The 112,869-nt window shown below is 64.6% G+C and carries 117 protein-coding genes, 4 tRNA genes and 1 pseudogene (1 of these 122 cut by a window edge); 45 read left to right on the forward strand and 77 right to left on the reverse strand.

The genetic code is table 11. The features are described from left to right. Window positions 1–20: 20 nt before the first annotated feature. Window positions 21–821: a hypothetical protein gene (locus tag B4400_RS02950; RefSeq protein WP_139361236.1), complete on the reverse strand. Its 801-nt coding sequence runs from the start codon at window positions 819–821 to the stop codon at window positions 21–23. Window positions 822–934: 113 nt separating this feature from the next. Here B4400_RS02950 and B4400_RS02955 point away from each other — a divergent pair, with 113 nt between their 5' ends. Next, the gene (locus B4400_RS02955) at window positions 935–2,317 is read left to right on the forward strand and encodes an oxygenase MpaB family protein (RefSeq protein WP_078308557.1); all 1,383 of its coding nucleotides are present in this window, start codon (window positions 935–937) and stop codon (window positions 2,315–2,317) included. Window positions 2,318–2,414: 97 nt separating this feature from the next. Further along, window positions 2,415–3,764 (forward strand): oxygenase MpaB family protein, encoded by a 1,350-nt coding sequence (locus B4400_RS02960; RefSeq protein ID WP_078308556.1) that lies wholly within the window; start codon window positions 2,415–2,417, stop codon window positions 3,762–3,764. A gap of 134 nt (window positions 3,765–3,898) precedes the next feature. On the opposite strand, the gene tuf is transcribed toward B4400_RS02960, so the two are convergent. From tuf to B4400_RS02985, 5 genes are all read right to left on the reverse strand, one after another. Next, the gene (tuf, locus tag B4400_RS02965; protein ID WP_078288431.1) at window positions 3,899–5,092 is read right to left on the reverse strand and encodes an elongation factor Tu; all 1,194 of its coding nucleotides are present in this window, start codon (window positions 5,090–5,092) and stop codon (window positions 3,899–3,901) included. Window positions 5,093–5,202: 110 nt separating this feature from the next. After that, window positions 5,203–7,308, reverse strand: a complete 2,106-nt coding sequence (gene fusA / locus B4400_RS02970; protein WP_078308493.1) for an elongation factor G — start codon at window positions 7,306–7,308, stop codon at window positions 5,203–5,205. Window positions 7,309–7,385: 77 nt separating this feature from the next. Continuing rightward, the gene (gene rpsG, locus B4400_RS02975; protein ID WP_070938491.1) at window positions 7,386–7,856 is read right to left on the reverse strand and encodes a 30S ribosomal protein S7; all 471 of its coding nucleotides are present in this window, start codon (window positions 7,854–7,856) and stop codon (window positions 7,386–7,388) included. Then, window positions 7,856–8,230 carry a 30S ribosomal protein S12 gene (gene rpsL, locus B4400_RS02980; RefSeq protein ID WP_003929602.1) on the reverse strand — a complete coding sequence of 125 codons (375 nt, stop codon included), beginning with the start codon at window positions 8,228–8,230 and terminating at the stop codon, window positions 7,856–7,858. Before rpsL ends, rpsG begins: the two co-directional genes overlap by 1 nt. 406 nt (window positions 8,231–8,636) lie before the next feature. Then, window positions 8,637–9,245 (reverse strand): TetR/AcrR family transcriptional regulator, encoded by a 609-nt coding sequence (locus B4400_RS02985; RefSeq protein ID WP_078308492.1) that lies wholly within the window; start codon window positions 9,243–9,245, stop codon window positions 8,637–8,639. A 208-nt stretch (window positions 9,246–9,453) separates the two neighbouring features. Between B4400_RS02985 and B4400_RS02990 the strand changes: the two genes are divergently transcribed. Together B4400_RS02990 and B4400_RS02995 are read left to right on the forward strand one after the other, a co-directional pair. Then, entirely contained in the window at window positions 9,454–9,834 is a 381-nt protein-coding gene (locus B4400_RS02990) for a DUF3060 domain-containing protein (protein ID WP_078308491.1), read from the forward strand. A gap of 38 nt (window positions 9,835–9,872) precedes the next feature. Next, window positions 9,873–10,325, forward strand: coding sequence for a DUF3060 domain-containing protein (locus B4400_RS02995; protein WP_078308490.1), 453 nt, complete (start codon window positions 9,873–9,875; stop codon window positions 10,323–10,325). Window positions 10,326–10,343: 18 nt separating this feature from the next. Here the strand turns inward: B4400_RS02995 and B4400_RS03000 are convergent, their stop codons facing one another. From B4400_RS03000 to B4400_RS03025, 6 genes are all read right to left on the reverse strand, one after another. Then, complete coding sequence (locus B4400_RS03000; RefSeq protein WP_078308489.1) at window positions 10,344–10,889, reverse strand: DUF3558 domain-containing protein; 546 nt, start codon at window positions 10,887–10,889, stop codon at window positions 10,344–10,346. Beyond that, the gene (locus B4400_RS03005) at window positions 10,886–11,452 is read right to left on the reverse strand and encodes a DUF3558 domain-containing protein (protein WP_078308488.1); all 567 of its coding nucleotides are present in this window, start codon (window positions 11,450–11,452) and stop codon (window positions 10,886–10,888) included. Before B4400_RS03005 ends, B4400_RS03000 begins: the two co-directional genes overlap by 4 nt. 65 nt (window positions 11,453–11,517) lie before the next feature. Then, complete coding sequence (locus B4400_RS03010) at window positions 11,518–12,285, reverse strand: crotonase/enoyl-CoA hydratase family protein (protein WP_078308555.1); 768 nt, start codon at window positions 12,283–12,285, stop codon at window positions 11,518–11,520. Between the two features lie 8 nt (window positions 12,286–12,293). Continuing rightward, the gene (locus B4400_RS03015) at window positions 12,294–13,037 is read right to left on the reverse strand and encodes a PaaX family transcriptional regulator C-terminal domain-containing protein (RefSeq protein ID WP_078308487.1); all 744 of its coding nucleotides are present in this window, start codon (window positions 13,035–13,037) and stop codon (window positions 12,294–12,296) included. A gap of 2 nt (window positions 13,038–13,039) precedes the next feature. Next, window positions 13,040–13,945 (reverse strand): crotonase/enoyl-CoA hydratase family protein, encoded by a 906-nt coding sequence (locus tag B4400_RS03020; RefSeq protein WP_078308486.1) that lies wholly within the window; start codon window positions 13,943–13,945, stop codon window positions 13,040–13,042. Window positions 13,946–13,950: 5 nt separating this feature from the next. Then, a complete protein-coding gene (locus B4400_RS03025; protein ID WP_078308485.1) occupies window positions 13,951–15,585 on the reverse strand; it encodes an acyl-CoA dehydrogenase family protein in 1,635 nt (544 codons plus the stop codon). 85 nt (window positions 15,586–15,670) lie between these two features. Between B4400_RS03025 and B4400_RS03030 the strand changes: the two genes are divergently transcribed. The 4 genes from B4400_RS03030 to B4400_RS03045 all read left to right on the forward strand — a co-directional run bounded on the left by B4400_RS03030 (window position 15,671) and on the right by B4400_RS03045 (window position 17,636). Beyond that, entirely contained in the window at window positions 15,671–16,375 is a 705-nt protein-coding gene (locus tag B4400_RS03030) for a hypothetical protein (protein ID WP_078308554.1), read from the forward strand. A gap of 66 nt (window positions 16,376–16,441) precedes the next feature. Then, on the forward strand, window positions 16,442–16,798 hold the full coding sequence (locus B4400_RS03035) for an ArsR/SmtB family transcription factor (RefSeq protein WP_078308553.1): 357 nt from the start codon (window positions 16,442–16,444) through the stop codon (window positions 16,796–16,798). 3 nt (window positions 16,799–16,801) lie between these two features. Then, window positions 16,802–17,287 carry an SRPBCC family protein gene (locus tag B4400_RS03040; protein ID WP_078308484.1) on the forward strand — a complete coding sequence of 162 codons (486 nt, stop codon included), beginning with the start codon at window positions 16,802–16,804 and terminating at the stop codon, window positions 17,285–17,287. 58 nt (window positions 17,288–17,345) lie between these two features. Then, window positions 17,346–17,636 carry a DUF1905 domain-containing protein gene (locus tag B4400_RS03045; protein WP_078308483.1) on the forward strand — a complete coding sequence of 97 codons (291 nt, stop codon included), beginning with the start codon at window positions 17,346–17,348 and terminating at the stop codon, window positions 17,634–17,636. Here the strand turns inward: B4400_RS03045 and B4400_RS03050 are convergent. Next, window positions 17,633–19,036, reverse strand: a complete 1,404-nt coding sequence (locus B4400_RS03050; protein ID WP_078308482.1) for an amino acid permease — start codon at window positions 19,034–19,036, stop codon at window positions 17,633–17,635. The genes B4400_RS03045 and B4400_RS03050 overlap by 4 nt on opposite strands. 136 nt (window positions 19,037–19,172) lie before the next feature. Here B4400_RS03050 and B4400_RS03055 point away from each other — a divergent pair, with 136 nt between their 5' ends. Continuing rightward, entirely contained in the window at window positions 19,173–19,598 is a 426-nt protein-coding gene (locus tag B4400_RS03055; protein WP_078308481.1) for a hypothetical protein, read from the forward strand. 27 nt (window positions 19,599–19,625) lie between these two features. On the opposite strand, the gene B4400_RS03060 is transcribed toward B4400_RS03055, so the two are convergent. From B4400_RS03060 to B4400_RS03100, 9 genes are all read right to left on the reverse strand, one after another. After that, window positions 19,626–23,573 carry a DNA-directed RNA polymerase subunit beta' gene (locus B4400_RS03060; RefSeq protein WP_078308480.1) on the reverse strand — a complete coding sequence of 1,316 codons (3,948 nt, stop codon included), beginning with the start codon at window positions 23,571–23,573 and terminating at the stop codon, window positions 19,626–19,628. A gap of 35 nt (window positions 23,574–23,608) precedes the next feature. After that, entirely contained in the window at window positions 23,609–27,097 is a 3,489-nt protein-coding gene (rpoB, locus tag B4400_RS03065; RefSeq protein WP_078308552.1) for a DNA-directed RNA polymerase subunit beta, read from the reverse strand. A 318-nt stretch (window positions 27,098–27,415) separates the two neighbouring features. After that, the gene (locus B4400_RS03070) at window positions 27,416–28,192 is read right to left on the reverse strand and encodes a class I SAM-dependent methyltransferase (protein WP_078314457.1); all 777 of its coding nucleotides are present in this window, start codon (window positions 28,190–28,192) and stop codon (window positions 27,416–27,418) included. Continuing rightward, window positions 28,189–30,369: a molybdopterin-containing oxidoreductase family protein gene (locus B4400_RS03075; protein WP_078308478.1), complete on the reverse strand. Its 2,181-nt coding sequence runs from the start codon at window positions 30,367–30,369 to the stop codon at window positions 28,189–28,191. The genes B4400_RS03070 and B4400_RS03075 overlap by 4 nt, the downstream gene beginning before the upstream one ends. Window positions 30,370–30,459: 90 nt before the next feature. Next, window positions 30,460–31,587, reverse strand: a complete 1,128-nt coding sequence (locus B4400_RS03080; protein WP_078308551.1) for an ABC transporter ATP-binding protein — start codon at window positions 31,585–31,587, stop codon at window positions 30,460–30,462. Between the two features lie 203 nt (window positions 31,588–31,790). Then, window positions 31,791–33,161, reverse strand: a complete 1,371-nt coding sequence (locus B4400_RS03085) for an MFS transporter (protein ID WP_070952071.1) — start codon at window positions 33,159–33,161, stop codon at window positions 31,791–31,793. A gap of 81 nt (window positions 33,162–33,242) precedes the next feature. Beyond that, window positions 33,243–33,839, reverse strand: coding sequence for a DUF4126 domain-containing protein (locus B4400_RS03090; protein ID WP_078308477.1), 597 nt, complete (start codon window positions 33,837–33,839; stop codon window positions 33,243–33,245). Window positions 33,840–33,890: 51 nt separating this feature from the next. Then, entirely contained in the window at window positions 33,891–34,469 is a 579-nt protein-coding gene (locus B4400_RS03095; RefSeq protein ID WP_078308476.1) for a nitroreductase family deazaflavin-dependent oxidoreductase, read from the reverse strand. After that, window positions 34,447–35,940 carry a carotenoid oxygenase family protein gene (locus tag B4400_RS03100; protein WP_078308475.1) on the reverse strand — a complete coding sequence of 498 codons (1,494 nt, stop codon included), beginning with the start codon at window positions 35,938–35,940 and terminating at the stop codon, window positions 34,447–34,449. The genes B4400_RS03095 and B4400_RS03100 overlap by 23 nt, the downstream gene beginning before the upstream one ends. Before the next feature lie 49 nt (window positions 35,941–35,989). On the opposite strand from B4400_RS03100, the gene B4400_RS03105 reads away from it, so the two are divergent. After that, window positions 35,990–36,745 (forward strand): TetR/AcrR family transcriptional regulator, encoded by a 756-nt coding sequence (locus B4400_RS03105; protein WP_078308474.1) that lies wholly within the window; start codon window positions 35,990–35,992, stop codon window positions 36,743–36,745. Between the two features lie 7 nt (window positions 36,746–36,752). On the opposite strand, the gene B4400_RS03110 is transcribed toward B4400_RS03105, so the two are convergent. The 3 genes from B4400_RS03110 to rplJ form a co-directional block, all read right to left on the reverse strand. After that, the gene (locus B4400_RS03110; RefSeq protein WP_078308473.1) at window positions 36,753–37,049 is read right to left on the reverse strand and encodes a hypothetical protein; all 297 of its coding nucleotides are present in this window, start codon (window positions 37,047–37,049) and stop codon (window positions 36,753–36,755) included. A gap of 85 nt (window positions 37,050–37,134) precedes the next feature. Beyond that, window positions 37,135–37,521 carry a 50S ribosomal protein L7/L12 gene (gene rplL / locus B4400_RS03115; protein ID WP_070952067.1) on the reverse strand — a complete coding sequence of 129 codons (387 nt, stop codon included), beginning with the start codon at window positions 37,519–37,521 and terminating at the stop codon, window positions 37,135–37,137. A 64-nt stretch (window positions 37,522–37,585) separates the two neighbouring features. Next, window positions 37,586–38,113, reverse strand: coding sequence for a 50S ribosomal protein L10 (gene rplJ / locus B4400_RS03120; RefSeq protein ID WP_078308472.1), 528 nt, complete (start codon window positions 38,111–38,113; stop codon window positions 37,586–37,588). A 277-nt stretch (window positions 38,114–38,390) separates the two neighbouring features. On the opposite strand from rplJ, the gene B4400_RS03130 reads away from it, so the two are divergent. The 4 genes from B4400_RS03130 (at window position 38,391) to B4400_RS03145 (ending at window position 42,748) form a co-directional block, all read left to right on the forward strand. Then, entirely contained in the window at window positions 38,391–39,350 is a 960-nt protein-coding gene (locus B4400_RS03130) for an alpha/beta fold hydrolase (protein ID WP_078308471.1), read from the forward strand. Between the two features lie 107 nt (window positions 39,351–39,457). Further along, window positions 39,458–40,762: an ABC1 kinase family protein gene (locus B4400_RS03135; RefSeq protein WP_078308470.1), complete on the forward strand. Its 1,305-nt coding sequence runs from the start codon at window positions 39,458–39,460 to the stop codon at window positions 40,760–40,762. Between the two features lies 1 nt (window position 40,763). Continuing rightward, window positions 40,764–41,708: an alpha/beta fold hydrolase gene (locus B4400_RS03140; RefSeq protein ID WP_078308469.1), complete on the forward strand. Its 945-nt coding sequence runs from the start codon at window positions 40,764–40,766 to the stop codon at window positions 41,706–41,708. 179 nt (window positions 41,709–41,887) lie between these two features. Next, window positions 41,888–42,748: a cyclopropane mycolic acid synthase family methyltransferase gene (locus B4400_RS03145; protein WP_078308468.1), complete on the forward strand. Its 861-nt coding sequence runs from the start codon at window positions 41,888–41,890 to the stop codon at window positions 42,746–42,748. Here B4400_RS03145 and B4400_RS03150 read toward each other — a convergent pair. Both B4400_RS03150 and B4400_RS03155 read right to left on the reverse strand, forming a co-directional pair. Further along, on the reverse strand, window positions 42,727–44,172 hold the full coding sequence (locus tag B4400_RS03150) for a glycerol-3-phosphate dehydrogenase/oxidase (protein ID WP_078308467.1): 1,446 nt from the start codon (window positions 44,170–44,172) through the stop codon (window positions 42,727–42,729). The genes B4400_RS03145 and B4400_RS03150 overlap by 22 nt on opposite strands. A gap of 20 nt (window positions 44,173–44,192) precedes the next feature. Then, on the reverse strand, window positions 44,193–44,792 hold the full coding sequence (locus B4400_RS03155) for a TetR/AcrR family transcriptional regulator (RefSeq protein WP_078308466.1): 600 nt from the start codon (window positions 44,790–44,792) through the stop codon (window positions 44,193–44,195). A gap of 63 nt (window positions 44,793–44,855) precedes the next feature. Here B4400_RS03155 and B4400_RS03160 point away from each other — a divergent pair, with 63 nt between their 5' ends. Together B4400_RS03160 and B4400_RS03165 are read left to right on the forward strand one after the other, a co-directional pair. Continuing rightward, the gene (locus tag B4400_RS03160) at window positions 44,856–46,448 is read left to right on the forward strand and encodes an FAD-binding oxidoreductase (protein ID WP_078308465.1); all 1,593 of its coding nucleotides are present in this window, start codon (window positions 44,856–44,858) and stop codon (window positions 46,446–46,448) included. A 5-nt stretch (window positions 46,449–46,453) separates the two neighbouring features. Then, window positions 46,454–47,332 (forward strand): diacylglycerol kinase, encoded by an 879-nt coding sequence (locus B4400_RS03165; RefSeq protein ID WP_078308464.1) that lies wholly within the window; start codon window positions 46,454–46,456, stop codon window positions 47,330–47,332. Here B4400_RS03165 and B4400_RS03170 read toward each other — a convergent pair. After that, window positions 47,329–48,273: a class I SAM-dependent methyltransferase gene (locus B4400_RS03170; RefSeq protein ID WP_078308463.1), complete on the reverse strand. Its 945-nt coding sequence runs from the start codon at window positions 48,271–48,273 to the stop codon at window positions 47,329–47,331. The genes B4400_RS03165 and B4400_RS03170 overlap by 4 nt on opposite strands. Window positions 48,274–48,472: 199 nt before the next feature. Here B4400_RS03170 and B4400_RS03175 point away from each other — a divergent pair, with 199 nt between their 5' ends. The 3 genes from B4400_RS03175 to B4400_RS03185 all read left to right on the forward strand — a co-directional run bounded on the left by B4400_RS03175 (window position 48,473) and on the right by B4400_RS03185 (window position 51,168). Beyond that, window positions 48,473–49,138, forward strand: coding sequence for a TetR/AcrR family transcriptional regulator (locus B4400_RS03175; RefSeq protein ID WP_078308462.1), 666 nt, complete (start codon window positions 48,473–48,475; stop codon window positions 49,136–49,138). A 95-nt stretch (window positions 49,139–49,233) separates the two neighbouring features. After that, window positions 49,234–49,932, forward strand: a complete 699-nt coding sequence (locus B4400_RS03180) for a YciI family protein (RefSeq protein WP_078308461.1) — start codon at window positions 49,234–49,236, stop codon at window positions 49,930–49,932. Between the two features lie 6 nt (window positions 49,933–49,938). After that, the gene (locus tag B4400_RS03185) at window positions 49,939–51,168 is read left to right on the forward strand and encodes an RNA polymerase sigma factor (RefSeq protein ID WP_078308460.1); all 1,230 of its coding nucleotides are present in this window, start codon (window positions 49,939–49,941) and stop codon (window positions 51,166–51,168) included. Here the strand turns inward: B4400_RS03185 and B4400_RS03190 are convergent. After that, window positions 51,165–52,157, reverse strand: a complete 993-nt coding sequence (locus B4400_RS03190) for an alpha/beta fold hydrolase (RefSeq protein ID WP_170914915.1) — start codon at window positions 52,155–52,157, stop codon at window positions 51,165–51,167. The genes B4400_RS03185 and B4400_RS03190 overlap by 4 nt on opposite strands. A gap of 10 nt (window positions 52,158–52,167) precedes the next feature. Beyond that, window positions 52,168–52,353 carry a hypothetical protein gene (locus B4400_RS24560; protein WP_170914916.1) on the reverse strand — a complete coding sequence of 62 codons (186 nt, stop codon included), beginning with the start codon at window positions 52,351–52,353 and terminating at the stop codon, window positions 52,168–52,170. Window positions 52,354–52,890: 537 nt separating this feature from the next. Here B4400_RS24560 and B4400_RS03195 point away from each other — a divergent pair. Beyond that, entirely contained in the window at window positions 52,891–53,886 is a 996-nt protein-coding gene (locus B4400_RS03195) for a LysR family transcriptional regulator (protein ID WP_078308458.1), read from the forward strand. Between the two features lie 24 nt (window positions 53,887–53,910). Here B4400_RS03195 and B4400_RS03200 read toward each other — a convergent pair whose 3' ends face one another. The 22 genes from B4400_RS03200 to B4400_RS03305 all read right to left on the reverse strand — a co-directional run bounded on the left by B4400_RS03200 (window position 53,911) and on the right by B4400_RS03305 (window position 68,285). Next, window positions 53,911–55,614, reverse strand: coding sequence for a sensor histidine kinase (locus B4400_RS03200; RefSeq protein ID WP_078308455.1), 1,704 nt, complete (start codon window positions 55,612–55,614; stop codon window positions 53,911–53,913). Between the two features lie 44 nt (window positions 55,615–55,658). Then, entirely contained in the window at window positions 55,659–56,309 is a 651-nt protein-coding gene (locus B4400_RS03205) for a response regulator transcription factor (protein WP_078308550.1), read from the reverse strand. 62 nt (window positions 56,310–56,371) lie between these two features. Further along, on the reverse strand, window positions 56,372–56,572 hold the full coding sequence (locus B4400_RS03210) for a hypothetical protein (RefSeq protein ID WP_078308452.1): 201 nt from the start codon (window positions 56,570–56,572) through the stop codon (window positions 56,372–56,374). Window positions 56,573–56,722: 150 nt separating this feature from the next. Then, a complete protein-coding gene (rplA, locus tag B4400_RS03215; RefSeq protein WP_078308450.1) occupies window positions 56,723–57,433 on the reverse strand; it encodes a 50S ribosomal protein L1 in 711 nt (236 codons plus the stop codon). Window positions 57,434–57,521: 88 nt separating this feature from the next. Next, a complete protein-coding gene (gene rplK, locus B4400_RS03220; RefSeq protein ID WP_070909331.1) occupies window positions 57,522–57,950 on the reverse strand; it encodes a 50S ribosomal protein L11 in 429 nt (142 codons plus the stop codon). A gap of 83 nt (window positions 57,951–58,033) precedes the next feature. After that, window positions 58,034–58,696, reverse strand: a complete 663-nt coding sequence (gene nusG, locus B4400_RS03225; protein WP_286141942.1) for a transcription termination/antitermination protein NusG — start codon at window positions 58,694–58,696, stop codon at window positions 58,034–58,036. 147 nt (window positions 58,697–58,843) lie between these two features. Further along, window positions 58,844–59,242: a preprotein translocase subunit SecE gene (gene secE / locus B4400_RS03230; protein WP_078288555.1), complete on the reverse strand. Its 399-nt coding sequence runs from the start codon at window positions 59,240–59,242 to the stop codon at window positions 58,844–58,846. 70 nt (window positions 59,243–59,312) lie between these two features. Further along, window positions 59,313–59,385 (reverse strand) — tRNA-Trp (locus B4400_RS03235). A 167-nt stretch (window positions 59,386–59,552) separates the two neighbouring features. After that, complete coding sequence (locus tag B4400_RS03240) at window positions 59,553–60,023, reverse strand: FAS1-like dehydratase domain-containing protein (RefSeq protein ID WP_078288558.1); 471 nt, start codon at window positions 60,021–60,023, stop codon at window positions 59,553–59,555. A 2-nt stretch (window positions 60,024–60,025) separates the two neighbouring features. After that, a complete protein-coding gene (gene hadB / locus B4400_RS03245) occupies window positions 60,026–60,457 on the reverse strand; it encodes a (3R)-hydroxyacyl-ACP dehydratase subunit HadB (protein WP_078288560.1) in 432 nt (143 codons plus the stop codon). Beyond that, window positions 60,457–60,927 carry a (3R)-hydroxyacyl-ACP dehydratase subunit HadA gene (gene hadA / locus B4400_RS03250; RefSeq protein ID WP_078308447.1) on the reverse strand — a complete coding sequence of 157 codons (471 nt, stop codon included), beginning with the start codon at window positions 60,925–60,927 and terminating at the stop codon, window positions 60,457–60,459. The genes hadB and hadA overlap by 1 nt, the downstream gene beginning before the upstream one ends. 97 nt (window positions 60,928–61,024) lie before the next feature. Next, window positions 61,025–61,192, reverse strand: coding sequence for a 50S ribosomal protein L33 (rpmG, locus tag B4400_RS03255; protein WP_030096611.1), 168 nt, complete (start codon window positions 61,190–61,192; stop codon window positions 61,025–61,027). Between the two features lie 39 nt (window positions 61,193–61,231). Further along, window positions 61,232–61,308: transfer RNA gene (locus B4400_RS03260), tRNA-Met, on the reverse strand. Between the two features lie 38 nt (window positions 61,309–61,346). Next, window positions 61,347–61,419 (reverse strand) — tRNA-Thr (locus B4400_RS03265). 418 nt (window positions 61,420–61,837) lie between these two features. After that, window positions 61,838–62,095, reverse strand: coding sequence for a DUF7218 family protein (locus B4400_RS03270; RefSeq protein ID WP_078308444.1), 258 nt, complete (start codon window positions 62,093–62,095; stop codon window positions 61,838–61,840). Window positions 62,096–62,284: 189 nt separating this feature from the next. Further along, on the reverse strand, window positions 62,285–62,518 hold the full coding sequence (gene mbp1, locus B4400_RS03275) for a microaggregate-binding protein 1 (protein WP_078297777.1): 234 nt from the start codon (window positions 62,516–62,518) through the stop codon (window positions 62,285–62,287). A 150-nt stretch (window positions 62,519–62,668) separates the two neighbouring features. Then, window positions 62,669–63,226 (reverse strand): Dps family protein, encoded by a 558-nt coding sequence (locus tag B4400_RS03280; protein ID WP_078297778.1) that lies wholly within the window; start codon window positions 63,224–63,226, stop codon window positions 62,669–62,671. Window positions 63,227–63,298: 72 nt separating this feature from the next. After that, on the reverse strand, window positions 63,299–63,943 hold the full coding sequence (locus tag B4400_RS03285) for an SAM-dependent methyltransferase (RefSeq protein ID WP_078308441.1): 645 nt from the start codon (window positions 63,941–63,943) through the stop codon (window positions 63,299–63,301). Further along, the gene (locus B4400_RS03290; protein WP_078308438.1) at window positions 63,943–64,710 is read right to left on the reverse strand and encodes a PIG-L deacetylase family protein; all 768 of its coding nucleotides are present in this window, start codon (window positions 64,708–64,710) and stop codon (window positions 63,943–63,945) included. The genes B4400_RS03285 and B4400_RS03290 overlap by 1 nt, the downstream gene beginning before the upstream one ends. Then, entirely contained in the window at window positions 64,707–65,648 is a 942-nt protein-coding gene (locus tag B4400_RS03295; RefSeq protein WP_078308435.1) for an acyl-CoA dehydrogenase family protein, read from the reverse strand. Before B4400_RS03295 ends, B4400_RS03290 begins: the two co-directional genes overlap by 4 nt. Further along, the gene (locus B4400_RS03300; RefSeq protein ID WP_078308432.1) at window positions 65,645–66,409 is read right to left on the reverse strand and encodes a glycosyltransferase family 2 protein; all 765 of its coding nucleotides are present in this window, start codon (window positions 66,407–66,409) and stop codon (window positions 65,645–65,647) included. The genes B4400_RS03295 and B4400_RS03300 overlap by 4 nt, the downstream gene beginning before the upstream one ends. 316 nt (window positions 66,410–66,725) lie before the next feature. After that, window positions 66,726–68,285, reverse strand: a complete 1,560-nt coding sequence (locus B4400_RS03305) for a bifunctional aminoglycoside phosphotransferase/ATP-binding protein (protein ID WP_078308429.1) — start codon at window positions 68,283–68,285, stop codon at window positions 66,726–66,728. 173 nt (window positions 68,286–68,458) lie between these two features. Between B4400_RS03305 and B4400_RS03310 the strand changes: the two genes are divergently transcribed. The 3 genes from B4400_RS03310 to B4400_RS03320 all read left to right on the forward strand — a co-directional run bounded on the left by B4400_RS03310 (window position 68,459) and on the right by B4400_RS03320 (window position 70,902). After that, the gene (locus B4400_RS03310; RefSeq protein ID WP_078308426.1) at window positions 68,459–69,451 is read left to right on the forward strand and encodes an Acg family FMN-binding oxidoreductase; all 993 of its coding nucleotides are present in this window, start codon (window positions 68,459–68,461) and stop codon (window positions 69,449–69,451) included. A 9-nt stretch (window positions 69,452–69,460) separates the two neighbouring features. Further along, on the forward strand, window positions 69,461–70,318 hold the full coding sequence (locus tag B4400_RS03315; RefSeq protein WP_078308424.1) for a universal stress protein: 858 nt from the start codon (window positions 69,461–69,463) through the stop codon (window positions 70,316–70,318). Window positions 70,319–70,470: 152 nt separating this feature from the next. Continuing rightward, the gene (locus B4400_RS03320) at window positions 70,471–70,902 is read left to right on the forward strand and encodes a hypothetical protein (RefSeq protein WP_286141903.1); all 432 of its coding nucleotides are present in this window, start codon (window positions 70,471–70,473) and stop codon (window positions 70,900–70,902) included. Between the two features lie 56 nt (window positions 70,903–70,958). Here B4400_RS03320 and B4400_RS03325 read toward each other — a convergent pair whose 3' ends face one another. Then, the gene (locus B4400_RS03325; protein WP_078308421.1) at window positions 70,959–71,183 is read right to left on the reverse strand and encodes a hypothetical protein; all 225 of its coding nucleotides are present in this window, start codon (window positions 71,181–71,183) and stop codon (window positions 70,959–70,961) included. Next, window positions 71,180–72,460, reverse strand: coding sequence for a S8 family serine peptidase (locus tag B4400_RS03330; RefSeq protein ID WP_078308418.1), 1,281 nt, complete (start codon window positions 72,458–72,460; stop codon window positions 71,180–71,182). The genes B4400_RS03325 and B4400_RS03330 overlap by 4 nt, the downstream gene beginning before the upstream one ends. Before the next feature lie 276 nt (window positions 72,461–72,736). On the opposite strand from B4400_RS03330, the gene B4400_RS03335 reads away from it, so the two are divergent. Further along, window positions 72,737–72,982, forward strand: coding sequence for a hypothetical protein (locus B4400_RS03335; protein ID WP_139359959.1), 246 nt, complete (start codon window positions 72,737–72,739; stop codon window positions 72,980–72,982). Between the two features lie 26 nt (window positions 72,983–73,008). Here B4400_RS03335 and B4400_RS03340 read toward each other — a convergent pair whose 3' ends face one another. Further along, on the reverse strand, window positions 73,009–75,618 hold the full coding sequence (locus tag B4400_RS03340) for a LuxR C-terminal-related transcriptional regulator (protein ID WP_078308549.1): 2,610 nt from the start codon (window positions 75,616–75,618) through the stop codon (window positions 73,009–73,011). A gap of 103 nt (window positions 75,619–75,721) precedes the next feature. Then, a complete protein-coding gene (locus tag B4400_RS03345; RefSeq protein ID WP_078308412.1) occupies window positions 75,722–76,846 on the reverse strand; it encodes a catalase family protein in 1,125 nt (374 codons plus the stop codon). 247 nt (window positions 76,847–77,093) lie between these two features. Between B4400_RS03345 and B4400_RS03350 the strand changes: the two genes are divergently transcribed. The 5 genes from B4400_RS03350 (at window position 77,094) to B4400_RS03370 (ending at window position 83,157) form a co-directional block, all read left to right on the forward strand. Further along, complete coding sequence (locus B4400_RS03350) at window positions 77,094–78,899, forward strand: peroxidase family protein (RefSeq protein ID WP_078308548.1); 1,806 nt, start codon at window positions 77,094–77,096, stop codon at window positions 78,897–78,899. 80 nt (window positions 78,900–78,979) lie between these two features. Then, complete coding sequence (locus B4400_RS03355) at window positions 78,980–80,506, forward strand: S8 family peptidase (protein ID WP_078308409.1); 1,527 nt, start codon at window positions 78,980–78,982, stop codon at window positions 80,504–80,506. Window positions 80,507–80,523: 17 nt separating this feature from the next. Next, on the forward strand, window positions 80,524–81,798 hold the full coding sequence (locus B4400_RS03360) for an alpha/beta hydrolase family protein (protein WP_078308407.1): 1,275 nt from the start codon (window positions 80,524–80,526) through the stop codon (window positions 81,796–81,798). 126 nt (window positions 81,799–81,924) lie between these two features. After that, window positions 81,925–82,869, forward strand: a complete 945-nt coding sequence (locus B4400_RS03365) for a trypsin-like serine peptidase (protein WP_078308404.1) — start codon at window positions 81,925–81,927, stop codon at window positions 82,867–82,869. 45 nt (window positions 82,870–82,914) lie between these two features. After that, window positions 82,915–83,157 (forward strand): peptidase associated/transthyretin-like domain-containing protein, encoded by a 243-nt coding sequence (locus B4400_RS03370; RefSeq protein ID WP_078297793.1) that lies wholly within the window; start codon window positions 82,915–82,917, stop codon window positions 83,155–83,157. Between the two features lie 15 nt (window positions 83,158–83,172). Here B4400_RS03370 and B4400_RS03375 read toward each other — a convergent pair whose 3' ends face one another. Then, window positions 83,173–83,421 carry a hypothetical protein gene (locus B4400_RS03375; protein WP_078308401.1) on the reverse strand — a complete coding sequence of 83 codons (249 nt, stop codon included), beginning with the start codon at window positions 83,419–83,421 and terminating at the stop codon, window positions 83,173–83,175. A gap of 175 nt (window positions 83,422–83,596) precedes the next feature. Here B4400_RS03375 and B4400_RS03380 point away from each other — a divergent pair, with 175 nt between their 5' ends. Genes B4400_RS03380 through B4400_RS03390 form a run of 3 tightly spaced genes read left to right on the forward strand, consistent with a single transcriptional unit; the run spans window position 83,597 to window position 85,286 of the window. Further along, complete coding sequence (locus tag B4400_RS03380) at window positions 83,597–84,061, forward strand: PadR family transcriptional regulator (protein ID WP_078308398.1); 465 nt, start codon at window positions 83,597–83,599, stop codon at window positions 84,059–84,061. After that, window positions 84,061–84,438, forward strand: a complete 378-nt coding sequence (locus B4400_RS03385; RefSeq protein ID WP_078308395.1) for a 2TM domain-containing protein — start codon at window positions 84,061–84,063, stop codon at window positions 84,436–84,438. The genes B4400_RS03380 and B4400_RS03385 overlap by 1 nt, the downstream gene beginning before the upstream one ends. Beyond that, window positions 84,435–85,286 (forward strand): metal-dependent hydrolase, encoded by an 852-nt coding sequence (locus tag B4400_RS03390; protein WP_078308392.1) that lies wholly within the window; start codon window positions 84,435–84,437, stop codon window positions 85,284–85,286. The genes B4400_RS03385 and B4400_RS03390 overlap by 4 nt, the downstream gene beginning before the upstream one ends. A 111-nt stretch (window positions 85,287–85,397) precedes the next feature. Here the strand turns inward: B4400_RS03390 and B4400_RS03395 are convergent. Then, window positions 85,398–85,480: transfer RNA gene (locus tag B4400_RS03395), tRNA-Tyr, on the reverse strand. Window positions 85,481–85,571: 91 nt separating this feature from the next. On the opposite strand from B4400_RS03395, the gene B4400_RS03400 reads away from it, so the two are divergent. Continuing rightward, window positions 85,572–86,063 carry a YajQ family cyclic di-GMP-binding protein gene (locus tag B4400_RS03400; protein ID WP_078288602.1) on the forward strand — a complete coding sequence of 164 codons (492 nt, stop codon included), beginning with the start codon at window positions 85,572–85,574 and terminating at the stop codon, window positions 86,061–86,063. A gap of 12 nt (window positions 86,064–86,075) precedes the next feature. After that, window positions 86,076–86,708 (forward strand): LysE family translocator, encoded by a 633-nt coding sequence (locus B4400_RS03405; RefSeq protein ID WP_078308386.1) that lies wholly within the window; start codon window positions 86,076–86,078, stop codon window positions 86,706–86,708. 42 nt (window positions 86,709–86,750) lie between these two features. Here the strand turns inward: B4400_RS03405 and B4400_RS03410 are convergent, their stop codons facing one another. Further along, window positions 86,751–87,815 carry a TIGR03617 family F420-dependent LLM class oxidoreductase gene (locus B4400_RS03410; RefSeq protein WP_078308383.1) on the reverse strand — a complete coding sequence of 355 codons (1,065 nt, stop codon included), beginning with the start codon at window positions 87,813–87,815 and terminating at the stop codon, window positions 86,751–86,753. Window positions 87,816–87,849: 34 nt separating this feature from the next. Between B4400_RS03410 and B4400_RS03415 the strand changes: the two genes are divergently transcribed. After that, the gene (locus B4400_RS03415; protein ID WP_078288610.1) at window positions 87,850–88,872 is read left to right on the forward strand and encodes an NAD(P)H-dependent glycerol-3-phosphate dehydrogenase; all 1,023 of its coding nucleotides are present in this window, start codon (window positions 87,850–87,852) and stop codon (window positions 88,870–88,872) included. Here B4400_RS03415 and B4400_RS03420 read toward each other — a convergent pair whose 3' ends face one another. From B4400_RS03420 to B4400_RS03450, 7 genes are all read right to left on the reverse strand, one after another. Continuing rightward, entirely contained in the window at window positions 88,873–89,685 is an 813-nt protein-coding gene (locus B4400_RS03420; protein ID WP_078308380.1) for an RsiV family protein, read from the reverse strand. Between the two features lie 20 nt (window positions 89,686–89,705). Beyond that, a complete protein-coding gene (locus B4400_RS03425; RefSeq protein WP_078308378.1) occupies window positions 89,706–90,197 on the reverse strand; it encodes a hypothetical protein in 492 nt (163 codons plus the stop codon). 37 nt (window positions 90,198–90,234) lie between these two features. Further along, a complete protein-coding gene (locus tag B4400_RS03430) occupies window positions 90,235–91,305 on the reverse strand; it encodes a ferredoxin--NADP reductase (protein WP_078308375.1) in 1,071 nt (356 codons plus the stop codon). 10 nt (window positions 91,306–91,315) lie between these two features. Next, window positions 91,316–92,179, reverse strand: coding sequence for an SDR family NAD(P)-dependent oxidoreductase (locus B4400_RS03435; RefSeq protein WP_078288622.1), 864 nt, complete (start codon window positions 92,177–92,179; stop codon window positions 91,316–91,318). A gap of 29 nt (window positions 92,180–92,208) precedes the next feature. After that, complete coding sequence (locus B4400_RS03440) at window positions 92,209–93,813, reverse strand: flavin-containing monooxygenase (RefSeq protein ID WP_078308372.1); 1,605 nt, start codon at window positions 93,811–93,813, stop codon at window positions 92,209–92,211. A 90-nt stretch (window positions 93,814–93,903) separates the two neighbouring features. Further along, the gene (locus B4400_RS03445) at window positions 93,904–94,887 is read right to left on the reverse strand and encodes an AurF N-oxygenase family protein (protein WP_078308369.1); all 984 of its coding nucleotides are present in this window, start codon (window positions 94,885–94,887) and stop codon (window positions 93,904–93,906) included. 90 nt (window positions 94,888–94,977) lie between these two features. Continuing rightward, entirely contained in the window at window positions 94,978–95,961 is a 984-nt protein-coding gene (locus B4400_RS03450) for a diiron oxygenase (RefSeq protein WP_078308366.1), read from the reverse strand. Window positions 95,962–96,096: 135 nt separating this feature from the next. Between B4400_RS03450 and B4400_RS03455 the strand changes: the two genes are divergently transcribed. Further along, complete coding sequence (locus B4400_RS03455) at window positions 96,097–96,462, forward strand: DUF4873 domain-containing protein (RefSeq protein ID WP_078308363.1); 366 nt, start codon at window positions 96,097–96,099, stop codon at window positions 96,460–96,462. 12 nt (window positions 96,463–96,474) lie between these two features. On the opposite strand, the pseudogene B4400_RS03460 reads toward B4400_RS03455, so the two are convergent. Beyond that, window positions 96,475–97,075 (reverse strand): annotated as a pseudogene (locus B4400_RS03460) (TetR/AcrR family transcriptional regulator). 48 nt (window positions 97,076–97,123) lie between these two features. On the opposite strand from B4400_RS03460, the gene B4400_RS03465 reads away from it, so the two are divergent. Together B4400_RS03465 and B4400_RS03470 are read left to right on the forward strand one after the other, a co-directional pair. Then, window positions 97,124–97,564 carry a PaaI family thioesterase gene (locus B4400_RS03465; protein ID WP_078308360.1) on the forward strand — a complete coding sequence of 147 codons (441 nt, stop codon included), beginning with the start codon at window positions 97,124–97,126 and terminating at the stop codon, window positions 97,562–97,564. Next, the gene (locus tag B4400_RS03470; protein WP_078308357.1) at window positions 97,564–98,127 is read left to right on the forward strand and encodes a TIGR03086 family metal-binding protein; all 564 of its coding nucleotides are present in this window, start codon (window positions 97,564–97,566) and stop codon (window positions 98,125–98,127) included. The genes B4400_RS03465 and B4400_RS03470 overlap by 1 nt, the downstream gene beginning before the upstream one ends. Window positions 98,128–98,203: 76 nt before the next feature. On the opposite strand, the gene htpX is transcribed toward B4400_RS03470, so the two are convergent. Together htpX and B4400_RS03480 are read right to left on the reverse strand one after the other, a co-directional pair. Further along, on the reverse strand, window positions 98,204–99,064 hold the full coding sequence (gene htpX, locus B4400_RS03475) for a zinc metalloprotease HtpX (protein WP_078308354.1): 861 nt from the start codon (window positions 99,062–99,064) through the stop codon (window positions 98,204–98,206). A gap of 77 nt (window positions 99,065–99,141) precedes the next feature. Next, window positions 99,142–100,128 (reverse strand): polyprenyl synthetase family protein, encoded by a 987-nt coding sequence (locus B4400_RS03480; RefSeq protein WP_078308547.1) that lies wholly within the window; start codon window positions 100,126–100,128, stop codon window positions 99,142–99,144. Between the two features lie 38 nt (window positions 100,129–100,166). Here B4400_RS03480 and menJ point away from each other — a divergent pair, with 38 nt between their 5' ends. After that, window positions 100,167–101,396 (forward strand): menaquinone reductase MenJ, encoded by a 1,230-nt coding sequence (menJ, locus tag B4400_RS03485; protein WP_078308351.1) that lies wholly within the window; start codon window positions 100,167–100,169, stop codon window positions 101,394–101,396. A 13-nt stretch (window positions 101,397–101,409) separates the two neighbouring features. On the opposite strand, the gene B4400_RS03490 is transcribed toward menJ, so the two are convergent. From B4400_RS03490 to B4400_RS03515, 6 genes are all read right to left on the reverse strand, one after another. Next, on the reverse strand, window positions 101,410–102,093 hold the full coding sequence (locus tag B4400_RS03490; protein ID WP_078308348.1) for a demethylmenaquinone methyltransferase: 684 nt from the start codon (window positions 102,091–102,093) through the stop codon (window positions 101,410–101,412). A 19-nt stretch (window positions 102,094–102,112) separates the two neighbouring features. Beyond that, window positions 102,113–103,255: a glycosyltransferase family 4 protein gene (locus tag B4400_RS03495; protein WP_078308345.1), complete on the reverse strand. Its 1,143-nt coding sequence runs from the start codon at window positions 103,253–103,255 to the stop codon at window positions 102,113–102,115. A 61-nt stretch (window positions 103,256–103,316) separates the two neighbouring features. Continuing rightward, entirely contained in the window at window positions 103,317–103,757 is a 441-nt protein-coding gene (locus B4400_RS03500; protein WP_139359960.1) for a DUF3592 domain-containing protein, read from the reverse strand. Continuing rightward, complete coding sequence (gene menD, locus B4400_RS03505; protein WP_078308342.1) at window positions 103,754–105,376, reverse strand: 2-succinyl-5-enolpyruvyl-6-hydroxy-3-cyclohexene-1-carboxylic-acid synthase; 1,623 nt, start codon at window positions 105,374–105,376, stop codon at window positions 103,754–103,756. The genes B4400_RS03500 and menD overlap by 4 nt, the downstream gene beginning before the upstream one ends. Before the next feature lie 12 nt (window positions 105,377–105,388). Beyond that, window positions 105,389–106,225, reverse strand: a complete 837-nt coding sequence (locus tag B4400_RS03510; protein WP_078308340.1) for an alpha/beta fold hydrolase — start codon at window positions 106,223–106,225, stop codon at window positions 105,389–105,391. Window positions 106,226–106,236: 11 nt separating this feature from the next. Then, window positions 106,237–107,205: an o-succinylbenzoate synthase gene (locus tag B4400_RS03515; RefSeq protein ID WP_139361277.1), complete on the reverse strand. Its 969-nt coding sequence runs from the start codon at window positions 107,203–107,205 to the stop codon at window positions 106,237–106,239. 163 nt (window positions 107,206–107,368) lie between these two features. Here B4400_RS03515 and B4400_RS03520 point away from each other — a divergent pair, with 163 nt between their 5' ends. Together B4400_RS03520 and B4400_RS03525 are read left to right on the forward strand one after the other, a co-directional pair. Next, window positions 107,369–107,695, forward strand: a complete 327-nt coding sequence (locus tag B4400_RS03520; RefSeq protein ID WP_078308337.1) for a hypothetical protein — start codon at window positions 107,369–107,371, stop codon at window positions 107,693–107,695. A 62-nt stretch (window positions 107,696–107,757) separates the two neighbouring features. Further along, window positions 107,758–108,207 (forward strand): nitroreductase/quinone reductase family protein, encoded by a 450-nt coding sequence (locus B4400_RS03525; protein ID WP_078308335.1) that lies wholly within the window; start codon window positions 107,758–107,760, stop codon window positions 108,205–108,207. Between the two features lie 13 nt (window positions 108,208–108,220). Here the strand turns inward: B4400_RS03525 and B4400_RS03530 are convergent, their stop codons facing one another. Together B4400_RS03530 and B4400_RS03535 are read right to left on the reverse strand one after the other, a co-directional pair. Continuing rightward, complete coding sequence (locus tag B4400_RS03530; protein WP_139359961.1) at window positions 108,221–109,393, reverse strand: GGDEF domain-containing protein; 1,173 nt, start codon at window positions 109,391–109,393, stop codon at window positions 108,221–108,223. Next, window positions 109,394–110,401: a pirin family protein gene (locus B4400_RS03535; protein ID WP_078308544.1), complete on the reverse strand. Its 1,008-nt coding sequence runs from the start codon at window positions 110,399–110,401 to the stop codon at window positions 109,394–109,396. A gap of 49 nt (window positions 110,402–110,450) precedes the next feature. On the opposite strand from B4400_RS03535, the gene B4400_RS03540 reads away from it, so the two are divergent. The 4 genes from B4400_RS03540 to B4400_RS03555 all read left to right on the forward strand — a co-directional run. Beyond that, a complete protein-coding gene (locus B4400_RS03540; RefSeq protein WP_078308332.1) occupies window positions 110,451–110,801 on the forward strand; it encodes a GNAT family N-acetyltransferase in 351 nt (116 codons plus the stop codon). Continuing rightward, a complete protein-coding gene (locus tag B4400_RS03545) occupies window positions 110,798–111,256 on the forward strand; it encodes a carboxymuconolactone decarboxylase family protein (protein WP_078308329.1) in 459 nt (152 codons plus the stop codon). Before B4400_RS03540 ends, B4400_RS03545 begins: the two co-directional genes overlap by 4 nt. 108 nt (window positions 111,257–111,364) lie before the next feature. Next, window positions 111,365–112,063, forward strand: a complete 699-nt coding sequence (locus B4400_RS03550) for a hypothetical protein (protein ID WP_078308326.1) — start codon at window positions 111,365–111,367, stop codon at window positions 112,061–112,063. A gap of 56 nt (window positions 112,064–112,119) precedes the next feature. Continuing rightward, window positions 112,120–112,869 carry the 5' portion of a 1,4-dihydroxy-2-naphthoyl-CoA synthase gene (locus B4400_RS03555; protein ID WP_078308324.1) on the forward strand. The gene runs 171 nt beyond the window's last position, so only the first 750 of its 921 coding nucleotides appear in the window; it begins with the start codon at window positions 112,120–112,122; the stop codon falls past the right edge of the window.

The following is a 112,869-nucleotide window of genomic DNA, read 5'->3' on the forward strand; positions in this document are numbered from 1 at the left end:
CGGGCGGGAAAGAAGCGGACCTAGAGGTCGCCGAGGATCTCCGCGCGTTTGGTGTTGTACTCCGTCTCGGATACCAGCGATGCGCGCTTCAACCGATCGAGCTCGGCAAGTCGGTCGGCCACCGATCCCGTAGGCGCAGGGTCGGCAGAGGGGGCCCGCTCGGCGCCCTCCGTCTTACGCAGGATTGCGTCGATCTGTTGGCGGACAACCGGGTTGGAGCGGATGTCCACCACGCCGTCGGTGCCTATGCCGTTGGCCTTGAGAACCTTCATGATCTCGAAGAGCGGGCCGGCCTGCCCAGTGAGGTCATACTCGCGCCCTTGCGACGAGCTGGTGAACTTGGCCGGCACCTGACCGTTGAGCAAAGCACTGCGCTGCCAGTCGATCTGAAACTGCTCAGTACCTGGCGCGACGAGCACGACGAGCTTGCCGCGCGAGAGAGCCGGCACCTGCAGCACCGACACCCGCGTTCTCGTCTCGGCACGGAACGGACTGATCCCGTCTCCGTGTATCTGCAGCGTCAGCTTGATCACCGGCTGATCATTGACCCTCATCCCCGTCTCGTTGGCCGCCACCACATCGGCAAGCGCCAGAATGCCGTTGGCCTCCAACAGCTTGCGTGCCTCATCGGTCCTGGTGAATAGCAATGTCAACACGAAGGCCAACACCACGATCCCGATAGTGATACCGACGCCGCTGTACAGCATCCAACTCGTCGCGGGTTCGTCGATCACGTAATACATCACGATGAATATCGGCCCGACAATCCCGCAGAGCAGCGAGAAGGCCAGGATTTTCAGAAAGCGTGCGACCACGTTCATGGCGCTCATCATCCTCCACCCGCGCGGCATCTTGTGTGGGATCTGAGCAGGCCCTAATATTGGCAATAGATGTTGCCAACGATGCCGACATCGCCGGACAGGAGGCGCTCGCCATGCCCAAGCTCACAGCCGCCGATCGCTTGTCAGCGCGTGATCCCCACCCGCACGACTACTACTACCGGCCGGGCATGGACCTACGCCCAATCCCCGAGGGCAAGAACGAATTCGGCTGGATCTGGCGCCACTGCCGACACACATTGTTCGACAATTGGTTCGACGTCGAAGACAACGTCACCCCGACGCCGCTGACTCGCTTATTCGATGACCACATGTGGCAGGGCGACGAGCTGATGGATGCCGTGGTGACCCTGTTCGACCGGATGGGCTCCTCACAAGCCCGCGCATTGTTCGAACAGGCCATCACCGAAGGTATCGATTCCCTGGATGACCCGCCCGACGAACTGCGTGCACTTCTGGAGGATGCGTATCGGGTTCCGGAATGGTGGGACCCGGCCAAAGCGGAGCGCGGAAGAGTTCGCCTGAACCAGATGGGGGCACCCACCGTGCTTCTGATGACCTCGTTCGGGGTCTTCGACACCGTCATGAACTCCGACGTGTCGGCCACCACCGGCGCCTCCGGCCGGTTCCGGGACCAAGGCCAACAACGGCTCCTTGAGACCGCGCGCTTTTTCGCGGCTCTGCGCGACCGCGATGCCATGCGACCCGGATCGCCTCAGATACAGATGACGCTCCGCGTGCGCCTCGTACATTCATTGGCCCGCAAGGGGCTTCGCGCCGCATGGGGAACAGAGAACTTCTCCGACTATGGCGTGCCCATCTCCAACTCATCGATGTGCGGATTCATCGAAGCCGAATCACTGGGACAGATGCTCATTGAGCATCGGTTCGGCCGGCCCTGCACCCTCGAAGAGTTGGATGACGCCTGGCATTACATGACGCGATGGGCACTGCTTTTCGGCATTAGCGAGGAACTGTGCCCCAAGACCGGGACCGACGCCATGCGCAATCTCGACTACCTGCTGGCGCGCTCCGGCGATGCCTCGCGCTGGCGCGTTGAACTCGTCGAGGTGCTCTCGGCGCTCCCCTCGGCGGTTATTGCCCCGCTCCCCATAGCGCGCCTGCGCAAGTTACTCAGCGACCTGATGTTTGTGGCGGGCATTGGCGCACCTGGCTGGGTCTTGATGGGGCCCCAGGCGATGGACGAATTCGTGCGCGGCACAAGCTATGAACGGCTCCCCCGGCAGCTCCCTGGTGTGGCGCTGCAGGCCGCGATGTCGATGAGCGCGCGAGCGGCGGCGATCCGCGACAGAGTGCCCGGCACACGATTAGCACGCAGGATTGTCTACGGGACCCTGCTCCCCAACCCCAGCGCGGTGCTCAATCCAGCGTTCGGCATTCTCGAGAAGCTCAACAAGGTCAGCTCCACGTACACGATGCACGACACCAACACCTCCGGGCACGCCTTCGCGCGGTAGGCGAAATCTCAGCACTTGTAAGCCTCCGCCATGCGACCTAATATTGACAATGCACGTTGTCAATGATGTCGACGTCAACATCTCAGGAGGCGCCCGGATGCCCAAGCTCACCGTGGTCGACAAACCACCGCCAGGCGATCCGCACCCGTACGACTACCACTTCCGCCCGGGAATGGACCTACGTCCAATTCCGGAGGGTAAGAACGAATTCGGCTGGATCTGGCGCCACTGCCGGCATTACTTGTTCGACCCTTGGTTCGATGTCGAGGACGAGGTAACCCCCACGCCGGCGACCCGCTTGTTTGACGATCACATGTGGCAGGGCGACGAGCCGATGGACGCCGTGGTCGAGCTGTTTCAGGAGCTCGGGTCCGCTCAGGCCCGGGCACTGTTCGAACAGGCCGTCGAGCACGGCATCGACAGCCTGGACGACCCTCCCGAGGCGCTGCGGGCATTGTTCGCGGATGCCTACCGCGTGCCGCAGTGGTGGGATCCGGCCAAAGCGGAACGAGGCCGGTTGCGGGCACGCCAGGTGACCACGGCGACCACCGCGGTCATGGCGACCTTCGCGGTGTTCGACACCGTCATGAACTCGGACGTATCGGCTGCCACCGGAGCCACCGGCCGGTTCCGCTATCAGAGCGCCCAACGGCTGGCCGAGACAAACCGGTTCTTCTCCATGATCTTCGACCGCGACGGGTTGGTACCCGGCTCCGAACAGATCAAGCTCACCATGCGCGTTCGATTGGTGCACTCGCTGGCCCGGCGGGGTCTACGGAGCGCCTGGGGCGAAGACAACTTCGCCCAGTACGGTGCCCCCATCTCCAACGCGTCCATGTGCGGGTTCATCGAGGCCATGCTCGGAGCGCTCCTCGTTGACTATCGGCTCGGAAGATCTTGCACACTCAGGGAAATCGACGATGTGTGGCACTACTTGCTGCGCTGGGCGCTGATGTTCGGCGTCACCGAAGACCTGCTGCCACGCACGGGCATCGACGCCATGCGCAATCTCGACTACCTGCTGGCCCGTTCCGGAGATGCCTCACGCTGGCGCGTCGAGCTGATCGAAGCACTGGCCACGGGCATGTCCGGCGCGCGTACCGGACCCGTCCGGCGCCTCTTCGCGGAAGTGCTCGCCGGACCCGGCTCCATGCTGATGGGACCCGCGGCAATGGACGAATTCTTCCAGGGCACAACCTTTGACGGCATCAACCATCGGCTCTCGGGCTGGCTGTTCAGCAGGGCCGCCACGGTCAATGCCAACGCGTCCGCGGTGCTGGACCGGCTGCCCGGAATCGGCTTGGTGCGCCACCGGCTGGATGCCTTCAACCCCAATCCCAGCGCGGTGAACAATCTTTTATCCGAATTGATCGAGAAGCGCGCCAAGGTGGCCTCGACATACACGATGCACGACAACAACACCTCCGGGCACGCTTTCGCCCGCTGACCAGTTCCGCCGAGCAGGAGTCTCACGGGACGAAACCGGCCAAGGCCCTCGCCAGATCCCCGCTGGGCGAGGAGAAAACACGAAAACGGCGCCCACCCCTGAAGGGTGAGCGCCGTTTTCTTGGCGTCTTTAGATCACTTGTGGATCTTGGTCACGCGACCGGCGCCGACGGTACGGCCACCTTCACGGATCGCGAAACGCAGACCCTCGTCCATGGCCACCGGCTGGATCAGCTTGACGGAGATGTCGGTGTTGTCACCGGGCATCACCATCTCGGTGCCCTCGGGCAGAGTCACCACGCCGGTCACGTCCGTGGTACGGAAGTAGAACTGCGGGCGGTAGTTGTTGAAGAACGGCGTGTGACGGCCGCCTTCGTCCTTGGACAGGATGTAGACGCTGCCGTCGAACTCGGTGTGCGGGGTGGTGGTGCCGGGCTTGACCACAACCTGGCCACGCTCGACGTCCTCACGCTTCACACCACGGACCAGCAGACCAACGTTGTCGCCGGCCTGACCCTGATCGAGCAGCTTGCGGAACATCTCGACACCGGTGACGGTCGTCTTGGTGACGGTGTCCTTGATGCCGACGATCTCGACGTCCTCGTTCACGTTGATCACGCCACGCTCGACGCGGCCGGTCACCACGGTGCCACGACCGGTGATGGTGAACACGTCCTCAACGGGCATCAGGAACGGCTTGTCGGTCTCGCGAACCGGGTCCGGGATCGACTCGTCAACAGCGTCCATCAGATCGCCAACGGTCTTGGCCCACTCGGCGTCGCCCTCGAGCGCCTTGAGCGCGGAGACGCGAACCACGGGAGCGTTGTCACCGTCGAAGTCCTGGCTGCTCAGCAGCTCCCGGACCTCCAGCTCGACAAGCTCGAGGAGCTCCTCGTCATCCACCATGTCGGACTTGTTCAGCGCGACGAGGATGTAGGGCACACCCACCTGACGGGCGAGCAGCACGTGCTCACGCGTCTGCGGCATCGGGCCGTCGGTCGCGGCGACTACCAGGATCGCACCGTCCATCTGGGCGGCACCGGTGATCATGTTCTTGATGTAGTCGGCGTGGCCGGGGGCGTCGACGTGCGCGTAGTGACGCTTCTCGGTCTGGTACTCCACGTGAGAGATGTTGATCGTGATACCACGAGCCTTCTCTTCGGGAGCGTTGTCGATCTGGTCGAAGGCAGATGCTTCGTTCAGAGTGGGGTACTTGTCGTGCAGCACCTTGGTGATTGCCGCAGTGAGAGTGGTCTTGCCGTGGTCAACGTGACCGATGGTCCCGATGTTGACGTGCGGCTTCGTCCGCTCGAACTTCGCCTTCGCCACTGTTGTGTCCTCCTGGACTTTCTGTTGTCTCTGAGACTTTCTCAGAGACAAGGGTTTTCATTTGCCTAGCGGACTCACTCGCGCAAGTCCGAATGGGTTGTGAGCTTTCGCTACTCCCCAGTCGCCTTCGCGATGATCTCCTTCGACACGTTCGCCGGAACTTCGGCGTACGAGTCGAACACCATGGAGTAGTTAGCCCGGCCCTGGGTCTTCGACCGAAGGTCGCCGACGTAACCGAACATCTCCGACAGCGGAACCTGTGCCTTGACGACACGTGCACCGCTGCGCTCCTCCATAGCCTGGATCTGGCCACGGCGGGAGTTCAGGTCGCCGATCACGTCACCCATGTAGTCCTCGGGTGTGGTGACCTCGACAGCCATGATGGGCTCCAGGATGACCGGCTGTGCTTGTCCGGCAGCCTTTTTGAATGCCTGGGAACCCGCGATCTTGAAGGCCATTTCCGACGAGTCAACGTCGTGGTACGCGCCGTCGAGCAGCGTGACCTTGACGTTCACCAGCGGATAACCGGCCAGGATGCCGTACTGCATGGCGTCCTGCGCACCGGCATCCACCGACGGGATGTACTCGCGCGGGACACGGCCACCGGTGACCTTGTTCGCGAACTCGTAAGTGGCGCCGTCCTCGGCATCCACCAGCGGTTCGACGGAGATGATCACCTTGGCGAACTGGCCCGAGCCACCCGTCTGCTTCTTGTGGGTGAATTCGACCTTCTCCACCGCGCGGCGGATGGTCTCGCGGTAGGCCACCTGCGGCTTACCGACATTCGCCTCGACCTTGAATTCGCGGCGCATGCGGTCCACCAGGATGTCCAAGTGCAGCTCGCCCATGCCACCGATGATGGTCTGGCCGGTCTCGTCGTCCTGCTTGACCTTGAAGGTCGGGTCTTCCTCGGCGAGCTTCTGGATCGCGGTGCCCAGCTTTTCCTGGTCGCTCTTGGTCTTGGGCTCGATGGCCACCTGGATCACCGGATCCGGGAAGGTCATGGACTCCAGCACGATCTGGTTGCTCGGGTCGCAGAGGGTGTCACCGGTAGTGGTGTCCTTCAGACCGATCGCGGCGTAGATGTGGCCGGCACTCGCCGAGTCCACCGGGTTCTCCTTGTTGGAGTGCATCTGGAACAGCTTGCCCAGACGCTCCTTCTTGCCCTTGGTGGAGTTGACCACCTGGGTGCCGGAATCGACCTTGCCCGAGTACACGCGGATGTAGATCAGCTTGCCGAAGAACGGGTGGGTCGCGACCTTGAACGCCAACGCGCTGAACGGCTCGTCGGTGTTGGGCTCACGCGTGATGAGCTCGTCCTCTTTGCCGGGCACGTGGCCGGTGGTGGCACCCACGTCCAGCGGCGACGGCAGGTAGTCGATGACGGCGTCAAGCATGGGCTGTACGCCCTTGTTCTTGAACGCGCTACCGCACAGCACCGGGTAAGCCTCGGACGTGATCACGAGCTTACGAATCGCGCCCTTGATCTCGTCAATGGTCAGCTCTTCGCCGGCAAAAAACTTCTCCAGCAGCGCCTCATCGGTCTCGGCGACGGCTTCAAGCAGAGCCGCGCGGTACTCGGCTGCCTTGTCGGCCAGCTCCGCGGGGATCTCGACAACCTCGTACTGCTCGCCCATCTTGGTCTCGCCACGCCACACCTTGGCGTTCATCTCGACCAGGTCGATGATGCCCTCGAAGTCGTTCTCGGCACCGATCGGCAGCTGAATGGGCAGCGCGCGCGCACCGAGGCGATCCTCGATGGTCTTCACCGTGTAGTAGAAGTCGGCGCCCAGCTTGTCCATCTTGTTGACGAAACAGATACGCGGCACGTCATAGCGGTCGGCCTGACGCCACACCTGCTCGGACTGCGGCTCCACGCCCTCTTTGCCATCGAAAACGGCCACCGCACCGTCGAGCACACGCAGGTTGCGCTCCACCTCGACGGTGAAGTCGACGTGTCCCGGGGTGTCGATGATGTTGAGCTGGTTTTCTTTCCAGTAAGCGGTCGTCGCGGCGGACGTGATGGTGATGCCGCGCTCCTGCTCCTGCTCCATCCAGTCCATGGTGGCTGCGCCATCGTGGACTTCACCGATCTTGTACGTGATACCGGTGTAGAAGAGGATGCGCTCGGTCGTGGTGGTCTTGCCGGCATCGATGTGGGCCATGATGCCGAAGTTGCGGACCTTGTTCAGGTCGGTCAGCACTTCCTGTGCCACAGAAGTTTCCGCTCTTTCGCTTCGAATTGGGGATGGACGAACTGGGCGGGCCTCGCCGTGCGGTGAGGCCCGTCAGATCACCAGCGGTAGTGCGCGAACGCCCGGTTGGCCTCGGCCATCTTGTGAACATCTTCGCGGCGCTTCACCGAGGCACCCAAGCCATTGCTGGCGTCCAGGATCTCGTTCGCCAGACGCTCAATCATGGTCTTTTCGCGACGTGCCCGCGAGAAGCTCACCAACCAGCGCAGGGCCAGGGTGGTGGAGCGATCGGGGCGGACCTCGACCGGCACCTGGTAGGTGGCGCCACCGACACGGCGGCTGCGCACCTCAAGGGCAGGCTTGACGTTGTCCATGGCGCGCTTGAGGGTGACAACCGGATCGGTGCCAGTCTTGTCGCGGGCCTGCTCCAGTGCGCCGTACACGATGCGCTCGGCGATGGACTTCTTGCCATCGAGCAGCACCTTGTTGACCAGCTGGGTCACCAGCTGGGAGCTGTAAACCGGGTCGTTGACCAGGGGGCGCGACGGCGCGGGTCCCTTGCGTGGCATTAGCTCTTCTCCTTCTTGGCGCCGTAGCGGCTGCGAGCCTGCTTGCGGTTCTTGACTCCCTGGGTGTCCAGCGAGCCGCGGATGATCTTGTAGCGCACACCGGGGAGGTCCTTCACACGACCACCGCGCACGAGCACCATCGAGTGCTCCTGCAGGTTGTGACCCTCACCCGGGATGTAGGCGGTGACCTCCACCGCGCTGGTCAGCCGCACACGGGCCACCTTCCGCAGCGCCGAGTTCGGCTTCTTCGGGGTGGTGGTGTAGACGCGGGTGCAAACGCCACGGCGCTGCGGGCTGCCCTTGAGGGCCGCAGTCTTCACCTTGGCGATCTTGTCCCGGCGACCCTTACGGACCAGCTGGTTGATGGTTGGCATGTACCGGCTTTCTGTTTCTCTCTAGCTACTTCAAACTACGTACGTGGGGCTCTAGCGTCGCGAGCCCATCAAAAGGCCCTGTTGTCCTGCAGTTCTCGCCCATATCGGTATCCCGAGGCCGGGCGTGTCGCACACACCGCGGACGCGAAGAAAAACTCCTTCACCCTCTGGGCATGCGAATTGACCTGGCGCCCTATCTGACCCCCACCGAGTACCCCAGCGGTGGCCATTGGCCAGGCACAGCGCCCTACCATACCAGGGCTGATCACAGTGAGACAAACTCGCCTACCAGCGACAAAGCGCAGGTCATCGATAACTCACCAATGCGCGGGCAACATGCCTGACTGAGCGGCCCACTCTTCGCGCCGAGCGCTCATCGGCGAGGTCTGCTCTTCGCGCCGAGCGCTCATCGCCGCTCGGCCAGACCCGACGCAAAACGGTGCACCATCTCCGTAAACGCGATGTCGGGATCCATCTCGATGCCCGCCATGAAGCCCGTCATCTCCAGCATGACGAACCCGTGCATCGCAGCCCAGAGCTCGACGCCCGCGTGAAAGGCGGTGTCCTCGTCGAGCCCGTACACGCCGATAGCCTCGGTTGCGGGCTTGGCCAATTCACGGGCGTCGATCGTCGGGCGGTTGACATCGTCCAGGAACGGCATGCGGGTCAGCGCGGCGTATCTGCCTGGATGGTGGTGCGCATAGCTGCGATACGCACCGGCCATGGCCAAGATTGCGTCCTCGCTGCTACGACCCGAACTCACGGTGTGCAGCATGCCGACAATCTCGACCAGCACCCGACCGCGCACCTCGTGGCGCAGGTCATCGAGGCTGTCCACATGGTTATAGAGCGACGGCCCCTTCGTCCCCAGCTCGACGGCCAACGCGTTGATGGTTAGCGCGTCCCAGCCGGCCCGGTCGAGAAAAGACAGCGCGGCGTTCACGACGGTGTCCCGGTTGAGCCGTGTTGCCCGCGCAGGACTTCTGCGGTGCGCGGTTGCGGGCTCGGTCGTCACGTCTGGCCGCCTTCGGGGGTGAGTCGTTCTAGTTCAGTGCTATCTGGCGCGGCCTCCAGGGCAGATGGCCTGCTATGACCCTATCTCTCCCCGCCGTCACCTTTGTGTTTGTCAGCCTACCGAGCCTGTCGTGGCGCGCCGTGGCCTATTCTCATAACGTGATCGGGACGCTGAAATGACACACGTTCTAGTTTCTGCTGGGCGGCACTTGCTGGTCGCCGTCCTGGTAACCGGCGGCATCGTCACAGTGATGGACTCACCCGAGGGCCCTTCGCGCCTCGCCGACAACATTCGCCTGGCCAAGAACGGCGACACACACATCACCCAGTACGGGCTCGTCACCACCATCGATTGCGGCGACTCCACTGTCTTTGTGAACGGATCGCAGAACGTCATCACCGCTCTCGGCAGCTGCTACGCGATCTCGGTACAGGGGTCCTCCAACACGATCATCGCCGACAACGTGGTCAACGACATCACCGTGTACGGCTTCAACCAGAAGGTGCTCTACAAGTCCGGCGAGCCCGCGGTCATCGATCGTGGGCGCGAGCTGGGCATGATGAACTTCATCGACCGAGTCCCTGGTTGATCCCCTCCCGACACCCAAATCTCGGGATAATCGACTCCATGTCCCGCCACAGTGCTCTCCCCGCGACAGTCCTTGCCCTCGTCGTAACCGCTCTTGGACTCGCGGGCTGCGGCGTCATCAAGCCGGGTTCGAGCAATCCGACACCCGGCACCTGGACTCCCCCATCCACCTCGGCTTCCCCCGGCCCCTCCACGCCGACCTCCGCCAAGGTCGACATCGGGGACGAGACCGTGATCGGGTACTTCGGCCAGACCACGACCGCCGTATGCCAGGAGGGCAAGCGCCTGAACATCACGGGCGCCAACAACACACTCACCATCACCGGGGCCTGCGACACGGTCACCGTCTCGGGCTTCTCGAACACCATTGCGTTCGACGAGCTGAAGACCGAGGTGACGGTCACCGGCTATGGCAACAAACTCACCTATAAGGCGGGCGGGCCCAAGGTCAACAACTACGGAAGCAACAACACGATCGAGAAGGCTTCCTAGCCCTCACCATTAGCCCGCTCAGAGCACCGTCTGGACAATGTGTTCGACCAGCTGACGGGCCGCGGCGCAACTGTCGCCGCCCTTGCGGTACTGAACCCACCAGGTCAGGGAACCGGTTCCCGCCGGAACGGTCACTCCACATCCCGAGCCACCGGGGCCGGTACTGGTGAATCCCTTGCGGCCGTTGATCGTAATGTCGGCAGTCTTCTGCCCCATCCCGTCGGCAGACGTGCGATCGCGGTCCACATCGCCACCCTCGTAGTACGCGTACAGAAGGTCGATGAGGCTTCCAGCATCATCGGCGGCGACCCAATAACACAGTGCCCCAAAGAAATTCTGGTAGATCTGGGCGGCCTTGACGGTTTCGACGATCGTCTTCTCATCGAGCGGACCGCATTGGCCGTTGGCGAAACCGTACGGGTCCAGTTTGTCGTTCTCACCCCGCTCGCTGGAGTTCAGCGTCTCGCCCGGGGCGACAGCGGCGCCGTCGACGGTGCGCGCACACCCGGTCGGCCCCGCGAGCAGTAACACCGCGGCGGCAAGTGCGCCGACAGTCCTTTTCATTGCTTGCCCACCTTGCTCAGCAGCGAGTCCATCAACGTCTCGACGGCCTTGCACGGGTCGTTCTTGACGGCCCCCGATTGCAAAGACCAATGCAGGAAGTCCGGCCCCGATCCCGCGGACAGTTCACACAGCCCGACATTGCTCACGCGGTAACCGGGATAGGACTTGGTGGTCACCGTTTCCACCGTATGCCCGAGGTTTCGCGCGACTGACGCCTCTTTCTGCGCCGAGCTGCCCCGGTACCAATACAGCGACAGGGACGTATCCCCGCTTCCAGGACCGGTGGACCACCGACAACCCAGCAGGCTGTCCACGTCGCGTTTGAGCGCCGGATTGCCCACCGCCGCAGTGACTTCCGCGTCAGTCATGCCGCCACAGTCGCCAAGTTTGAAACCCTTACCGGGCCCGTTGTTCACCTCGGGCACGGTGGTCACCTGCACGTCGGGGGATCCGCCGTTGTCGTCGTCACCACCGGAAGAGGGCCGGGGCGAGCATCCGGCCAGCGCCACGGCCACGACCATCAAGGCCGATACCGGAAGAATCCGCACACTCACGGTGTCCACAGTACGTCCGTATCCCGCAGGTCTCCCATATGTCCGAGTGTGTCGGCACCGCCGAACGCAGCGTGTCAGACCCCAGCGCCGTGCCGACCCGCACCCGCGGCGAACCTACCGGCACCCTCAAGCGCTTCGGCCGCGACCCGCTCGATGCTGCCAAATTCGTTGTCCAACGCCGCTTCCTCGGTCATCCCCCACTGCGCGATGGCTGAATCGCGGTCTGCCCGCACGCATTGTTGCGGGAATGCGGCGATCTCTGCAGCCAGCGTCTCCGCCACCGCACGAGCCTGCCCGCGGGGGACCACTCGATTGGCGAGCCCGATGTCCAGCGCCTCAGGTGCCGCGACGGGACGTCCGGTGAGGATGAGGTCCATGGCGCGCGAGTGTCCGATCAACCGGGGCAGCCTGATCGTCCCGCCGTCGATGAGCGGCACACCCCAGCGCCGGCAGAACACACCCAGTACGGCGTCCTCCTCGACCACCCGAAGATCGCACCACAACGCCAGCTCGATACCGCCCGCCACGGCGTGCCCCGAGATCGCCGCGATCACCGGTTTAGACAGCCGCAGCCGAGACGGGCCCATCGGACCGGGGCCGTGCGGGTGCAGTTCATTTCCGCGGCCGGTTCCCATTGCTTTGAGATCAGCTCCGGCACAGAATGTTCCGTTGTCACCCCAGAGCACCGCCACGGACGCCTCGGGGTCCGCGTCGAATTCGGTGAACGCTGCGAGTAGCGCCGCTGCGGTCGGGCCATCGACGGCATTGCGGGCGTGGGGCCGGTTGAGAATCACCGTCGTCACCGGCCCCGCCTTCTCGACGCGAACTGCGTTCTGACTCATGGGCTCGATCACAGGGAAGCCTCCTCCATCTCAGCGTTGTCGCGCAGCGTCACCAATTCATCCTTGAATTCCCGGTATCTGGACCGTATTTCGTCGGCGGGCCAATCCCTGGGCAACAACTCGTCCGGCAGTACGGGGTCGGCGAGTAGATGCCGCACCATCGCGGCGGCCAGCACAAATCGCGCGGGAATCGCCTCAGCCTGATCCCACCACCGCAGCAGGGCGGTCGCATACAGAGACCAGCCGGGCAGATCCCACAGCTGGGCGGACAGGGCTTCGGGGTCCGGGGTTCGGGTGTGCAGAACCCAGACGTGGTCGGTGACCGACGACGGAAGATCGATCTCCAGATTGTCCGGGCGCAGCCACACGCCCTCGCGCAGTTCTCCGAAACGCCTCTGCCGCAGGGTAGTTCGCAGGTCATTGCGGTCACGTGCGTCGCGACCCACGCTGGTGATCACCAACTGGGTCCAATTGCCGTCCCAGGAGCGCCGATGCGGATCACAGGCCTCGTCCTGCCGAAGCTGACGGGCCTGCAGACGCTCGGCGAGCCGGTATCCCGATTCGGTTCTCGCAAGATCTCCCGCAGCGACCATCCGGGTGAGCGCCACCCGCACCGTGGTGTCACTGATTCCGAACAAGATGGTCAGCGCGCGGATTTCCCGCACCGACAGCTCGGCGGGGTGTGCGCCCAGCAGCAAGCTCAAGATGACCGAGCGAGCGGTCATCGGGTGATGATCGACCGGGTTGTCCATCGCTACAGATCGGTCGGCCTGCGGCCGAAATCACCGAAGGGCTCGTCCCGATGCCGGACTGCCTGCCGGTAGCCGTTCTTCACGGCATCGGCCGTGAATGCGTGGGCCTCCGCGGTATGCCGGGATATACCGTCGAAGACGGTTCCCACCATGGCGCTGTTGGCGATCCCTTGATTGATGAGCACCGAGTTGCAGGCGAGCTTGACCATCATCAGCTGGTTCAGTGGCATCGCCGCGATCCGCGCCACCAGGCGCTCGGTGCGCTCGTCCAGGTCATCGGGCTCCGGCGCCTCGACCGCCAGACCCCACTCGTAGGCCTGCTTACCCGAGAGGCAATCCCCCGTCAGCAGAAGACGTTTCGCACGCTGATCGCCGAGCTTGTGCGCCCACAATCCGGTGGCCGGTACGCCCCACACCCGGGTTGGCGGGTATCCGATCTTGGTATCGGCGGCAACGATCAACTGATCGGCATGCAAGGCGATGTCGGTACCACCGGCGACGCAGTACCCGTGCGCCTTCACCACTGTTGGCTTGTTGGCGTGCAACAGCGAGGAGAAACCGCGCGTGAACCGGCTCATCATCTGGTAGTCGAGCATGGGGTCCCAGTTGATGTTCGGCAGGTGGTTGCGCAGCTGCACCTCACCATCTAGCGCGGTGCCTGAATACTGCGCCGTGCCTTCATCATTCGCCTCAGCATAGGCCCCGAGGTCGAAGCCCCCGCAGAATCCATCTCCCCGGCCCGACACCAGGATGACGTGAACCTGCGGGTCCAGGTCGGCGCGCTCTACGAGAGCCGCCAGCTCCAACGGGGTCTCGGCGATGATCGCGTTGCCTTGCTCGGGCCGATTGAAGGTGATGCGCGCGATGCGATCGGTGACCTCATAGGTCATCGTCTTCAAGGTGTCCATAGCTGTTAGCTGCCCGACTTGACGGTCGCCCGCTCCAGAATCGGCGACAGGTCCAACCCCGTGGGGAGCGTGCCGAATGCACCACCCCAATCGCCGGCCAATCGCGTGGCCAGGAATGCCTGTGCGACCGCCGGATGACCGTGACGCACCAGCAGCGCCCCCTGAAGGGCCAGGCAGATGTCCTCGGCCACCTTGCGGGCACGGTAGGTGACGGAGTCCAGATCACTGAGCTGCGTGTGCAATCCGTTGATATGACGGTCCAGACGCTCGTCCTGCCCCTGGGCTAGCGCGAGCTCCTTGAACAGCACCTCAACGCATTCAGGCTTGGTGGCCATGGCGCGCAACGTGTCCAGAGCGCTGACGTTCCCGGACCCCTCCCAGATTCCCATCAGCGGTGCCTCGCGATAGAGACGTGGGAGGCCCGAATCCTCGACGTACCCGTTGCCGCCCAGACACTCCATGGCTTCGCCGGCATGCGGGGTGGCGCGCTTGCACACCCAATACTTGCTGGCGGCCAGCCCGATACGACGCAGCAGCGACTCGGTTTCATCGCCACGGGTGGCGCGGTCCGTGGCACCCGCCATCCGCATCGCGACCATGGTGGCGGCCTCCGCCTCGATCGCGAGGTCAGCGAGGACGTTGCGCATGAGCGGCTGATCGATGAGGTACTCACCGAAGGCCTTGCGGTGCTGAGCATGGTGCATGGCCAGCGCCACGCCCGCACGCATGCTGGTGGCCGATCCGAGTGTGCAGTCCAGCCGCGTCATGTTCACCATCTCGATGATGGTCTTGACGCCCTTTCCTTCCTCGCCGACAAGCCACGCCGTGGCCTCGTCGTACTCGACCTCCGAGGATGCGTTGGAATGGTTACCGAGCTTGTCCTTCAAGCGCTGCAACCGCATCCGGTTACGCGTGCCGTCCGGTAGTACCCGCGGCAGGAAGAAACATGACAGGCCGCCGGGCGCCTGCGCGAGCACCAGAAACACATCGCACATCGGCGCCGAAGTGAACCACTTATGCCCCACCAGCGTGTAGCTGCCATCGGCATTCGGCGTGGCGGTGGTGGTGCCCGCCCGCACGTCTGAGCCGCCCTGCTTCTCCGTCATCGACATACCCGCCGTCAGCCCCGCCTTGGTGGCGGGCACCGCGAGCACCGGGTCATACACCCGGCTTGACAGCAGCGGCTCGTAGATCGCCGCCAACTCGGGATTGGCACGCAGTGCCGGTACCACCGCATAGGTCATCGAGATGGGACACATGTGGCCGGGATCGGCTGTCCACACACCGGTCTTGGCGGCGCGGACGACATGAGCGCCCGGGCGCTCATCGGCCCACGGCGCTCCGTGCAGCCCGTGAGCGACCGCCTCGCGCATGAGCTCGTGATAGGCCGGGTCGAACTCGATTTCGTCGACGCGATGACCCCAACGGTCATGGGTGTGCAGCACGGGGCGGTTCCGGTTCGCCAGCTCCCCCGCGCGCTGCATGCGATCGGTGCCATTGAGCGAGCCAACCTGGACAACCTCGTCGACGCCCCACTGCCCGCCTTCTCTAATGAGGGCTTCCATCAGCACCGGACTGCTCGCGGCGTTGTAGTCGTGCAGTGCTGGGACCTGATTGGTGACGACATGCGTATCGGCCATACCTTCAGTGTTACATTTCCACGACAACCGCACAAGATCTGTTCACATGGCCTTCGGCGGGCCACTCCTGCGCTACAAAGAGAGCGTGGAGAAGGTCGTCTTTGTGTTACGCCAGCCGTCCGATGCCGCCACCGACGAGTGGTGCGAGCAGCTGCACACGGCCGCCGTCGACAAGATCCGGGCGGCAGGCGTGCACGGCCTGACCCTGTGCACGCATGACGCCGCGGTGCGTGCCGCCAGCCTGCGCTTGGTGACCCTGGACCCACCACTGGCCGCCGTCGCCAGCGTGTGGGTCCAGCAGTCATACGGCCCGGCGGTACGGGAGATTGAGGCAATTCTGGCCGCGGCGTCGGCCCGTGTGCACGGATATCTCGTCACAGAGTCGGTGCCACTGCCTCCCCCTGAGTCCGAACCCGGCTCGCGGTCAACGGGTTTCACCAGCATCGCGCTATTGCGCAGGCCCACCGACATGCCGTTCGACGCGTGGCGACAGCAGTGGCAGGGTGTGCACACCCAGAACGCACTCGACCTGCAATCGACCATCGGCTACGAACAGAACCTCGTAGTCCGCGCGGTTACCGATGACGCCCCCGCGATCTCGGCAATCGTCCTCGAACAGTTTCCCTCGCCGGCCCTCACCGATCCACTGGCCTGGTACGGCGCCCTGGATCAACAGCAGCTCGGCCAGCGCGCGATGGCCATGCTGGAGAGCGTCAAAGCCTTTGGTGCTCATACCAATATCGACACCGTCGCGACCAGCCGGTACGACATGGTTCGCCCTTTCGGGTGACAGCCCTCGCTACCGCTCAGATAGCATCGTGTTGACATACAACCAAATGGTTGTACATTGGGATTCGTGACCGCCGCGGATGAGGACAGGGCCGACGCCATGTTCCATGCGCTCTCCGACCGCACCCGCCGCGACATCTTGCGGCGCGTGTTGGCCGGTGAGCACTCGGTCTCAGCGCTTGCGGAGAACTACGACATGAGTTTCGCCGCAGTGCAAAAGCACGTCGCCGTGCTGGAAAAGGCCGGGCTGCTGACAAAACGGCGTAACGGTCGCGAGCAGTTGGCCAGCGGCGATGTGGATGCGGTTCGCTCGGTCGGCGCCATGCTCGCCGAGCTGGAGCAGTTCTGGCGCGGCAGGATCGCCCGCATCGATGAACTCATCGCACTAGAACCACCGACGCCCAAACCACCGAGGAAGGACTGAATCATGCCCGTCACCAACGTTACTCACGATATCGACACCCGAACCATCACCATTGACGCCGAATTTGAGGCGCCGCTCAGCCGGATCTGGCAGATCTACGCCGACCCGCGCCAGCTCGAAAAGGTGTGGGGCCCGCCGAGTTGCCCGGCAACGTTCGTCGATCACAACTTCACGCCGGGTGGCCGAGTGAACTACTACATGACAGGGCCCGCGGGTGAACGGTACGCGGGGTGGTGGGAGGTCACGGCGATCGATGAGCCCAACAGCTTCGCGTTCAGGGACGGTTTCTCCGACGAAAACCTGAATCCGGTGGACAACATGCCGGTCTCGGAAAACCTGTACACATTCATCGAGAAAGACGGCCGCACCCTGGCAACCTACGTCAGCACATTTGAGACTGCCGAGGCGCTGCAGCAGGTGCTGGACATGGGCGTCATCGAGGGCGCATCGTCTGCGATCAACCAGATCGACGACCTCGTCCGCTCTTGAGTGGCGGGATGGCCCGCACCACTCACTGCCGGTGTGGGCCATCCTTTACGCTCACGTCATGGTGGAGTACCGCAACCCCGGCGCTATCACCTTTGAGGCGACCATTGAGAAACCCGAGGGCCCCGGTGCATTCGTCGAGGTCCCGTTCTCCGTGATCGACACCTTCGGAGTCAAGGCCCGCGTACCGGTGCTGGCCGTGTTCGACGGCTCGGTGACGTACACGGGCTCCCTGGCACCGTACGGCGGCACGCACCTGCTCGGGGTGCGCAAGGACATTCAGGAACAGTTGGGCAAGGGCCCCGGAGACCGAGTGACCGTGGAGATCAGGCTCGATACCGACCGCACCTAGGCGTCTTGCTTTTCATGCCGCGCGGGTTCGCCGTGGTGCACAAAGTAACCAAGCACCACAATCACGAACCAGACCAGGCCCACGAAGATCGCGGTACGGCCGTCCTCCGTGAAGAACAGAAGCACCACCACGAGCGCCAGGAAGGCCAGCGCCAACAGATTTGTCACCGGAGCCCCGGGGAGCTTGTAATCCGAGGCGGGTAGTTCCCCGGCGGCAACCCGCTTCCGGTAAATCAAGTGGGACACCAGGATTGAGCCCCACACAAAAATGATGCCAATAGTGGATACCGACGTGATGTAGGCGAATGCCTTGTCCGGCGACAGCCAGTTGACGAACACGCCGATACCCATGGCCAGCGCCGAGAAGCAGATGGCCAACATCGGGACATGACGTGAGCTCAACGACTGCAGACCCGCGGGGGCATCGCCGCGCTGCGCCAGGCTGCGCACCATCCTGCCGGTCGAATAGATGCCCGAGTTGCAGGAGGACAGTGCGGCCGTCAGCAAGATGAAGTTCACGATGTTCGCCGCCTGCGGAATGTTGAGGTACTCGAACACCGCGACGAAGGGGCTCTCACCTTTGTGATAGTTCCGCCAGCCCTGGATCGACAGAATGACGATCAGCGCACCCACGTAGAACAACCCGATGCGGAACGGCAGCGTGTTAATCGCCTTACGCAGGGTCACTTTCGGGTTCTCGGCCTCCCCCGCCGTGACACCGACGAGCTCAACGCCCACATAGGCGAACACCACGATCTGCAGGCTCAGCAGGGCCTGACTGAATCCCGTCGGGAAGAACCCGCCGTCGTTCCAGAGATTGGCGACGGTGGGGCCCGATTCCGGCCCAAGTCCCGCAATGGGAAGCAGTACACCGACGCCGATGATGATCATGCCGACGATCGCCGTCACCTTGATCATCGAGAACCAGAACTCCGCCTCACCGAAGATCTTCACCGATATCAGGTTGGCCCCGAACAGGATGAGAAGGACGGCCAGGGCAGTGACCCATTGCGGGATGCCAGGCCACCACCGTTGGATGTACACGCCGGCGACGGTAATCTCCGCCATACACGTTGTGGCCCACACCGCCCAGTACGTCCAACCGTTAGCGAACCCGGCGAAACGCCCCATGAATTCCTCGGCATACTCGGAGATGCTGCCCGAGACCGGCCGATAGACCAGCAGTTCACCGAGTGCCCGCATGATCACGAAGATGGCCAGACCCGCGACCAGGTAGGCCAAGATGAGCGCGGGACCTGCCTTCTCGATCGCACCACCGGCGCCGTAGAAGAGGCCCGTGCCGATGGCACCGCCGATCGCGATCATCTGCACCGTGCGGGCAGAGAGCCCGCGTGAATATCCGGCGTCGGGCGTCTCGGACTCGGAATTGGCAACGGTCATCGGAACATCATTGCGTGAGCAGACGCTTATTGCACGGGAAACCCGGACACACCGTCCACAACGCGCGTGGAATTGCGTGGCCTAGCTAGGTATTTGTGCGCTGAACCGACTTCTCTTACGCACATAGGCTTCTGGCATGCTCAACCCACAGTTCATCGGACGCGTGGCATTGCCGATATTCACCGCGGTGTTTCCGTTCATGATCATCGCCGGACAACTCGGTCTGGATATTTGTCGCTGGTGGATCGTCTACGGCACCGCAACCAGTGTGGCTGCCCTGATGGGCATCACCACGTTCGGCATGTGCAATTCGAACGGCCCAGGGCTCGCGGTCGGTCGGTCCTGGGTGCTCTTTTGGACAGGCCTGGCGGCACTCACTGCGGCGCAGGGCTTCTTCTACGCGCAACTCCGTCATCGGTGCCCGGCAGTGGGGCCGATCATCGCGATCGACGCCTTCCTCGAATGGCTCATCGCACCCGTGGTTCTCGTCGTCGTGGCCGGGAGTGCATTCCGGCGCGCGTGGACCGCCGCGCGGCGAAATGGAAAGGCCCCCGGGGTGTAACCCGGGGGCCCTTCTCGTGTTTACGACCTAGCGGTAGTCGCTGTATCCGTAGTCGTCCAGCGGCACCGCAGCACCGGTGTTGGAACCGAAGTCGGGGCTGTAGTAGGCGTCCTCATACGACGGAATCGTGTACGCGGCGGCCCGGGCCTCTTCGGTCGGTTGCACCGAGATGTTGCGGTAGCGGTTGATACCGGTACCAGCCGGGATCAACTTACCGATGATGACGTTCTCCTTCAGACCATTCAGTCTGTCGCTGCGGCAGTTGATGGCCGCATCGGTCAGCACGCGAGTGGTCTCCTGGAACGACGCCGCCGACAGCCACGAGTCGGTCGCCAGCGATGCCTTGGTGATACCCATCAGCACCGGACGGCCGGCCGCAGGCTCGTTGCCCTCGGCCACCACGCGACGGTTCGCGGTCTCGAACTCGCCACGCTCGGTGAGCGAGCCGGGCAGGAATTCCGTTGCGCCCGAGTCGATGATCGTCACGCGACGCAGCATCTGGCGCACGATGACCTCGATGTGCTTGTCGTGGATCGACACACCCTGGCTGCGGTACACCTCCTGCACCTCGTTGACGAGGTGCACCTGCACCTGACGCGGGCCCATGACACGGAGCACCTCGTGCGGGTCAGCCGCACCCTCCATGAGCTGCTGTCCGACCTCGACGTGGTCGCCGTCGGCCAGCGGACGCTCGGAGCCGTCCTCGTGCTTGAAGACGCGCAGGCGCTGACGCTTGGAGAGCTTGTCGTAGACAACTTCCTCGCCACCGTCATCCGGGATGATGGTGATCTTGTAGAAGCGCTCGCCCTCTTCGAGGCGAACCCGTCCGGTGACATCGGCAATAGGCGCCTTGCCCTTGGGAACTCGCGCCTCGAACAGCTCGGTCACACGCGGCAGACCGCCGGTGATGTCGTCACCGACGCCACCCTGGTGGAAGGTACGCATGGTCAGCTGGGTGCCGGGCTCACCGATCGACTGTGCGGCCACGATGCCCGCTGCCTCACCGATGTCGACGAGCTTGCCGGTCGCCATCGAGCGGCCGTAGCACATCGCGCAGACCCCGGTACCGGTGGTGCAGGTAAGCACCGACCGGACCTTGACCTGAGTGACACCCGCGGCGAGAAGCTTCTCGATCGCCGGATCGCCCAGATCGTGTCCACGCTCCACCAGCACGTTGCCATCGGCATCCACCGCGTCGGCGGCGAGAGTCCGTGCGTAGGCGGAGGTTTCGATGTGCGCGTCGCGGATCAGCGTGCCATCGTCCTGCTTCTCGGCGATGGTCACGTTGATGCCACGCTCGGTACCGCAGTCGTGCTCGCGGACGATGACGTCCTGCGAGACGTCCACCAGACGACGGGTCAGGTAACCCGAGTCGGCGGTACGAAGCGCGGTGTCCGCCAGGCCCTTACGGGCGCCGTGCGTGTTAATGAAGTACTCCAGAACGGTCAGGCCCTCACGGAACGAGGACTTGATCGGACGCGGGATGTACTCACCCTTCGGGTTTGTCACCAGACCCTTCATGCCTGCCAGGTTTCGCACCTGGGTCATGTTGCCGGTCGCGCCGGACTTGGGCAGCAAGGTAATCGGGTTATCGGCCGGGTAGTGCTCCTCCAGCGCCTTACCGACCTCGTCGGTGGCTTCCTGCCAGATCTTGACCAGTGCGTCGCGACGCTCCTGGTGGTTCAAAGCACCACGCTGGTACTGCTTCTCGATCCGCTCCGCTTCCTTCTCGTAGCGGTCCAGGATCTCCGCCTTCTGCGGCGGCACCAGCACGTCGGCCATGGACACCGTGACACCCGAGCGCGTGGCCCAGTGGAAACCGGCATCCTTGAGCTTGTCGACGGTCTGCGCGACCACGATCATCGGGAACCGCTCAGCGAGGTCGTTGATGATCGCCGACTGCACCTTCTTGTGCATCTGCTTGTTCACGAACGGGTACCCGTGGGGCAGCAGCTCGTTGAACAGCACACGGCCCAGGGTGGTCTCGGCAACCCAGGCATCGCCTGGCCGCCAACCGTTTTCGAAGAGCTCGGCCTCAACCTCGGCCGGCGGACGCTGCTGCGTCAGCCGTACCCGGATCGGTGCACGGACGCTCAGCGCGCCACGGTCGAGGGCCATGATGGCCTCGGCGGGCGAGCTGTACACACCGGTCTCCGGCTGGTCCTTGGCGGCCGGGGTGTGCGCACCGGTATCACCGGGGACCTCGGTGGTCAGGAAGTACAGACCGGTCACCATGTCCAGACGCGGCATGGCCAGCGGGCGGCCCGACGCGGGCGACAGGATGTTGTTCGAGGACAGCATCAGGATGCGCGCCTCGGCCTGCGCCTCCGCGGACAGCGGAAGGTGCACGGCCATCTGGTCACCGTCGAAGTCGGCGTTGAACGCCTCACACACCAGCGGGTGCAGCTGAATTGCCTTGCCTTCCACCAGCTGCGGCTCGAAGGCCTGGATACCCAGGCGGTGCAGCGTTGGTGCACGGTTCAGCAGCACCGGGTGCTCGGCGATGACCTCTTCGAGGACATCCCACACCTGGGCGCGCTGACGCTCCACCATGCGCTTGGCGCTCTTGATGTTCTGCGCGTGGTTCAGGTCGACCAAGCGCTTCATCACGAACGGCTTGAACAGCTCGAGGGCCATCAGCTTGGGCAGACCGCACTGGTGCAGCTTGAGCTGCGGGCCGACCACGATGACCGAACGGCCCGAGTAGTCGACGCGCTTGCCGAGCAGGTTCTGACGGAACCGGCCCTGCTTGCCCTTGAGCAGATCCGACAGCGACTTCAGCGGACGGTTACCCGGTCCGGTGACCGGACGTCCACGACGGCCGTTGTCGAACAGCGCGTCCACGGACTCCTGCAGCATCCGCTTCTCGTTGTTGACGATGATCTCGGGCGCACCCAGATCGATCAGTCGCTTGAGGCGGTTGTTGCGGTTGATGACGCGGCGGTACAGGTCGTTCAGGTCGGAGGTGGCGAAGCGGCCACCGTCGAGCTGAACCATCGGGCGCAGCTCCGGTGGGATCACCGGCACCGCGTCGAGCACCATGCCACCGGGGCTGTTGGTGGAGTTCTGGAACGCCGCCACCACCTTCAGGCGCTTGAGCGCACGAAGCTTCTTCTGCCCCTTGCCACTGCGGATGGTCTCGCGCAGGTTCTCGGCCTCGGCATCGAGATCGAAGTTCTGGATGAGCTTCTGCACGGCCTCGGCACCCATGGCACCGGTGAAGTACTCGCCGTAACGGTCCACGAGCTCGCGGTAGAGCAGCTCGTCGACGATCAGCTGCTGGACGGAGAGCTTGGTGAAGGTGGTCCAGATCTCGTCGAGCCGGTCCAGCTCACGCTGGGACCGATCACGCAGCTGACGCATCTCGCGCTCGCCACCGTCGCGCACCTTACGGCGCACGTCGGACTTGGCACCCTCGGCCTCGAGCTCGGCCAGGTCGGCTTCGAGCTTCTGGGCGCGGGCCTCCAGGTCGGCATCGCGCTGATCTGCGACGGCCTTCTTCTCGACCTCCATCTCGGCCTCGAGTGTCGAGAGCTCGTTGTGACGCAGCTCGTCGTCGACCGCGGTGATGACGTAGGCGGCGAAGTAGATGATCTTTTCCAGATCCTTCGGCGCCAGGTCGAGCAGGTATCCGAGACGTGACGGAACACCCTTGAAGTACCAGATGTGCGTAACCGGTGCGGCCAGTTCGATGTGGCCCATCCGCTCACGGCGCACCTTGGCGCGAGTTACCTCGACGCCGCAGCGCTCACAGATGATGCCCTTGAAGCGCACGCGCTTGTACTTGCCGCAGTAGCACTCCCAGTCGCGAGTAGGTCCGAAGATCTTCTCGCAGAACAGGCCGTCCTTCTCTGGCTTGAGCGTGCGGTAGTTGATGGTCTCCGGCTTCTTGACTTCGCCAAAGGACCAGTTACGGATGTCATCCGCCGACGCGAGGCCGATACGGAGTTCATCGAAGAAGTTGACGTCGAGCACGTAAACTCCCTTTCCCCTTGCGGGATAGAATTCGGTTAGGCGAAGTCCTCAATGGACGCAGATTCGTTGCGGGACAGGTTGATTCCCAGGTTCGCGGCAGCGCGCTCCAGGTCCTCGTCATCGCCATCGCGCATTTCGATGGTGGTTCCCTCCTTCGAGAGCACCTCCACGTTCAGGCACAGCGACTGGAGTTCCTTGAGCAGAACCTTGAACGACTCCGGGATCCCCGGCTCGGGGATGTTCTCGCCCTTGACGATCGCCTCGTAGACCTTCACACGACCGACGGTGTCGTCGGACTTGATGGTCAACAGCTCCTGCAGCGTGTATGCCGCACCGTAGGCCTGCATGGCCCAGCACTCCATCTCACCGAATCGCTGACCACCGAACTGCGCCTTACCACCGAGCGGCTGCTGGGTGATCATCGAGTACGGCCCGGTCGAACGCGCGTGAATCTTGTCGTCGACCAAGTGGTGCAGCTTCAGGATGTACATGTAGCCGACGGTCACCGGATACGGGAACGGCTCGCCGCTACGGCCGTCGAACAGCCGCGCCTTGCCGTCGCCGTCCACCATGACCTCGCCGTCCCGGTTGGGCAGCGTCGAGGACAGCAGTCCGGTCAGCTCCTCCTCGCGGGCACCGTCGAACACCGGGGTGGCCGTGCGGGTGTCGGCCGGGGCCGACTGCAGATCCTCGGGGAGGTTCTGCGCCCACTCGGGGTTGCCTTCGATGTTCCAGCCGGTCTTGGCCACCCACCCCAGGTGGGTCTCCAAGATCTGGCCGATGTTCATACGACGCGGCACACCGTGCGTGTTCAGGATGACGTCGACCGGGGTGCCATCGGGCAGGAAGGGCATGTCCTCGACGGGCAGGATCTTGCCGATGACGCCCTTGTTGCCATGGCGTCCGGCCAGCTTGTCACCGTCGGAGATCTTGCGCTTCTGCGCGACGTACACGCGAACGAGCTCGTTCACGCCGGCAGGCAGATCGTCGTCGTCATCACGCGAGAAGACGCGGATGCCGATGACCTTGCCGGACTCACCGTGCGGCACCTTCAGGGAGGTGTCGCGAACCTCGCGGGCCTTCTCACCGAAGATGGCACGCAGCAGGCGCTCCTCGGGGGTCAGCTCGGTTTCACCCTTCGGGGTGACCTTGCCGACGAGGATGTCGCCATCGCGGACCTCGGCGCCGATGCGGACGATGCCGCGCTCGTCGAGGTCTGCCAGCACCTCATCGGAGACGTTCGGGATATCCCGGGTGATCTCCTCGGCGCCCAGCTTGGTGTCACGCGCATCGATTTCGTGCTCTTCGATGTGAATCGAGGTGAGCACGTCCTCTTCAACCAGACGGTTGGACAGGATGATGGCGTCCTCGTAGTTGTGGCCTTCCCACGGCATGATCGCCACGAGCAGGTTCTTACCGAGGGCCATTTCGCCGTTCTCGGTGCAAGGACCGTCCGCGATGACCTGACCGATCTCGACCCGCTGACCTTCGTCCACAATCGGGCGCTGGTTGGCACAGGTGCCGTGGTTCGATCGCGCGAACTTGCGCAACCGGTAGCTCTGCCGGGTGCCGTCGTCTGCCATCACGGTGACGTAGTCGGCGGACACCTCTTCGATGACACCGGCCTTCTCCGCGACGACAACGTCGCCGGCGTCGATGGCAGCGCGCAGCTCCATACCGGTACCGACCAGCGGGGCCTCGCTACGCACCAGCGGAACCGCCTGGCGCTGCATGTTGGCACCCATCAGTGCGCGGTTGGCGTCGTCGTGCTCCAGGAACGGGATCATCGCGGTCGCGACCGACACCATCTGGCGCGGCGAGACGTCCATGTAGTCGACGTTGGTCGACGGCACGAACTCGACCTCGCCACCCTTACGGCGCACCAGGACGCGCTCCTCGGTGAAGCGGCCCTTCTCGTCGGTCGGCGAATTGGCCTGCGCCACGACGTGGCGGTCCTCTTCGTCGGCGGTCAGGTAGCGGATCTCGTCAGTGACGACACCCTCGACCACCTTGCGGTACGGCGTCTCGATGAAGCCGAACGGGTTAACCCGCGCGTACACCGACAGCGAGCCGATCAGGCCGATGTTCGGGCCTTCCGGAGTCTCGATCGGGCACATGCGGCCGTAGTGCGAGGGGTGCACGTCGCGGACCTCAAGGCCGGCGCGGTCACGGGTCAGACCACCCGGGCCCAGCGCCGACAGACGACGCTTGTGGGTCAGACCCGAGAGCGGGTTGTTCTGGTCCATGAACTGCGACAGCTGGCTGGTTCCGAAGAACTCCTTGATCGCCGCCACGACGGGACGGATGTTGATCAGGGTCTGCGGGGTGATCGCCTCGACGTCCTGCGTGGTCATGCGCTCACGCACGACGCGCTCCATGCGGGACAGGCCGACCCGGATCTGGTTCTGGATCAGCTCGCCCACGGTACGCAGACGACGGTTACCGAAGTGATCGATGTCGTCGACCTCAACGGGAACCTCGAGACCGCCGGGGGCGGTCATCGTGGTCTGGCCCTCGTGCAGACGCACCAGGTACTCGATGGTGGCGACGACGTCTTCCTCGGTGAGCGTGGTGGCAGTCACCAGAGCCGGGTTAGCACCACCCAGGCCCAGCTTCTTGTTCACCTTGTACCGGCCCACGCGGGCCAGGTCGTAGCGCTTCTCCTTGAAGAACAGGTTCTCCAGCAGGGCCTGCGCGGACTCCTTGGTCGGCGGCTCGCCCGGACGCAGCTTGCGGTAGATGTCCAGCAGCGCCTCGTCGGGACCGGCGATGTTGTCCTTCTCCAGGGTCCCCATCATGATCTCGGAGAACCCGAAACGCTCGACGATCTGCTCGTTGGTCCAGCCGAGCGCCTTCAGGAGCACGGTGACCGGCTGACGGCGCTTGCGATCGATGCGCACACCCACGGTGTCGCGCTTGTCGACATCGAACTCGAGCCACGCACCACGGCCGGGGATGACCTTGACGCTGTGCAGGGTCTTCTCGGTCGACTTGTCGATGTTCTCGTCGAAGTAGACGCCGGGCGAACGGACCAGCTGCGACACGACCACACGCTCGGTGCCGTTGATGATGAAGGTGCCCATGTCGGTCATCATCGGGAAGTCACCCATGAAGACCGTCTGGCTCTTGATCTCGCCGGTGTTGTTGTTGATGAACTCGGCCGTGACGAACAGCGGAGCCGCGTACGTCATGTCCTTGTCTTTGCACTCGTCGACGGGTGCCTTGACCTCGTCGAAGCGCGGGTCGCTGAATGACAGCGACATCGAGCCCGAGAAGTCCTCGATCGGCGAGAGCTCCGTGAGGATCTCCTCAAGGCCGCCGGTCGGGTTCACCTCACCGCGAGCAGTCGCAACCTCACGCCACCGGGGTGAGCCAACCAGCCATTCAAAAGAATCCGTCTGCACATCGAGCAGGCCGGGAACCGCAAGCGGTTCACGCAGCTTGGCGAAGGACAGTCGGCTGGGCGCCCCAGGTACGGAGTTAGTAGTTGCGTTATCGGTCTTAGTCTGGCGAGAGACTGCCAAGATCGGTCCTCCAGTGTTGCCGCGCATCTGCGTTGTTTTGCGCAAGCAACGACCAAACACACACCCGATCGATCACAACATGAACCAACACCGTCGTGGCGAGGGAAGGTGGGCAGGAGGCAGCCAGCGCAACGTCTAACAATAGCGTACTATCGCGCAGCCTTCAACTGCCCGGTCAAATCTGCGGATCAGTGCTGGCTGGCGGCCTCACTGCATTCGCAAACGTCCGTGCTGCCAAACAGAGTGACTCGTCACGCGCCGCCCGTCAAGAGATAGCGCCAGTATTTTCGGTGTTTCTTTTTTGCTATTTCGGCCGCCTCAGCCGGGCTTGACCGCGCCGAGCGTCTGACTGAGCCCGGAGACGTACTGCCGATGGTCGGTCAGCCCGTGGCGGATGAGCAGAAGCGGGTAATGAACACGGTCGAACATGCGAAAGGACATCGGTCGCGCGAACAGACGCTGAAGCCCGTGGGTGAACGCGGGCCCGCGCAGGCAGGAGGTGAGAATGGCGATCCGCCCACCCGGTCTGAGCACTCGGATCATCTCACCGACCACCGCATCCGGGTCCTCCATGAAGTACAGCGCGCCGTAACAGGACACCGCGTCGAAGGTGTCGTCGGGAAACGGCAACCGCAGTCCGTCGGCACGCAGGAATCCGAGCTGTCGCGCCTGCGCCCGGTGCGCAGGGTTGGCCACCGCCTCGGCCAGCATGTTTGCCGCAGCATCCAGCCCGACGACCAATCCGCCTACACCGACCGACCGTACCGCCCGGCGTGCGGTGTTTCCCGGCCCACAGGCGACATCGAGCACCCGGTCGCCCGGCTCGATCGCCAGCAAGTGCAGCGCCCGCTGAGCCTCGTGGGTTCCCGACCGCGCGGTCAGGACCGCGAACGCGAACGACCGCCAGAACCTGTCGTACACCCAGCTGAAAACGGCGTTCTGCATCGTCTGCTGTCCACGGTGCAAGCAGACGTTCTGGGGGCCCATGACATCGAGGTAGCCCTCGCTCCTAGCGCGCACCGGGACCGTGAGCAGCCCTTCGATCTGCTGCACGGCGCTACCCGCCCCGGGCGTTCGGCCCTGCGCACCCGTCACACGCGCTCCACCCTGACGGGCACCCCGTTAAGCCGTGCCATCCCGGCCAGCGCCTCCAGGTCCGCCGGCTCGCTGGACATCAGCAGGTTGACGTTGGCGCCGGGGTTCGCATTGGCGGTCTGCCACGCACCGCCCCGGTTATGGCCCCACCCGTGCGGTACGGCGATGACGCCGGGAACGATGTCCTTGGTCGCCACGGCGGGCAGCTCGATCTCTCCGTGCGCCGAGCTGATCCGGATCCGGTCATCGGTGGCGATCCCCAGACGTTCGGCATCGTCGACGTGAAGCTGAGCGCGCTGCATCCGCGCGCCACGCATGAGCATCGGCGAGTTGTGCATCCATGAGTTCTCCGACCGCATCTCCCGCATCCCGATCAGCCGCAGGGGGTAGTCCGGATCGCTGCGCCGCCGGGACAGCGAAGCGATCTCGCGCTCTATATCGTTGTGCTGCAGCCGCACTCGGCCGCCGCGGTGCACCACCGCCCGCCGCAGGCCACCCTCGGGCACCATCGGCGCCACCACCTTGCCGTGGGGATGCTGCTCTACCAGGTTGCGGAAGCTGACCCCGCCCCGCCGCAGCCCGAACCAGTCACCGCCCTCCCCGAGGCGAATCACCATGTCGATCATCGGGCGCGGAGTGAGGCGCCTACCGAACAGCGACATCAGCTTGCGAACGCCCTGGACCGCGCCCAACAGCGGGGTCATGCGCCACAGCCGCGCCGTCAGATCGTCGATGATCTCCCATTCCTGCCTGGCCAGGCCTGCCGGGGGGACCACAGCCTCACTGGCCTGCCGGAACGGAGTGGGCTGCATCGATGGAAAGGCGACCGGAAAATCGTCGCGCTCATACATGGTGGTGGCCGGCAGGATGTAGTCCGCGTGGGCATTCGTCTCGTTGACGTAGAGGTCGATCGCAACCATGAGATCGAGCTGCCTGAGGGCGCCTTCGAGTTCGTCACCGTTAGGCACCGAGAGCACGGGGTTTCCGGCGCTGACAAACAACCCGCGCACCTGGCCCTTTCCCGGCGTGGTGATCTCCTTGGCCATCAGGGCCGCGGGTTCGGATCCGAGCACCGAGGGGAAACCGCCGATGCGCGAGCGGCGACGGCGGTAGATCGCGCCGAGTGCCCGGCCCGCGACCTTCATGGCGTACCGCTCCCCCGGCATCCCGTACCCACCGAACACCTGCCCACCGGGGATATCGGCGTTACCGGCGACGAGGTTCACGACATTGAGCAGATAGCTCGTCAGCGTCCCGTTCTCGCCGAGACAGATCCCGACGCGCCCATACACGGCCGCACAGGAGGTGCCGGCAAGATCTCGCGCCAACCGGCGCACCGTCACCGCGTCGATCCCCGTCTGCGCACGAGTCGACTCGGGCGTGAATTCTCGAGAGACCGCCTCGATCCAATCGATTCCATTGGCTTGCTTAGTGATTCGCTCACGATCAACCAGGCCCTCGGCGAACATCACCTGAATGAGCGACAGCAACAGGAAGGCGTCCCCGTCGGGGGTGATACCCATCCACTCGAACTCCGAGGCCGTCTCGGTACGGCGCGGATCGATGACGAGCACACGCCCGCCACGCTTGACCACCTCGCGCATCCCGTCCTTGATTCGCGGCATCGATAACGCGCTTCCGTGTGACACAACGGGATTCGCGCCGATCACGACCAGCAGGTCGGTACGCGGGATGTCGGGGATGGGAAACACCAGCGGCGACCCGTACAGCAGCTGACTAGCGACGAACTGATTATTGATGTCCTGCGAGCCGGCCGTGAACAGGTGAAACCCCCCGCCCATCCCGTTGGTCATCAGCTGAAGCCACAGGACATGCGAGTAGCTAAATGCCCCGGGGTTTCCGAAGTACCAGGCCAGCCCGCCCGATCCGTGCGTGTGGTGGATATCGCGCACCCGGGCCGCGATATCGCCCATCGCGGTCTCCCAGTCCACCGGCTCGAACTCGCCTGATGCGGTGCGCCGCAAGGGGACAGTCACCCGATCCGGGTCGTTATGTACCTCGGCGAAGGCAATGCCCTTCTGACACGCAAAGCCTGCCGAGAGCGGATTCTCCTTATCGGGACGTAGCGAGAGCAGCTTGCCGTCCTCGACCGTGGCCACCATCCCGCACAGCGGCTCACAGATACGACAGAAGGTCGCTTTCGTTTCGACTGTCATAGTCGGCACCGCTTTCACACGTCACAGGGCTGACCCCTATTCGATAACGCGTGTTCGCAAATATCAACCCCGGATTCCCCGAGGCCGCTACTACCCCCGGACGGGCGGGATCTGGCCCGTGGGAGCGTCGTCGTCGACCGTGTTGATGGTCTGGGTGGGCTGCTCGGTCTGCGGCGGCGCCAGCGTGGCGGTGGTGACACCGGCGGGTTCGTCGCCGAAGTCGTGCACAGGGAACTGGTGGGTGCCGGCGAGGCTGTCCTGGATCGCGGCCTGAGCGTTGGGCGGCAGCTGGTGCATGATCTCGCGCACCCGCGCCTGACGACGCCCGACAGCCGCACGTTCCGGCATACCCGGGGTGGCCTGAATCTGCGGCGGTACGCCCTCGATCTCCTCTACACCGCCGTCGTGGTGTCCGGCGTCGAGGTGCGCCTGCTCCTCGGCCATGGTGGCCTCGTCCTTTTCCTCGGACATACCGATCGGACCGATACGACGGCCGTTCAGGAACTGCTTGATCACCGGCTCATCACTGGTCAACAGCACCTCACGAGGGCCGAACATGACGAGCTGGCGGCGGTACAGCATGCCCATGTTGTCCGGCACGGTACGGGCGATGTTGATGTTGTGCGTCACGATCAGGATCGTGGCGTCAATCTGGGCGTTGATGTCGATGAGCAGCTGGCTCAGGTACGCGGTACGCACCGGGTCCAGACCGGAGTCCGGCTCGTCACAGAGGATGATCTGCGGATCCAGCACCAGCGAGCGGGCCAGGCCGGCACGCTTGCGCATACCGCCGGAGATCTCGCCGGGAAACTTGGTCTCGTGGCCGGTCAGACCCACGACGTCAAGCTTCTGCATGACGATGTCGCGGATCTCGGATTCCTTCTTCTTGGTGTGCTCACGCAAGGGGAAGGCGGTGTTGTCGTACAGGTTCATCGAGCCGAACAGCGCGCCGTCCTGGAACATCACACCGAAGAGCTTGCGGATCTCATAGAGCTCCTTGGAGGAGCACTCCATGATGTTGGTGCCGTCGACGTAGATGGCACCCTGCTCCGGGCGCAGCAGCCCGATCAGCGACTTCAGGAAGACGGACTTACCGGTACCGGACGGCCCCAGCAGCACGCTGACTTCACCCGGCGGCAGGGACAGGCTGACGTTCTCCCAGATTCGTTGTGAACCAAAGGACTTGGTCAAACCCTCAACGGAGACTTCTGCACCCACCAGGCGATCCTTCCGCGACACGCACACTTCACCACCAACCCGGCCAGGCTGTGGTTCGGATCACTTTAGCGCATGCCCAGGAGCTGCATCGCGTTTGTGCCCAGACCAGCCCATCGACTGGCTAACTGTGATAACCAGGCACTACGCGTCTAGTGCACGCTACTGCCGGTCTTCCGCGAGTCCGCCCGCCCTCGCGTCCACGACTACTTGTCGGCGGGCTCCGCGTCCGTAGATGCATGCCGTCGACGCTCAACGATGAGCAGTGCCCCGGCCAGTAGCGCGATGAGCACGACGATCAGCCCGACGATGTCGGCGAAGACACTCGGATGGGCGAGGCCATATCCGGTCAGCAGATCCACCTCGGCACGCTGCCGAACGAACTGACCGAGGACTACACCCAGCGCAGAAGCTGTGACCGCCAGGCCCCCGACCACCGTCAGCTGCACCGGCGAAACCCCATGGAACACCGCGTAGAAAAGGTAGACGGCCAGCGTCGCGATACCAGCCCCGGATAGCAGCAAGCCCAGTAACAATCCGCCCTCTGTCGTCGCGGCATCCAGTTCGATGACGGTCGCCACCACTCCGGCCACCAGCAACGCCACGCCCAGCACCGCGACGAGCGTGCGCTTGCCCGCGTCGATGAGGTACCCGGCGACCGGAGCCAAGACCAGTCCGGAGACGAAGAGGGCGAACGCGGGGGTATCTGAGGGTGCCTGCTCGCGATCGATCGACCACCACATGGCCGCATGATCGAAGTCGGCGAACCGCACCAGGAAGGTGAGCACGGTGATGGCCAACAGTGCCGCCAGCACAACCGGACGGGTCAGCACGTCCGCGGCGATCAGTGCCGCCGAGCCCCTGCGCCGCGTCTGCGCGAAGAGCGCACCGAAGGACACCACAGCGACGATCGCGAGGATCGCGGCGCGCACCGGCGAGGCTTCGTCGATCAGGAGCCAGGCCAGGGCGGATACCCCCACTAGCCACAGCAGGGCGCCAACGAGGTCGAAGGTGTCGAAGGTGCCGACGAATTCGCGGTGCGGCTGGGTGAGAACCACCACCAGCACCACGACGGTCGCCGCGAGGATCCCGTAGGTGATCGGGCGCCAGTTCTGCGGCGAGTTGATATCCAAAACCTGACCCGCCAGCATGGCCAACGGATACATGGCCACCCAGAATCCCAAGGACAGACCACGCCCCTGTCTAGGTGTCGAATGCAGCACGATCAGCATCGAGGCCACCACGGTCAGCCCAGCGCCCAATGCCGAAACCAGCATGACCCAGGCAAGTAGTGTCGCCGATCCCGGTATCAACGACCCGGCCGTCGATAGGCCCAGGATCACCAGTCCGGCGGCCAGGAAGGTCGTCGGCCGAATGTGATTTCCCAACCGGGCGAACACAAGCAATGTCACCACTGCTACCACGTCACCCGCGACGGTCGCCCACTCCACCGTGCCAAGGGCGTCATCACCCCGGTCCACTCCCCACACCGCCGCCAGACCGTGGTCCAGCATGGTCACCCGCGCCACCAGTAGCGCGGCGCAAGCGATAAAGACGTGCCGTACGGCCAGATTCATGTCACCTTCATTCTCTCGTCTTGATCACTCTATGAGCCCCATCCACATTCGTCCTGCGATAGCCGTTATCGCGAGAGCTATCTACGGGCCGGCCGAGTCGGTTCTGCGCCTGCCACGCGCCCAGCGGATCGCCCGGAAGGCCACCCATCCCAGTGCGACCGCAAGCACCAGCACCACGACAAACGCAAGAATCGGCACTGCCAAAGCGAGGATCGTCAGCACCAGCGAGGTGCCGTCTTCAGCGGTCGAGACCACTGGATTCCCCACGCCGGCAGTGGTGCCCGTCACAAAGGGGCGTGCGACCGTTCGGCCGGCATGCACACTGCCGGCGGTGATGGCGCCGAGAATCGCGCCTACCGCCGGTGGCAGATTCGCGGAAAGGCTCGTTTCCGCGGTGAACAGAATGGCTCCCGACGCCGGTGCGATAAATGTGCCGATCGCATGCAGGACCGAGTCGAGGGCCGGAATCTTGTCGCCGATGAGGTCGAGCACGAAGATGACCGCAAGGACGATCAGCGCCGGAGTGGAGGACAGCCAGCCGTACGACTGCCCGAGCTCGATCCACCCGAATCGGTCGGCGGCACCCACCGCGAGCAGCGGCAGCCAAGCGTTCAGTCCGGCGGCACCCGAGAGCCCGAACGCCCCGAGGATGGCGCTGATGGCCGAGGTGATCTCCATGTCACGAGTGTGACGCGATCGCGCGGTTTCAGCGGCGATTTCCCGACGGCGTCACGCGCGTGTGTCGAGTTCGACGACGAGTGGTGTCCCGCCCTCGAACCAGGCGCGATGCAGTTCAACAATCTTGCGTCGCGATGGCAAGCCCGTGCGGTGGAACATGTTTTCGACGTAATCGAAGGGATGTACGACACCACAGAATCGCTCGCGAGCCGCGTCATACACCGGGTCGCCGGGTGCGATCGGCCGAGCCACCCCGGAGTACGTTCCGTCGGTGAGCCTCAGGCTTACCTGCGGGTTGGCCTGAATATTCTTGACCCACAGGGTGTGCCGACCGGTTATCGCGGCCAGATATGCCCTATCCCCGTGGCGCACCGCCTTGACATACGTGATGCGCGGACTCCCGGATCTTCTGCCGATGGTCGTCAGTATGCCCACCCCGCGAGGCACCCGGATCGCGAACCATGGCCGGTGTATCGCGTGCAGCGCCCCGGCGAAACGCCGGCGCTCTGCCAGCGGGGCTGCCGTGGTGTCCAGTCCCGGTCGCCGCTCGAACACGTACCGTCCGTCCGTGTAGCGCAACGACTCCGGCAAGGGGCCGTCCACGGTCTTAGCGGGGGTCCCAGTTCCCATGGAATCCTGCCGGCACTCGCTGTGGCAGATCGACCGTTGCCGCAAGCTCCAGAGTCTGTGCGTCCAGCACCACGAACTTGCCGTCGGACGTCCCAGCGCTGAGACCGAACCCGACGAGCACACCATCGTCTTCGGCAGTTCCCGAAGGATTCGGCACAAACGACATCTCACCCACCGCGAGCGAATCAAGCGCAGTCCGGCTGTCGGTGCCCGTCTGGTAATCGAACTTGACCAGGCTGCCGTCCACCTTGCCGTCGGACTCGAATGCCCCGGCAATGCAGGGCAGATATCCGTACCGGTGCTTCTTACCCGTCAGCTGCTCGTTGATCCGGGGGAACTCGAGATGGCGGTCATCACGACGCTCCATGGTGACGGTGCCCTTGGCCAGGTTGATAACCCAACGGTCAAGCAGGCCGCGCGCATCGCTGGGGCCGAGTACGTCGGCGGAGAACATGGAGTCATAACGGACCAGATCGATCACCAGGACTTCCTGGCCGTCACGCATCTCGGAGTATCCGTTCAGCGGGTGGAACACGTAACACGGCTCGATCTCGAACCAGCGCACATCGGATTTTCCTCCCTCACGCGGCATCACACCAATTCTGGCCGGGTACTTGGGATTCCACGAGTACGGAATCGAGGGCGACTTCCCCGAGAGTTGACTCGCCCTGGCGGCGATCGGGCCGGGGATCTTGATCTTGCCAATCAGGGATTGCATGACCAGCTGGGCGGGCTTGCGCAGAATCGCCGGCATTGGCACCGACTTGGTGATCATCGAGGTGTCCAGGGTGACGGGCAGGTCGTAGAAGACGACGTACTTCTCGGTGAGAGTGAAGTCGTGCATCATCGGAGAACCGTGGACCTTGATGTCAACCGTACGGCGGGCCCTGCCCGAGACGTCGATGACTGAATACTGCACGGTGTTCCCGCGCGCGAAAGAGTATGAGACGGCATGCATTTCACCCGTATCGGGATCAATTTTCGGGTGGGCGGTGTATCCACCCGGCAGTGTCCCCTGGAAATCGCAGGTCCCGACGGTATCCAGCTCCTCGGTGAGCTCGTAGTTGGCGATACCGCCCTCCACCAGCGCCAGGGTGCGACCGGCATGACTGAGCGCATTGGTGTTGGGTCCGATCAGCGATGTGCCGGCCGAGGTACCGACGGCGACCGCCGCCTCCCCCAATGCCTTGCGCACCGACGCGGTGCGCACCCAGCGATTGCGGTACCACTGCGCCTTCCCGTCGCGTAACGACAGGCCGTGCACCATCGCATCTCCGCTGAACAGGTGGTAGGTCGCGGGGTCCACCTCGGCGGCCGGGTTGGGACCGTTACGCAGGTAGCGCCCATCCAGGTAGTCCGGAATGGTGCCGGTGACTTTCAGGTCGGTACTTGTCACTTCCTGCTGAACCGGCTCCCAGACTCCGGTCAGATACAAGCTCTCCACGGCGGTGGGCTGGACTGTGGCGGTCATCGTGTCCTCCAGGGCTGACTGGCTGGCATAACATCGTTATTACGCCGTTATGGTGAACCTACTCCCGTTGTGCGAACATGGCAAGACCATGAGCTCATCCATACCGCGAAACAGTCAGGGAAACGACCGGGCCGTCGCACGCAATCCCCGGGTCGACCTGGTATCCGCGGCAGTGCAGCTGCTAAACGAGCAGGGCCCCGATGCACTGCAGACGCGGAAGATCGCCGCTGCCGCCGGCACCTCCACCATGGCGGTCTACACCTATTTCGGTGGCATGAGCGAGCTCATCGCCGAGGTAGCCGAGGAAGGCCTGCGCCAGTTCGCCGCAGCACAGTCCGACGTGCCCCAGACCGGTGACCCCATCGCCGATTTCATGGTGACGGGCATGGTCTATCGCCAGTTCGCCATCGACCACCCGCACATGTACCGACTGATGTTCGGCGTCACGAGCGCGCACGGCATCAACGCCCCCAGCCGCAACATGTTCAACACCGTGCACCTGACACCCCAGCACGCCAGCGCCACACAGCTCTATCGCAGCGTGCAGCGCGCCATGGCCGCGGGCCGGATCGACGGCTCACCCGACGACGCCGCGAAGGTCGCCGCGACCGCCGCCAAGTTCTGGACCATCATGCACGGGTTTGTCATGCTGGAACTGGCCGGATTCTGGGGCGAAGACGGCGCTGCGGTCGGCCCGGTACTGGGCTCCATGACCACGGATCTGCTGATCGCACTGGGCGATACGCCCGAACAGCTCAGCAGCTCGGCCGCCAACGCCGCTGCCCGAATCGCCGCGCTGGCCTAGCGCCGATCTAGAGCGGCGCCCAGGACAATTCGTCGGGATCTTCGTGGCTGATCGGCACGGTGGTCGGTGCCGGTGCCGACACCGCGGTATCCCGCAGGGCCGCCACTGCACGGACCGCTGTCGCGGTGGGAGCTCGCATATCCCGGGCAAGACGCGTTAGCAGTCGCCTGCGTAGCTCGTCATCGGTGGACGTCTGCGTTCGCGGCGTGGGTGCGACCGCCTCGGGAGTGCGACGACGCCGGGCGCGAAGCGCCGCGAGGAGCAGCAGGAAGCAGCTCACGCCGATGAGCAGAGAGACGATCACGGAATCGAGTGTGCGGGGTGAAAACGAAACCGGCCCCCGGAAGTCCGAAGACTCCCAGGGGCCAGGTTTCGAAACGTACTGCGAACTACTTGACGGTGATCGTCGCGCCGGCAGCCTCGAGCTTGGCCTTGGCGTCCTCGGCGGCCTCCTTGGCAACCTTCTCCAGCAGCGGCTTGGGGGCCGCGTCGACCAGGTCCTTGGCTTCCTTCAGACCCAGGCCGGAGACGATCTCGCGCACAACCTTGATCACGCCGATCTTCTTGTCGCCGGCGCTCTCCAGGATGACGTCGAACTCGCTCTGCTCCTCGGCAGCCTCGGCGGCCGGGGCAGCGCCACCGGCAGCGGCGACGGCGACCGGAGCGGCAGCGGTGACCTCGAAGACCTCTTCGAAGGTCTTGACGAACTCGGACAGCTCAAGCAGCGTCAGCTCCTTGAAAGCATCGATCAGTTCCTCGGTGCTCAGCTTTGCCATGATGTTGGTTCCTTCCTTGATTTACAACAGGTTTGGTTGGTACTGGCGGATCGAAGGGGCGCTTCTACGCCGCCTCTTCGCTGGCCTTCTTTTCCTGCAGGGCGGCGGCCAGGCGTGCAACCTGGGACGCCGGGGCGTTGAACAGCCCGGCGGCCTTGGCCAGGTTGCCCTTCATCGCGCCGGCCAGCTTGGCCAGCAGCACCTCGCGCGATTCCAGATCGGCGATGCGCTCAACCTCGGCAACTGACAGGGCGCGGCCATCCATGTAGCCGCCCTTGATGATCAGAGCCTTGTTTTCTTTCGCGAAGGTCTTGATGGCCTTCGCAGCGTCCACGGGCTCACCCTTGATGAACGCGATTGCCGTTGGGCCGCTGAACAGTTCGTCCAGGCCCTCCACACCGGCGTCCGCAGCCGCACGCTTGACCAGCGTGTTCTTGGCGACGGAGTAGGTGGCGGAAGCTCCGAGGGAGCGACGCAGGGTGCCCAGAGCGGACACCGACAGGCCGCGGTACTCGGTGATCACGGTCGCAGTTGAATCCTTGAACTGCTCGGTGATCTCGGCAACGGCGGTGACCTTTTCAGTCTTGGCCATGTATTGCCTCCTCATCTCGTTTCGGTCGCTGCACCTGGGACATGACGGCCTGAGATCGAGAAGGAGTCTGAAATGACGAACGCCCCGACGCAGACAGGTCGGGGCGTGAAAATCCGCGGACTTTTGGTCCGCGAGTCTAAACCTCGTCCTCCTGCGTGGGCCGTCAGGACATGTCCTGAACCTTCAACCTCGCGAGAGGTGACCGACGGTCTTCGGTGGAGCTCTGAGAGATTACCGCAGATGGGGGCGATCATCCAAAACGGCGTGGTATCCAGGAATGGTGCCGTTGTCCTCCGAAGTTCCCACCCGATCAGGCATCGCACGTAACGGCGATATCGAGCTCTTCTACGAAGACCTCGGCAACCCGGGCGATCCCGCGGTCATCCTCGTCATGGGTGTAGCGGCGCAGCTCCCGATGTGGCCGGACGGGTTCTGCCAGCGACTCCTCGATCGAGGCTATCGCGTGATCCGCTTCGATAACCGCGATTGCGGGCTGTCGACGAAGCTGGACGGGCACAAGGCGCCCGGATCGGTCCAGCGCCGGGTGGTCCGCTACGCGTTCGGCGTGGGCAGTGCGGTCCCGTACACGCTCCTCGACATGGCCGAGGACGTCCGTACCCTCATCGACCACCTTGGCCTGGACACCGTGCATATAGCGGGTGCCTCGATGGGTGGGATGATCGTGCAGGTCTTCGCGGGCACCTACCCCGAGCGCGTCAACTCCGTCGGCATCATCTACTCGGCGACCGGCCGCCCATTCTCACGGTTGCCGTCCTGGGCACTCATCAAGACCGCCATGACGGCCCCAGGTAAGAACGCGACGCCCGAGGAATGGCTCGAGTTCGAGGTGAACACCGGCATCGTCTACAACGGGCCCGACAACCTGCCCTCCCGCGAGGCACTGCGACAGCGCATCCTGGAACACCGGGCCCGCAGCGACTACAAGGTGGGTACCGTGCGCCAATTCGATGCCATCCTCGGCACCGGCAGCCTGCTGCGCTTCACCCGCGCCATCACCGCCCCGACGGTCGTGATCCACGGCCGCAATGACCCGCTGGTGCCGTATCAGAACGGGCGGGTGGTGGCCAAGAACATCCGGAACTCGCGGTTCGCGCTCATCGAAGGCATGGGCCACGATCTGCCCGAGCCCGTGTGGGAGCCCGTGACCACAGAGTTGTTGGCAACTTTCGACAGGGGCACCGCCCGCCCGCGGGGCTCTGTGTGCAGGACTGACTAGGGCCGCACGGCCATGATGCGGCACACTTGCATTTCATGACTGCCCAAGAACGTTCCGGCCGGAGCGTAGGTGAAGGCCGTGGACGTCAGGTTGCACCGCTCGGGCGCGTGGCGTTGCTCTCCGAGGCCGCGCGGCTGGGCACCACAGGCTGGCAGGTCGCCCGCACCGCAGGCCGAGTGCTGGGCAAGATCACCAAGAAGGGCAGCTTCGAGCAGAAGGTCATCGCCGAGCTTCCCCAGACCTTCTCCGATCTGGGTCCCACGTACGTCAAGCTCGGCCAGATCATCGCCTCCAGTCCCGGCGCGTTCGGCGAGCCGCTGTCCCGTGAATTCCGGGGCCTGCTCGACCGCGTCCCGCCCGCCGATTCAGCCCAGGTTCGAGAACTCATCATCTCCGAGCTCGGCGATGAACCCGAAAAGCTCTTCGCCAGCTTTGACTCCGAGCCGTTCGCATCCGCGTCGATCGCCCAGGTGCATTACGCGACACTGCATTCCGGCGAGGACGTGGTGGTCAAGATCCAACGTCCGGGGATCCGCCGCCGGGTCGCGGCCGACCTGCAGATCATGAAGCGCGGAGCGGCGCTACTGGAACTAGGCAAGGTGGGCCGGATGCTCTCCGCCCGCGACGTGGTGGACGATTTCTCCGGAAACCTTTCCGAGGAACTGGATTTCCTTGCCGAAGGCCAGGCCATGCAGACCTGGGTGGAGCACCTGCACACCTCGTCGCTCGGCAAGAACATCCGGGTACCGGACGTGCACTGGCACTACACGACATCCAAGGTGCTCACCATGGAGCGGGTGCACGGCATCCGGATCGACGACGCGCCGGCCATCCGCAAGGCGGGCTTCGACGGCACCGAGCTGGTGAAGTCGTTGTTGTTCTCGGTGTTCGAATCCGGTCTGCGCCAAGGCTTGTTCCACGGCGACCTGCATGCGGGAAATCTTCTCGTGGACCACGAGGGCCGGATCGTATTCCTGGACTTCGGCATCGTCGGATTCATCGACCCACGGACCCGCTGGCTGTTGCGCGAGCTGATTCACGCGCTACTGGTCAAGAAGGATCATCGCGCCGCGGGCAAAATCGTGGTTCTGTTGGGCGCCGTCGGCAATCCCGGCGACGCCGATAAGGGCACCCAGGACATGCAGGCCTTCGCCACTCCCCTGACCATGAAATCCCTTGGGGACATGTCATATTCGGAGATCGGCAAGCAGCTGTCCGCACTCGCTGAACAATACGACGTCAAGCTTCCGCGTGAGCTGGTACTCATCGGCAAGCAATTCCTGTACGTCGAGCGGTACATGAAGCTGCTGGCGCCGCGCTGGCAGATGATGGAAGACCCCGAACTCACAGGCTACTTCGGCAACTTCATTGTCGACATCAGCCGTGAGCACAACCGCGAGGGAGACATCTGAGATGACGGCCAGCACCGCCAAGGTCGGCGATATCGAGCTGTGCTACGAGGAGTTCGGCAACCCAGCCGACCCCGCGCTGCTACTCATCATGGGCATTGGCGCGCAGATGGTGTTCTGGCGCACCGAGTTCTGCCAGCAGCTCGCCGGCCAGGGCTACCGTGTCATCCGCTTCGACAACCGGGACTGTGGCCTGTCGACCAAGCTGGACGGGGTGCGCGCCGGGGGCGGATCGCTCCTTCCCACGATGGCGAAATTCCTTGCCGGAGTGAAAATTGCCGGCACCGCGTACACCTTGGTGGACATGGCGGCCGACGCGGCCGGTCTACTCGATTATCTCGGCATCGAGCAGGCACATATCGTGGGCGCTTCGATGGGCGGCATGATCGCGCAGGTTTTCGCCGCCGAGCATCCTGATCGGACCGAGACGGTCAGCATCATCATGTCGAGCAACAACCAGCCGTTCCTGCCGCCGCCCGGACCACGTCAGCTGATGGCGCTGTTGACGCCGCCGCCCGCCGGCGCCACCCGTGAGCAGATCATCGCCAATAGCGTGCAGGTGGGCCGGACCATCGGCAGTCCGAAATACCGCCAGTCCGAGGCGAAGTCATATCTACACGCTGCCGAGTACTACGACCGTAGCTACTACCCCAAGGGTTTCGCCCGGCAATTCGCCGCGATCATGGGGACCGGTAGCCTGGTGCCATTCAACAACCGAATCACTTCGCCCGCACTGGTTTTGCACGGCAGGGCCGACAAGCTGATGCGTCCTTCGGGTGCGCGCGCCATCGCTCGCGCCACCCCCGGCGCACGGTTGGCACTGATCGACGGAATGGGCCACGATCTGCCCGAACCACTGTGGAACCGGGTCATTGCCAAGCTCACCGAGAACTTCGCCCGATCAGAGCCCGCAGAGGACGCAACGGAATCGGAGGCCGCGGACCGCTAATTAGGTCCCGTAGGGAACGATTTCGCCGGGATCAAGCTGGCTGTTAATTCTGCGCGGAATCCTTGTACCTGCTGCGGTCATGCTTTAACCTCGGCACGGGGTAACAGCCACCCCTAGATCCGATCAATCGCACGCGCGCCGTTCGGGGCACAGCGCCATCTCTCGCGAGAGGCCTTCGCATGTCCAGATTGACCCCTAAGTTCTCTGATGTACAAGCACATTACGACCTGTCTGACGACTTCTTCGCGCTGTTTCTCGACCCCAGTAGGACCTACAGCTGCGCATACTTCGAGCCCGAGAGCCTGACACTCGCGCAGGCACAGCAGGCCAAGATCGACCTCGCGCTCGGAAAACTGGGTCTAGAGCCCGGGATGACCCTGCTGGATGTCGGCTGCGGTTGGGGTTCCACCCTGAAACGCGCCCTCGAGCACTACGACGTCAATGTCATCGGCCTGACCCTCAGCAAAAACCAATTCACGCACGTCACCAAGCTTCTCGACTCCACTGAAAGTTCGCGTACGCACGAGGTTCGGTTGGCCGGGTGGGAGGAATTCGACGGCACCGTCGACCGAATCGTCAGCATCGGCGCCTTCGAGCATTTCGGCCACGAACGGTACGCCAGCTTCTTCGAGATGGCCCACCGGATACTTCCTGACGATGGAAAGATGTTGCTGCACACCATTGTCAGCTTTCACCCGGAGGAATTGAAGCGCAGGGGAGTTCCGCTACTGATGTCGCGGGTTCGATTCATGCACTTTATGCTCACCGAGATATTCCCTGGTGGTCGTTTGCCTTCCATACCGATGGTGGACCAGCATGCCGCGCAGGCGGGCTTCCGTATTACCCGCCACCAAGCGCTGCAACTCCACTATGCGCGCACCCTGGACTGCTGGGCCGAGAACCTGGTCGCACACAAGGACGAAGCGATTTCCCTTCAATCCCAAGAGGTTTACGACAGGTACATCAAGTACCTGACAGGTTGCGCCGATGCCTTCCGGGAGGGCTGGATCGACGTAGTTCAGTTCACCTGCGAGAAGTAGGAGTCGACCAGGCCCTGAACCGCGCCGACGGCCAGTTCCTTGTCGGCGGGCACGAGCCCGATACGGGTACGACGATCGAGGACATCATCGGTGTCGAGCGCACCCTCATGAGTGAGCGCGAATTCGACTTGTTCACAGGTGATATCGACATCGTCGACCACCCGGGTACCGACGGCACCCGGCCAGTCGTCCACCACGGCCAGGTTCTGCGTCACACACTCCGAGGCCGCCAGCGGCCGGCGTTCCAGACCCGCGTCGAGGGCGTCCTCGGCCATCTTGCGATAGGTAGTCAGCTTGCCGCCCACCACGCTGACGACACCCGACTCAGATACCCGGACCGCGTGCTTACGGGACAGGTCCGCGGTCGCGGAGTCATCACCGTCGAGAAGTGGTCGCAGCCCCGCGAAACGTCCCGCCACATCCGATTCGGACAGTGAGGTCTGCAGCACCGTATTCACGGTGTCGAGGAGGAACTGCTCCTCCTCCGCAGAGGGTTCGGCCACATCCGGTACAGGACCGGGCGCCGGCTCGTCCGTGAGCCCGAGGTATACCCGATCGTGGATGGCGGGCAGGGCGAACACGAAACGGTTGATCGTGCCGGGCACCGGAACAGTCAGGGCGGCGGTAAGTCCGCCGAAGCTTGCCGCGCGGAACACCAGGTGTGTCCCACGGCTAGGACGCAGCTTAATGTCATGGTCGACTTGGCCGGCCCATACCCCGGCGGCATTGATGACCAAACCCGCCTGTACCGCAATGGTATTGCCGGTCAGCTCGTCGCGAAGCACCGCGCCGTCGCCGGTGACCTGCTCGGCGGACACTCTGGTGAGGATGCGGGCACCCAGACCCGCCGCCGTGCGCGCGATGGACACCACCAACCGCGCATCGTCGACGAGCTGCCCGTCGAAGGCCATCAATCCACCGCGAAGTCCGTTGCGCCGCACGGTCGGCGCCCGGCGGATGACTTCACCCGCGTCGATCGCGCGCGAGCGGGGCAGCACGTCGGCCGAGGTGTGCGCGAGCTTGCGCAACCCATCCCCCGCGACGAATCCCACCCGCACCAGGGTCCGGCTGAACATGCTCACCGCCGGGTGCAGCGGAACCACCTGCGCGAGCGGGTGAATGAGGTGCGGGGCGGTACGCGTCATGAGGATGTGCCGCTCGATCGCGCTTTCCCTGGCAATACCCACCTGACCCGACGCAAGATAGCGCAATCCGCCGTGCACCAGCTTGGAACTGAATCTGCTTGTGCCGAAGGCAAGGTCGTGCTTCTCGACCAGCGTGACACGCAGGCCGCGGCTCGCCGCGTCGAGTGCCACTCCGACGCCGGTGATACCACCGCCGATGACGAGGACGTCAACCGGAGCGCCACCGGCCAGCGCGGCGAGATCGGCACTGCGTCGTGTGCTGTTGAGCTGGGTTGTCATGAACTCTCCTAAGGGGCGGATCAAGCCGTGAGATATCCGTCTATGGCAGCGGCCAATTCATTCACCAGCTCATCCGGCGAGAGAATGTCGGCGACGATGCGCGCCGACTGGAGAACCGATTGGCCGATCAGCAGCACCATCGCCGCCATCTGCTCAGGGCCGCCGGCGCGAATCGATCCGTCCGCCTGACCCTCGGCGATGATCAGCGCGGTCCAGCCGATGAGTGCGCGCTGGCTGGTGCCCAACCGCCGCACGATGTAGGTCAGCAGGAGTTCGGGATCGGACCGCAGGATTGCCGCGAAAATCGAGTGCTCACGCACCTGGGTGACTAGACCTGCCACCGACTGGACCAGGCGATCGCGCGCATGCCCCTGTCCGGTCGCGGGCAGGATCGAGGCCATTTCCCGCGTCAGCAGATCGGCGACCAGGGAGCGCACATCGGGCCAGCGCCGATACACCGACGGACGGCTGACACCGGCACGCTTGGCGACCTCCACCAGTGTGGTCCGACGCACCCCGAACTCGGTGACGCAGGACAGCGCGGCATCCAGGATGCGTTCAGTGACGGGATCCGCCGGGACCTCCGCGACCCCGGCGATGTCTGTCGTCTCGACCGTCATGTCACCTCACCTTCACCAGAAAATCTGCGTTACAACTTGCCATCGTATGTAATACTGTAACGCATGATGGAGTGGGACGCCTGGGGCGTGGCCGAAAAACGACAGACTCTCTCACCTGAGGTGAAGACGCTCTTGGCGTCTGCGCTGGGCATTCCCGAACGGGATCCGGTCAGCCGCGACGAATCGACCGTCACCCTGTCCCCCGGCTCTCTCACCCACGAGCAGTTGACCGCCCTGTCGGATCTGCTCGGCGCTGAGCATGTGCGCACCGATCACGGTTCCCGGCTGCGACACTCGGGCGGCAAGAGCACCCCGGACCTGCTGCGCCGGCGCTCCGCCGGCGTCCAGGAGGCGCCCGATGCCATCGTCTACCCGGCATCGCATGACGAGGTGTCCGCACTCCTCACGCTCTGCGGTGAGCAGGCCATCGCGGTCGTACCGTTCGGCGGCGGCACCAGCGTGGTCGGCGGGCTGGACCCCGAGCGCGGCGAATTCACCGCAGTCATCGCGGTGGACCTTGGGCGGATGTCCGGCCTGGTCTCCCTTGACGAGGAATCCGGAACGGCCGTGCTGCTGCCCGGAACGACCGGGCCCAAGGCCGAAGAACTCCTTGGCGCCAAAGGTTTTTCGCTCGGACACTTTCCGCAGAGCTTCCGGTTCGCGAGCATCGGCGGTTTCGCCGCCACTCGCTCTTCCGGGCAAGCCTCCAGCGGATACGGGCGCTTCGACGCGATGGTGGATGCGGTCCGGATCGCCACACCGCGCGGTGATCTCAATCTGGGCAGGGCGCCCGCCTCGGCGGCCGGCCCGGACCTGCGGCAGCTCTTCCTGGGATCCGAGGGCGCACTCGGCATCATCACCGAGGTGACCGTGCGCGTGCACCGACTCCCCGAAGACACCTGGTACCAGGGTTGGTCCTTCCCCTCCTTCGATGCTGGGGCTCAGGCGCTGCGCACGCTGGTCCAGTCCGATGCCGCACCCACCGTGCTGCGGCTGTCCGATGAAGCCGAAAGCGGGCTCAATCTCGCGCTGGCCAAGGACATCGGCGGGAAGAACCCCGCCACCGGAGTGCTGGCGATCACCACGGTCGAGGGCACCCGCGGGCACGTTGAGGCCCGCTCGGCCGAAGTAGCGGCCGTTCTCACCGCGGCCGGTGGCACCGCGCTCGGCGACGAGCCCGGCAAGGCCTGGGATCACGGCCGGTTCGATGCACCGTACCTGCGCGATGCACTCATCGATGCGGGCGCTGTGGTGGAGACGTTGGAGACCGCGACCTCATGGCGGAACCTGGCCACCCTACGTACGGCGGTCACTACAGCACTCTCCGAAGCCCTTGGCGTCCAAGGCACTCCACCATTGGTTTTGTGCCACATTTCGCATACCTATCGCACCGGCGCCTCGCTCTACTTCACCGTGGTGTGCGCGGCCGCCGAGGATCCGATGATCCAATGGGGTAAGGCGAAGAAGGCGGCGGGTGATGCCATTGTCACCGCGGGCGGCACCATCACGCACCATCACGCTGTCGGACGCGATCATCAGCCGTGGCTTGCCGATGAGGTCGGCGAGCTCGGCATCGAGATCCTGCAGGCGGTGAAGCGCACCGTCGATCCGCGGGGAATTCTCAACCCCGGCAAGCTTATTCCTGTTAGCGAGTAGCGCCGATGACCCATCTCACCGTCCTGACGAACCCGGCCGCGGGCCACGGCGCAGCACAAGCAGCCGAGGCCGCCATCGCGCATCTGCGTGCGCGCGGACTGACGGTGACACATCACGCGGCCTCATCGGCATCGGAATCGCATGCCCTCGCACAGGAAGCCGCCCGCACGGGCGCCCGCGGAATCGTCGCCGCGGGCGGGGACGGTCTGGTGAGCATCGCGCTACAGGCGGTCGCATCCACTCCGGTGGCGCTCGGCGTGATCCCGATCGGCACCGGAAACGACTGCGCCCGCATGCTGGACATCCCGCTGGGCGATCCGGTGGCCGCCGCCGACGTGATCGCGACCGGCGATACCCGGGTGATCGACTGCGGGCGTGTGCAATACAACGGACACACAACCTGGTTCGCCACGGTGGTGGCATCGGGATTCGACTCGTTGGTCAACGATCGCGCCAATCGGATGAGCTGGCCCCGCGGCCGTCGCCGTTATGACATCGCGATGGCGTTGGAGGCCGCGAAGCTGCGGCCGCTGCCGTTCCGCATCGAATTGGACGATCAGGTGATCGAGACCGATGTCACCCTGGTCGCGGTCGGAAACGGAACCTCATATGGCGGCGGAATGCGCATCTGTCCCAACGCCATTCTGGACGATGGGCTACTGGACGTGACGGTGGTGGCGGCCGGTGGGCGGCTGCGCCTGCTGCGGCTGTCCCCCACCGTCTACAAGGGCACACATGTCAACCTGCCCGAGGTGAGCACCTTCCGGTCGCGGCGAGTCCGACTGTCCGCCGACAACATCACCGCGTACGCCGATGGGGATCCGGTGGCACCACTGCCGATCGATATCGACGTGGTTCCCGGCGCCCTGACCGTCTTCGCCTAGCCAGTTTTCTCCGCGATCAGGAATGCGGAGTTCGGGGTCGCGTCGGGCAGATCAGCGGGGATACCCCGACCGTGACGCTCCAACAGTGCGGTCGTGGTCTCGCTGGCCACCTGCCATCCACGGCCGGCCAGGAACTCCCCCGCGTCAGTACGTTCCTCCAGATACCACAGTTCCGCCACATCGGGAATGTCCTGATCTTGGATACTCTCGGCGGCACGCCGGAACACCTGCCCCCGTTCTCTTTGCCGGGCAAGTGTTTCCGGATCAAAGAAGCCTTCACCGAAGTTCTCCACGGCGACACGGCTGCCCGGCACACTGAGTGAATCAATCCGCTCGAACAGCAGGTCCTGGGCCGCGGGCGGCAGATACGGCAGCAGGCCCTCGGCGATCCAGGCCACCGGCTCGCTAGCATCAAACCCGCTGGCCGCCAACGCGGCGGGCCAATCGTCGCGCAGGTCCACCGCAACCGGGACATGGCGAACGCGCGCCGTCGCGCCCTGCGCGTCCAGGGTGTCGGCCTTGAAGGCGAGAACCGTGGGAAGGTCCAGCTCGAACAGCACCGCATCGGCGGGCCAGTCGAGTCGCCACGCGCGTGCGTCGAGACCGGCAGCCAGGATCACCGACTGTCGAATACCGGCCCCGGACGCTTGGCGGAAGAAGTCGTCAAAGAACTTGGTGCGGCACGCGACATAGGACCGCATGGCGGCAATGCGCTCGGCCAATCGGGGCTCGGCCGCTAGCAGCGCAGCGGGCGGTTCACCGTCGAAGCGGTACACGCTCCACACTCCGTCGCCGGCAGCCTCGAGAAAGAGACCGGCGTACGGATCACTGATCAGCGGGTTCTCGCTACGCGTTTCCGCATCTCGGGCGCTGGCCACCCCCAACGCCGTGGTGCCGACACTCTCCGTGATCTCCCAGCTGTCTCCATCACTTCGCGCCATGAGTTCCTTTGTACGCCAGCCTGGATAGTGTGCCGACGGAACTGGCCGCCATAGTTTGTCAGTGCGGACCCCTCACGCCGCACATCCCACCACCGCGAACCAGTGAGGCCAGTCCGGAAGAACCACGGACGACCAGCTCGCACTATTTATAGAACAGAACGATATATTTGTCTAGTAATTCCAGGGATTGAGATACACGGTGACGGACCACACGGGAGCTGCCGAAGCAGGACGTGGCCGCGGTCGGCCCATCAAGGACGGCAAGACCTCCACAGAAGTGCAATCGCACTTGCTCGACGCGACTGAGCGTGTGCTGGCCCGCGTTGGTGTCACGGCACTCAGCATGGGCGCCGTAGCCCGTGAGGCCGGGTACAGCCGCGGGGTCGTGTATCGCTACTTCAACAACCGGGACGAGGTACTGGACGCGCTGATCGTGCGCAGGGCGACAACGAACATCGCAGAGACGGCTCCCCGGCTGATGGCGCTTGGGGACTGGTCCGAGATGGTGGTGGAGTCCATGGTCATCGTCGCGACCGAGACGACACAAGACCCCTTGCTCCGCGCACTCGCGGACCCGGATGGCACCCATAGCACCGCCGCCAGCCTGATATTCGGCTCACCCGGGCTGTCACAGATGCTCACGGCACTGTACGAGTCAATGTTCAGCAGCGGTCTGGCGCCGCTACGCGAGGGGCTCAGCGCCGGCGACGCCTCGCGCTATGTGTTGTCGGTGGTCATGAGCCTGCTGTCGGGTTCCATACCGGGCTGCGACGACGCCGATCAGGTACGCCGTTATGTCCGGACCTTTGTACTTCCCGCACTGCTGCAGACACCACCCCCGCCCGAGCAGGTCTTCACCCAGTAGTACCGAAAGTGTCTGATCGGTGATGCGCGGTTCGTCAGACAGGTAGAGAGTGGATCGCAGAGTTCCGCTCATTGATACCGACGGAGGGCTCCACCATGCATTATCTCGCGCTACTCGTAGGTCCCCAGCAAGAACGCACACCCGACGAGGCCGCTCAAGAACTGACGGACTACTTGAACTTTCAGGCCAGGGCGGCATCGGCGATCCGCGCAGGCGACGCGCTGTATCCGGAAGCCGACAGCGTGCGCATCACCGGCGGACCTGATGCCCCTGTCATCACCGACGGTCCGTTCGCCGAGGGCGCGGAGGTCGCGAACGGCTACTACGTATTGGAGGCGGACAACCTCGATGAGGCCCTTGCCTTGGCCCGGGATATCCCGGAGGCCAAACGCGGCGCGGTCGAGGTGTGGCCGCTGGTCCACTGCTCGCAAGACTTCGGCGGGCAGGGGTCCACGAGCTGGCTCGCACTGCTGCTGGAGCCCGGAGAACGCGCATATGTGCCCGGCAGCCCCGAATGGGAGGCGGTGGCGGCCAAGCACGGGGTGTTCGGCGCGAAGGCAAGCGAACACATCAAGATCGCCGGGCCGCTGCATCCCCCGTCCACAGCGACCACGGTCCGGGTACGCGACGGAGAGACCGTTCTCACCGACGGCCCGTACATCGAGGGAACCGAGATCGCCAACGGCTTCTACGTGCTCGCCGCCACTGACCGCGACCAGGCTATCCAACTGGCCTCGCGGCTGCCCGCATCCGCGGTGCATCTGCGGCAGCTCACCGGCGTCTCGGGTTTCTAACACCGTATGACCGGCTTGGACGGCGTCTTTCGGCGGGAGTGGGGGCCAACGGTCGCCGCCATCGCACGATGGTCAGGGGACCTCACCGTCGCCGAAGACGCCGTCCAGGAGGCGTGCGCCGACGCGGTGCGCACCTGGCCGCGAGACGGCGTACCCGACAATCCGGGCGGGTGGTTGTTGACGGCCGCGCGGAATCGGGCGCGTGATCGGCTCCGGCGCGAGACACTGCGCCCCGGAAGGGAATTGGCTGCTGTGCTCGACGACATCACCGCCCGCACCGACGTCTCCGATCCCCGCTCCGTGCCGGACGACGAGCTCCGGATGATGTTCACCTGCGCTCATCCATCCCTGGAGCGAGTGTCACAGCTCGCCCTCACGCTACGGCTGGTATCGGGACTGACGGTGGCCGAGATCGCCCGGGCGCTGCTGCACAGCGAGGCCGCGATAGGTCAACGGATCACCCGCGCCAAGGCCAAGATTCGCGCCGCCAACATTCCGCTGCGGGTGCCGCCCGCCGAGCTACTGCCCGAACGCACTCCGCACGTGCTCAGCTGCATCTACTCGGTGTTCACCGAGGGCTACTGGTCGACGGGCGGACCGTCCGCCATCCGCGACGAGTTATGCGACGAGGGTGTGCGCCTGGCCTGCGAGCTGTGCAAGCTCATGCCACAGGAACGGGAAGCTAATGCGCTGGCCGCGCTTGTACTGCTTCATGACTCGCGGCGCCTGGAACGTGTGGATCACGACGGCGCACTGGTGCCCCTGGACGAGCAGGACCGCACCCGGTGGGATCACGGTCGCATAGCCCGCGGGCTCAGTCAGTTGCGGCAAGCGGCGGGCTCGACGGGCCCCTACCTGCCGCAGGCGGTCATCGCCGCGCTGCATGCCACCGCCCCCACCTGGGAGGAAACCGATTGGCAGGCAATCTGCCAGGCCTACGACCGGCTCGCGTCCATGACGCATTCGCCTGTGGTGCTGGTGAATCGGGCGTTGGCGATCGGCCTGCGCGACACACCTGACGCGGGATTGGCGGCGCTGGAGAAGGTGGCCCACGATCCACGCTTAGCGCGATCGAACCTGGCGGCTACCGTCCGCGCCGATCTGCTTCGGCGTGCCGGCCGTCACGCCGAAGCCGCCGACTGGTACCGGACGGCCTTGTCCACCAACGGGTCCGATCCAGGGCGCGAGTTTCTGCGGCGCCGCATCACCGAATGCGAAAACCGGTACGAGAACTAGACAGCGTCGAGGACGCTCTCCAACCACAGGCCAACATCGCGCTGCACGCGATCCTTCTCCGGCTCGTTGAGGATCTCGTGACGGCCTCCCGCGTAGAACCTGTACTCCAGCCGCCGGTGACCTTCGGCCAAGTAGCGAGTGATGAGACCCTGGATCGTCGCTGTTCGGCCCCCGACCGGATCCTCACTTCCCGCGATGACGAGGATCGGCAGCTCGACCGGAATGCGCGATTCATTTCCCGGCACCCACAATGCGTGGAATCCCTTGATCACCGAGTAGGTCATCGCGTTGGAGAAAGGTTTGCCGCACAAGGGATCCGACTGAAAGACACGAATCTCTTCGGGGTCGCAGGTCTGCCACTCCGACCCAGTCGGTGTGACACCGCCGACCGCGAAGGGATCATTGAATCCTGCCAGGAGTGAACCGAAGAACTCGCTCGGCGCCATCGCGTTCGAACCAGTCGCGACGGCCTCGAGTTCGGCGATGGCCTGCCGATAGGCCTCCTCGGTGAGACCCGGAACCGCGCCGAGCGTCCCGCACAGGACGGCCCCCGCGAGCAGGTCCCCGTGGTGCTGGATGTGGAACTGCGTCAACGCCGAACCCATGCTGTGACCGAAGGCGATCAACGGCAGACCAGGGTCCTGGGTACGCGCGATCTCGGCCAGCTGTTTGATATCGGCCGTCATGTCCTCCCAGGCCGTGACGCCCAGTTGTCCCAAACCTTCGGGTCCGGCCGTCTGTCCGTGTCCGCGCAGGTCAAGCGCGTACACCACACATCCACGCGCTGCGAGGAATCGGGCCAAACGGTCGTAGCGCGCACTGTATTCGGCGATGCCATGTGTGATCTGCACGGCCGCGCGCGTTTCGATCCCGCATGGCGGCTGCCACATCCGATACCAGATCACCATCTGATCAACCTCGGAGACGAACGTGGAAAATACCGGCCCTCCAATGGGATTCGAAAAGTCCCCGGGCAAGTCCTGACTCATCGCGGTCCTTTCACGAGGTGATTTCCTCGGCATACTTACGGGCGTACATCGCATAGAGCACGGTGTCCTCCGCCTCTTCGACTGCCGAAAACGCGATGTCCACCGCGTATGCCGCATCGGATTCGGCGATATCAGCCTCCTGCTCGGCATGCCTGGCATCAATCTTGTGTTCCTTGTGACCGAATGCGATCGTCACCCTTGCTACATGGGCCTTCCAGCTCTCGACCAGTTCCGCCCAGGCCGAGCCGGCTTTGGCCGCCGCCTTGTCCGCTCGGGTCTCCCATTCCTCCCGGACGCGCCTGCACCCTGTCCAGGTCTTCCTGAAGTTGGTCCCTCGTCTTGTCCCGTGCCAGCTCAGCGCTTCGCCGGGCCTGATGAGCTCGCTCAACGATGGACAGATACGACCGGTCAGCCCCCATCGCCAGCCTCCTTAGCCGTCGAGAAGATCGCCGGATATGAGAAATACCGCGAATCAGCAGTTCGCATTTTCAGCCACAGTTGGAAACACATTCCGACTACCCAAAAGTGTTCCACTGATTTAACGCCAATGAGCAGGAAGAAAATCTGATAGCAAATTCATGTAAGTACCGTGGCCCGCAGGAATTCGTGCTCATGAACGTTGAACTACCGACGGACTCCAGCACTGACATCAGCAAGTTAGCACGGCAACTACCCAAGTTCTCGGCGAGGAGTATTACCGATTTAGCAATGGCGTGTTGCCCCCAGAGAAACAATGTTGAGCCATCCAAACAACCCCATTCTACCTGCGCGATATGATCACACAGTGGGTCTTCAGAGCCTTGATATATACGATCTTCGCTGCTTTGTCGCTGTGGCAACAACACTGAATTTCTCCCAAGCCGCACGGGATCTTCATGTCTCTCCCCCTCCCCTTAGCCGAAGGATCAGAGACATGGAACGCCTGTTGGGGGTGGCGTTGTTTCTCCGTGACACCCGCCGGGTAAAACTGACCCCGGAAGGCGCCCGGCTGCTGCCGGCGGCGCGACGCGTACTCGCACAGTTCGACGAGTTGCCGGCCATCGTGTCGCCGGAATCCACGACGCCCACACGGTCCATTGACTATGGCGTACCTCCCTTGCTGCACACCGACCTGCGCGCGACGTTGGCGGACCTGGAAAACATGCATGCAGGTGGCTTCACCTTGCGGAAATGGCCACGCGGGAGCGCAGAGATCATTTCCGCACTGAGGCGGGGAGACATCGCATTCGGGCTGGCCCGCCCACCATTCGACTCAGATGGATTGATGAGCAAGGTGGTGTGCGAAGAACCTTTGGGCGCAGTACTTTCCAAGAAGACGTACGGATCGAGGCACTCGATTTCGGTATCCGAACTCACCAACCTCAACTACGTCACCGCGCGGCGAGACACCGACACCGAGTATCGACAGCAGGTGGACCATGCATTGGAGTCCGCGGGGGTGCCTCGACGGGAAAACGTCGACCCTGGCGACTACGTGGGCGCCGCCGATGTCATCGGCGTTGGCGATGGATTCGCCATCGCGCCGCTCGCCCCGACCAGCGGCGCCTGGATGTACAACCTCGCCGAGGATGTCTGTGTACCGATCAACGACATGAAGCTGACCCTCGTCACCTGCCTGGTGTGGCAGGTGAATCTCGCCGAGCAGGACAAAGAGATCCGCGCGGTCATCGACACGGCAGTCGCGTTACTGCACAGACCCGGTACACCTCGGCGATCCGGCTCGATATAGCCATTCCCAGCCGGGCTCAGACCTTTACGGCAGCGGTACCGACCACACCAACCGGGTGCCCCCGGTGTCCATCGCCGACACACTGAACGTGCCCCCCGATTCCGCGGCCCGGTTTGCCAGCCCGCTCAGGCCGCTGCGTGCGACCACTTCCGGTATCCCGATGCCATCGTCCACCACGTCGATGACCAACTCGTCGTCGACGGACACGGTCACTGACAGCTCCCTGGCACGGGCGTGCCTGACCACATTGCTCACGGCCTCACGCACCACCGCCTCGGCGTCACCGGAGGTGCTGGCGGGTATCACGTCCAACGGTCCGCTCATGCGCACAGATACCCGCAGCCCGGTATCGGCCGTGAGCTCGTTGATGGTGGAACGCAGTGTGGCGCGCAAGGATTCGTCATTGGTATGCAGATCGAAGATCGCGGTCCGGATCTCTTGGATCACCTCGTGCAGCTGATCGATATGGTCGGCGAGGCGGGCCGCCACCGTCGGATCGACGGCCCGGCGATGAGTGCTCTGCATCCCCAGGCCGACGGCGAACAACCGCTGAATGACGTGGTCATGCAGGTCACGGGCAATGCGATCGCGATCGGCCAGCACATCCAGTTCATGTTTGGCCAGACGAACCTCGGCCTGTTCCAGCGCCAGCGCCGCCTGCCCCGCGAAAGAGGCCGCCATATCGAGCTGCTCTTCGTCGAAGGCCACCGATCCCACCGTGCGCAGCAAGATCAACACACCCGCCGTCGACTCCCCTCGCCCGAGCGGAAGTACCAGGGCGGGCCCGAAGGCCAAGTCCGTACCCTCGGCCAGATTCACGGCGAGCCGGCCCACGTTCCTCGGCTCATGATCAACAAAGGTGCTCCCGGAGGTCGACCCGTCGACAGGGATCACCTTCTCGGACAGTACTTCTGAACCTTCGCCTTCACAGACCGCCACCACCAGTTCGGCGGTGTCCTCCTCGTCACCGACGGGTAGCGCGATGAACGCGAAATCCGCCTCCGCCAGCAGCGCCGCGGAAGAAGCCACCAGGTGTAGCGCCTTGCCCGGGTCCACCCCGCCAAGCAGCTCAGCGGTGATATCGGCGGTGGCACGCTGCCATTGCTCACGACGCCGGGCATGCTGATAGAGACGGGCATTCTCGATCGCGATACCGGCCGCCCCCGCCAGCGCACGCACCACCACCTCGTCGTCCTCGGTGAATTCCTGCCCGCCGAGCTTCTCGGTGAGATACAGCCGTCCGAACACCTCACCGCGCACCTGCACCGGCACTCCCAAGAAGGTCCGCATGGGCGGGTGGTTCGCGGGAAAGCCGACGGAGGCCGGGTGCGCCGCGATATCCCGCAGGCGCAGGGGCTTGGCCTCGTCGATCACGACGCCGAGCACACCGTGGCCCGTGGGTAGCGGGCCTATCAGCTCGCGGGTCGCCTCGTCGATACCCTCGTAGACGAACTCTGCCAGCTTCTCGTCCGATCCCACCACACCGAGTGCACCGTATCGGGCACTGACGAGCTCCGATGCCGCACAGACGATTTCCCTCAGAGTAGCGTCAAGTTCCAGCCCCGAACTGACGGCCATGACGGCGTCGAGAAGGGCATCCATGCGCCCCCGCGTGCCGTCGACAATCTGCTCGATCCGGCCCTGCACCTCCGCGAGTAATTCACGCAGTTGCAGATGAGCCAGCTCGGCCGTCACTCGATTGGGTTGCGCACCAACATCCTCGACCACAATTCAACTCTCGCACACCTTGACCTCGAGTGAGCACGAACCCGTCAGCCGTGCGGCCCCTGGTTCTCGCGCGCGAGTTTGGTGGCGAGCACGGCGACCTGTGTCCGGCGCTCGAGGTCCAGCTTGGTGAGCAAACGTGAGACGTAATTCTTGACTGTCTTCTCCGCCAAGAACATTCGTCCCGCGATCTGACGATTGGTGAGGCCCTCTCCGATCAGTTCCAGCAGCGTCCGCTCCTGCGCGGTGAGCCCGGCCACCGGCGACGGGTTGTCGGCCGCCGCGCGCAACTTGTTCATCAACGCGGCGGCCGCGCGGTTATCCAGCAGCGAGCGTCCCGCCCCGACGGTACGGACCGCGGAGATCAGTTCCATGCCCTTGATGTCCTTGATGACGTAACCACCGGCTCCCGCCATGATCGCGTCAAGCATGGCGTGTTCATCGGTGAATGAGGTGAGCATCAGGCAGTTGAGATTCGGTAGCTTGGAACGCAATTCGCGGCACAGCTCGACGCCGTTACCGTCGGGAAGCCGGATGTCCAGCACGGCGATGTCCGGTTGTAGCGCGGGGATGCGCGCCATTGCCTCGGCCACCGAGGAGGCCTGACCGATCACCGAGAAGTCCTCTTCCTCCTCAAGCAGGTCGGCCAGACCGCGGCGCACCACCTCGTGGTCGTCGACCAGGAATACCGTGATCATGTCCGTTTCCCTTCCATCTGCCGCACCCAGTGTGGCACCAGCGACGGAATCCAGCACCGGCATCACTGCAGTCCAACCACGGAGAGATCACCGATGTTTTTGTCGCTGTGCGATATCGCGTCCAGCAGATGACGGGCCGACACGATGTCCGGGATGCGCTGCGATCCGTCAGACGCAAGCAACGTGCTGTCGATCAGTGCCGACGCCTGCACCAGCGCTCCGGCGGTCACGCTGCCCGGCAGTGGGATAGAGCGCGCCAACATGGCATTCCTTCCCGTGGTACCCCGTTGTTTCAACGGTAGGACGGGAGGCTGCGAGCCGCTACGGTCTTTGGTCCCTACTCACGACAAAGCCCCCATTTCCTCCCTCGGTAGGGGGAAATGGGGGCTTGTGCAGATAACGCGCGCGGGAGGTTACTGGACTTCGAGGAAGTTCCGGGTAACGCTCGGGTCGACCTGGATGCCCGGGCCGGTCGTGGTGGTGACGACAACCTTCTTCAGGTAGCGCCCCTTGGCCGACGACGGCTTGGCACGCAGGATCTCGTCCAGCACGGCACCGTAGTTCTCCGCCAGCTTGTCGGCATCGAACGAGGCCTTGCCGATGATCAGGTGCAGGTTGGAGTGCTTGTCGACGCGGAAGTTGATCTTGCCGCCCTTGATGTCGGTGACGGCCTTGGCGACGTCCGGGGTCACGGTGCCGGTCTTGGGGTTCGGCATCAGACCACGCGGTCCCAGGACACGGGCGATACGACCAACCTTGGCCATCTGATCCGGGGTGGCGATGGCGGCGTCGAACTCCAGCCAGCCGCCCTGGATCTTCTCGATCAGGTCGTCGCTACCGACAACATCGGCACCGGCAGCCGCGGCCGCTTCGGCCTTGTCGCCCACCGCGAAGACGATGACGCGGGCGGTCTTACCGGTACCGTGCGGAAGGTTCACGGTGCCGCGGACCATCTGGTCAGCCTTGCGGGGGTCGACGCCGAGGCGCATCGCGACCTCGACAGTGGCGTCGTACTTCTTGGACGCGGTCTCCTTGGCCAGCTTTGCGGCCTCAAGAGGGGTGTACAGCTTCTCGCGGTCCACCTTCTCGGCGGCCTCGCGATATGCCTTGCTGTTCTTGCTCATGGGTATCCAATCAATCGTTGGTTCGTGGTCGTGCAGGCCGAAGCGGGCCTTACCACTGGGTGTTCGGTATTACTCGGTGCTGTGCGTGCTACTCGACCGTGATGCCCATCGAGCGCGCGGTGCCGGCAATGATCTTGGCGGCGGCGTCGATGTCGTTGGCGTTGAGGTCTTCCTTCTTCGTCTCGGCGATCTCGCGCACCTGGTCCCAGGTCACCTTGGCGACCTTGGTCTTGTGCGGCTCACCGGAACCCTTGGGCACACCGGCGGCCTTCAACAGCAGCTTGGCGGCGGGCGGGGTCTTCAGAGCGAAGGTGAAGCTGCGGTCCTCGTAGACGCTGATCTCCACGGGGATGACGTTGCCGCGCTGCGACTCCGTCGCGGCGTTGTACGCCTTGCAGAACTCCATGATGTTGACGCCATGCTGACCGAGCGCGGGACCGACCGGAGGCGCGGGGTTGGCTTCGCCGGCCTTGATCTGCAGCTTGATCAGCCCGACGACCTTTTTCTTCGGGGCCATTGGGTGTTTCCTTACTTTCCTTCCGTGTTCCGGCCGTTATTCGACCGGAGGTTCCGCGGACCGTGACGCGGTCCGAAGTCTTGTTAGAGCTTCTCCACCTGGGTGAAGTTGAGCTCGACAGGGGTTTCGCGGCCGAAGATGGACACCAGCACCTTGAGGCGCTGCTGTTCGGCGTTGACCTCGCTGATACTGGCCGGCAACGTCGCGAACGGACCATCGGTGACGGTGACCGACTCACCGACCTCGAAGTCGACCTCGATGAGCGGACGCTCCAGACCACCGGTCTCGGCCGCCGCGGCTGCGGTCTCGGCCGCAGAACCCTTGGCGGGCTTCTTGGCCGGAGTCTGCGGCAGCAGGAACTTCACCACGTCGTCGAGGGACAGCGGCGACGGACGCGAGGTCGCGCCGACAAATCCGGTGACACCGGGGGTGTTGCGGACAGCACCCCACGACTCGTCGTTCAGTTCCATCCGGACCAGAATGTAACCGGGCAGCACCTTGCGGTTGACCTGCTTGCGCTGGCCGTTCTTGATCTCGGTCACCTCTTCGGTGGGCACCTCGATCTGGAAGATGTAGTCGCCGACATCCAGGTTCTGGACACGGGTCTGCAGGTTCGCCTTGACCTTGTTCTCGTATCCGGCGTACGAGTGAACGACGTACCACTCGCCCGGCTCACGACGCAGCTGAGCCTTCAACGTGACGGCCGGGTCGGCATCCTCGTCGGTCTCAGCCTCAGCGGCCGGCACATCCGCGGTCGGCTCCTGAGCCGTCTCCTCGGTCTCGGTGCTCTCATCCACCACGTCAACCGATACAGCGGTATCCGCGGTGTCTTCTGGCTCGCTCGTAGCGTCGCCGTCGAAGGTCGTCACCGTTCGTCCTCTCTCGTCTCTCTACTACCCGAACACCAGCATGACCAGCCGGGCCAGGCCCAGGTCGATCACGCCGATCAGGGTCACCATGAACACCAGGAAGACCAGCACCACCGAGGTGTAACTGACCATCTGCTTGCGGTTCGGCCAGATGACCTTGCGCAGCTCGGCAACCACCTGCTTGAGGAACACCCAAAGCTGGACGAGCGGATTGCGCGACGGCCCCGTCTTGTCCTTCTTGGCGGCCGGCTTCTTAGCCTTCTTCTTCACCTCACCGGTCTCGGAGGCACCTGAATCGGTGAGCTCCGTAGCCGCGATCGAGGCGTCAGCACGGCGGGTCCGCTTACCCGTCGGACGAAGCGGCTTGGTCGAGGTGACGGCCCGGTCGCTGTCGACTCCGGACTCGTCTAGCTCGTCGCTCATGCCCTTCCGTACCTCTCTTACCTTTCGGCGAGTGATCTCGTCGTTCCCTAGTGCGTACCCCAGGATGTTGCAGGGGTGACAGGACTTGAACCTGCAACCTGCGGTTTTGGAGACCGCTGCTCTGCCAGTTGAGCTACACCCCTATGGCTGGCATGCCAACCCGGTTGGCCGGGGCCTCACACAACACACGCGCCTCCCGAGTACCCGACAGGCGCGTTGTGGTGGGAAAACCCCGAATCTCGAGTGTACCCCGACGCTATCCCCAGACTGAAATTGCCCGCCGATCAGCACAGACTGGCAACCATGATTTTCAGATGAGCTTGATGTCGGCCATCCGCTCCGAGTCGCGACCCATCAGGGTCGTGAACGCCTCCATGACCAGCTCGTCGTTCTGGTTACGGACGACATTGCGCGTGGTCACGATGTCCACGCCGAAAGCTTCCTTGTGAGAGTCCACCTGGAAGTCGCAGGACAGCTCGTCGCCTTCGGTGATGGGCTTGTGGTACACGAACCGCTGTTCGGAGTGCACAATCTGCATGGTTTCCATGCCGACGTCATAGGTGCGGAAAAACTCTTTCTGCACCAGCAGCGCCATGACCGCCGGGAAGGCTAGAGGCGCGATGAGACCGCCATGTCCGAGTTCGGCCGCCGCCTTGGGGTCGTGGCTGGCCGGGTCCACGGCTTTGACCGACTTCGCGAACTCGCGAATCTTCTCCCGGCCCACCACATAGGTCTGGGAGTACTTGTGCGTCATTCCGACGACGTCGAGTTGGAGCGCCACGACTACGCCAGCGTCGCAGTCGCGATAGCGCGGCCGAAGATCTTCTTGCCGTTGGTGGTGGCGGTCAGCGCGATGGTCACCGACTTGGTGTCCTGATCGACTGACTTCACGCGACCGTTGAAGACGATCTCCGCACCGACACCGTCATTGGGGACGGTGACGAAACTGGTGAAGCGCACGTTGTACTCGGTAACCGCTGCCGGGTCGCCGATCCACTCGGTGACGTAGCCGCCGCCGAGGCCCATGGTCAGCATGCCGTGGGCAATGGCGCCGTCCTCGAGCCCCACCAGCTTGGCGGTCTCGTCGTCCCAGTGGATCGGGTTAAGGTCGCCGGAGACTCCGGCGTAGTTCACAAGATCCTGCCGTGTCAGCGGAATCATCTTCTCCGGCAGCTGGTCTCCCACGTTGACCGAACTGAACTCACGCAGTGCCATCAGTTGAACCCGCCTTCTTCTCCGTCTTCTGCAGTGCGCCCGGCAAGAGTCGTGATCAGCTCCTGCACCAGCTCACCCTTGTCATTGGTGATGAGGCTCTTGGTGACGATGATGTCGGCACCGAACGAGCGTCGGATTGAGTCGAGGTACACATCGCAATACAGCTTGTCGCCGGCCGTGATCGGGCGCAGGAGTTTGAGTTCCTGGTCAACCTGGACGATCTTCTCGTCCTTGATCCCGATATTCGCGTTCTCGAAGAAAGCTGCCTGAGCGGTGTATCCGAAGATGCAGAGGAAGGTCGGGGTAGCGACCAGCGAGTCGTAGCCGAGGGAAGCAGCACCAGCCTCTTCGTGATGGGCGGGGTGATCGCTCTTCACGGCTTCGGCGTGCTCGCGAATCTTCTCCCGCTCAACCACATAGTGGTCGGGGTATCGGTAGTGCGTTCCGACGAGATCTTGCGATAAAGCCACGGGGCGGAACCTACCTACTGATGTTGACCGATACCAAGTAAGGCTTGCCTATTCGTGTCGCATTCGGATGACACGGGAAGGCCAAAGAGAAGCGCGATCAGCGCGACTCTTTGTGGGGCTGGTGCGATCCGCAGTTCGGGCAGAACTTCTTCAGTTCCAGCCGGTCAGGGTCGTTGCGCCGGTTCTTCTTGGTGATGTAGTTACGGTGCTTGCACGTCTCACAAGCCAAGGTGACCTTGGGCCGGACGTCTGTGCTGGAGGCCACTGCAGTTGCCCTCTTTCATTCGTTGTCTCTATGTTCGGGTGGTAGCGGTGGGGAGGCTCGATCTCCCGACCTCACGATTATGAGTCGTGCGCTCTAACCAGCTGAGCTACACCGCCCCGCAGACAGAGCCGGCGTTTCCGCCTGCCGTCTACCGAGCCCCCTAACGGAATCGAACCGTTGACCTTTTCCTTACCATGGAAACGCTCTACCGACTGAGCTAAGGGGGCATAAAGCCCTCACGAGGGTACCCGGTGACGTCGGCGGATCCAAAACCGCTCTACCGGGAGGCAGACCCCTCAGCTTTTGGTCACGCATCACCCGTGTGAGAGACACCAATGTGGGTATCCAGGGGCCATGAGTGAACCAGGCCTGATCTTCGCAGGTGGTGGCCCGGCAGGCGTCACGGCAGCGAGCGCGCAATCGATCTCATCCGCAACACAGCGATAGATCGCATCGATGTGGGCGAACGTGCCGTGTACGCAGACCACCAGCACTATGACTTCCGGACCCTCATCCTTGCCTGGGGCGCAGCACCCACCCCATTGGCCGTACCGGTGGGCACTGCGCGCTGCCATTGCGCTCATTGACCGACGCCACAGCGCTCCGGGATGCAGCAGACACTGCCGTCGTTGTCGGCTCCGGGGCTTAATGGTTACGAAGCTTGCCAATCAGTTCACTCTTCGCCAGCCGCGAGTATCCCGACATACCAAGCTCCTTGGCGCGCTTGCGGAGCTCGACCACCGTCCAGTCATCGTAGGAACCAGATTTGCCGCCCTTACGCCCTACCGCGGAGCTCCCACGGGCAGCGATCGCATTGGATATCCGGGCTGACTTCTCTCGGGAATCGCCCTGCCTCCGCAGTTCTTTGTACATTTTCTCGTTCTTGATCGACGAGTTCGGCACAACATTCACCTCCGTAGTAGAACCATGTCCGGTGGGCGATTCCCACTCACCTAACGTCCTAAACGTCTGCCCCAGCTGTCGGCGCCATTCCGGTTTCCGCAGTCAGACAAAGACTCACGCCTGTTCCATCCAGGACGGCAAGCCAGCGGCCCGCCCCCTCGCCGGGAACGGGCCGCTGTCGATAGGTAGCTACCGCTGGGCTTTTTCGCGCGCCTCATTGACGTCGGCGGCCTTGCGCGCGGCTTCGGCCTCCGCTTCCTTCTTCGCGGCTTCACGCTGAGCATCGGCCTTGTCCTGCTGAGCCTGGCCTTCGCGCTTGAGGTCGTCGCGGCCCGTTACCGCGCCGGCGACTTCCTTGAACTTGCCCTTTGCGCCCTCAACGACGCCCTCGATACCTTCTTCGGGACCACTCTTGTCAGACATACATTTCCTTTCCTCTGCCGACCACGTATGCACGCGGCAGACGGTGTTCACCGCCCTTACTTGCGGGCTTCCCGTATCCAGTGCCCTTAAACCGCAAGGGAAGTAACCTCCAACACATGCGGCGGTGACCCGCGATCCGGACCGCGCCCGTCACTTGACAGGAGCCCTCTTCTTGGCCTGAGCCGCCGCCTTCTTCTCGGTGCTCGCATCTCCACCGGCCAGCTGACCACCGGAATTCTCCAGGTGCGCACGAACGAACCACTGAAATTTCTCGAGTTCGCCGGCGTGGCCGATCAGCAAGTCCTGTGATACGAGATCTAGATCGTCGAGCGTCTTGATCGCCTTACGGGTGTCCTCGACCACGCCGTCGTACACCAAGTTCAGCGCCGCCAAATGAGCCTGCACCGTGTCACGGCTCACCGAATAGTCATCCCACGTACGGTCTTTCAGGATGGCGCCGGGGGTTCCTTGCGGCGATCGACCCAATGCGGCGATACGCTCGGCGACCTCGTCGGCGTAGCCGCGTACCAGCTCAACCTGTGGATCCAGCATCTCATGCACCCCGATGAAGTTGGGGCCCACGACATTCCAGTGCACATGTTTCAGAGTGAGGTGCAGGTCGTTATAGGTGCTGAGCTGTGTTTGCAGCAGATCGGCGATCTTCCTGCCCTGTGCATCAGAAAGCCCAGGGATGGTGAACGTGGTCATAATCAGCTCCTTCGCTATGTGGCGTCAGAACAGGACTACCCACCGGATGCCGGAACCAAACAGGTCTAGTTCCTAGCTTTCTTGTCGATCGCCGTGATCCGCCCCTGGAACCCCGGTGGCTGCGGCGACCGACGGCAAGAGGCCGACGACGAACACGTCGATGGCGACATCGTCGTCACGATAACGCGCGGCCCGGTGCAATCGGGCCGTCGCACCGATCAGCCGGTTCGCCTCGTCGCCCGTCAACGGATAATCGGCCACCGCATGACGCCAATGCGCGGCCAGGACCGTCGTTCCTTCCCGCATCCGCGCAAGCTCCCGGTCCAACACGTCGCGCAACAGGACGGCGTCGAGATAGTAGGCCACCTCCGACAGCACCACTAGATCGAAATCTTCTGCAGGCCAATCTGAATCCAGCGACCGCCGATGAAAACTCACCCGGGCCGAGTGGCCACACCGAGCGATGCGCGCACGAGCGGAATCGAGCGCCGAGTCCACAAGATCGATGGCGGTGACCTGTTCGCAGCGCGCCGCCAACTGCTCGGTGAGTATCCCCACGGAGCAGCCGGGCTCGAAGACATGGCGATAGCGCAGCTTGGGCAGCATCGCCATCGTGATGGCGTACTTTCTCTGTTCATACCAACGCTGCGCGAGTTGCCACGGATCGTCGGATATCGCGTACATCTCGTCGAAGAAGTCATCCGGTACACGCCCCATCAGCGGAACACCACCTCGCCAAGGACCAGGAGCCGATTCACGACGTGCGGCGGCAGTATCGCCTCCTCATCCGGTTTCCGAGGGCAAAGCTGTGTCCGGAACGCATTGGTGGCCTGCTGTTTCAGGCCGAACGAGGTGTGGTCACGGGGTACCGTGCACAACTGATGCCAGGGCACCTCGTTGTCGTCCGGCACGGCCCAATGCCACATCCACACCGGGTACTCCAGCAGCACCGCACCGGTGCGGCTTGCCGCTGCGGCGGCGGCGCGGCCGACGGCCTCGTGGTCCGGGTGGCCGTCGCCACGCCAGGTCGCCGCGCACCAAACCCCGGGCCGTGCGGCAACGAGAATCTCGACGAGACGGCCACTCATTTCCTCTTCACACTCAGCGAGCGCACCGTCGGCCAGACCGAGCCTTACAGGCGGATCGAGTCCGAGAATGTCGGTAGCGCACAGTAATTCAGCACGACGATCTCGCTCCAGCCAGCGACGCTCCCTCGACGACAAGCCCGGGTATGCGCCGCCGCCATCGCTCACCGAAACGACGACGACATCGACTCCCCGTGCGCGCAGCAGCGACGCGGCAGAACCGAACCCCAACGTCTCGTCGTCGGGATGCGGCGCGACCAGGACCAGGGCCGGGCACTCGTCAAGATCTAGGCGCGGAAATTCCCGCGGCCACGCCAGCCACTCCTCAAGAGACGTACCCCCGGCTGATATCGGCCGTTCGGCGAGCCGCCCGCAGTTTCCGGCATTGGCGGCACTCATTCGGCGGCGACTCTCCCCAAGGCCGCGAGATCGCGTTCGGCATGGCTCTGCCGCACGTACATGGTGAGATCGGCAACGTGCTGGGCATGCCTGGCGTCGAGTGCCAGTGGCGCGGGCCCCAACGCCCGGCCAGTGCGCACGATCGCCTCATCCACGGCGTGCTCGACCACAGCTCTGACACGGCGGGCCAGCAACTCCGTGTGGTCACTACGAGGTTCGGCGTCTACATAGATGGCGGCCGTCATGAGAATGGACTCCGCCGCAGCAAGCGCCGCATCCACCGCACCGAGGTGAGCTTGAGCGTGAGGGTCACCGGAAGAGCCTCGATGATTCTCGGCGACGGCCCGGTAGAGGGGTTCGGCCGCACCGCGAGCCCCGCCGAGCCAGCAGGCCGCCACGCCCATGGCGCCATGCCAGAAGCCCGGGCGGTCCAGGTACTGCCCGGGCCTCCCGACGGGCACGCCGATCGCACCACTCAATTGCACCGAACGCGTGTCGCTTTCCCGCATGCCGGCGTTCTGCCAAATCTGCGGCAGCGCGGTCGCCTCCGGCTGGCTCATATCAACGGCATAGAGCCCCCGCGTGTTGTCCTTTCCCCGGGCGGTGATGAGCGCATGGGTGCACGAACCGGCACCCGAACACCAGGCCCTGGTCCCCTCCAACAAGGTGACACCGTCCCGTTGTACGGCGGTAACCATCGTGTTGGGCGCCTCCGCCGCCCACACGCCCCACAGCTGTGCCGGCCCGGGAGCCGGCCCACCGAGTTCGCACAGAATGGCCACCGCATCGCAGTGTGCTTCGGCAAGCCGTCCCGCGGTCACATCGTGCCGAGTCAACGCGGCAAGCTTCCACCACCGCGCCGCGGTATGTCCTGCTCCCGGCATCGGGAGCGCCAGCTCACCGGCGTGCAGCCACCGGCGCACGAGATCGGCCGTCATCCCACACCCTCGCGGCGTGCGAAGGACCTCAGATACGCCGCGAATCCGTCGGGGGCTCTGCCGACGCGACGGGCCGACGTCTCGACCGATAGCCCTTCATCGCGGTGGATCCGGTAGCTCCGCTGTTCGAACCGCTGGGCTAGATCGACATCCTCTCCGCTGCCGATCGCAGCGAATCCGCCTTCTTTCCAGTACTTGTCAGCACGAAATCCCATGTTCGCGCCATGCACGTGGCCATGACCGTCAGCCTTGCGCTTCGCGCGGTACCTACTGAGGTAGCGGCGTACAGCACCTGCCGGGGCCTGCTGCCAATTCTCTACGCGAACCACGCCGAGCACCATGTCCGCTCCCGAATCCGTCTGGCGTACCAGCCAATCGGCGTCAACCCGGCTGTCTGCGTCCGTGGTGGCGTACCACACACGATGCTGCGCAGAGGCCGCCACCCCGCACACCGTCCGCGAATACGCGAAGCCAGCCGCTCTGGCCGCCCCGACATTGCGGGCGTCTACCTCAACGAAGTGCACATCGGAGCCGTATTTACCTGCCAGAAGAATGCTTTCGTCATCGCAGTCATCCAGCACGACGACGGTCAGGGTCGGCGCCGGGAAACACGCAGCTGCAGTCACCACCGCGTTGAGGCATCTCGGCAGATTGGTGGCTTCATTGTGCGCAGGCACCACCACGACCGCTCGCTCGTATGCGAAGGCACGGTGTGGCTCGTCACCGAGATCCCGGCAACCCAGCGGAACGCCTACCGACATGGCAGGCCTTGAAATGAAAAGACGGACATCACTTCTCCTCGCAAGCTGAATCGGCCAGCGCATCCTGGGCCCCACCGTTCCGGACGTTTCATCGCCGGTGTACCCGTTATGGCGCGATTCATGCATGGCGGCGCCGCCAGCGTGCCGACACGACGAAATCCACGGTCAGTGCATAAACGACCGCAAACCGGATATCCAACTTCGATGTTCTGCATCCAACGAAAGGACCGCAACGAGGTCGACTGTGCTCAAGGAGCGGACGATCGCGATACTGGCCGCCGACGGAGTCGAGCGTGTCGAGCTCGAAGAACCGGCTCTACCGGGGGTGACACGGCACCGGAGCGTATAGCGCCTGCCGGCACAATTCCTCGGCCTCGGCGGTCGATCGATCCAGCGGCAGACGCGTATCGATGACATGCGCCTCGCCCCACCCATTGTCCAATCCGGCGAATTCGGCACCCAACGCGGCCGCGATATCGCCGGCGGCATCCGACATCCCGTCATAGCGAGTGGCGACCCGATGTTGTGCGGTGACCAGTGGCGCCATGCACAGAAACTCCACCATCGGCGCGCCCGCCTCATAGGCCAGCTGATGCGCACGCAGCCGGTGCCGAGGGTTTCGCCATGTGCCGTCCAGGATGACGGTGTGGCCGCCTGCCAAGCACAGCCGCGCTCTCCGGAGTACGGCGTCGTACACGGCACCAACGTTCTCCGGCGAATACAGCCCAGCATCGAGCACCCCCTTCCCCCCGGATATCACACCCAATCGATGCAGCTGATGACGCACTTCATCCGTTGAAAGTATTTGAGCACCAATGTCTTCCGATATCCGGCGGGCCAACGTGCTCTTACCGGTGCCCGGTCCGCCGCCGACCAGCACCAGTCTCACTGTCGCGGCCCCCAGGTGGTTCAGGGCCATCGCGAGATGCTTGGTGGCCCGGGCCGAGGCCGAGCGCTGCCCCTGAGTGAACCGTATGCAGTCCACCTTGGCCCGAACCAGCGCCCGATAGGCGACGTAGAAGTGCCGCAGCGGTTCCGGCGCGGGATCCGCAGACAGCTCCACGTACCGATTCATGAAGTAGTCGCCGAGATCTCGCCGCCCCAGGAACTCCAGATCCATGGCCAGGAACGCCGCGTCGTCGAGGCCGTCCACGTGCCGCAGGCGATCATCGAATTCCAGGCAGTCCAGCAGCACCGGCCCGTTGGGCAGGCAGAAGATGTCGCTGGCCAGCAGATCTCCGTGCCCGTCGATGAGCCTCTTATCCGCCACACGCTGGGCGAACAGCACCGCCCGACCCGAAATGAACTGCGTCGCGAGTGTCCGGATCAGCCGCACGTCGTCCGCCGCGAGCACCGTCCCCGCGTACCGCTCCAGGGACGCCAGGGTGTCCTCCCACCGGTCGACAACGGCATCGAGCGCCCCGGCCTCGTCAATCGACGGGCTGCGATCGGCCCGTTTGTGGAACGCCGCCAGTACCTCTGCGATCGCGTCCAGATGCGCCTTGGTCACCCGGCCACTCTTGGCCATCGCCGACAGCCGCGCAGAATCCGGATAACGCCGCATCACCACGATCGGCTCACCTGGCCCACCGTCGGGATCGGCGAGATGCGAGACGCCGATGTAGCTGTCGTGCGAGATGCGGCTGTTGAGTGCGACTTCGCGGGCACAAGCCCTTTCACGAAGTTCCGGAGTGCTGAAGTCGAGGAAGTTGGTGGTGACGGGCTTCTTGAGCTTGTATGCCCGGCCTCCCACCAAAATGACGATTCCCGTGTGGGTTTCGCGGATCTCCGCACCGACGGAGGTGGGACTGACTGGCGATCGTGATGCGCGCATGAGTTCATCGTGGCCGCGTGCTCCACCCGGATATCCGGCCATGGGCCCTCGATCTGTGGGCCGGAAGTCACCAATTCTTCCCGCGATGGGCTCGCCGAGCCCGTCGCACTTCGGTACGTCAGGTACTTCGGGCCGAGCACCGGTGACCAAGTGCCCTGTCCACGCCGGAGTTCGTCACCAAGAGTCGATATCACCACCAGCCGAGCGGAGCCGATATGCCCAAGACCATGGTTCACATCGACGTCGTCCAGACCGCGATCCAACTTGCCTGCCGCGCGCCGTCTTTACACAACACTCAGCCGTGGCGCTGGGTTGTCGACTTGGGCTCTGGGGCTGGCGATCTGCACTTGCACCTGGACCGCTCGCGGTGCGTTCGCCGAACCGACGGCGCGGGCCGCGAGGCGATCATCAGCTGCGGCGCAGCGCTGGATCATTTCCGGGTCGCGATGGCCTCGGCCGGATGGACGGCCCGCGTGGAACGGATCCCCGACCCCGATAACCCCGATCATCTCGCGACCATCACCTTCTCGCCCAGAAACGTTGTGGTCGTGGGTGATCGGCGACGCGCGGACGCTATCTTGCAGCGGCGCACCGACCGCCTGCCCTTCGGGTTACCGCCCAACTGGTCACAGTTCGCGCGGATGCTCAACTCGGTGATCGCCGATAGGGCGGTGATTCTGGACGTTGTCGACGACGCGATGCGGCCGAGATTGGCCGACGCGTCGGCGCTCAGTGACGCCCTACGTATCTACGATTCGGCCTACCACACCGAGCTCGATTGGTGGACCGCGTCGTTCACGCTGCAGGAAGGTATCCCCCGCAGTGCGCTGGTGTCGGCCGGCGAGAGCGATCGCGTTGACATCGGCCGCACCTTTCCCGTCGTCTCGGAACGGGCCTCGCGATCTGGCCCACAGGAGGACCAGGCCAAGGTGCTGGCGCTGTCCACGGCCCGAGACACCCCCAAGCATCTGTTGCGCTGCGGCGAACTGCTGTCCGAGGTGCTGCTGGAAGCGACGCTGGCGGGGATGGCAACCTGCACCATCACCCACATGCTGGAGTTGACGGCGAGTCGCGAGGCAGTCGGCGCCGCCATCGGGCGCGCGCACCCACAGGCATTGATCCGGGTGGGCCTGGCTCCCACATTCGGCCGCGTTCCGCCCCCGACACCGCGCCGGTCGCTTGCCGACGTGCTCGAGATTCGCGGCTAGGGCACGGCCATGAGCGATATCCGCATTCCCGAACCCGCGGTGGTGGTCGGTATTGACGGCTCGCGGTCTGCCGTGCGGGCCGCGTTGTGGGCGGTCGATGAGGCGCTGCACCGTGAGGTGCCACTGCGCTTGGTCCACGTGGTGCCCGCGCCGCGGTTCCCCGAGTTCAACAACGAGCCAAGTCCCGCCGGGGCCGCCGTAGGGCATGCCTTCCGCGAGATTAGTGCGACACGAAAGCCGGTGAAGGTCCTGGTCGACATCCGGCATGGCCGGGTGGCAGACGTGCTCCTGGACTCCTCGCGCGGTGCCCTCATGCTCTGCGTGGGTGCGACAGGCATCAGCGGCTCCGACACCCGGAAGGTCGGGTCCACCGCTGCTGAAGTTCTCCGATCGGTGCACTGCCCGGTCGCGGTGATCCGTGACGGACAGCCACCCCCGGGTGCGACACCGGCGGTAGTCGTGGAGGTCGACGAGTCCCACGAGTCCGTAGCCTCGCTGGAGCTGGCCGCGCACGAGGCAAGGCTGCGCGGAGCGCCGATGCGAGTCCTGCTGCGCCACCGCGTGCAGAGCGCGGCCGGGCACCGGGTCGCCACCCTGGCGCGTGAGGACCGTCAGGTGTCGGCCGTCCTGCTGGAGCGACGCCTGGCACCGCTGCGAGCCCGGCATCCCGACCTGGACGTCCGCGCCCTCGATCCGGTGGGCGGCACGCTGGATTACCTGGAGCGTCACGGGCATTCCGTGCAGCTGGTCATCGTCGGGGCCGGCGACGCGGCGCATGTGCGGGAATTGGTCGGCCCCCATGGGTGCGGCGTTCTGGGCAGGACGCACTGTTCGGTACTTATTGCCGCGCGGCAACGGCTGCTATAGGCCACACCTCCGCGTGCGGCCCACTGCGCGCACCACGCCCCGTTTGGGGTACCTCGCTACTCGCGTCATCGAGACCGCGTCAGGTCAGGATTCTGTGTATCGCTTTGGCACAACGAAACCGAACTGCACGGCCCTTGCCGGGAGGAGTAGAAATGATTACGCGAACTGCCCCACACAGCGTCTCGCCGGACGTCAACCTGCTCATCCTGGTCGAGGCCGGTCCTGCTCACGACCTTCGTGAGCAGCCGGGTGGAATAAATTCAGCTACACCGATTTTCGAGGCTGTTCGAGTCGCCGGGCACACCGTCGCGCCCCTCCACGCCAACGCGGCGGGCGTACCACCCGAGCTTCGATCCATCTTCGTCGTCACCGCACCCGCCGGGCCCGAATTCGATCGGCTCGCCGAGCACCTGCGGGCACTCCCCGGTGTCGCGGCCACCTACCTGGAATCCCCCGAGGTTCGCCCGCAGCCCGTCGGCCCCCGCCCCATTCCGGTGTCGATCGGCAGTCAGCGCCGGGCAGCAATCCACCGTGTCACCCGTGGCGGCATCGGGGCTCTGCACACGCGCAGGCTAGCCGGTTAGTACCGACCACGAAGGGGGCTGTGCGGCGCCGCACAGCCCCCTTCCCTCTCGTGCCGCTATTGGATACCCGCGTTGGGCGGCGCGATATGCGTTCGCCCCTCCGGCTCCACGACCATGACCCCGGGAATATCCACCAGTTCAGCGGCATTCGCGATATCGCCGGACACCACGCCGATCTCGCGGTGTACCTGCATACCCGCCATGCCGGCGGCCCGCAACGCCGCCACCGTGCCGTCGAAATCACGCTCGTCGACCGTCACGGTGACCCGCTGTCCCGTCACTGTGGGGCCTGCACAAGCCCGGAGCCGACGTCGACGGCCGGAACGTTGAGCGGCACCGCGTGTTGCAACAGCACCGCCCACAACTGCCTGCCGGTGAGCCCGGTGGCCTCGCACCACAATGCCGCGATACCCGACACATGGGGTGTGGCCATGCTGGTGCCGCTGATCGTGTTGTAGCGCTTCGGCATCGGCCACGACGAGTAGACATCGACACCCGGTCCGGCAAGGTCGATACGGCCGGCGGCTTTCGTCTTGGTGCTCGAGCGCGCCGAGAACCAGCCCGGCCTCAACGACGAATCCACCGCGGCGATGGCCATGATCGAGCGGCTGTTCGCGGGCACTCCGACAAAGCCGTAGTTTCCGACCCGTCGGTTCGCGTTGTTTCCCGCCGCAGCGATGATCAGCGATCCGCGATCGAGTGCTCGCTGTCCCACCGTCTCGTAGGCAAGAGATGTCTTGTCGACATTGGCGCCCAATGACATCGAGATGACGGCGCAGTTGTTGGCCACTGCCCAGTTGATACCGGCAAGTATGCCGCCATCGGCGCCCGACCCGGCGTTGCTCAACACCTTGCCCACAAAGATCTCGGCCTCGGTGGCCGCCCCATAACGGCGGCTTCCGCGCGGGGAACGCGGCCCGCAGGAGGTTCCGATGCAGTGCGTGCCGTGTCCGTGTCCATCATCGGCGGTCTCTCCGTCGATAAACGATTGCATGGTCACGTGACGCTTCTTGAAGTCCGGATGTGCGGGGTCGAAACCGGTGTCCAACACCGCCACCCGAACGCCGCGGCCGGTCTTTGAACTCGTATCCGTCCTCGTCGCCTGCAGACCCCATGTCGACGCGTCGGTATCCGCAAAGGCAGCGGCGAGCTCAGCGGCGGCCGGTATCGCGGTGTCGGCCTGTAGGCGGGCGAAGAGGTCGGAGACACCGTGCTGGTATCCGCTGAGGTACTCGGGAGACGTGACCGTCAGCGCATGATGGATCAGCTCCGGTTCCACGGACAACACCACGTCGCCTGCCTCAGCGGCGGCCTGAAGTGCCACGGTCTGTTCGGCGTCGGAGTCGACGACCGCCAGCCCCAGCTCGTCGAACACTGTCGCGTCGGCGTCGACGACAGCGCTGATATCCATTGCCTGGTTCTGAAAATCACTGCTGTGGGCGATATTCGAAAACCCCGCGACGCCGGCAAGGGTGTTGGCATGGTTTCCGCGTGCCTTCGCCGGAGCGAGTACCACCACGTGCCTTCCGGTGTAAATCTGCGAGTCGGTGTTAGTCATTTCTAGGTCCGTCCTTTCGTGACGTACATGATGGGAAGCCGCAGACGCCCAACGGGATACAGACGCACTAGCTCGGCTACCAGCAATAGTCGGCAGCGCCGTGCGATTTCGAACGAGTGGTCCACTACCTGCATTGACAGCAGTGGGCGCGAGCCCGGTCCGATCCCAAAGTCGGCACGTCATCGCCGCCCACGAACGAAGTAGCCCGCTACTCGTGTGGGTGTCCGCCCGCCGGATCTACGGTTCGAGAAGACCTATAACCAAAAGGAGCGAATCATGACAACGCTTGAACGACAGGCAGTCCGGCAGCCGTCACACGCACCCACGACCAAGGTCGCGGCCAGCGGCACCGCCGGCGCGATCTCGGTTGTCCTGGTCTTCGTTCTCGGCAAGTTCAATGTCGAGATACCCGGAGACGTCGGATCGGCCATCACCGTCCTCTTCTCCGTGGCATCCGGCTACTTGGTGCATGAGCGCACCGTTCTTCAGCGACCGGCATCAGAAGGCACCGCGGAAGATTGACGCGCGGCCGATCGCGCGCGATATGTCTATTCCTGAGGGTTGGCCAGATCGCTCCACACAATCTTGGCAAGTTGATCACGGTCTGCGACATCGAGTTTGATGCACGCACGGTAGATGTGACCCTCGATGGTCCGCACCGACAGCGTGAGACGCTCAGCGATCTCGCGGTTGCACAGCCCCTCACCGATGAGCGCCGCGATTTCACGCTCACGTGCCGTGACCGGCAGTGGTCGGGCGGCGGCCCGAATCGCGGGTGTGGCCGCGCCACCGCATTGGCCTGCGATCCGCAGTGCACGCGCGGCAGACTCCGCGCACTTGCTTCTATCCCCATCGCGCCCGCGCAACGCCACCGCTTGTGCCGCGGCATCGGCCGCCGAGAGCAGCAGGCCGGCGTTCTCGAACTCGCCACTCACCGCGTCCAGTGCCGCGGCGTCCGATGTGCCGACCGCGACCGCGTGCCGGGCGTACAGCCCCACCAACGGGCCATGAACCCGCGGTACCAGTGATTCGAGGCGGCGCCCCACAGTCCGGTCACCGAACCGTGCCGCATGGTGCAAGGCCTCGGCCTCCACCGCATACTGACCGGCCGTGTGTGCGGCATCGGCCGCGCGCCGGGCGGCGTCTACCGCCGACCGATCCGCACCACGCGCTGCGGCGAGCCATGATTTCGCGATCAACAGCTGGGGGTCGTGCAACGCGACGAACTGCCCCGAGTGTTCCCCCGACTCGGTCAACACGCGCTCAGCATCGTCGACCTTCCCGAGTGCTGCGTAAGCGCGGGCGAGCAGAAGCCGCGCGGGCAACTGCCACGGCAGCGGCCTCTCGGCATTGAGCGCGGCCAGAGCCTGCTCGATCGACGATATCGCCGTCGGGAAGGCGCCGCGGTGCACAGCGACCAGCCCGGCCATGATGCGCGCAATCGCCCATGCGAGAAACTGTCCGGCAGAGGAGAATTCGGTGTACTCAGTAACACGGCGGTCGGCCAGCCGGAGCTGCCCGGTGTAGACGAGCGCCAGCACGTCGCAGTAGCGCACCATCACCGCGATCATGCCGTCGGTGGACCGTTTCTGAGCGCGGCACCTCGCCGCGATCGGCTCGAACTCGTCACCGCGTCCGGCGACGGGCAGCGCCAGCCCGATACCGAATGCCGCGAATTCCACGGCCTGCCGGGGCGCCTCCGGATCCGACAGCACCAGGGTCGCGGCGGCCAGCCCCTCGTCGAACTGATTCTCGTGCACAGCCAGCGCCGCCCCCGTCGCATCGACGACCAGTTTCAGGGCGGGATGCTGTACCCGTTCACGGAGCAGAGCCATCAGCTCGTGCGCACGCTGGACGTCGCCCATCGACCAGAACGCGATGGACACGAGTGGAAGGCCCCACAGGACCAGCGAGAGCTCGTCGAGCTGGTCCGGATCAAACTCGGCGAGCGCCTGCTCGGCTTCCTCGGGCCGGCCCTGCCACAGCAGAGCCCGGGAGAGCACCTCGGCCGCACGCAGTCCGCCGTCGCGTTCCACCGCGCACCGCGCCAGGTGCTCCCCGACCGGCAGGTTGGACAGGTACACGGCGTCTTTCGCGGCGGAGACCAAGAGGGCCGGGTCGGTGGCCTCGTCGCTGTCGACCGATAGCTGCGCCAGCCGGATGCGCTTGGCGGCCGAGCCGATATCGCGCTCCCGGAGCGCCCGCACGAGCTGGCCGCGCAGACGTCGGGCCGATGCGGTTCCCACTCTGCGCCGGACCACCTCGCCCAACATCGGATGGCTGAACCGCACATTGATCCGCCGGCCGTCGGCCTCGACACGGACAAAGCCGGTGATCTCCGCGCCATCCAGGGCGTCGCCGCCGGCGATCTCGCACAATGTGTCGAGATCAAGCGGTTCGCACAAGGACAGCAGTTTCAGCACGTTGAGCACGTCGCCATCCAGCTGTTCGAGGCGATCTCCGAGGAGTGCGGCCAACCCCGACGGAACCACCGTGTTACCGCGCAGCTGCCACACCCCGTGGACAGCGGTGAGGGATCCGGCCTCGACAGCCCCTTCCACCAGATGCCGAAGGAACAGCGGATTGCCACCGGATGACTCCCACATCACGTCCGCGCTGAGCCCTTCGAGCGCTCCGCCGAGCACCGACTCGACGAGGGCGACGCTCTGCTCCTTGGTGAACGCCTCGAGCTCGAACCGGCGCAAGTAGTCGTCTTTCCACAATGCGGTGACCGCGTCCGGAACGGGCTCGCCGCTACGCACGGTGGCCACCAACCGGCACGCGTGGCCGACGGCGATCTGATGCAGCAATGTCGCGGAGAGGTCGTCCAGCAGATGAGCGTCATCGATTCCGATAATCGGATGTGGCGTTGCGACAATGGATTCCCGCGCTGCCGCAATAAGGGCGGCCGGATCACGCGACCCGGTGGTCTGTATCCAATGGGCGAACACCCCCAGCGGAATGCTGCGCGACGACTCGGTGCACGCCACCCAGCGAACCTGGCATTCCAACGAGTCGGTAACCGTACGCGCGAGGGTCGTCTTGCCGACTCCGGCGGAGCCGACCAACACCACCCCACACGACACATCGTCCGCCAGCGTTGAGCGGACGGCCTCGAATTCAGTTGGGCGGTCGAGCAACTGCCAGCTCCCCGACATGGAAACTGAGTCTAGATCGCGATACCGATTTGCGTGGGCCAGTCCGCCGGACGACTTCTCCCGCGCGGCGGGTTTGGTGATCGTAGGTGTCATCGCAACCATCTCAGTCCGGCAGATCCTCGACCCCGGCCGGCTCCATCCGCGACACCCCGTTCTTCTCATGCCGAAAGTTGCTGGATGCCTCGTAGACTCGGAGTTTCAGCCGATTGATCGATCCCAGTGGGCGATGCGCCGCCAGGGCGCGCCAGGAGTTGAAGGACAGCACATCGTCGCCAAATACCTGCCGTTCGGCGCTGTATGAATCTTGCACGGGGAAGACGATTTTGGCGATTGCCCGGTGTGGTGAGTCCGCCTCAGGCCACGCGACGGTGGCGTCCTCGAGTGGCATGGTCTTGGCATCGGTGCACAACTGCGCCCTCAGTTCGTACTCAGCGCTGTTGTGCCGGAAGAACTCTGCGACCAAATGACGGAGCTCGTCGTCGGCGATAGGCTCCGGCAGGAGCACCCCCTCAAGGTCCCGCACCGACTGTGACAGGGGAACGTAGCTGAGCTTGGCCACGTACTCTCCGTACCGTAGCGGCGCCGAGGAGTAGAAGGTGTCGCCAAGGATATGCGTGTTGGGACGCACGAACACAGCCACCGATTCCGGTAGTGAGAGTCCCACGCGTGGAAGAAATTTCGCCACACCACCGAGAAGGTTGCTACCCAGCCTGAGCGCGGTGTCCGGCAGGCGCGCTAGCAACCATGCCGTCGGCATTCCCCGCCGAAGATATGCCTTGGCGCCCGCGAAGAGGAACTCGCGATGGGTGACCAGGACGAAATCCTGGGTGGTGGCCTCGTCATCCGGAAGAGTACGGGCACCCTCGACGCCCAGGACCTTGATACCCAGGCCCCGCACGCCCCGGATCCGGTCGCTGCGCAGTAGACCAGAGGTCGTAGACAACCTCGAGATGACCGGGTATCTACCAGGAGTCGCGAACATGCCCTGGCGTAGGTGCGGCGGTAGGTCCGGATAAACCGTCAGCTCGCCGCGCAAGATGCCGTGACTCTTTGCGTGTGCATCGCGGACGGCATGCCGGTACTTCCGGAAGGCCCGTTCGTTGTTGGTGTGCAACACCTTGATGATCTTGTCGATGACCTCCTCCTCGCCGGGCGGGGCCACACTCATGTCCTCGTGGTACCGAAGGTAGGTATGCGTCGCGTCGAGTGGTCGCTCCGTTGTGCCCATCGCGCTCCAGTCCTCCCGTATTAGTGGTCCGAGACTGTCGATATCCGTCGGACACGGTGACTTGGTCAGTGTCGTGAAAGCCGGCGGCGCGCGCACGAGTACACGACTACTCAATCCTGCGCCGCTGCCGGGGCCGATGCAGGTGAAATGACGAGGTATTCCCGCTGCGCTCGGAAATCCGAATTTCATGGGATCGAGTAGTTCAATACTCACGTTCCATGCCACCGGATTTGTCAGCATTATCGGTATGCCGAAAAAGGACAGACCCGCCAGTTCGGCCGCCGCTCTGGCGTCGTGGCTCGCGACACGAATCGATCGGTCGGTCGGATGGTCCAGGCTGCCGCCCGCGATCGGTATCGCAGTACTCATCGGGCTACGCAACGCATTACGGGCCGACAATCTGTTCGACACGGGACGGGCTCCGGGCGGTTGTTCGCCGCCTGAGAATGCCGGCTACCGCACCGCCCGGACATTGGATGGCACCTACAACAACCTCGACCACCCGCTCATGGGTTCGGTGGGAAGTCGATTCGGGCGCAACGCTCCACCGGCACAGACCTTCCCCGAACCTGCCGGGCAACTCCTGGACCCGAATCCCCGGCTGATCAGTCGCAGACTGCTGACCCGTGACCAGTTCATTCCGGCGACGACGCTCAACGTGCTGGCCGCGGCGTGGATCCAGTTCGAGGTGCACGACTGGTTCAGCCACAACACCGCCGAGTCCGAGCCCTGGGCCTTGCCGCTCGATGAGGACGATCCGTGGCCGCAGCGCCCCATGCAGATACGTCGCACCGCCCCCGATCCCTGCCCCGACGCATCAGGTCCCCCGACATTCGTCACCCAGGACACCCACTGGTGGGACGGATCGCAGGTCTATGGCGGCACCCGCGACATCGCTGATGCACTGCGCTCCGGGACCCGGGGCACGCTGCGGCTGGACCCGCTCGGTCTGCCGCCGGCCGATGTCGAAGAGCTCGCCAGCGCATCGGAGACAACCGCCAACTTCTGGGTTGGTCTGGCCATCCTGCATTCGCTGTTCATGCGGGAACACAATGCGATCTGCGCGCACCTGGCCGCCAGCCACCCCGACATGTCCGATCAAGAGCTGTACGACAAGGCTCGCCTGGTCAACACCGCACTCATGGCGAAGATCCACACGATCGACTGGACCCCCGCGATTATTGGGCACCCCACCACAGTGTTCGCGATGCACACAAACTGGTCCGGCATTCTTGGTGAGCGCTTGAGCAAGCTGTTTCGCCGTCGCCCCCATAACGCGCTGCTGCGCGGCATTCCCGGCTCACCGACGAGTCTGCATCACGTGCCTTATTCGCTAACCGAAGAGTTTGTCGCGGTGTACCGGATGCACCCGCTCATCCCCGATCATTTCGTGCTCCGGTCGGCATCCGACGACTCCGTGATCGCCGAGCAGGAACTGCCCGATCTGGCCGTCCAGCACGTCCGGACCCGGTTCAGTGAAACCTCGATAGAGAACATCTTCTATTCGTTCGGCCGTGCCAATCCGGGCGCACTGACCCTGCATAACTTCCCCCGTCATCTGCAGCGTCTGGAGCGACCGGACGGATCGATTCTGGACCTCGCGGCCATCGACGTGCTTCGGGTCCGTGAACGCGGCGTCCCCCGCTACAACCAGTTCCGTCGGATGTTGCGGCTGCTGCCGGTGTCTTCCTTCGCCGAACTCACCGATGACCCGGTGGTGGCTAGGGAACTCGCCGCGATCTATGGCGACGTGGAGCGGGTGGACCTGATGGTCGGTCTGTACGCAGAGCCCAAACCGAAGGGATTTGGGTTCAGCGACACTGCTTTCCGGATATTCGTGCTGATGGCGTCCCGACGGTTGGAGAGCGACAGGTTCTTCACATCCGACTTCCGGCCCGAGATCTACACCACGGAAGGCTTTGCGTGGGTCAGGGATAACTCGATGCGCTCGGTCCTGCTCCGGCACTTCCCATCCCTGGAGCCCGCGCTGACCGGTGTCGCCAATCCCTTTGCACCGTGGGCGCCCGCATGGGCCAGCGGGCCAGCCGAGTAGTCGAATACTCATGACCGGCAAGGGCCTTTGGGTCCACAATCGTCAGATGAGCCCCACTGGATTCATGCCAGCGGTGCGCGGTGACTAGCCCCGTGCCGCGTGGCCCCAAGCGGCCGTCGGTCATCAGTCCGATGGTGCTCGCCGATCCGCAGACGGCGCCTCCGGGCGAGGCCAAGGCATTGGTCACCGACAATGACGACCGCAGGATGGTGCTGATCGAGCTTCTCGTCGGCGCCGGCATCGACCCCGACGACGTACGCGACCAATTCCTGCACATGTTCCACCGGGTGCTGCGCGACGAGCCGCCCGCGCCGACACCCGTCGGCCGCCACTATGTGCGGTGCATGCTCACCCCCGACGAGATCCAGCGCCTGGTCCGTGGCGGCGCCAAGTCCTCGAGCGCCAAAAGCGCGCAACAAGCACTGCAGCTGATTCGGCGCGTGTGGCCCGATCTGGTGGTCGAGGCGCACCTGGATCGGTCGCTCACGACGATCAAGGCAGATGCGGCGATCCGTACCTATGGCTCCGGCGGCACCGGGGTCGTCTGGGCGGTGCTGGATTCGGGAATCGATGCCGAGCACCCGCATTTCGCCGCCAACGGCACCCTCACCGCAGACTCCGTGCGGCCCCTGCACAAGGACTTCACGCTTTCTCCGGAAGCGTCGAAGGGCCCACTCGTGGACGTGTACGGACATGGCACCCATGTGGCCGGCATCATCGCGGGCGAATCACCCACCGACCCGAAACTCATCCGGATCGCATCCACCCAACCAACCGCCGAGGGACTGCCCGAATGGGTTCCGCGAGTGCTGGCACAGGGGTCGCGTCTGTCCGGGGTGGCGCCGCACGCCAATCTGGTAAGCCTCAAAGTTCTCGATGACGACGGCAAGACGCTGTCGAGCGTGCTCATCGATGCCCTCAACTACGTACGTGAGATCAACAGCTACGGCAACGACCTACAGATCCACGGCGTGAATCTGTCTCTGGGATGCGGCTGGATGCCCAGGGATTACGCGGCAGGTCAAAGTCCGCTGTGCCGCGAACTCGATCTGCTCACCGGCACCGGGGTGGTGTGCGTCGTGAGCGCGGGAAACCTGGGTGCCGGCACCGCCGCAGCCGGTGTGGGTGCTGCCATTCTCGGAACGACGGCCGATGTCTACGGGCAGCTGTCCACCATCACCGACCCCGGCAATGCCGCCACCGCCATCACCGTCGGTTCGGTCCACCGGTATCGACCCCACACCAGCGGTGTCACCTTCGACTCCTCCAAGGGGCCGACTCTCGACGGTCGGCGCAAGCCCGACCTGGTGGCACCCGGCGAGCGGATAACCTCTGCGGCAACCGGTCTCATGTCCGAGGGCATTGATCTGTTGAAGGACGACGGTACCGAAGGAGCCGCCAACTACATCGAGGACAGCGGGACCTCGATGGCCGCCGCGCACGTCTCGGGTGCGATCGCTGCGTTCTTGTCCGCCCGCACGGAGTTCGTAGGTAAACCGCAGGAGGTCAAGGAGATCTTCCTGAAGTCGGCCGTTGACTTGGGACGCCACGAGTTCTTCCAGGGCGCCGGGCTGGTCGACCTGATGCGCGCACTATCCAACACGTAGCGAAAGGCGAGGACATCATGACAACGACGGTAACGATTAGCGGACTGCCTTACTACGAACCAGATTTCAATGCCGACGGCTCACTGAACGACGCCACTGGCGACGGTGACGGCGGCCTGCCCGCGGCGGTGGCCGCCGGGGGCATCACCGATCTGTTTGTGATGTCACACGGCTGGAACAACAGCGTCAGTTCAGCACGCCAGCTCTACACCGCCATGTTCTCGCTGATCGCCGACCAGCTCGGCGGCCACACCGACGGCGTGGCTGTCGTGGGGATCAACTGGCCGTCCGTGTTACTGCCCGACGACGATCCGGATAGCGCTCCTCCAGTCCCTTCGACGGGTGCGCAGCTCGCCGCCGCGCTGGCTCCACGTTTCCCCGGCCAGGCCGAGCAGCTCAAGACGATGGGCGAGCTGCTCGACGAGAAACCGCAGCAGCCCGCCAAGCTCATCGAGTTCCACGCATTGGCCTCCGGACTGGTCACCACCAAGCCGCAGTCGGAAGAGGATAGCGGCGAGTCGAGCATCGTGGACAGCGATCCCCTCGCGGTGTTCGGGCAAGCCGCGGCCATGGCACCGAAGTCCACGAGTGCCGCGCAGGGGCTGGGCAATCCATTCACCGCGCTGTGGTCGGGAGCGCGCGAGATCCTGCGCACGATGAGCTATTACGAGATGAAGAACCGGGCCGGAGTCATCGGCGAACGCGGCCTGGGCCCGCTACTGGCCTCATTGTCGGGTCCTGGCGGCGCACCCCGCATTCACCTCATCGGGCACAGTTTCGGCGCGCGACTGGTCTCCTATGCGCTGGCGGGGCTGCCGAAGACCGGAACGAGCCCGGTCAAGTCGCTCACCTTGATCCAGGGCGCCTTCTCGCACTTCACCTTCAACCGCAAGCTGATCTTCGACCCGGGCCGTGGCCCCGGCGGCCTGGCCGGGCTCGAAGAGCGGGTGGACGGGCCGCTGCTCGCAACGTATTCGTCTGCCGATCGCGCGGTCGGCTGGTGGTACCCGGCGGCCAGCATGCTTGCGCGGCAGGACAGTCAGGCCGGGCAGGACCTTTGGTTCCGCTGGGGGGCGATGGGTCACGACGGATACCAGCAGGATCCCTCCGCCACCACGCTTGAGCTGTCCGAGCCCGGGAAGCCCTATGACTTCCAGCGCGGGCAGTTCTACCGGCTCGATGCCAACAAGGTCATCGACGACGCCAGCCAGTCCGAGTTCAGCGGCGCCCATAGCGATATCCAGCACCCCGAGGTGGCCTGGGCAATCGTCTCGGCCGCCCGCGCCACCTGATTGACCACGAAAATCATTCCTGCACTGTGAGATCGAGTACCGGACTACGCGCGAACCAGACCCACACATCGGAAGACGATGAGCAGGTCCTAGCTCGAACCTCACGCACTATGCAAGGAGTCCCCCATGGCTACCGCAGTCAAGTCAACGAATCACAAACCATCCGAGACCGAGTACGAAATATCAGGGGCCGCCGGTGCAGCCGCTGTCACCGAACACGAGTTACCGTCGGCGCAAGCGGGTAACGCCGACACCGAGACCTCCAACGCCGCAACGCAAGCGCAGGGTGAATCGGCAGTCAGTGAACTGGGTTCGGTCGACGGGTTAGCCACCGATGAGTCCGAGCTCGCGCCGCTGGACGCCATCCTGGGTAGTTATCCTGAGTTGGCCAATAGCGCCGAAGTCATCATCGGTACCGACGATCGCGTTCGGGTCGGCAACACCACGACGTTCCCGTGGCGCGCTATCTGCCACCTGATCATCACCTCTGCCAACAATCGCACCTATGTCGGGACGGGATGGCTGATCGCACCCCGCACCGTCATGACCGCCGGACACTGCGTCTACATGCATGCCGATGGCGGATGGGTGCGCTCGATCCAGGTGATTCCCGGCCGCAATTCCGGTGTCCGTCCGTTCGGAACCCATGTGGGTACCGCCTTCCGCAGTGTTACCGGGTGGACCCAGAACCAGAACCGCGACAACGACTACGGCGCGATCATCCTGCCGCCGTCGTCGCGACCGGGCGATCAGACGGGCTACTTCGGTTTCGCAACCCGCAACGACGACTTCCTGAAGGCCGCGGCGCTGAATCTATCCGGGTATCCCGGTGAGAAGAACGGTGAGCAGTGGTTCATGGCGCAACGCGCCAAGGCGGTCTCCGATCGCGTCATCACCTACAACATCGACACCACGGGCGGGCAGAGCGGCTCACCGGTGTGGGTGCTGCAGAATGGAAACCGTTATGGCGTCGGCGTTCACACCAATGGCGCCAACTCAGGCAACTCGGCCACCCGCATCAACAGCGCCGTCTTCAACAACATGTCGACCTGGAAGAGTAACGGTATGTGACAAGGCATTTCAGGAAACCCGAGAAATCCGGACACTGGAGGATACGTGGTCGGTATCTCATTCCGTGACCCCGCCGGGCGTCCCATGGCCGGTGCTGTGATCAGCATCGCCGCGGCGCCCGGCGAGGTCCACGATATCGCGATGGTCGCCGACGACTGGGGCGAGATAGTGATCTCCGCCCCCCTGGCCGGCGACTATCGATTTCTTGTGTCGCACACGGGGAAGACCTTTCACGCCACGGCCCATATCGCCGAGGGACAAGATCAACTCACGGTGACCGCCAGCTAGGCGTATGGGCACGGATCAGGGCGCCGTCCGGCCCGGGATATCGCGCGCGGCCGGATAACAGCCGTGCAGGCCTCGGATGAGGCGATGCGCCTCATCAAGATCCTTCTGCATTACCCGCAGGCGCTTACGATGCCGCGGCATCACATCGCCGGTGCGGCAGATCTGCCGTTCGGTCTTGGCGATTTGTTGGGACACGTGGTCCACATGCTCATACAGCGACCGCAGCAGCACCCGAGCCTGCGCTACCGCCGCGTCTTCCGCCATGCGGGCATGGTCGCACCATTTCCTCGCCTGTTCACGACGGCACAGGCCCCATGGGGAAATGAGCCACGACACCTGTAGTGCTTCGTCTGCCCGATTGCTTGCCATCCGTTGACTTCGTAATAGTTTCGATATAGCTTTCGTAATACTTTCGTAGGAGAAGAGAGGGGGCTCTGATATGGCACGTTTCTTCCGTCATGGCGAGCTGCCGCTCGTGCTTCTGGCACTGCTGGCGCAGCGCCCAATGCATGGTTACGAGCTGATGTCCGAACTGTCGAGGCTCTTCGGGCCCGGCGGGTACCAACCGTCCCCCGGCACGGTGTATCCCGCCGTCGAGGCATTGGCCGTGGAAGGCCTGCTGACGGGTCAGACACGCGAAGGCCGGACTGTGTATCGGGCGTCCGCAGAGGGCGAACAAGCGCTGACCGGCCGCGCCGATGTGCTCGCGGCGGTGGAACTGCGCACCGGCGCACGGTTCGGCCGTGGGGATTCGTTCGAGAAGATCCTCGCCCGGTTCTCCGCGCGGGTCATGCCGTCCGCAGGGCGCGTGGATCCGGTCGCGGTCGAGGCGATCCTCGATCGGGCCGCCACCGAGATCACAGGGCTTGCCCGAGTTGACGACCGCAGGAGAGGAGCCAAGTAGTGAGCGGTGATGCCTTTGAACGAGCGGTGGAACGCGCCGAACGCCGGGCCGAGGAGGAACAGCACAGGCTCGAGCGAAAACGCCGGGCATGGATCGGGCAGGTGAATCGAGCAGCCTTCCAGATCCACGCCGCCACCTATGTGGCCGTGCAGATCCTCCTGGTCGCGATCTGGGCACTCACCTGGCAATTCGACCACGGGACTGCGTACCCCTGGTTCATCTATCCGTTGCTGGGCTGGGGCATTGCCCTCATCGCCCATTACGTCGTCGCCAGGTCCATTTGGCGTCACGCCGAGGGTGAGCCCGCCCTCGAGTCCTGGCCTGCCGAGGGCACTAACCGAGCCACTCACGAAACACCCACTCAGGAGTCACCATGACCACCGACGAGAGCACCAGGACCATCAAGACCAGGCGGATCACATTCCAGTATCCGACCGGTTCACTGGATCGCCACTACGTACAAGGCGACCTGGTGATGAGCCACGTCATCGCGATGCTCTCCGCGGTGTTCCCCGAGGGGGAGGACTACTTCATCCGGTCCGTCAAACACTTCTCCGACCAGATCACCGATCCCGTGCTGAAGAAGCAGGTGGCCGGGTTCATTGGCCAGGAGGTGACTCACGGGCGCGAACACCGCGAGCTCAACGAGCGGCTACAGCAGATGGGCTACCCGACGCGCATCGTCGACCGGATGACCATGCGCGTGATGAATCTCTACACGCGATACCTGCCGCCTCGCTTCAACCTCGCCATGACGGCGGCCCTGGAGCATTACACCGCGACGCTCGCCGAGACGCTGCTGACCGATCAGCGCGCCCAGGATCTGCTGGGCGAGGGCGAGGTCCGCTCGATGCTTCTCTGGCATGCGCTGGAGGAGTCCGAACACCGTGCCGTCGCATTCGATGTCTATCGCGCCGTCGGGGGCACCGAACGGATGCGCAGGTGGGCTATGCGGCTCATCACCACGGTGTTCCTCTGCGGGACCGTCCTCGACACCCTGATGTCCCTGATTCCGGACAGGGCGACGTACAACCCCGTCAGGTTAGCCAAAAGTGTTGGCGAGCTGCGGAATTCACCCTTCGCCACCCGGGACGTACTTAACCGTGTCAGGGCCTACAACCGCCCCGGTTTCCACCCGGACGAGTTCGACAACACAGACCTCGTGGAACGCTGGAACACCGAACTCTTCGGTGAGCAAGGACAGCTGGCCGGCCATCTGCGCTGAGCGGACCCGCCCTGCGTGCTGGGGCAGTCGCACAGAGGATTCTGCCCGGCCGGTGATGATCCAACCCCCTAAAACGACCTCAGGCCCCCTCGAGAGGGGGCCTGAGTGCTGTGGCGGGTGCAGGATTCGAACCTGCGTAGGCGTAAGCCGACGGATTTACAGTCCGCTCCCATTGGCCGCTCGGGCAACCCGCCTTATCAGACGATGCAGGATACAACGATAGGGTCGGGCCAACGCAAACCGACTGGATACGGAACATACGAGGACCAGAAAGAGGGAGCAGTTATGGCGGATTCATCATTCGACATCGTGAGCAAGATCGACCGTCAGGAGGTCGACAACGCGCTGAACCAGGCGGCCAAGGAACTGGCCACCCGATTCGACTTCCGTGGGACCGACACCACTATCGCCTGGAAAGGTGACGAGGCCATCGAGCTGGTGAGCTCCACGGAGGAGCGCCTGAAGGCGGCCGTCGACGTCTTCAAGGAGAAGCTCATCCGCCGGGACATCAGCATGAAGGCCTTCGATGCGGGCGACCCCGCCCCCAGCGGCAAGACCTACCGGCTCACCGGAACCCTCAAGCAGGGCATCGACGCCGAGAACGCCAAGAAGATCAACAAGATCATTCGCGACGAGGGCCCCAAGGGCGTCAAGTCGCAGGTACAGGGCGAGGAAATCCGGGTGTCGAGCAAGAAGCGCGACGACCTGCAGGCTGTTCAGGCCCTGTTGAAGGGCTCCGATCTCGATATTGCGTTGCAGTTCGTCAACTACCGGTAAGACGATGGCCCGGTGATCACTCCAACGCATCTGATCGGTTTCGCGATCGCGGCCTACGCCATCATCGTGATCCCCGGGCCCAGCGTGCTGTTCGCAGTCGGCCGCTCGCTGAGCCTGGGGCGCAAGTCGGGTCTGGTCACGGTGCTCGGCAACACCGCCGGCACGATGGTGCCGCTGGTGCTGACCACGGCGGGATTGGGCGCACTCCTGGCCGCCTCCGCCTGGGCACTGACGGCGGTGAAGCTCGTCGGCGCCGCCTACCTGATCTACCTTGGCGTACAGGCGATCCGGAACCGCAAGTCGCTCATCAACGCATTGAACGCGCAGCATCCCGCGGTCGGTACGCAACGCGTGTTCCGGCAGGGCTTCGTCGTCGGTATGACGAACCCCAAGACCGCACTGTTCTTCGCGGCGGTACTCCCCCAGTTCGCCGACCCCGCGGCGGGGTCGATGCCGGTGCAAATCGCGGTGTTCGGCGCCATCTTCGTGCTGATCGCGCTCGCCTCGGACAGCCTGTGGGCGGTGCTGGCGGGCACCGCACGCAGCTGGTTCGCACGCTCCCCCAAGCGTCTTGAGGCGGTCGGGGCCACGGGCGGATTCATGATCGTCGGGCTGGGCGCCGGCGTGGCGGTGAGCTCCAGCTGACGCCGACACGCCGCGTTTCGTCGGATCTACCCGCGATACGCGTCAGGAACCGGAGTCTCGACGACCGGCGGAGCACTCTCGCAGCAGCTCGGCCAGCAGCGCGCGGTCGGGCCGGTACGGGGTGTTGAAACCCAATCGGTGCACCAGATCCCCGTAGCAGGACTGTAACTCGCGTGCGCCCTGCGCGACGTCGGTCACGGTAACGGCCGCAGTGTCGACGAACTCGTCGTCGATCAGGCTGGTCATCGCATCCCATTCGCCTTGTTTGGACAGCTCTTTCAGTTTCGGGCCCACCTCTGTGCGGCCGTGCAATTCAAGGATCGGCCAGTAGGCGGGTGTGGACCCGTAAAAGGCGAGCTGCTTGCGCACCGCGGCGCGGGCGCTGGCCAGCTCGGCGTCATCACGCCCGATGATGATCATCGGCGAGTGATGGATGTGAATGTCGGCGAGCGTCTTTCCGGATTTCTCCGCGCCCCGCGCCAGCGTCGGAAGGGTGACCTGCGCGAGGTAATCGGGCGTGCAGAACGGGTGCGACAAGAATCCGTCCGCGACCTCGCCGGCCACCTCGGTCATCCCGCTACCGACACCGGCCAGCCAGATAGGTGGCGGGCCAAAGGCGCTCACCTCACCCGGATCGGGCATGAACATCGGCGTCATGAGGGTGTTCTGGTAGAACTCACCGCGATAATCCAGGCGGCCACGCTCCTGCCACGACTGCCAGATGGCGCGCACGGCCAGCACCATGTCCCGCATTCTCGCTGCGGGACTGCTCCACGGCATGCCGAACCGGCGGGTGATGTGGGGTTTGATCTGCGTGCCGAGTCCCAGGATGAATCGCCCATTCGAATATGCCTGCAGGTCCCAGCCAATAGTGGCGAGCAGCATCGGATTTCGCGCGAACGCGACCGCGATCGAGGTGCCCAGGGTGACCTCCTTCGTGTGCTCGGCGGCCAGCAACAGCGGCAAGAATGGGTCGTGCGCTCCCTCGAACGTCCAGATACCGGAGTACCCGGCACCCTCGGCCTCGGCAGCGTCGGCAGCCATGGCGGTCAACCCGGTCGTGAGCGTTACATCGATCAGCACCACACTCATATTGCCGAAGTCCATATTCGAGGCGCACCGGGCCCATACCCTGGCGGGCATGGCAGCACTTCGTGAACCACAAGTCGTCGTCCTCGGGGGCGGATCCTGGGGCACCACTGTGGCGTCGATTGTCGCGCGTCGCAGCCCCACCCTGCAGTGGGCCCGCTCGCCGGAGACCGTGGCGGATATCAATGAACGGCACCGTAATTCGCGATATCTCACCGACGAGGTAGAGCTCACCGAAAGCCTGCGCGCCACCTCGGACCTACACGAGGCCATCGAGCAGGCCGACGTGGTGATCATGGGGGTTCCCTCGCACAGCTTTCGCGAAGTGCTGACCGAAATCGGGCAGTCGCTGCGCCCGTGGGTGCCGATCGTCTCGCTGGTCAAGGGCCTCGAGCAGGGGTCGCGGATGCGAATGTCGCAGATCATCGAGGAAGTGCTGCCCGGGCACCCGGCGGGCATCCTGGCCGGGCCCAACATCGCCAAAGAGGTAGCCCGCGGGTATGCGGCCGCCGGTGTTGTCGCGATGCCCGATCAGCATCAGGCAGCGCGTCTGGGAGAGCTCTTCCGCACCTCACGTTTTCGCGTGTACAGCACCAACGACGTGGTGGGTGTGGAGATGGCGGGCGCGCTCAAGAACGTCTTCGCCATCGCGAGCGGTATGGGTTATGCGATCGGGATCGGCGAGAACACCCGCGCCATGGTGATCGCGCGGGCCCTGCGGGAGATGACCAAACTCGGTGTGGCCATGGGCGGTAACCCCGAGACGTTCCCGGGCCTGGCGGGCCTGGGCGACCTCATCGTCACCTGCACCAGCCCCAGCAGCCGCAACCGGCACGTCGGTGAGGAGATCGGCAAGGGCAAGACCATCGACGAGATCATCCAGGCGATGAACCAGGTGGCCGAGGGCGTGAAAGCCTCGTCGGTGGTGATGACGCTCGCCGACGAGTACGGCATCCACATGCCGATCGCCCGCGAGGTTGACGGGGTGATCAACCACGGCTCCACCGTGGAGCAGGCCTACCGCGGGCTCATGGCGGCGACACCCGGCCACGAGGTGCACGGCACCGGATTCTGATCAGGCCGGCAAGTACTCGGGCTTCACCACATCACGCAGCTCGGACAGCGCCACCCGGCTCTGCATCGGCCCCTCGGCATATGCCGCCACCTGATAGGGCTCGAAGGAGAACAGCAGCGCGTCGCCGTCGAGGGAGAGGTTCTTGAAGTTTCCGGCCTCAGGAACCGTTCCGGTATCGACGAATTCGGTGCCCACACCGCCGAGTTGCGCGCGCAGATCGCTGCGGACCAGTGCAGAGATCTTGGGCAGCGCCGCCGCGAGATCGATCAGCAGCGACCCCAGGGTGATGGCCTGTTTGGTGATGCGGTCGAAGGTGACGGTGCGAAACGCGAATCCCGGGTGATAGCCGCCGAGCGACTCACTGATGGAGAACCGGACTCCATCGGACGGGTGCACACCCTTGCCCTGGTACGCGTCGAAGGTGACGTTGAGCGCCCACTGCTTGCCTTCGGGTGGGGCACCCGCACGCTCGACGGACGTGCGGAATTTGGCGCGGATATCCGCCACCAGCTCGTCAACCGCCTTCTGCAGCTCAGGGAACGACGAATCCCACTGGACGGGGACGAGCAGATGTTGCGTGGCCTGCGGCGTGACCTCGTCGATGACGCAGCCCTGGGTGGCATCCCAGCGACCACCGTGTTTGGGGCACGCGGACTCCGCAGCCGGATCGACCGTCACGGTCGGGGTGGTCGCGGCGGGGTCTGACGCGCTGCTGGACGCTTGAGTGGGCGTGTCTCTGGGTGCTTCTCCCCGATCGCAACCGACGAGGAGGATGCCGCACACGGCGGCGATCAGCAGGCTCCCAAGACGCATGGAACCAATCTAACGGGCCACTAGGTGGTGTAGCTGCCGCCCGGACCGACCACGAAGCCGTTCTGCCAGCGGTTGTTGACACAGGTCAGCGTGCCGGCGCCGTCCAGGCCGCAGCTGACCTCGCGGTAACTCAGGCGATGACCTGGCGGCAAGGGCTTGAAGGATTCACCGCCGATGCCGTAGATCGGCCGATCGGTGCTGGCGAAACCGGGAGCCGTACTGCCGCTGACGAGGTTCGCCCCGTTCGGTGCCCCGGGCAGTGGACCACTGCAGCCATAGCTGGCGTCGGCGCGCTTGATCAGACAGGAGATCCCGCCGGGGATGGTGAAGCCGTAGGCCGTGTCCGCCATGATGCTGTATTCCAGCGGCGATACCGCAGTGAATCCGTTGACGTTCGGAAGCCCGGACGGGTCAAGCGGATTCGGGGTGTCCGGGTCGGCAGACGCCATACCCGCGAGCATGACGGCGGCGACCGCGCTGGTCATAGCGCCAAGGATGGGCAGGGTACGCATCCCGTGACCATATCCAAGATCGCGCGCAATCTCGCGTCTACTGATCAAAGACGATATCGACGCTGTCGGTGACTGGAACGGCCTGGCAGGCCAGGGTCAGCCCCATGGCGAGGTCGGCGTCGACCAGGGTGTCGTTACGCAGCATCCGCACCTCGCCGCGGCGCACCGTGCAGGCACAGGCACTGCACGCGCCTTCGCGGCACGAGTACGGCGCGTCGATGCCCTGGGCCAGCAGCACATCGAGCAGCGGAGTGTTCCTGGGCCACTCGATGGTGATCTGCGTGCCGTCGAGTTCCACGCTCGCCTCGGCGGCGTCCCCGTCACCGGCCCGCGGCACCACAATGTCGGCGAACGGATCGCCGGTCAGCGACTGGTACAGCTCGACGTGAATGTGGTGGGCGGGCATCCCGACGGCCGATAACGCGGCACGGGCGCCGTCCATGAAGGGTGCCGGACCACAGATGTACGTGCTGTACCGCCGATAGGCGGCGAACAGCTCGCCCATGGCTTCGCGGGTAGGCAGTCCGCGTTCGGACTCGAGCCAGTGCACCACCCGCAGCCGGTCCGGGAATTCCACCATGATCTCTTCGATCTCGGCGCCGAAGATGACGCTGCGCTCATCCCTGTTCGCGTAGAAGAGGTAGACCGTTCCGGCGCCGCCGAGCAGAACCGATTTGGCTATGGACAGCATCGGGGTGATACCGCTGCCCGCCGCGATCAGTAAGAAGTCGCCGTCCAGCGAGCGCGGCACGAAGACCCCGGAGGGGGTGAGCACGGTGATGCGGTCCCCGACAACGACCTTGTCGCACAGCCAGTTCGACGCATACCCGCCATCTGTCCGTTTGACGGTGACGACGAGGTCGTCATCGAGGTGGGGCGAGCTGGACAGCGAATAGCAGCGCGCCACCGAGCCCGTCTGCTCACTCGGGATTTTCAGCGTGAGGAACTGGCCCGGCCGGTAACGGAAGGCAGGCGCGAGCGCATCCGGCACTTCGAACACCAGCGAGACCGCATCACCTGTCTCCCTGATGATTTCGACGACCTCCAACGAGTGAACGTGGGGGTTTCCGGTCACTGTACGTGTATCGGGCGAGACGGTGTCTGTCATCGACGGCTTCCTAGAGCTCGATACCGAAGCGGCCCGCGACCTTCTTGCCGATTCCGTACTTGCCGATTCCGTAGAAGGGCGCCATCAGGTCCCCGTAGCGCGGCCCGATGATGCGCGGTATGGCGTCGAACACGCGAGCATCGGGACCGATCAGCACACGGGGCCGATTCTTCTCGACTCCCCGCAAAATGATCCGGGCCGCCGAGTCCGGCCGGGTGATCGCCGCGAGCTGAAAGCCCTTTCGGACGGTTTCCCGGTCTACGCCTTCGGGGATACCGCGCGCGCTTGAGGCGATATTGGTCTTGATCCCGCCGGGATGCACACAGGTGACGCCGACGGGATACTTCGCCGCCCGGATCTCCTGGCGCAGTGCCTCGGTGAAGCCACGGACGGCGAATTTTGCCGCGTTATAGGCACTCTGCGAAGGTATGCCCATAAATCCGAACACCGACGACACGTTGACTATGTGGCCGTCGCCCGATTCGATGAGGTGCGGCAGGAATGCCTTGGTGCCGTGCGCGACACCCCAGAAGTTGATGTTCATCAACCAGTCGAAGTCATCCCATTCCATGTCCTTGACGTCGGCAGAAAGCGCCACTCCGGCGTTGTTGAACACCAGATTGACCTGACCGAACTCGTTCTTGACGTCGGCGGCGTGGGCATACACGGCGGCCCTATCGGCGACGTCGAGTTCGAATGGGATGGCGGTCGCACCCGCCTTCTCACAGCGTCCGGCGGTATCGGCCACCCCGGCGGTGTCGATGTCCGAGAGCGCCAACCGCGCACCGCGCTGGGCCAGCGTCAAGGCCAGGCTGCGGCCGATACCCGAACCGGCACCGGTGATTACGGCGACCTTGTTGTCGAAGTTTTTCATCGTTTTCTCGCTTCTGTTGGGCGGGTGGCCTAGTTCGCGGCCATGCTCGGCGAGGTCTGCCGGGGGCCGTCGGCGAGCGGAACGGTCTTGCGTACGGCCGGAGGCACCGCACCCTCGAACTCGTACTCGGTGGGGTCCACTTTTCTTGTCTGCGACCAGTACTCGAAGGTGAATCCCGACCATAGCGTCCGATTCTTGCCATGCTCGTCCAAGTACCAGCTTTGGCAGCCGCCGTTGTTCCAGACCGAGCCCTGCAGCTTGCGCTGGACTTCGGCGTTGAACCGGTCCTGCGCCTGGCGGGTGGGCACGATCGCCTGGGCATAGGCCGCATCGACGTGCTTGATCGCCTCGGTGACGTAGTGGATTTGCGACTCGATCATGAACACGATCGAGTTGTGGCCCAAACCGGTGTTGGGGCCCAACAGGAAGAAGAGGTTGGGCATGCCTGCGATGGTGATTCCGCGGTGGGCGGTAACGCCCTCCCGTGACCAGCGGTCGCCGAGGTCCTCCCCGTTCTGCCCCTTCAGATCCAGGTACTTGTACGAGTCGGTGACGTGAAAGCCGGTGCCGAAGATGATGGCGTCGACCTTGCGCTCAATCCCGTCGCTGGTGACGACGCCGTCGGTGGTCACCCGCGCGATGGACTCGGTGACCAGTTCCGTCTTCGGGTTCTCGATGGCCTTGTAGTACGTCGCCGACCCCAGGAGCCGTTTGCATCCGGCGCGGTAATCGGGTGTCACCTTGCGGCGCACTTCCGGATCCGAGATCTGGCTCTTGATGTACGCACGCCCGAGCAGCTCAACGCCTTTGAGTAGGGCGGGGCGCCGGTTCATCGCGTACGCACCGGCTTCCGCGCCGAAGTACATGCCGCTGCGGAACAGCGCACGCAGACCCGGAATGTTGGCAAACGCCCGCTTGGCCACCGAGCCGAACTCGACATTGGTGCGCGGCAACACCCATGGTGCGGTGCGCTGGAACAGCTTCAGTTCGCCGACCTGGCCGACGATCTCAGGGACGAACTGAATGGCGCTGGCGCCCGTGCCGATGACGGCGACCTTCTTGCCGGCCAGGGCGAAGTCGTGGTTCCACTGCGCGGAATGAAAGACCGGCCCCTCGAAGCGGTCCAGGCCCTCGATCTCCGGGATGCTCGGGATGTGCAGGGCACCAACCCCGGAGATGAGGAACTGACAGATGTACTCTTGGCCGCTCTCGGTGAACACGTGCCAGCGGTACTCGCTCTCGTCCCAATACCCGCGGGTGACACGCGTATTGAAAGTGACGTGCCGGTACAGACGATATTTGGCGGCGACTTCCTTGAGGTAGTCGAAGATCTCAGGCTGCCGGGAGAAGAGCTGTTCCCAGTTCGAGCGCGGCTCAAACGAGAACGAATACAGGTGGGTGGGCACATCGCACGCCGCGCCGGGATAGGTGTTGTCGCGCCAGGTGCCGCCCATTTCGCCGGCCTTTTCCAGGATGAGGAAGGGCACCCCCATCTTCTGCAACGCGATCGCCGCGCCGATACCCGAGAACCCGGTGCCGACGATCAGCGCACGAACACGGATGGGCTCCGACTGGCCGCCCTCGACTACAGTGTCTGGCCGCCGCTCTTCGGACGATGTATCGGTAACAGTCATGTGGCGCAATCGCTTTCTCTCTCGAAGGTGGAACCCTGACACGGCAGAACTGGCTCATTGCCCCCGGCAACGAGCCAGTTCTTTCGGCGCTTACCGCGCCTTGATCTCGGCCAGGATGTCGTCCGGCATCGCCCGCGACATCCGCAGCAGCCGGCCAGTGAATTTGCCGTCCAGGAAACCGATCTCGTGCATGAAGCGCATCAGCGGCTCCGAAACCCACGTCGCGTTCTCGCGATAGTTCGGTGACGTCAGGAAGGCAAACATGCCACGCAGGGGATGAACACCCACCGATCGGTAAGCCTTGGGGTTGAAGAGCACCGGATAGATACCGATCACCGAGAGAGCGAAGACCGCACGGTGGAACGCGTTGGATACCGGCCCCCGCTCGGCGATCTGTCGCACCAGCTCCTCACGCGCATAAGTGATATGCCGCGCTTCCTCCAGCACGTGAATCTTCATGAGCTGCCGAGCGTGCGGCTGCACCGTCTCATCCATCATCGTTTCCCGCTGCGCGCGGTCAAGCACCTCCTCGACCAGCAGCAGCGTGCCAAGCCCCGAGGGGCCCAGCGGCACCAAACCGAGAAGCCGGATGACACGCGTCGCAAACTTGGGATAGGTGTACGGCTCGATGCCAAGCTTGTTCACCAGGCGGCCAAACATGGTGGAATGCCGCGCTTCCTCGCTGATCTCGGTCAACGCGTAGCGGCCGTGATCGGTCGCTCCCCCGTTCTGCTCGACAACCTGCCGCCACAGCATGGCGCTGAGACCGGTCTCGACATAGATGCCGAAGCTCAACACGGAGCCGAGCTCGTGGCGCGTCAGCTCGATGCGCTGATCCTGAGTCAGCTTGTCCCACAGCTTGGTGCCGTACAGCGACGTCCGGCGCGGCGTGGCCCAGTACAAGCCGGGCACCACCGGGGCGTCCCAGTCGATGTCAACCTCGCCGTCGTAGGCACGCTCCGCGGCCGAGCGCAGCAGTCGTTGCGCCGTCTTTTGCCGGTCGCCCACGGTCTTACCCCGTACCGACGAGGCTCCCGCCTCATGTAGGGCCGTCGGTTGGTCGATGGTCGTCATTGATCCCGCCCTCCAATTTTATGCATTACTTTCAGTACCCGTTACTTTTAGTCTCATGCTGGCGCTGTCGTTTGTCAATCCCCAGCGAGGTCACAGGAGGCCGCGACCTCTGAGAATCGCCCGTGCAGTACTGGTTCTGAACATGCCCGCGTCCTGGGCGACGTCGAAGTACCGCCGCAGCAGCACCGCGTTCCGATAGCGGCCGTTCTCGCCGCGGGCGGCCGCCCTGCGCCCTGCCCGCTCGGTCAGCCCCACGCTCCGGTACACCGGCGGACGCACGATCAAGGACGTCGCCAACACCGTCAGCAGTGCGACCGAGACATCAGCCAATGCCGGCGGGAGATACCTGCGCGCATCCACGGCGCGGTAGAGCTCATCCTCGGCGAACTCAAGCTGGCGACGGCCGACCAGAACGCAGATCTTCGCGACCTGCCGGACCACGGGCTGGGCCTGTTCGTCGGCCTCGAGCTCACACATCAACTGATGGATCAACCGCTGCAGCAGGAGGATGAATCCGCGACCGAGCGGACCGTGCGGGATGAGCGGCACGAAGAACCGCTGAAGGCGCTGCACCGCCATCGGAGCGGGCTGGAGCTCCAACCCCGTCTTGTTGATCAGCCGGCCAACCATGGTGGCGTTACGGCTGATATCGCGGACGCTGGCGAGGAGAAAACGGGTGTAATCGTCGGTCAGGGTGTTGCCTTCGATGACGTCGCGGAACATCAGCGAGGCCAGCGCGCCCTGGGCATCCATGACGAAGCTCAGCAGGCTGACCAGCTCCTGGCGCGCCAGCTCACCGCGCTGCTCGACCGAAAGCACATCCCACTGCGGGGTGCCGTAGAGGGATACCTGCTGGGCGGCCAGCCAGTGCATTCCCGGGTCCAGGGGCGCGTCCCAGTCGATATCCAGCTCGGGGTCGTAGCTGAGCTCCGTGGCCTCGAAGAGCAGTCGCCGGGCCGTCTTGAGCCGATCACCCACCCGGCGCCGGCGCGCAGGAATCCCGCCATCGACCGTGGTAGCCGGCCTGAAGTCATAGTCGGTGTAGTTGATGTCTTTGTAACTGCTGGACGTCACGTCATCGCCTTCTGGTCAGCCAAGATTGAATATCCGTATCCAAAAGTATGGGGTACTCTTTGTTACGCATATGTCAGCGAGTTTGTCGGGACGGCGTCCCGATTGTCAAGAGGCAACCAAGCCGGACGGAGAATCATGAGCCTTCCCCGACATGACGACACCAACAGCGTCTTCACGCACAGCCCGCATGACGATTCGGACTACATCGGCGAGGCAACGGTGAGCGTTCGTGGTGTCGACGTCCCGGTCGAGCTGGAGCTCAAGGGGTACAGCGAGCCGATCGACGGCATTTACCGGTGGATCGGCCGCATCAGGCCCAACGAACAGCTGACCGCGATCATCGGCGACGAGGCACGGGTGAAGGCCACGATTCGCACTTCTCACAGCGCCCGGGATGCCTTCATCGGCGATCCCGACCCATGGAACCGGTACCGGGTGATCGGGAAGAGCACTCCCCCGTTTCACGTCGCCACCAACCTCACGGAAGTCGAAGCGGAATAAGGGTTTTCGCCCTCACTGCCGCCGGGCGCGCAGGAGCGAGATCAGTTCATGCTCAACATCGCGCAGCGGTTGCACCGAGTGAGCGGCCTGCGCCTGCAGTAGCGCCCCCTCGATCGCGCTGACCGTCAGCGAGGCAAGGGACTCCGCGCCATCGGTCACCCCCGAATCCCGGAAGGATTCCGCCAGCCGGGCGCGCATCCCGATGAAGGCATCGTTGGCCGCCGCGCGGATCTGCGCCTCCCCCGGGCCGGCGAGCGCGGCCGCGGCATGCGGGCAACCGGTGTCGAAGTCGTGAGTCTCAAGCTGATTGACCCACCACGCGATGAACTTGGTGATGAGGTACTCGGCGTCCCCGCGTGCCCGCAGCGCGTCGAGAAATCCGTTGGCGAGTTCGGCCGCCGCGAGCTCGGCCGCGGCAAGGAGCTCCGCCTTGCCCCCCGGAAAGTGCTGGTAGATGGAGTTGCGCGCGGTGCCGCTGCGTTTGAGCAGGTCAGCAAGGCCCGTGGCATGCACCCCGCGTTCGCGCATCATGACGATCGCACTGTCGATCAGACGCTGCCGTGGACCCGTCGCCACCTCGGCCTCCTCACTCGACATGGACCAGTCGGTCTATAGCCTGCTACCGTCGTATGGACCAATCAGTCTACGCGGAAGGGTGGCCATGACCACGGAAATCGAGAACCTGACCGGGCTCGAGCTGCTGCGCAGCATGGGCGGGACGTCCGACGGGATGCCGCCCATCGGGCGTCTGCTCGGGATGCAGATGGAAAAGATCGAATTCGGCTCGGTGTCCTTCAGCGTGGTGACCCGGCCCGAGTTCGCCAATCCGCTCGGCACCCTGCACGGCGGGATCTGCGCGACGCTGCTCGACTCCGTGCTGGGCTGCGCCGTGCACTCCACTCTGGAGCCCGGAATCGGCTACGGGACACTCGAACTCAAGGTCAACTATGTCCGGACTGTCCCCACGGACGGCGAGAAACTGGTCGCGGCGGGCAACGTCCTGCACCCCGGCCGCCGGGTGGCGACGGCCGAGGGCAAGGTGGTCGACTCCCAGGGCAGGCTGGTGGCGCATGGCACCACCACGGTCATGGTGTACCGCTGATGAGCGCGAGCGAAGAAGATCCCACGCCGATGAGGCCCGCCGACGACTTCCTGCGGGCCTCGGCGGCCATCGAGGCACTGATCGCGGCCGTGCGTCCAGACCAGTGGGACGCCCCGACGCCCTGTACCGAGTGGAATCTGCGCCAGTTGGTGAACCACCTCGTCGAGGTGAACTACTCCCTGGCAGCGCGCTTCGGCGGGCCCAGCGGCGGCACTGGTGAAGATCCCGTGGTGGCATACCAGCAGTCAGCGCAGGCGTTGCATGACGCGCTGGCGCTTCCGGGTGTGCTCGAGCAGACCTACCCGGGCCCGTTCGCGCACACCACCGGCGACAGGCAGCTACAGGTCCGCATGGCCGATCTGCTGACCCACGGCTGGGACCTGGCACAGACCACCGGCCTTCCCGCGAATCTGCCCGCCGACCTCGTCGAGGACGCATTGGACCTCGTCGAGAAACGCGCCGGGGCATTCGCGCGGTCCGGCAAGTTCGGCACCCCGCAGCCCGTCGCCGCGAACGCGCCGGTACTCGAGAGGCTGGCCGCGCTGAGCGGACGGTCCGTCTGACGGTTTCACCGACCGTGAAGCTACGGCGGGATTTTCACCGAATGTCCGCCGTGGCTTCACACTCGGCGGCCTAAGGTTAGAAGCGGGCCATATCCTCAAGGCGCGCAATGCGATCAGCCATCGGCGGGTGTGTCGAGAACAGCGATGCCACCCGGTCGCCGGCCCGGAACGGGTTGGCGATCATCAGGTGCGACTGGCTGGCCAGCTGGGGTTCCGGTGGCAGCGGAGCAGCCTGCACCCCGGCGGAGATCTTCCGCAGCGCGGAGGCCAATGCCAGCGGATCTCCGGTCAGTTCGGCGCCGGACTGGTCGGCCTGATACTCCCGCGAACGGGACACCGCCATCTTCACCACCGTGGCAGCGACCGGACCCAGCATCGAAACCAGGAACAGTGCAAAGGGATTCGGGCGATTTTCGCCCCCGCCGCCGAAGAAGTTCATGAGCATCGCCATATTGGCCAGCCCCGAGATGACGGCCGCCAGCGCCCCGGCCACGCTGGAGATCAGGATGTCGCGGTTGTAGACGTGCGAAAGCTCGTGACCCAGCACCGCGCGCAGCTCACGCTCGGAGAGCAGATCGAGAATGCCGCTCGTGCAGCAGACCGCCGCATTCCTCGGATTACGGCCCGTGGCAAAGGCGTTCGGCGCATTGGTGTCGCTGATGTACAACCGCGGCATGGGCTGGCGCGCGACGGTCGCGAGCTCCCGCACGATCCGGTACATCGCGGGCTGCTGCAACTCCGTCACCGGCTGGGCGTGCATCGCACGCAACGCCAGGGTGTCGCTCTTGAAGTACATGAACGCGTTCATGCCGACGGCGAACACAATGGCCAGCAGCAGGATGCTCTTGCTGTGGAACAGCGAGCCGACGAACACGATCATCGCCGACATGCCACCGAGTAGCAGCACTGTCTTGAGTCCATTGGCGTGGCCGTGCATGGTGTCCCTTCCCTCTAGCTGGTTCACCACGCTAACGAAGGACAGTGCTCCTGGGTTCCGGACGGGTTGCCAGGCACCTAGCCGTGCCGGAGCACGGTGTACTCGATCAGCACACCCAGCGCGTCGCGGGCAGCGCCCGGGGGCAACTCCACCAATTCGGCCTTGGCGCGGTCCGCGTATTCGATGACAACCGACTTGGCCGCCACCAGCCCATGGGAGGCCCGCAGCAGCGTCAACGCCTCGTCCACCTCGGCATCGTCGGTAATGGGCGCCGCCAGCAAGGTACGCAGCCGGTCGGCATCGGGACCGGTATCGCGCAGGGCGTACAGCATGGGCAGGGTATGCACCCCCTCACGCAGATCCGTGCCGGGTGTCTTGCCCGACTCGTCCGTGAGGCTCTCGATGTCGATGATGTCGTCGGAGATCTGGAAGGCGGTCCCGACGATGGCGCCCAGGCGGCTCAGCCGTTCGATCTGCTCGTCGTCGCACCGGGACGTCATCGCGCCGAAGCGACCGGCCGCCGCGATCAGTGATCCGGTCTTCTCATGGATCACCTTGAGGTAGTGCTCGGTCTCGTCGCCGTCCTCGGGTACCCCGACGGTTTCCCGCATCTGACCGGTGACGAGTTCGGCGAAGGTCTCGGCGACGATCCGCACGGCCGTGGGGCCCAGCCGCGACACCAGCCGCGAGGCCGTGGCCAGCAGATAGTCCCCGGCGAGGATCGCCACGTTGTTACCCCACCGGGCGTTGGCGCTGGGCACGCCACGACGCTTCTGCGCCTCGTCCATGACGTCGTCGTGATACAGCGTGGCCAGGTGAATGAGCTCGCACACCGCACCCGCGAGAATCACCTCGTCGTTGTCTGGATCCGGTCCGGTCTGGGCGGCGAGCACCGTGAACAGCGGGCGGAAGCGCTTACCGCCGGCGTGGAAAAGGTGCAGCACAGACTCCGTCAACAGCGGGTCGGACTGCCCCAGCTCGGTCACGATGAGGGTTTCGATGGCGGCCAAATGGTCGCGCACCTTCGCGGCGAATACGGGATCGCCGAGATCAACTCCGGCCACCGTGGTCGAGTTACTCACCGGTCCAACATACTGGGGGGGTGCAGACGTCAGCGGACCTGGTCGTCGTCGGTGCCGGACCAGCCGGATCGGCGGCCGCGGCGTGGGCGGCGCGATCCGGGCGTGAGGTGGTCCTGGTCGATTCGGCGGTGTTCCCCCGGGACAAGACCTGCGGCGACGGACTGACCCCCCGCGCCGTCGAACAACTCGAGTTACTCGGCCTCAGGCCATGGCTCGACGAACACATCCGATACCAGGGTCTGCGCCTGCACGGCTTCGGCGGCAATCTCGAAGTGCCATGGCCCGGGCCATCTTTCGGCGGCACCGGCAGTGCGGTGCGCCGCACCGAGCTGGACGACAAGATCCGGCAGGTGGCGGTGGACTCCGGGGCCAAGATGGCCGAGTCCACCAAGGCGGTTGACGTGGAACGTGACGCAGCGGGCCGGGTCACCGCCGTCCGGGTGCTCGACAACAGCGGCCCCGGCGAGATCGCCTGCAAGGCCGTCATCGTCGCCGACGGCGTGCGCTCGCCCCTCGGAAAAGTGCTTGGGCGTGAGTGGCACAAGGACACCGTGTACGCCGTCGCGGGACGCGCGTACATCGAGTCGGCGCGCGGCGACGAGGAATGGATGACCTCGCACCTGGAGCTGCGCTCCCCCGAGGGCGAGGTGCTCCCCGGATACGGCTGGATCTTCCCGTTGGGTGGCGGGCAGATCAATATCGGTGTCGGCGCACTCGCCACCTCGAAACGCCCCGCTGATGCGGCGCTGCGCCCGCTCATCGAGTACTACGCGGAGCTGCGCCGCGAGGACTTCGGGCTCAGCGGGCGCCTGCACTCCATCGCCTCGGCACTGCTGCCGATGGGCGGGGCAGTGTCCGGCGTCGCGGGTCCCAACTGGATGCTCATCGGCGACGCCGCGGCATGCGTCAATCCGCTCAACGGCGAGGGCATCGACTACGGGCTGGAAACCGGGCACCTCGCCGCCGAAGTGCTCGACGCCGACGACTACTCGCAGCTGTGGCCGGAGCTGCTACGAGACCGGTACGGCCGGTCGTTCTCCATTGCACGACGCCTCGCGGGGCTGCTGACCCTGCCGCGCTTCCTGCCCGTCATGGGCCCGGTCGGCATGCGTTCTCAGGTGCTGATGCGAATTGCCGTACGGCTCATGGGAAACCTCGTCACCGACGAGGACCATGACGCGATTGCACGCGCCTGGCGCGTGGCGGGCGGCGGCTCACGACGCCTCGACGCGCGTCCGCCGTTCAGCTGATCACTACTCGCGGTTAGAGCACCGCGACGTGCAGGGCGACGATGCCGCCAGTGAGATTGCGCCACCGCACATTCGACCAGCCCGCCGAGATGATCTGCTGAGCCAGCGCCTCCTGATCGGGCCATGCCCGGATCGATTCGGCCAGGTACACGTACGCGTCCGGATTGCTGCTGACGGCGCGCGCCACCGACGGCAGCGCCTTCATCAGATACTCCATGTATAGCGTGCGGAAAGGCCGGTTGACCGGAGTCGAGAATTCGCACACCGCAAGGCGGCCACCGGGTTTGGTGACGCGGGCCATCTCGCGCAGCCCTTCGACGTGATCGACCACATTGCGCAATCCGAAGCTGATCGTCACCGCATCAAACGAGTGATCCGCGAACGGCAGCCGTGTCGCGTCCCCGGCGACCTTGGGCACATCGCGATGCGCACCGGCCTTGAGCATGCCTACAGAGAAATCGGCGGCCACACACCAGGCACCGGACTGGGTGAGCTCTGCCGTCGAGACCGCGGTACCGGCGGCGATATCGAGCACCTTGTCTCCGGGTTTCAGCTTCAGCGATTCGCGGGTGGCGCGGCGCCAGGCGCGGTCCCGGCCAAAGGACAACACGGTATTGGTGATGTCATATCGCTTGGCCACCGCGTCAAACATGGACGCGACCTCGTGCGGGTCCTTTTCCAGGGTGGCGCGGTTCATACCGTGACGGTACAGCGCACTAGGCCGTCATGATGCCGCGGCCCAGCGTGGTGCCCGCCGCCGCGGCGTAGTGCTCGAGCAGCTCATCGCAGATGGCGGGCCACGTGCGCGACAGCACTCCCCGCCGCGCGGCCGCCGAGAATCGGCTGCGCGTCGCCGGTTGCACCAGATGGTCAACAGCCATGCCGAGGTGCGCCTCGAAGTCGGCCACCGGCAGCAGCATTCCGTTGCGACCCGGGATCACCAGATCTCGCGGCCCGCCGGCATCCGGCGCGATGGCCGGAACACCGCTGGCCAGCGCCTCCTGCACCGCCTGACAGAAGGTCTCGTGCTCGCCCGGGTGGATGAACACGTCGAGGCTGGCATATGCCCGCGACAGCGCCGATCCGGTCAGCTCGCCAGTGAAAATTGCTGTGGGCATCAGCTTTTCGAGAGCGTCCCGTTCCACGCCGCCGCCCACGATGACGAGCCGTATGTCGTCGCGTTCGGCCAACACGGCCAGCCGCTCCACATGCTTCTCGGGGGCGAGCCGCCCGACGAACCCGATGATCGGCTTGCCCTCGGGTGACCAGGATCGACGCAGCTCCTCGTCGCGCGCCGAGGGCGCGAAGCGTTCGATGTCCACACCGCGCGACCATCGGAACACCCGCGGGATTCCGTGTGCGGCAAGACCTTCCATCGCGGATGAGGAGGGGGCCAACGTCCGGTCGGCGCGGCCGTGCAAATGCTTGGTCCAGCGCCAGGCAGCGCGAGCGGCGAACCCGGCGCCATAGCTGTCGGCGAACCCGGCCACATCGGTCTGGTAGACGGCGACAGTGGGGATATCGAGGTGCTGCGCGGCGCGCAGTCCCCCGTATCCCAGGACGAACGGCGAGGCCAGGTGCACCACATCGGGCGCGAAATCACGAAGGATCCGCACCATGCGCGGCTGCGGCACACCCAACGGCAGGGTGCTCACCTTGGGGAACATGATGGCCGGCACCCGGTGCACGGGCACCCCGTCGTGTTCGGTACCGGCAGGGGCCTGTCCACGGGGGGTGTCCGGTGCGATGACGACGGCCTCATGCCCGGTGCGGCGGAGGTGCTCCAGCACCCGCAGCACCGAGTTGGAGACTCCGTTGACGTTCGGCAAGAACGACTCGGCGACGATCGCGATGCGCACACTGGGAGCATGTCAGCGTCACTTGGCAGTTAGGTTGCCCCCAGGCATACGTCACGCAAACTTAAGCGTGAACAGGCGCCGGACTTCGGCGCTGCATCCATGCCAGCCCCAGCAGTATCGTCCCGGCGACCATCCACACCACGACGATGATGGACCCGGCGGGGACAATCGACAATGACGCGTTACGTCCTTGCACGCGAACCAAATCCGGGTTGGATGTGTCGTACTCGACGTAGATGCGCATACCCGGGCTGAGTTCGGATGGATAGAGAACGCCCAATTCGGGCCGATACGTGACTCGTTCGGGCGTGACGAACTCGATGGTGGAGCGCCGTGGCCCTGCGCTGAGCACCTCGGCCAGCGCGACACCCATATCCCGTTCGATGGCCTTGTCATTTCGCCAGGCCCCCGCGACCAACAGCAGGGACTGCAACGTCATCAGTCCCGCCAGCACCAGCACCGCGATCCGGACTCGCTTGATGACGCGGGAGCGCCGCTTCACAGAGCTGCCCTGATGGCCGCGTGCAGCTCGCGCAGGGTGGAGCGGTCGGCCTTGACCTCCAGAACCCTGATACCACCGGCCGGTTCGTCCAGCGCGGGGCCAAGCTCTTCCACCGAGATCGATCTCGAATCCACGTGGTAGGCCCGGCACAGCGCCGCGATGTCGACGTCATGTGGGGTGCCGAAAATGCGGGAGGACACGTCACGAAATCGAGGGTCGCCCTGCTCCAGAAGCTCGAAGATGCCGCCGCCGTTGTCATTTGAGACCACGATGGTCAGGTTCTCGGGACGCGGCTCGGTCGGACCGATCAGCAGACCCGAGCTGTCGTGCACGAAGGTGAGATCCCCGATCAAGGCCACGGTACGGCCCCCCTGGTGTGCAAGCGCCGCGCCGATCGCGGTCGATACCGTGCCGTCGATGCCGGCGACCCCCCGATTGGAGCGCACGCGAACGTCTTTGGCCCCCCACGGAACGAGCGCGGCATCGCGTACCGGGTTGGAGGCGCCGAGCACCAGCTGATCACCATCGCGCAATGACCCACACACCCTGGCCGCGACATGCAGACCCGTGGTCAGCGGGTGAGTATCCAGCTGTCCGCGCACCGCATCGAGTGCCTTCTGGTGCGCGTGCGCGCACCGGTGCAGCCATGCGGCATCCGGCTCTCCGGAGATGACGGCCCGGGTACCGGTGGCCTGCGAGTTGCCGGACACATCGGGCCAGCGCGGGCCAGTGGTCAACGCGTACACCGGAATCCGGTTGTCCGCCAACAGCGTTGACACCTGCCGGTGCAGGGTCGGCCGACCCAGCATGATCACCTGTTGCGGATGCAGCAGGGCGAGCGCCAGCGGATGCACCGGGTTGTCAGGTTGGGGCGCAGTCGGTTCGGCCACCGTGGGCAACATCGCCAGGTTGGCGTGAGCGGGCGCGCCATGGCCCGCGATCACTACGGTATCGGGAGTCAGATCGATCTCGACGGGTTCGTCGAACGTCACGTCCGGGGTGTACGTCCAGGGCGCCCCACCCGGGCGGCCCGCGGGTATCGGCCCCTCATCGCGATCGGGCACAAGCGGTTCCCGTAGCGGGATGTCGAACTGCACGGGGCCGGCATTTGCGGTACGGGACCCCTTGGCAGCGGCCAGGACTCGGCAGGTCGCTGAACGCCAGTGCGGGTTCTGCGCCTCGATCTTCTCTGAACCGTCTTCCGCCAGGCCCAGGCTGATCGCGGCGCGAACCTGGGTGCCGAAGTAGCCGAGCTGCTCCATCGTCTGGTTGGCGCCGGTGCCGAGCAGCTCGTAGGGGCGGTTGGCCGACAGGACAATCAGCGGAACCCGGGCGTAGTTGGCCTCCACCACCGCGGGGCCCAGATTGGCTACCGCCGTCCCAGAGGTCATCGCCACCGGAACAGGGGCGCCGCTGGCCGCGGCCAGCCCGACGGCCAGGAAGCCCGCGGTGCGCTCGTCGATGCGCACGTGCAGCCGTAATCGCCCGGCCTTGTCCGCATCGTGCAACGCGAAGGCCAGCGGGGCATTGCGCGACCCGGGACACAGCACCACATCGCGTACTCCGCCGCGGATGAGCTCGTCGACGACCGCGTGGGCCTGAGCGGTCGACGGGTTCATGCCATCAGGGTGTCATACCGCCTGAGAGGCACTCGCAAAGAACTCCAGGATCACGCGGTTGACCTCGTCGGGGCGTTCGATGAAGCCCAGATGCCCGGCGTCGGCAATCTCGACGTACTTGCCGCCGGGAATGGCATCGGCCACCTCCCGGCCAAGGTAGGGCGGCAGGGTCATATCGTCACTAAACCCGATGACCAGCGACGGAACAGTGATCTCCGAGTAAGCGCCGGGCCGGTCGGGGCCGGGTATGGCACCGCGCTGGTGATCGATACCACCCGAGGTCGGCTCGGGCCACAGCGTGAACATGTCGATCCAGTCCTTGATCGCGGCATCGTTGTTCAGAGTCTTCGGGGAGAAGTTCAACAACAGGCGCATGGCCGCCTGATAGGACGCCGGCACCTCGACACCCGATGCGGACAGCTCAAGCTCCGCCTTGCGGAAGAACGAGCGCGTGGAATCCTCCCGCCCCCGCGTTCCCATGAACACCGCGGCGGTCACGAGATCCGGGCGGGTGAGGGCGAGCTCCTGGGCGATAAGCGCTCCCATGGAGAACCCGACCAACCGGGCTGGCGCAGCACCAAGATCCTCGATGAGCGCCGCGGCATCGGCCACCATGTCCTGCAGGGTGAAGCCATCGGCGCACTCGGTGGTCGGCGGTATCCCCCGGTTGTTGAAGGTGATCGTGCGATATCCCGCGGCGCGGAATGCCGGTACCTGATGCAGGTGCCAACTGCGCCCCGCGCCACCCCGCCCGGAGATAAAGACGACAGGATCACCGGAGGCGCCGAGCGCCAGGGGCCCACGATCGTCGTAACTGATCTGGATGCCGTTGATGTTCGCGAGAGGCACGGTGACTGAACCTACCGGTTCAACAGCGGGTAGCAGTCGGCCACTCGGCGCCGCCACCAGTCACACCGGTCAACAGGCGCGGCGAGCGCCGCCAGCCGGGCCCGGTCCGGAGCGAACGACGCCACCGTCAAGTAACCGTTCTCGGGTGCCGGGGTCTCGGCCACATCCTCGACGAAAAACCCTCCGGTACCCAGTCCGCAGGCATGCTCGAGCACCGGCAACGCCCCCGCCGCACGCAGACCGATGCCGATGCCGACCGCGCTATCGAGGGCGCTGGAGATCACCACGGGAATACCGATCCGCTCCGCGATATCCAGGAGCGCGGCCACACCACCGAGCGGGGCCACCTTGAGGACCGCGACATCGGCCGCCCCCGCCCGGGCGACACGCAGCGGATCGCTTGCTCGCCTGATGCTTTCGTCAGCGGCGATCGGCACAGCCGGGAGGCGCCGACGCACCTCCGCCAATTCCTCGACGGTGGCGCAGGGCTGTTCGGCGTATTCGAGAGCACCGTCGCGCGTCAGTGCGGTCAGCGCCTGAATCGCCTGTTCCACGGACCATCCCGCGTTGGCATCCACCCGCACAGTGGGGATCTGCGCGCGGACCGCTGCGACGCGGGCGACATCGTCGCCGAGGGTCTGCCCGGGCTCGGCCACCTTGACCTTGGCGGTGCGGGCGCCCGGGAAGCGGGCCAGCACCTCGGGTACGTCCGCGGCCGCTACCGCGGGCACCGTCGCGTTGACGGGTATGCGGGTGCGCCGGGCCGCGGGGAGCTCGGTGTACGCGGCCTCGATGGCGGCCCCTAGCCAGGCAGAGGCCTCGGGCGGGTCGTACTCGGGAAAGGCACCGAATTCGCCCCAGCCGGCCGGCCCCTCGATCAGAGCGACCTCCCGGGTGGTGATGCCGCGAAATCGCACCCGCATGGGCAAGGCGACGACATGCAGCCGGCCGAGCACATCGTCCAACGCGGGCAGCTCCACATCAGCGATCGTCGCACGCTGTTCAGATGGTCCGGTGCGACGCCCCGAAGCCTTCCCCCGCGGCCCGGTTCCCATCACCGCGCGAAAGTGACTTTGGTTTCTAGAGCGGCAGTGCGGCCGGATGCCAATCTGCCCACATCGGCGGACAGGCGAAGGAGAGCACATGCTGACGGTTCACGGCGTGGCGGGATATCAATCGGGTTGCCGGTGCGCAGGCTGCTCGTCGGCGGAGGCACAGCGACTGCAGCGGATCGGCGAAGCGGAACGCGAACGCTGGGAGCAGATCAATCAACGGGCCGCGCGGCGCTCGCAGCGTTACTTCGCCGACGCCGCGGATCATCCGCTGAACTGGCAGAAGCCCTGGACCACTGAGGAGATCGACACGGCGCTGGACGCATCGTCGACCGCCGCGCAAGTCGCGACGCGCTTGGGCCGCTCGATCGGGGCCATCCATGCCGCGCGCAGACGATTCCGGCCACGCATCAGTTGATGCCACAACTGGTCAACTTTTGGTCCCTAGCCAACGCATCTCGGAGGGCGTACCTTAATGTCATGTCAGTTGACATCAAGCCTGTTCCCCGATGGCTCCGATACTTCAACAAGGTCGTCATCGGCGGACACAAGATAGGCCTCAAATTGCCGATGATGGTCCTCACGGTCCCGGGCGCCAAGTCCGGCAAGCCGCGTTCGACTCCCATCACCCCCTTCACCCTCGACGGGCAGCGCTATGCCGTCGGTGGAGTTCCCGGATCGTCCTGGATCGCCAACGCACGCAAGGCCAAAGAGGGCACCCTGACACAAGGGCGCCACACCCAGCGGGTACGCATTGTCGAGCTGTCCCCCGAGGACTCCCGCCCGGTGCTCCGCGCGTTTCCGATCGAGGTGCCCACCGGAGTCGGCTTCATCAGAAACGCCGGGCTGGTCAAGGAGGGCACCCCGGATGAGTTCGAGGCACTGGCCGGGATGGCCGCCGTGTTCCGGTTGGATCCACTGGACCGCTAGGCCCTCGCCACGGCTAATCGTCCACGAGGGCATGACCCGGATAGAGAATTCGGGATTGATTCCCGCCGTTGCGTTTTGCCTCGTACATCGCGCGGTCGGCGCAGGCGGTCAACACATCGATCGCCTTTTGAGAAGCCGCCGACGCCACACTCGCAACCGCCTGGGCCGCGACCCCCACACTCGCGGTCACGGTGATCCCCGCAGGTGTGGATGACGTCACGGCTTCCCTGAGTCGCGTGGCGAATTCGGCCACGGCCTCCGCCGGGCAGACCGTCACCACGAGAAACTCCTCACCACCCGAGCGGCCCACCAGATTCCCCCGGCTCGATTCGGCAGTGAGCGCGCCGGCCAGGTCGACGAGCACCCGATCACCCGTCCCGTGACCGTACCGATCGTTGATCGACTTGAACCGGTCGATATCGACGATGGCGGCGGCGATCACCCGGTCTCCTTCCAACATGTACCCACGCGCCAGCCCACTGTGCAGCCGCTGCCACTCACCGTAGATGCCACGGCGGTTGAGCAGCCCGGTGAGTGGATCACGCTGGGCGGCAAGCGCGTCCAAGCGCACCACCGCGATCCCGAACTGGATGACCGCGGGTATCAACACCACCACGACCAACATGCTCGTCACCTTCACCACGGCGGTCATCGCCGCACCGACGGTGCCCTCGGCGAACAGACGCGACGACAGCGCCAAGATCATCGGGCCGCACCACGCGACATGCGCCACCAGTAGCCGGTTTCCCAGGAAGAAACTGACGTATGCGCCGACCGGGGTGAACAGCACCGTTCCCACCAGACCTGCCAGTGGGTCGGAGTCCTGCCAGCAGGCGAGCGCGATCCCGACGTCCGCGAAGGCGACGAAGGCGACCGCCTCGCGCAGGGATGGCCACGGCCCCACCACCCAGCGCACCGCCCAACCCAACGCCCCCAGGGCGCACACGCCGACGATGACGCGGCCCACCGTGCTCCGGGGTCCGGTGTCGCTGAACTGCACCGCGACGCAGATCGCCGCGAAGATCAGCGCATATCCACCGATGAGGTTGCGGACGGTCCGGTCAAGCTTGCGCGCGCGCAGGAATGCCCGCAGCCAGCCCGTGGGGACCGGCTCGGTCCACCACTGGAGCAGAAAACTCATCCACGCGGTGGAGCGGACGTACGTGACGATTCTGTTCAGCGGCATCTAGCTCTCCGGATTGGAGGTCGGCGGATTGCGCCTGGGGACCATACGCACGGTGGGCAACGGCGGTGCAGGCAGGCGCGCCACCGCACCCTCGTATCCCTCGACATGGCCGAAGCGTTCGGACTCGGCCTGCCATGCCTCGCGGAATTCCGCGATCTCGTCGTGATGACGGCCGACAAAGTTCCACCACATGACGATCTGCTCTCCGAATGGCTTGCCGCCCAGTAGAATTGCCCGTGCTATGGAATCTGTCGGGTTGAGGACGGTGAGCTGATCGACTCCGGTGCCCACGTAACCGAGCTCGCCCCGCGACAATCTGGTGCCGGACAACTCGACCGCCTCGGTATCCACCAGCAGCCCGTGCTCAAACCCGGGATCGACATCGAACCGCGCCATGCTCCGCGGTTCGAGCAGCAGCTCGGCACCCAGCAAGGGGGTGGCGGTACGCACCGGAGATGCCTGCCCCGCCAGGGTCCCCAAGAACACCCGCAGACGCACCCCGCCCACGGCGACCGCCTCGGGCGCGTAATGCTGAAAATCGCGTGCCGCATCCCGGGATTCATCGGGCAGGGCGACCCAGAGCTGCACACCATGCAGCGTGGTGGTCTGGGCCGTCGACACCTCCGAATGGCAGATACCGTGGCCACCCGTCATCAGGTTCAGCTCACCAGGGCGCACCATCGCATGCACTCCGTGGCTGTCGCGATGCTCGATCTCCCCCGTGAACAGCCAGCTCACCGTCTGCAGTCCGGTATGTGGATGAGGCGCCACATCCATTCCGCCGGTCTGCGTGATGTCATCGGGCCCGTAATGGTCGGCGAAGCACCAGGCGCCGATCAATGATCGCCCCGCCTGGGGCAGGGTCCGCAACACCGTCATCGCACGCGGTCCTCCGAGTGGAACCTCTCGGGGAGTGAGTATTTCGACCACGGGGTGTCCGGCTCCATCCCGTGAACACGCGCCACCCTCGCAGCGGGTTTCCGTCGGGGTGGTCTCCGTATTACTCATGTGACCATCATCGGCCGTACTCCCGGCGTCTGGGGCATAGTTGGTCACCATGGATGAATCCGAAGCCAGCGCCACGGTCGTCGACGCACCCGATCACCACCGGTTCGAGATCACCGCCGACGGTGAACTCGCGGGCTTCACCGAATACCTGGATACGGCATTGGGCAGCACCGACGTGCGGATTTTTTATCACACGGAAATCGACGAGAAGTTTGGCGGCCGCGGCCTCGCCGGGACGCTGGTGCAGTCGGCGCTGACATCCACCCGATCCACGGGACGAAGGATCGTGCCGGTATGCCCATACGTCAGGAAGTTCGTCGGCAAGCACCACGAGTTCGACGATGTGGTCGCCCCGGTGACGCGGGAAGCCCTGGCCGCCGTCGAGGCGCACCAGGGATGACCGATCATCGTGTCTACATCGACAAACAGACTCCATCCGTCTACCAGGGGCTGACCAAGACCGCCGCCGAGCTCCGTGCCCGGGCCGCCGAGGCCGGGCTCTCGCGAACAACCTTGGAATTAGTCAACATTCGAGTCTCTCAACTCAATCGCTGCCTGTTCTGCCTCGATCTACACACCCGTGTCGCGCTGGAGGAAGGCGAGTCCGCTCAGCGGATCGCCGTACTGCCGGTGTGGCAGGAGGCCGAACTGTTCAGCGATGTCGAGCGCGCGGCGCTGACGATCGCCGAGGCGGTGACGGAGGTCGCCGCTCGCCACCTCACCGACGAGCAGTACACCGCTGCCCGGGTACACCTGTCCGATGATCAGATATCGGCGCTGGTGTGGTCGGCCATCATGATCAACACCTTCAACCGGATCTCGATTCTGAGCCGCCACCCGATCACGAGGCGCTGACACCCGATCGTCTGGGGCGGGAATACAACCGAACCACCACGAGTTGGGTTTCATAAGCCAGACTAATAAACTGGTTACTGACTTATCTCACGGGGAAGGTATTCAACGATGCCGCAGCTGCGTGCCACATACGTCCGTAAGACAGCGCGCTCGGCGGTACTCGCCGTGACGCTCGCCAGCGCCCTATCCGGGTGCACCGTCTACCAGACGCTCACCAAGCCCACGGAAACTCCCCCGGCGCCGGCCACCACCTCACCCCTCAGTGACCAAGATCAGATCCGGCAAGTGACCGCCCAGATGGGCAAGGTGCTCGGAAGCCTCGATGCGGACGCCGCCAACGCCCTGACCTGCCCGCGCTACCAGGTGTCCAGCCGCACCGCCGACGAGAAGCTCGTCCCCTCGATCAATTCCTGGCAGGGGGCCCAGGAGGCGCTGCTGTACGGCGATACCTCGACGCTGTCCAGCCATGTGGCACAACGGTTCCCCAGTGCTGGCAGCGGCGAACGCGCCACACTCGTCAAGGCGATCGTCAACCGCGATCAGTTCGCCTACACGGCCACCGCGCTGCAGGTAATCCGCGAGTCCACCACGGTCGAGAAGTTCGCGATCGACAACATCAAGATCATCGGTGACAGCGCCACCGGAGACATCACCGCGACGTACAGCCTGGGTGGTGGCGCCACCCAGACCCGCACCCAGCCGAACCAGTTTCGCAAGGAGGACGGCAAGTGGGCGTGGTGCCAGCAGCCGCCGCCGGGCCTGTTCACCCAGTGGACGACATCCTCGGCGGCACAGTCGTCCGCGTAGCGGCTCACCGGTAGCGTCGACCGGCCACACACCGGGCGGCCTCTAGAGTCGGAGCCATGACCCAAGACGACGGGCAGACCGCCAATCCCTTTGACCCGACGCGCTGGCAACCGGTGGCGGGATTCGAGGATCTGACCGACATCACCTATCACCGCCACGTCAGCCAGGGAACCGTGCGGATAGCCTTCGACCGGCCCGAGGTACGGAACGCCTTTCGGCCACACACCGTCGATGAGCTCTACCGAACCCTGGACCACGCACGGATGACCTCCGATGTCGGTGCGGTGCTACTGACCGGGAACGGCCCCAGCCCCAAGGACGGCGGCTGGGCATTCTGCTCCGGCGGGGACCAGCGCATCCGAGGCCGCACCGGCTATCAATACGCGGGGGGCGAGACCGCCGAGACCGTGGACCCGGGCCGTGCGGGCCGTCTGCACATCCTGGAAGTGCAGCGCCTCATCCGCTTCATGCCAAAAGTGGTGATCGCCTTGGTGAATGGGTGGGCAGCGGGCGGTGGACACAGCCTGCACGTGGTGTGCGACCTGACATTGGCCAGCCGCGAACACGCTCGCTTCAAGCAGACCGACGCCGATGTGGGCAGCTTCGACGGTGGCTACGGCAGCGCATACCTGGCCAAGATGGTTGGGCAGAAATTTGCCCGTGAGATCTTCTTCCTGGGCCGGCCGTATACGGCCGAACAGATGCATCAGATGGGCGCCGTCAACGAGGTCCTCGACCACGAACATCTGGAGACTGTCGCGCTGGAGTGGGCCGCCGCCATCAACGAAAAGTCACCTCAGGCACAA

Origin of the sequence: Mycobacterium sp. D16Q13, from assembly GCF_002013375.1 — a bacterium.
Lineage (GTDB): Bacteria > Actinomycetota > Actinomycetes > Mycobacteriales > Mycobacteriaceae > Mycobacterium.

Bases quoted from the DNA above. Each gene is read 5' to 3' on its own strand.
- B4400_RS03195 (WP_078308458.1), top strand. From the start codon at position 52,891: ATGTTGAGCCATCCAAACAACCCCATTCTACCTGCGCGATATGATCAC.
- B4400_RS03185 (WP_078308460.1), top strand. From the start codon at position 49,939: ATGACCGGCTTGGACGGCGTCTTTCGGCGGGAGTGGGGGCCAACGGTC.
- B4400_RS03380 (WP_078308398.1), top strand. From the start codon at position 83,597: ATGGCACGTTTCTTCCGTCATGGCGAGCTGCCGCTCGTGCTTCTGGCA.
- B4400_RS03165 (WP_078308464.1), top strand. From the start codon at position 46,454: ATGACCCATCTCACCGTCCTGACGAACCCGGCCGCGGGCCACGGCGCA.
- B4400_RS03055 (WP_078308481.1), top strand. From the start codon at position 19,173: ATGCTCAACCCACAGTTCATCGGACGCGTGGCATTGCCGATATTCACC.
- B4400_RS02995 (WP_078308490.1), top strand. From the start codon at position 9,873: ATGTCCCGCCACAGTGCTCTCCCCGCGACAGTCCTTGCCCTCGTCGTA.
- B4400_RS03180 (WP_078308461.1), top strand. From the start codon at position 49,234: ATGCATTATCTCGCGCTACTCGTAGGTCCCCAGCAAGAACGCACACCC.
- B4400_RS03205 (WP_078308550.1), bottom strand. From the start codon at position 56,309: ATGATCACGGTATTCCTGGTCGACGACCACGAGGTGGTGCGCCGCGGT.
- B4400_RS03010 (WP_078308555.1), bottom strand. From the start codon at position 12,285: ATGAGTCAGAACGCAGTTCGCGTCGAGAAGGCGGGGCCGGTGACGACG.
- B4400_RS03545 (WP_078308329.1), top strand. From the start codon at position 110,798: ATGACCGATCATCGTGTCTACATCGACAAACAGACTCCATCCGTCTAC.
- secE (WP_078288555.1), bottom strand. From the start codon at position 59,242: ATGAGCGACGAGCTAGACGAGTCCGGAGTCGACAGCGACCGGGCCGTC.
- B4400_RS03210 (WP_078308452.1), bottom strand. From the start codon at position 56,572: ATGTTGGCGCGCTCTATCCCACTGCCGGGCAGCGTGACCGCCGGAGCG.
- B4400_RS03105 (WP_078308474.1), top strand. From the start codon at position 35,990: ATGGTGAACCTACTCCCGTTGTGCGAACATGGCAAGACCATGAGCTCA.
- B4400_RS03410 (WP_078308383.1), bottom strand. From the start codon at position 87,815: ATGGACTTCGGCAATATGAGTGTGGTGCTGATCGATGTAACGCTCACG.
- rplL (WP_070952067.1), bottom strand. From the start codon at position 37,521: ATGGCAAAGCTGAGCACCGAGGAACTGATCGATGCTTTCAAGGAGCTG.
- B4400_RS03525 (WP_078308335.1), top strand. From the start codon at position 107,758: ATGTCAGTTGACATCAAGCCTGTTCCCCGATGGCTCCGATACTTCAAC.
- B4400_RS03170 (WP_078308463.1), bottom strand. From the start codon at position 48,273: ATGGCGCGAAGTGATGGAGACAGCTGGGAGATCACGGAGAGTGTCGGC.
- B4400_RS03140 (WP_078308469.1), top strand. From the start codon at position 40,764: ATGACGGCCAGCACCGCCAAGGTCGGCGATATCGAGCTGTGCTACGAG.
- B4400_RS03390 (WP_078308392.1), top strand. From the start codon at position 84,435: ATGACCACCGACGAGAGCACCAGGACCATCAAGACCAGGCGGATCACA.
- B4400_RS03330 (WP_078308418.1), bottom strand. From the start codon at position 72,460: ATGACTAACACCGACTCGCAGATTTACACCGGAAGGCACGTGGTGGTA.
- B4400_RS03315 (WP_078308424.1), top strand. From the start codon at position 69,461: ATGAGCGATATCCGCATTCCCGAACCCGCGGTGGTGGTCGGTATTGAC.
- B4400_RS03540 (WP_078308332.1), top strand. From the start codon at position 110,451: ATGGATGAATCCGAAGCCAGCGCCACGGTCGTCGACGCACCCGATCAC.
- B4400_RS03550 (WP_078308326.1), top strand. From the start codon at position 111,365: ATGCCGCAGCTGCGTGCCACATACGTCCGTAAGACAGCGCGCTCGGCG.
- B4400_RS03520 (WP_078308337.1), top strand. From the start codon at position 107,369: ATGCTGACGGTTCACGGCGTGGCGGGATATCAATCGGGTTGCCGGTGC.
- B4400_RS03040 (WP_078308484.1), top strand. From the start codon at position 16,802: ATGCCCGTCACCAACGTTACTCACGATATCGACACCCGAACCATCACC.
- B4400_RS03145 (WP_078308468.1), top strand. From the start codon at position 41,888: ATGTCCAGATTGACCCCTAAGTTCTCTGATGTACAAGCACATTACGAC.
- mbp1 (WP_078297777.1), bottom strand. From the start codon at position 62,518: ATGTCTGACAAGAGTGGTCCCGAAGAAGGTATCGAGGGCGTCGTTGAG.
- B4400_RS03285 (WP_078308441.1), bottom strand. From the start codon at position 63,943: ATGGGGCGTGTACCGGATGACTTCTTCGACGAGATGTACGCGATATCC.
- rplJ (WP_078308472.1), bottom strand. From the start codon at position 38,113: ATGGCCAAGACTGAAAAGGTCACCGCCGTTGCCGAGATCACCGAGCAG.
- B4400_RS03075 (WP_078308478.1), bottom strand. From the start codon at position 30,369: ATGACAGTCGAAACGAAAGCGACCTTCTGTCGTATCTGTGAGCCGCTG.
- rplA (WP_078308450.1), bottom strand. From the start codon at position 57,433: ATGAGCAAGAACAGCAAGGCATATCGCGAGGCCGCCGAGAAGGTGGAC.
- B4400_RS03305 (WP_078308429.1), bottom strand. From the start codon at position 68,285: ATGGCCGGATATCCGGGTGGAGCACGCGGCCACGATGAACTCATGCGC.
- B4400_RS03295 (WP_078308435.1), bottom strand. From the start codon at position 65,648: ATGACGGCCGATCTCGTGCGCCGGTGGCTGCACGCCGGTGAGCTGGCG.
- B4400_RS03150 (WP_078308467.1), bottom strand. From the start codon at position 44,172: ATGACAACCCAGCTCAACAGCACACGACGCAGTGCCGATCTCGCCGCG.
- B4400_RS03090 (WP_078308477.1), bottom strand. From the start codon at position 33,839: ATGGAGATCACCTCGGCCATCAGCGCCATCCTCGGGGCGTTCGGGCTC.
- B4400_RS03375 (WP_078308401.1), bottom strand. From the start codon at position 83,421: ATGGCGGAAGACGCGGCGGTAGCGCAGGCTCGGGTGCTGCTGCGGTCG.
- B4400_RS03345 (WP_078308412.1), bottom strand. From the start codon at position 76,846: ATGGGCACAACGGAGCGACCACTCGACGCGACGCATACCTACCTTCGG.
- B4400_RS03000 (WP_078308489.1), bottom strand. From the start codon at position 10,889: ATGAAAAGGACTGTCGGCGCACTTGCCGCCGCGGTGTTACTGCTCGCG.
- B4400_RS03365 (WP_078308404.1), top strand. From the start codon at position 81,925: ATGGCTACCGCAGTCAAGTCAACGAATCACAAACCATCCGAGACCGAG.
- B4400_RS03490 (WP_078308348.1), bottom strand. From the start codon at position 102,093: ATGAACCGCGCCACCCTGGAAAAGGACCCGCACGAGGTCGCGTCCATG.
- B4400_RS02960 (WP_078308556.1), top strand. From the start codon at position 2,415: ATGCCCAAGCTCACCGTGGTCGACAAACCACCGCCAGGCGATCCGCAC.
- B4400_RS03465 (WP_078308360.1), top strand. From the start codon at position 97,124: ATGACCACGGAAATCGAGAACCTGACCGGGCTCGAGCTGCTGCGCAGC.
- B4400_RS03420 (WP_078308380.1), bottom strand. From the start codon at position 89,685: ATGCGTCTTGGGAGCCTGCTGATCGCCGCCGTGTGCGGCATCCTCCTC.
- B4400_RS02950 (WP_139361236.1), bottom strand. From the start codon at position 821: ATGAACGTGGTCGCACGCTTTCTGAAAATCCTGGCCTTCTCGCTGCTC.
- B4400_RS03280 (WP_078297778.1), bottom strand. From the start codon at position 63,226: ATGACCACGTTCACCATCCCTGGGCTTTCTGATGCACAGGGCAGGAAG.
- B4400_RS03320 (WP_286141903.1), top strand. From the start codon at position 70,471: ATGATTACGCGAACTGCCCCACACAGCGTCTCGCCGGACGTCAACCTG.
- htpX (WP_078308354.1), bottom strand. From the start codon at position 99,064: ATGCACGGCCACGCCAATGGACTCAAGACAGTGCTGCTACTCGGTGGC.
- B4400_RS03445 (WP_078308369.1), bottom strand. From the start codon at position 94,887: ATGACGACCATCGACCAACCGACGGCCCTACATGAGGCGGGAGCCTCG.
- B4400_RS03440 (WP_078308372.1), bottom strand. From the start codon at position 93,813: ATGACTGTTACCGATACATCGTCCGAAGAGCGGCGGCCAGACACTGTA.
- B4400_RS03050 (WP_078308482.1), bottom strand. From the start codon at position 19,036: ATGACCGTTGCCAATTCCGAGTCCGAGACGCCCGACGCCGGATATTCA.
- B4400_RS03290 (WP_078308438.1), bottom strand. From the start codon at position 64,710: ATGAGTGCCGCCAATGCCGGAAACTGCGGGCGGCTCGCCGAACGGCCG.
- B4400_RS02955 (WP_078308557.1), top strand. From the start codon at position 935: ATGCCCAAGCTCACAGCCGCCGATCGCTTGTCAGCGCGTGATCCCCAC.
- B4400_RS03100 (WP_078308475.1), bottom strand. From the start codon at position 35,940: ATGACCGCCACAGTCCAGCCCACCGCCGTGGAGAGCTTGTATCTGACC.
- B4400_RS03535 (WP_078308544.1), bottom strand. From the start codon at position 110,401: ATGAGTAATACGGAGACCACCCCGACGGAAACCCGCTGCGAGGGTGGC.
- B4400_RS03415 (WP_078288610.1), top strand. From the start codon at position 87,850: ATGGCAGCACTTCGTGAACCACAAGTCGTCGTCCTCGGGGGCGGATCC.
- B4400_RS03470 (WP_078308357.1), top strand. From the start codon at position 97,564: ATGAGCGCGAGCGAAGAAGATCCCACGCCGATGAGGCCCGCCGACGAC.
- B4400_RS03425 (WP_078308378.1), bottom strand. From the start codon at position 90,197: ATGCGTACCCTGCCCATCCTTGGCGCTATGACCAGCGCGGTCGCCGCC.
- B4400_RS03025 (WP_078308485.1), bottom strand. From the start codon at position 15,585: ATGGCCGATACGCATGTCGTCACCAATCAGGTCCCAGCACTGCACGAC.
- hadB (WP_078288560.1), bottom strand. From the start codon at position 60,457: ATGGCACTGCGTGAGTTCAGTTCGGTCAACGTGGGAGACCAGCTGCCG.
- B4400_RS03455 (WP_078308363.1), top strand. From the start codon at position 96,097: ATGAGCCTTCCCCGACATGACGACACCAACAGCGTCTTCACGCACAGC.
- B4400_RS03085 (WP_070952071.1), bottom strand. From the start codon at position 33,161: ATGAATCTGGCCGTACGGCACGTCTTTATCGCTTGCGCCGCGCTACTG.
- B4400_RS03360 (WP_078308407.1), top strand. From the start codon at position 80,524: ATGACAACGACGGTAACGATTAGCGGACTGCCTTACTACGAACCAGAT.
- menD (WP_078308342.1), bottom strand. From the start codon at position 105,376: ATGAACCCGTCGACCGCTCAGGCCCACGCGGTCGTCGACGAGCTCATC.
- B4400_RS03045 (WP_078308483.1), top strand. From the start codon at position 17,346: ATGGTGGAGTACCGCAACCCCGGCGCTATCACCTTTGAGGCGACCATT.
- B4400_RS03130 (WP_078308471.1), top strand. From the start codon at position 38,391: ATGGTGCCGTTGTCCTCCGAAGTTCCCACCCGATCAGGCATCGCACGT.
- B4400_RS03400 (WP_078288602.1), top strand. From the start codon at position 85,572: ATGGCGGATTCATCATTCGACATCGTGAGCAAGATCGACCGTCAGGAG.
- B4400_RS03020 (WP_078308486.1), bottom strand. From the start codon at position 13,945: ATGGACACCTTGAAGACGATGACCTATGAGGTCACCGATCGCATCGCG.
- B4400_RS03435 (WP_078288622.1), bottom strand. From the start codon at position 92,179: ATGAAAAACTTCGACAACAAGGTCGCCGTAATCACCGGTGCCGGTTCG.
- B4400_RS03340 (WP_078308549.1), bottom strand. From the start codon at position 75,618: ATGTCGGGGAGCTGGCAGTTGCTCGACCGCCCAACTGAATTCGAGGCC.
- B4400_RS03335 (WP_139359959.1), top strand. From the start codon at position 72,737: ATGACAACGCTTGAACGACAGGCAGTCCGGCAGCCGTCACACGCACCC.
- B4400_RS03310 (WP_078308426.1), top strand. From the start codon at position 68,459: ATGCCCAAGACCATGGTTCACATCGACGTCGTCCAGACCGCGATCCAA.
- rpsL (WP_003929602.1), bottom strand. From the start codon at position 8,230: ATGCCAACCATCAACCAGCTGGTCCGTAAGGGTCGCCGGGACAAGATC.
- B4400_RS03015 (WP_078308487.1), bottom strand. From the start codon at position 13,037: ATGGACAACCCGGTCGATCATCACCCGATGACCGCTCGCTCGGTCATC.
- B4400_RS03095 (WP_078308476.1), bottom strand. From the start codon at position 34,469: ATGGGAACTGGGACCCCCGCTAAGACCGTGGACGGCCCCTTGCCGGAG.
- B4400_RS03155 (WP_078308466.1), bottom strand. From the start codon at position 44,792: ATGACGGTCGAGACGACAGACATCGCCGGGGTCGCGGAGGTCCCGGCG.
- rplK (WP_070909331.1), bottom strand. From the start codon at position 57,950: ATGGCCCCGAAGAAAAAGGTCGTCGGGCTGATCAAGCTGCAGATCAAG.
- B4400_RS03350 (WP_078308548.1), top strand. From the start codon at position 77,094: ATGCCGAAAAAGGACAGACCCGCCAGTTCGGCCGCCGCTCTGGCGTCG.
- B4400_RS03530 (WP_139359961.1), bottom strand. From the start codon at position 109,393: ATGCCGCTGAACAGAATCGTCACGTACGTCCGCTCCACCGCGTGGATG.
- rpsG (WP_070938491.1), bottom strand. From the start codon at position 7,856: ATGCCACGCAAGGGACCCGCGCCGTCGCGCCCCCTGGTCAACGACCCG.
- B4400_RS03160 (WP_078308465.1), top strand. From the start codon at position 44,856: ATGATGGAGTGGGACGCCTGGGGCGTGGCCGAAAAACGACAGACTCTC.
- B4400_RS03190 (WP_170914915.1), bottom strand. From the start codon at position 52,157: ATGAGTCAGGACTTGCCCGGGGACTTTTCGAATCCCATTGGAGGGCCG.
- B4400_RS03430 (WP_078308375.1), bottom strand. From the start codon at position 91,305: ATGACAGACACCGTCTCGCCCGATACACGTACAGTGACCGGAAACCCC.
- B4400_RS03300 (WP_078308432.1), bottom strand. From the start codon at position 66,409: ATGTCGGTAGGCGTTCCGCTGGGTTGCCGGGATCTCGGTGACGAGCCA.